Genomic DNA, 115,343 nt, shown 5'->3' with positions numbered 1-115,343 from the left:
CTTAAAACAGAAGCTGTTATTAAATATCTTATGTTCATATATACAAGACCTCAAATTTTATAAAATACGCTATGATATATTACTATTAGCTTTAAAAGTCCATAATAAAAATAACATGATTGCAAATATACTTCTTTTGTCTATAAAATATTTTGATCAAACATAAATTCCCTATTAAAATCAAAGTACTTTCATTGATTTTTTTACGAAGCCTAAGTACTCATTTATCTGGCAATTCATAAATAAGAGATGACTCTATTTAAAAACAAATCGATCATTATTCAGAAAAATAAATTAGCTTTAATTACTGAAAATGTATATCGCTTAAAGTGCTCTTGATTTCAAAAGTGAGTGCTTTATTTACCTATATCATTAAACATAAAATCTGAAGAAGATTTTGTTTAGAGTACTTTTTGGGGAAAAATGTTTCATGAAAAAGGAATATGTTTCGCTCACCTCAAGGGCAGCGGTCTGGTCTCCTCGTTTCAGTGGATTGGCATTTCTTATTTTATTATTCTCAACACTTTTACAACGCTATTCTATGCTTCGTATAAGTGATTTTATCGTTTTGATAATCCTTTCTGCTTGTTGTATTTTCCTCTCTCTTTTTCTTGCTATCAAAGCGCTCTATAGTTTATGGACATATGGTACCCGAGGTGGAATGAAAGCGCTGAAAGGTATCATTTTTTCGTTAATCACTGCCACACCGCTGATACTATCTACTGGATGGTGGTTTGCCTTGCCAGCTATTTATGACGTTTCTACTGATACACAGAAACCACCAGTTTTTTTCCGTACTCTACGTCCCAGTAATTCTTTTCCTTTCAAAAATGATTTGAGTAAACAAGCTAAAGTACAAATGTCACAATGGCCAGAAATGTCGGGACGTCGTTATGACGGCTCACCTGATCATATTCGTAAATCAGTTTTTAATGTCCTAGCAGCTCGTGGCTGGCCGGTACTGGCGCAACAAAATATCAAGAACGAAGATAACGAATTTTATATTGCAACAATAGCAAAAACTATTTGCCTAAATTTCGTTTCCGATATTGTAATTCGCTTAACAGATGAAGGGAATACAACTTTTGTTGATATGCGTGCCACTTCGCGTCATCTGCCAAGAGATTTTGGTACAAATGCTGCTTTCATCATCGCTTTTATGGACGCACTTGATACAGAAATAGCTTCTATTCCTTTTTCTTCAAACGATGAATTAAAATTATAAGATATGGCTAAATTTTCAAAGCAAATAATTATTTTTTATTATTTTGATATAAGAATAAGGAAAGATAGATAATTGGGATATTTTCTACAATTTTAAATTCATGTCGTGATAAATTATTTTATAAGCTTTACAATTGAATAATTTCTATAATTATAATTACCGCAATGGTGTTTTTATCGATTTTTACGATGTTTTAATTCTTGAAAAATACGATATTTTTTTGATTTGTATATGCTCGCAAACATAGATATCTATGAATTTTATACTATTAATAGATACTGGGTATTAAAATCATGACTGTAAGGAGAATGTGATATTTTAAATATACATCAAATTAGTTTTTTAGTGTCATTTTCTTAAAAGCTAGTAATATATTTTATGATATAATGATAGAATTAAGCTTTTATAAGCAGAAAAAGTGAGTACTTCTGCTTTCGCATATTGCGTACAGTTGTAAAAATCGTTATAAGGCGCGAACGCTAGCGTAATTATTTTATCTTTTGGGGTATAGCCAAGCGGTAAGGCACCGGTTTTTGGTACCGGCATTCCCTGGTTCGAATCCAGGTACCCCAGCCAACTTTTCCTAAAATATTTATATTTGAAAATTCAGATTTTGATTCTTTACAATTCGATTGCTGATTTCCGTTGCATTTTTTTACAACTTCTAGCTGATTGCATAATCATATACGATACAAATATAAATATAAAAACTAATCAATAAGATTATTGAAGACACCTAGTGCACTTTATTTAAATCATATGAACTTGCTGATAGCAAAGCTAATACCTTATAGTTTTATATGAAAAAAAGTTTATGATATTCAATCAAGAATTTAGAGTAAAGTTCGCCCCAGCCAATTTATAAAAGCTTATATCTATTCCAGACGAAATTATTGAAGGAAATAACACTATCACTCGAATACAAGGTCAAAAAGGGTGAAACTTATTTTTATAATAATTAGTTTGAGTAAATTTTAAATGGTATAAATTTATAGTCCCTCATGAGTTGTTTATAAAAAATCTGCTCGTTTTTAGAATGAAACCACTGCTTTAAATCGATCAAGTTACTATCAACAATATCGATAAAACATGGAAAATCAAAAGTGAATATAAACAATCGTAGTAAAAGAAACTTTATACAATAGAGACATGAGCTTTACTCAATAATCGATTGTATCACCTCAACTCAAAGTTTTTTTGACAATTGCTGACTGTGCTGCTGCTAAACGTGCAACCGGTACCCGAAAAGGGGAGCATGAAATATAATCTAGATCATTTTCTTCACACAAGGCGATAGAATGAGGATCACCTCCATGTTCACCACAAATACCCAGTTTAATTTTCCCGCGCTGAGAACGCCCACGTTGTGAAGCAATAGCGATCAGCTCTCCTACCCCATCGTTATCAATCGATACAAAAGGATCTTTTTCCAAAAGTCCTTTTTGCAAATAAGTAGACAAAAACGGTGCGGCATCATCACGTGAAATACCAAAAGTAGTTTGCGTCAAATCATTTGTTCCAAATGAAAAAAATTCTGCAGTTTCTGCAATTTCACCCGCTCGAAGAGCAGCTCTTGGCAATTCAATCATTGTCCCAACTATGTATTGAATATTAACATTCTTTTCCTTCATCACTTCACCAGCGACATAATCAATACGCGCTTTAACAAAATCCAATTCAGACTTAAGAGCCACAAGTGGTACCATAATCTCAGGAATGACAGGAGATCCTGTCTTCTTAGCTGATTCTACTACTGCTTCAAAAACTGCTCGCGCTTGCATTTCAGCAATTTCAGGATAAGTAATGATTAAGCGACATCCTCGTAATCCAAGCATGGGATTAAATTCATGCAATTGGTGCACACGTTCTATAAGTAGTTCAGAAGAAACGCCCATTGCCGTTGCAACACTAAGAATTTCTGCATCTGTTTTTGGCAAAAACTCATGTAAAGGAGGATCTAAAAAACGGATAGTTATAGGTAAACCAGACATAATTTCAAACAATTCAGTAAAATCTGATCGTTGCATTGGCAAAAGCTTATCCAACGCGTTGCGACGTCCATCTTCATCATTACTTAAAATCATTTCACGCATAGCAACAATACGATCACCAGTAAAGAACATGTGCTCCGTACGACAAAGACCAATACCTTCAGCTCCAAAAGAACGCCCCATATTTGCATCAGTCACTGTTTCAGCGTTAGCGCGAACCTTCATTCGCCGCATTCCATCAGCCCATTCCATTAATTTAGCAAAATCTCCACAAAGTTCGGGCTGCAACATTGCAACCTTTCCTTTTAAAACTTCCCCTACTCCACCATCTATCGTAATAATATCGCCTTTTTGAAAGCTCTGACCTGAAGCAACCATTGTATTCGTTTTATAATCAATCCGCACACTGCTTGCACCAGAAACACAAGGTTTTCCCATACCACGAGCGACAACAGCAGCATGACTTGTCATTCCACCTCGTGTCGTTAAAATTCCTTCTGCAGCATGCATACCATGAAGATCTTCTGGACTTGTCTCTACACGAACTAAAATAACTTTTCGTCCCTCTATTGAGGCTCTTTCTGCTTCTTCAGAAGTAAAAACAATTTCACCAGTAGCCGCTCCCGGGGAAGCAGGTAAACCACGGGCTATAACACATCGCTTTGCTTTGGGATCAAGCATAGGATGTAAAAGCTGATCAAGTGATTTTGGTTCAATCCGCATTACCGCTTCTTCGCAACTTATCAATCCTTCCTCAACCATCTCAACGGCTATCTTTAAAGCTGCACGTGCCGTTCGTTTTCCTGAACGAGTCTGCAACATCCACAATTTACCCTTTTCAATTGTAAACTCTAGATCTTGCATATCTCGATAATGCTGTTCAAGCTTATACGCCATCTGACACAATTTTGAAAAAGCCTCTGGCATAATTTTTTCTAATGATGGCTTATTTGAACCAGCTGCAATACGAGCAACTTCGGTAATATTCTGAGGTGTACGAATACCTGCTACAACATCTTCCCCTTGTGCATTGACTAAAAACTCACCATAGAGTTCTTTTTTCCCTGTCGATGGATTACGTGTAAAAGCAACACCTGTTGCTGAATCTTCACCCATATTGCCAAACACCATAGCCTGCACATTAACTGCTGTTCCCCAACTTTCAGGAATATTATGTAAACGACGATAAGTAACTGCACGCGCTGTCATCCAACTTGAAAAAACCGCTCCAATTGCACCCCATAATTGTTTCTCAGGATCTTGTGGAAAGGGTTCTCCTAACTTTTCTTCAACACATGCTTTATAAAGAACAATAATATTTTTCCAATCAGCTGCTGTCATTTCTGTATCAACGCTATAACCATTACGTGCTTTTACGTCATCAAGAATCTCCTCAAAATGGGAATGATCTACCCCCAAAACAACATTAGAATACATTTGGATAAAACGACGATAACTATCATAAGCAAAGCACTCATTATCAGCTTGTACAGCAATTGCTTTTACAGTATCGTCATTCATACCAAGATTAAGCACTGTATCCATCATCCCTGGCATAGAAGCCCGAGCTCCTGAACGAACAGACAGCAAAAGCGGCATTTGTTTATGAGCAAATTCGCGTCCTGTCTGTTCTCCAACACGTCGGAGTGCTTGTCTAACATCCTCCTGCAACTCTTTTGGATATGTTCGATCATGAGTATAATAAAAGCTGCAAACTTCTGTTGTAAGAGTAAATCCAGGAGGAACAGGTAAACCAAGATTACTCATTTCTGCTAAGCTAGCCCCCTTACCACCAAGCAGATTACATTCGCTCGCACTTCCTTCTGCTTTACCATTACCAAAACTATAAACCCATTTTGCCATCGTACAAATCCGCTCAATTATCAGTATTACAATATTACTTGACCGAAGCTAATCATTAAAAATAGCCTTTCGATTTTAAAATTAACGAAGCCAAATAAAATACTGCCTTATAGTAAGGTATGAAAGCATTCTCCTCCAACAAGAAGACCAACAATCATAATTACCAATCTTCATTTTCGGAAACAATGTCTGTTGTTAAAGAAAACTATCAATTACTGAAAAGAAATCTTCCGTTGACATAGCACCTTCATACTTTTTACCGTTAATAAAGAAGGTTGGCGTTGCTGTAACACCAAGCTCTTTTCCACGTTCAAAAGATGCATTCACTTCATTTAAAATAGATTGATTTTTTAAACATGCATTAAAGCTTTCATCGTTAAAACCGGCCATAAAGGCAATTTTTTTCAATGGCTCTAAAGCATCTGGTGCAATAACCCACTCGGATTGTTTTTGAAACAAAACTTCTATCAAAGGAAAATAACGCTCTTCTGGAGCACACCTAGCCAACATAAAACCCGCTGTCGCCCGAGGATCGTAAGCAAAATCGCGAAAAATAAGTTTTACTTTACCTGTTTTGATGTATTTTTTACGAAGTTCAGGAAGTATAACATTGTAAAAATCAGCACAAAAAGCGCATGTAAGTGAAGCATATTCAATAATAGTCACAGGAGCATTATCTTCACCCTCAACTTTATCTTTAACTTTACCTGATTTAAGGAGCTCAACCATATCAACAGTTGCTACTGGCTTAGCTTTACTCACTAAAGTTGTTGTTGCACAGACCTGTGCAGTTATACCCCAAATAAAAATGACTACGAAAGATACGATGAAACGATAATTAATCATAAATAACACTTTTCTGTTTGACTTCAACAAATAAAAATTTAATACCTCTTCATTAAGGGAAAGAAATATAACACGCTTTTCCTTCTTTATTATTTTTTTTCCATAAAAATGCAACATCCAAGTTTATAAAGTGATTGATGTAAGCTTTTATCTTCAATCTCTTCAAGCATTTTTTTTAAGCGTCTTTGATTTTTTTCATCTGGAAATAATTCTACTTCCGCACGATCAGTGAAAACTGATATTTGCTTTTGTTCAATTTTGATTCGGTCAATAGCAATATATCCAAAGAAACTATTAATTCTTTGAATCAATTCATCTGTTTCATGCATTAACTTTAGCGTAGTAAATCCTTCACAGGCAACCACAAGTGTCCCCGGATGAAATGTATCATTTTGATCTGCACGATATTTCCAAATAATTTTGATTGGCATTGTATGTTCGCCAACATCCTGGCCTACAATCTGTGACCAATGTTCTATGAGCGCTATATTAAGTCCTGTCCTTTTGCGTAAAATCGGATCAAGCATTTCAGATACCATTTCAGAAAGAGAATAAAAATGGTATTTTTGTGTTTTTTTGCGCATTCCATCCTAGACTATTATTAAATCACAATCATTTTCTTTTCGACATTTAAAACCACTACTTTAAAAATTAATCACAAATACACCTTAAGAAACTCCATGTAATGAACTAGAATTTTTATCATTAATCATTAAAAACAAACTATAAATTGCAAAATATACGCTTTTTTTGTATTTTAGACTTGTTTATGATTAAAAACAACGATGTATGAAATTTCTTCACTTCTCCTTTCTTGGTATGATCAAAATTATCGCCATTTACCATGGCGTACGCCCCCTACAAAACAAATAAAAGGCATTTACCCTGATCCTTATCAAATTTGGTTATCTGAAATCATGCTCCAACAAACAACAGTTGAAGCTGTTAAACCTTACTTTAAAAAATTTCTAAAACTTTGGCCTGATCTCTTCTCTTTATCACAAGCATCACAAGATGATATCATGAAAGCATGGGCGGGTCTTGGTTATTATTCACGTGCACGCAATCTTAAAAATTGTGCTACTCAACTTGTTAAAAATCATAGAGGTAAATTTCCACAGTCAGTAGAAATATTACGCACTTTACCGGGTATTGGAGACTATACTGCAGCAGCTATTGCTGCAATTGCCTTTGGTCATCCTGTAGCTGTCGTTGATAGTAATGTCGAACGTATTATAACACGCTTATTTGCCATTACTTCAATATTGCCTAAAGCAAAATCTGAAATTAAAGAAAAAACACTAGAAATTACAGATGTAAAACGTCCTGGTGATTTTGCTCAAGCTATGATGGATTTAGGTTCAACAATTTGCACGCCCCGTAAGCCGTCTTGCTTACTCTGCCCTCTTCAAAATTTGTGCACAGCAATGAAAATGCAGGCAGCAGAAGCTTTTCCAGTAAAAGCACCTAAAAAAGAACGCCCTTTAAAAACTGGTGCTGCTTTTGTAATACTCAATGAAAATAAACAAATTTACTTAGAAAAACGACAGCATACAAAATTACTCAACGGCATGACCCAAATTCCTAATAACATTGGAATAAATGAAGAAAATGGACTGCAAAATGCCCCTTGTTCGGCTAATTGGAAACTTAAGGGAGAAATTACGCATATTTTTACTCATTTTTCTTTAAAACTTAACGTCTACTGTGCAGATAATATTCGCGGAATAAAACTTAAAAATGGTTGGTGGTGCGATATCCATCATCTTACCGAAGAAGCACTTCCTACCGTTATGAAAAAAGCCATTGCTATAGCTATTTCTTCTCCTTTTAAATTCAAATAACTTCTCCCTCTGCCAAATAAGAATTGACTACACTAATACTTTATCCACGATTAACATCAATGCAACTTATATAGTATTAGCTTTCAACATCTGTGAGCGTATCATCATTCTTAAACTATCTATCGATTTCAAGAGACCATTTTCTTCATAATACCAAAATGTCCAACCATTACAACTTTGCGAAGCCTGAGCCTTTCTTCCTATCATATGAATAGATCCTGCTTCACCATCATACATAATAGTTCCATCAGCTCTGACAAGAGCAGATACTTCTTTCTTCTTATCATAAAGGATACTTCCAGGATAAAGCAATCCTGCATCCAGCAAGCTAGAAAATGCTATGCGTGGTTCTGCCTTTTTTGTTTTTAAAATTTCTAATTCTGATTTAGCTAAAGGTTTAACTGCAGCAATTCTCTCGGAAGCTGCATCAATATAATGTTGCTCGCGTTCAATTCCTACAAAATCACGACCTAAAAGTTTGGCAACAGCACCTGTTGTTCCCGAACCAAAAAATGGATCAAGAATAACATCACCAGGTTTGCTAGAAGCCATAATGATACGGGCCAGTAAAGATTGAGGCTTTTGTGTTGGATGTAATTTACGTCCTATTTTATCTTTTAAGCGCTCAGCACCTGTACAGAGAGGAAACAACCAATCTGAACGCATTTGTCTATCTTCATTGGCAGCTTTTAAAGCATCATAATTAAATATATATTTTTTATCTTTTTGATCTCGAACAGCCCAAATAAGCGTTTCGTGAGCATTTTGAAAGCGACGCCCTCGAAAATTCGGCATAGGATTATTTTTTCGCCAAATAATATCATTAAGCATCCAAAAACCCAAATCCTGTAATGCTGTACCAACTCGAAAAATATTATGGTAAGATCCAATAACCCAAATTGTCCCATTAGGTTTTAATACACGACGACATGCAAGCAACCATGCACGTGTAAAAGCATCATAAGCAGCAAAACTTTCAAACTGGTCCCATGCGTCATCAACTGCATCAACGCGTGAGTAATCTGGACGATACAAGACACTCTCTAATTGCAAATTATAAGGAGGATCTGCAAAAATTACATCAACAGAATGTTTAGGAAGTTTTTCTAGTACTGCAACACAATCTCCTTTAAAGATTTTATTACGCCACTGCGTCTGTGAAGAAGTACAAGCCTGATTTTTTTGTAGCTGAACAATTGTCATAAAAAACTCAACAATACGAACGGAAATGATCTATAATTAAAATGATTAATTAATCTAATCGTCGTCTATCTTCACAAAATAGAGTAAACGTATCGTTAAGCTAATTTAAATTTATTTTATTCAATGCAAGAAAAATAATTTAATATTGATAAATCTTTATTTTACTCCTTTGTATTATATTGTTCATATTATCAAACTAATGAAAACAATCTTTCAAAATATATCTTTATAAAACGAAAGCCTTTCAATATCATTTTATGAAAATTCTTAAGCGCATTATAATAAGGAATATCTTATGCTACAAATTGATCTTATTATTTTTGATTGTGATGGAGTTTTAGTAGATTCTGAATATCTTGTAGCAAAAATTGGATCACAATTGCTTAAAGAAATCGGATATAAAATATCACCCGAAGAACTAAGCGAACGCTATTCAGGACTTATTTTTCAAGACATTCTAAAAAAAGTTGAACAAGAAATTAAAAAACCAATTTCTGCTAATTTCATAGATAGAATGGCACATCTGTTTCGCATACAAATGAAAACTGAATTACGTATTATTAATGGTGTCAAAGAGGTAATAGAAATTATTAAACCTCATTATCCGTATTGTATTTGCTCAAATGCAAGGAGTGCAGATATAAAAGATATGCTTAACACTGTTAAACTCTATCACTTTTTTGATAACAAAATATTTTCTGCACCCGAAGTTGGAACAAAAAAACCAAAACCTGCACCTGATGTCTTTCTCTTTGCAGCACAAGAATTACGTGTACAACCAGAAAATACTATTGTTGTAGAAGATTCTATTCATGGTGTACACGCTGCTACTTCTGCAGGAATGCGTGTTATCGGCTTTACTGGAGGCTCCCACAGTTATCTTGGCCACTCTAATGCTCTTATAGAAGCTGGCGCTGAAACGGTTATTACAAAACATGCGCATTTACCGGAAACCTTAGAAGCAATGAAAATATGGAAAGATTCACAATAATAAAAAGATATCTCCAACATATATTAGCTCATATACTCTCTCAGTAATTTTTGACTAAAAAATTTAAGAATTACTATTAAAAACTAGGATCTAGTCGTAAAATTTAAGAGCATCCTATCATCATAAAAGGGTAAAGTCATACAAACTAAAAAATGAAAACTATCAAAATAAAAGATAAATTGATACGAATAATTCATAGAGGAATTAATCATTGCAATGAACATTATTAATATCCTTGCATGAATAGTGATCAATAGCATCTATGAAAAACACCTATAAGTAATATAATATCATTCTCTATATCGATGAAAATTGATTTTTTTCTAATTTTGAACATCTATCAACTTGAAAGCCAAAAATTTAAATTAATTTAGACTTCCAAGATTATTGATATTGCAATCTTGAATTAAGCCGTTTCCAAAATAATAAAAAATGACTCAAAAATATTTTTCTCTATCCTTTAACAAAACAAATCATATTCACAAAACTACCTGATAATTGATAGCGTGTCTCAAGACAGCGGTTATCTCACTAATCTACATACAGAAATTGCACTCAAAATCGCTCATCACAATAAATAATCACATATCTTTCATGATGATTACTCTTACTACCGCTCACATTCCTCAATCATCTAATATTACGTTAGTCTTATTCATCTACCATGACTAATTTTTCTAGAAAATCTCATAAATTATGGAAGGCACTTTACAAATCATTGCTAATAATGGAAAAAATAGTAAAAGACTATTTTCTTTAAAATCGCGTGCATCTTATTATAGCTAGCTGCATTTATTTAAGGCAAAAACATTCCAATGCCGTTATATTGTGTATTTGGTTGATTAAATGGAGTAATAATACATGGGTGTAGATATCAGCCGCCTCAGTAATGGTTTGACTATCGCCACACATAAAATGCCACAAATTGAAAGTGTAGCGCTTGGAATATGGGTTAAAGTTGGTTCACGTAACGAAACCTTTACACAACATGGCATTGCGCATCTACTTGAACATATGGCTTTCAAAGGAACAGAAAACCGTACAGCTTTTCAAATCGCAACTGATATTGAAGATGTTGGTGGAGAGATCAATGCTACCACAAGTATTGAAACAACTGCCTATTTTGCACGTGTTCTTAAAAAAGATATTCCCCTTGCTATTGATATTCTAGCCGATATTATGACATGTTCAAAATTTGACGAAGATGAATTAGAACGTGAAAAACAAGTCGTTTTCCAAGAAATTGGCGCTACTTGTGATGTTCCTGATGATATCGTTTTTGACTATTTTACTGAAACCGCCTTTCGTCATCAATCTCTTGGTCGTTCTATTTTAGGAACACAGAAAACGGTTCAATCATTTACATCAGCTGATCTTCACAATTTTATGAAACAACAATATAGTGCAGACCGCATGATCGTAGTTGCTGCAGGATCTGTAGAACATGAAAGTTTTTTGCGCCAAGTGGAAAGTTGTCTTAGCACTTTCCAACCCCATTCAACAGCTCCTTTAGTTAATCTTGCTAATTATACCGGTGGTGACTTTCGCGAATATCGTGATCTAATGGATACGCAAGTTGTACTTGGTTTTGAAGGACGCCCATATCATGCGCATGATTTTTATGCGGCTCAGATTCTTTCAATCATTCTTGGAGGCGGTATGTCATCACGCTTATTCCAAGAAATAAGAGAAAAACGCGGATTATGCTATTCTATTTATGCTTTCCATTGGGGATTTTCAGATACTGGGCTCTTCGGTCTTCATGCTGCTACCGGACAAGAAGGATTAGAAACACTTCTACCAGTTACTCTTGATGAGCTCTATAAAATAAGCAAAAATATTCATATAAATGAACTTCAACGAGCGCAGGCACAATATCGCGCTAATCTTACAATGTCACAAGAAAATCCATCTAGTCAAGCACATCTTATCGCTCGCCAAATGCTCCTTTATGGTAGACCAATTCCAATCTCTGAAATGACTGAATGTGTAGAACTTATTACCTTAGAACAACTCACTGATCTAGCTAAACATCTTTTTATCAATTCTAAGCCAACTTTAGCAGCTGTTGGACCTATTGAACCGCTCATGAATTTTAACGATTTAGTATCAACTCTTTCACCTAATATGAACTCTCTTCTCTAAAAGAAATAAAGAATACACCTTCATAAATTAGATAAAATGATAATTTGATATGCACAAATTACTTTAAAACCCTATCCCCACATATCTTTAATGAAAATTATCACAAAAAATTTTCTTATTAGATTAAATAAGTTTTATCAAAAAAGCGAGCAAAACTGGCTAATGAATACTCCACATAGATAACTTAACCAACAAGAGTATATTGCGTAAAATCTAATAATAAATGGTTAAATAGCTGAATTTTTCCTTTTAAAAAGGACAAAATTCCGTTAATTTTGAGACTCATTAGTACGAGCAGATATCTGATCTATTTTTTGTATAAAATCTGTATGATTTTTTCAAAAGAATAATGACAACCGCTCTTTATAAAAATAACAACTAAATAAAAATAACAACTAATCAAGTGGAAGAATTTTCTCGAAAGTCTCGTTTGAAATTCAAGAGCTTCAAATACTGAGAGTGAGGCAACGTGAAGAGTTTTGGTAAAATAATCAATACCGTTCTTGTCATAATCATTAGTCTTTTTGTATGCCTTTCATCAGTACAAGCAATCGAACCAATCAAAATTTCTCCTCAGGATATAGCTCTTGATTTGTCCAAAGCTATTGAAATTCATCACACCAATAACCCTATCTTCCAAACCAGCACAGCACCAGGGCCAGATGGTATTATATGGCGTATTGAAGTACAAGCAAAAAGTGAAAATTTTTCTGGAAACTGGGCAGTATTTTCCCTTGCAAATCCAACAGATGAACAAATTGACCGTCTAATTGTTGTTCCCCATTATCGTATGGCTCATTCAGGTTTTCTTTGGCCGGATCTTGGATCAGTACGGATCCAATCTATAACTCCAAGTGCAGGTTTTTCTCTTGATCGTCAAACGAATGCAAATGCAGATATTTTTCGTATCACTCTTAATCCTAACACTGTGATTACATTTGTTGCAGAATTAAGCTCTAAAAATCTACCACAGATCTACTTATGGCAACCTGAAGCTTACAAAGATACCATTAATTCTTATACACTTTATCATGGCATTCTTCTTGGTATATCAGGACTTTTAGCGCTCCTATTAACTATTTTATTTGTCGTTCGTGGAACAAGTCTTTTCCCTGCAACAGCTGCTGTTGCTTGGGCTGTTCTTTTTTACATTGGTATTGATTTCAATTTTTGGAATAAACTCTTTGCAATTACACCAATAACAGAACCAATTTGGCGTGCTGGTACAGAAGTTGCACTTGCTGCAACACTCTTTACTTTTCTGTTTACTTATCTTTGCCTTAATCGTTGGCATTATCACTTTAGCTATGGTGCAATTATATGGATTATATCTTTCTGCGGACTAGGAGCATTTGCTATTTATGATCCTACTAGAGCAGCTGGAATTGCTCGCTTATCATTTGGACTTACAACCATACTTGGTATTATATTGATCAGCTATTTTTCAATCCGTAAATATGACCGTGCAATCATGCTTATTCCAACATGGTTGTTAATTAGCTTTTGGTCTCTTGAAGCTTATGCATGCATAATAGGATATTTAGATAATGATATTGTTCCACAAGCTCTAGCTGGAGGACTGGTGCTGATTGTTCTTCTTATCAGCTTTCTTGTCATGCAACAAACGTTTTCTAATGATGCTTTCCATGAGGGCATTTTTTCCGATCTCGAACGACAAGTTCTGGCAGCTAGAGGAGCTGGAAGTATTATTTGGGACTGGAATGTCGAGCGTGACCGGATTGTTGTTCACCCAGATATGACAAGCCTTTTTGGTAAGCACGCCCGCAAACTCAACGGTACTATGAACGACTGGATTTTAGCCTTGCATTATGATGATCGCGAACGCTTTCAGGCTGTTTTAAATATCATTCTTGAAAATAAAACAGGACGGATTGATCAGATTTTTCGGATCTCCTCCGGTGGTGGTCATTATCATTGGTTTTCTCTCCGTGCACGCCCAGCTATACAAAAAGACGGAAAAATTACCCGTGTTATCGGAAGCATTCTCAATATTACCAATCACAAAAAAGCCGAAGAACGTTTACTACACGATGCAATTCATGACAGCTTAACCGGTCTTCCTAACCAACAAATTTTCCTCGATAGATTACAAAATTATAGCTCTTTAGCTAAAGCAAATATAAAAATTAAACCAACAATTTTTATGATTGATTTTGATAATTTTCGTCAAATTAATCATAAACTAGGTATAGCGGTTGGGGACACAGTCCTCTTGATAATTGCACGTCGTTTAAGCCGCCTTATTAACCTGCAAGACACCTTATCACGCCTTTCCGCAGATCGTTTTGCAATTATTTTACTCAGCGAAACAGAACCCAAAAAAATTGCAATGTTCGCAAATCATCTGCTCAAAACAATTTCAGCACCCATTACTCTTGAAGAAAAAACTATAACGCTTTCCACATCCATTGGCCTGGCTACATGGAGTGATAACAAATCAACTGCTCAAAATATTTTCAATGACAGTGAACTAGCAATGATCCATGCAAAACAAATGGGTGGTAATCACATTGAACCTTTCCGCCCGAGTTTTCGTACTTTAGATCTCGAACATAACAATATCAAAAAAGACATTCATCATGCTATCGAACGTAATGAAATAAAAATCCTCTATCACCCTATTCTTAATTTATCAGATGGAAACATTATTGGTTTTGAAACAATCGTAGAATGGCAACACCCCAATCATGGAAATTTAAATATCCACGATTTTATTAAAATCGTAGAAAGTGAACAACTCATTATGGATTTAGTACAATTCATCGTTGATCGCGCGCTCGTAGATCTTATAAATATACAAGAAAAATGTGCTAAACATCCTTTCTTTATCTCTATCAATTTGCCAAGTGCAGAAATGATTCATCCTGATTGTATACGTCAAATACGCTCTGCTCTTCTTCGCAATCCGGTTAGTAAAGGACGATTGATGATAGAAATATCTGAGCTTGTTTTAAGAAAAAATCCTGAACAATCAGCTCATTTTTTTGAAGAGATTAAAGCACTAGGAATGAATCTAGCATTAGATAATTTTGGAACAGGTTATTCATCACTTACATATCTTGTCCGTTATCCATTCGACATGGTTAAATTAGATCGTTCACTTATCTCTATCGATTCACATAAGAAAAAACTTGTACTTAAATCAATTATCAGAATGGCTACTGATCTTAATTTACAAATCATAGCAGAAGGCGTAGAAAATGAAAAAGAAGCTATTTTCTTACGACAAGAAGGTTGTAAGTATGTTCAAAGTACGACCGTCACTAAACCAATTGCTGTTGAAGAATTGATTGCTCTTGTTCAAAACCACTTCTCTCATACCTATAATTAAGAAATGTTACAAAATGAATGACTATGCATGACCTGGTTTAGAAATAAGAGAAGTTGGACTAATTCCCATGCGAATAAGGCTTTCATCATACTTACTACTGATATCACTTTCAAAAAGAAAGCTAGGAGATGTAGGACTAATCAACCAACCATTTGCATAAATCTCTGTTTCAAGCTGTCCTGCTTTCCATCCGGCATACCCCAAAGCTATAAGAGCATGTTCAGGCCCCCTCTCACAACTCATGGCTTTTAATACACCAAGGGTTGTAGTAAGACAAATTTTGTCTGTAACAGAGATAGTTGCTTCACAAGCATAATCATCTGAATGCAGTACAAAACCACGAGACGTATCAATAGGTCCACCACAGCGTATTGGAAATTTTTTTATTGGCTCGGAAAGATAATTTTTTTGATTTTGGTTAATTACACCCAGTTGAAGCAAAAGTTCAGGAAAATTAATATCATGTAACTGATTAAGAATAATTCCCATAGCACCAGCATTAGAATGGGCACAAATGTAGATAACAGAACGAACAAAGCGCTTGTCATTCATTCCAGGCATTGCTATGAGCAACTGTCCATTTAGAAACCCTTCATGCTGTTTCATAATTTGATAGCCTCCATAATTCAATTTTTTGACTTCAATTAAGTCAGTATCAGTAGAGAATAAAGATCAAATGAAAAAATTGCAAATATTTCAAAATTTACAAAAAATTCCAAATCGTTTTCAGAAAAATCTCTTATTAATTTTGAAAATAATATTTGTATTTTTAGGATTTTTCTACTTTCTTGTTAATTCTCAAGCAGAACAAAAACCATATCTTATTGCAACACCTTGGCATGAATCAGAGGGTGGCTATGCTAGATTAGCTATAACTTCATCTTCTCTTTCTGAGACAAAAAGCGGCATTATTGAAATTACGTTAAAACCAAAATGGAAAACCTATTGGCGAAATCCCGGAAATTCGGGGATGGCACCCTTTTTTAATTTCAACCAACAAGTCTCTTATGAAATTTTTTATCCTACACCACAACTCTATACAACAGAAAATGATTGGTCATTAGGTTATAAAAATAAAGTCGTACTACCCTTTAATATCTCTGGTTCAGATGAAAATCTAAGTGGTTCTTTAACCCTTGGAATGTGTAATGAAATTTGTATCCCCTTTACTATCGATTTTAATTTTTCCTCATCGACTCAAAATAATACATCTCTTTCTCTATCCTTATTAAAAAAAGCCCAAGATGCTTTACCCCGTACAGCCGATAATGCATTTAAAATACATGCTGAAAAAAATGGAAATACCCTCTTAATAAAAATAAAAAATAATAAAATAATCACACCTTCTGCTCTCTTTTTAGATGGAAAAACAATACAGATTGGACCAGCAAAAAAAATAAGCGATCACCAGGGATATACGGTCTTCAGTGCTCCAATATATTTTGATTCAGATGAATTAAATGAAACAGTTTTTTATACTATTTCTTACCAAGATCATGCCTTCAGTGGAACATTTGCAATAAACACATAATCAAACCGTACTGTCATTCCATGAGATAAAAAATTATATCGAAAAACAGCCATTTTCACGATATTCAGTAATTGCTTTACGTGCAAGTGCGTCTGCGCGCTCATTATCTGGATGACCTGCGTGTCCTTTTATCCAGTGCCATCTGATATCATGTTGAGAACAAGCATAGTCAAGGGCTTGCCATAACTCCATATTTTTAACAGGATTTTTCGATGCAGTACGCCAATTATTTTTTTTCCATCTCTCAACCCAGGTAGAAATCCCGTTACGCACATAAGCTGAATCCGTATAAAGATCAACCAAACATGATTCCTTCAGAGCATTTAACGCGCGAATCGCCGCCATAAGTTCCATCTGATTATTGGTCGTATATACTTCTCCACCATAAAGCTCACGTTCATGACCATTCCAGCGTAAAATTGCTCCCCATCCTCCCAAACCAGGATTTCCTGAACAAGCACCATCTGTATAAATTTCAACAACTTTTTTTCGATTTAACATAACAAAAACAAAACTCTATCTCAGCCAACAAGTTCACATTACTGCAAAAATAAAGTTCAAACCAATATTTTAATGATTTTTTTGAAGAACAAAACTATCAAGAAATTCATCTCGTTAATTTTAGAAAGGTATAAGTAAAAAGCATAAAGCCACATTACGTTATAACCTATCAAGCAGCAATAACATACATTAAAATTGCAAAACTATATCTCCTTTCCAATACAACAAATTATAATATTATTACCTTTTAAAACAATTCTTATAACAAGAAAGGCTATATCGGATATAAATGCTGTACAGAGATATATAAAAGATAAATTATTTTCTAAAAAATGCTTGTCATAAACATTAAAGCGAATAGTCACTCTATTTTATAAAACTCTAGATTTCCAACATCCTCTCTTTTCCTTGTTTTTAAAAGCAAACCTATTGAGTAACGTGGTTTAAATGCCTTAGATTATATCCCCTATAATTGCGCCTATTTTTCTTTTATTTGATGAACACTGTTATCGTTATTTTCATCTTTCAGTACTTCTGCTCGTCCTTTAATAAAAGCTATATCTTGAGAAGATAGGCTGATATCACGTAATTCACGATTCACTAAAAATGTTTCCGTTTCAACTAAAGTTTCAGCCAATTCTATTGTAACATCATAACGTGCACGAAACGCTGTGATGATTTCATCAACAATAATTTCAGGAGCTGACGCTCCTGCTGAAAGACTAATGACTGAAAGAATACCTAGATTATCAAAATCAATTTCATTAGCACGCTGAATTAAAATAGATTGACGCGCACCAAATTTCTCAGCAACTTCCACCAAACGTCTAGAATTAGATGAATTCGGTGAACCAACAATTAAAAATAAATCACTTCCTAACGCTGCTGCCTTAACAGCATCTTGCCGATTAGTGGTAGCGTAACAAATTGATTCAGCCGCTGGAGCTGCTAACGCAGGAAAACGTTGTTTTAATATATTAAGAATCTCTGCTGTATCTTCAACAGAGAGTGTTGTTTGTGTTACAAATCCTAATTTATTTGGATTATTTGGTTGATAATATAAAGCATCTTCTACCGTTTCAATCAATGTAACATTCTCTTCTTCAAGCTGCCCCATAGTTCCAATTACTTCAGGATGACCAGCATGACCAATCAATATAACATGACGGCCATGACGTTGATGACGAATTGCTTGCTTATGGACTTTAGAAACTAATGGACATGTCGCATCAAGATAAAATAGATTGTAACGAACAGCATCTTCTAGTACAGACTTTGGTATACCATGAGCAGAAAACACAACAGGTCGACTACGATGCCCTTCAGGTATCTCACAAAGTTCTTCAACAAAAATGGCTCCTCGTTGCTGCAATCCCTCAACAACATAGCGGTTGTGTACAATTTCATGACGGACATATACTGGAGAACCATATTTTTTCAATGCAAGAATAACAATCTGGATAGCACGATCAACACCAGCACAAAACCCGCGTGGCCCACAAAGGCGAATTGTTAAAGGAGGCAGTACAGACACAATTGATCCTTAATATCCATAAAGTTTCACCCCAACTACCACATATCACTGCAATATATCATTGTTACTTTATAAACAAAGAGTATAAAGAGAAAAACTAGACGATTCCTATTTCCTATTAAGACTGCTAATCATCATTTATCTAAAAAATGGTGCAATAAACACTAGCCACAACTTCTTTTTTCACGAAATAAAGCATTAATAAATCACCATTCTTGCTAAGATCAGAAAAACGACTGTACATACCACATAAATCCTTGATCAGTAAAACCTAATTAAGGACCTTTATATCATGACCTTCTCATACCAGAGATAGACTAATGGAATGAATACCCACAAGGTCCCTCATCTTGAAATAAATATATTGATTTTATTAGGAAAACGTGGGCCCGGAGGGACTCGAACCCCCAACCAAGCGGTTATGAGCCGCTGGCTCTAACCAATTGAGCTACAGGCCCCACAGAGATTTTCTCTAAACTAAAATATCCTATTATATAAACTAAAATATCCTATTATACAAGAGCTTGCTTTAATTATACTTCGTCTTTTTTTCTTTCTTCTCGTTTTTTTTTCTTTCAGCGCCCTAATTCCTTTACAATAAATACAAAAAATGGGAAAGTAATAGAATATATATATATTATAAGGATTGAACATGACTAAAATGATTTTCCAACTGTTGAAGGTCTACCGAATTAAGTTGTCGATATTGACTGTATTATCTCTACTCACTACTTCATGCTTCGTACATGCGGAAGAAACAATAAAAAATGCACCAACAATTACAGTTACAGCAACCGGTGAAAACCAAGCAACACCAGACATGGCGATTATCAATCTAGCCGTTGTGACTCATGATACGACTGCTCAAAAAGCATTAGCAGCGAATAATAAATTTATGAATGATATTTTAGATACTTTTAAAAATAATGGCATTCAAGCAAATGACTTGCAAACATCAGGCTTATCTATTTACCAAACGAACTCAGATAAAAAACAAGAAAAAAAGAACAATGAAATAACTTATCATGTTTCAAATTCTTTAACAGTAAATATCCGTAATCTGGCCAATGCTGGTAAAATATTTGATCAAGCAATGGCACTTGGTGTGAATTCTGTTAATGGAATTACCTTTACCAATGCCGATACAAAGCCATTATATAAAGAAGCACGTAAAAAAGCTGTTATTGAAGCTATTGCAAAAGCAGAAACCTTAGCTCAAGCAGCCAACGTGAAATTAGGAAAGATTATTACAATTAATGAAAGTAATAACGAATATTATCCAACACCACGCCTTATGAGTAGAGCACAATCTGCAAGCTATGCAGATACAAACTTTTCAGGAGGTGAATTGAATTATCATGTTAGTGTCACTATAACATTTGCTATAGACGACTAATCATCAATCATTGAGTAAAATAATTATATCATCGGTTTTTATAAAGAATTCCGGTGATATATTGATAATAAGATTCCGTAGATGATAATTCATCGTCATGAATTTTAATCTGCTCACGTGCAGAAAATTGAGTTTGATGTACCGTTTGAAAATCTTTTGAGATTAATGGATGCCACCACGGAAGATCTTTACCCTCACTCACCAACCTGTAAGCACAACTTTCTGGCAACCAACGAGCTGTTTTAATCGTAGCAATATCTAATAATATACAATCTGAAATAATTGATTTACGGTGAGTATAATTTTTACATTGACAAGTATCTTTATCTAAAAGACGACAAGCAATACTCGTTGCATAAATGTCACCAGTATCGTCATCTTCTAATTTATGCAAGCAACAACACCCACAACCATCACAAAGACTTTCCCACTCAGTAACAGACATTTCCTCTAATTTTTTCCTTTTCCAAAAAGGAAGTTCCTTACTCATAAACAGGATCTACTTTTTTCATAAGACAATTCTTTTAAAGGATAAAATCAATAAAATTTGATCTAGTACGCACAACATATTTTTATTTATCTTTTAAAAACGCTGTTCTTTTTAATTAAGAATCAAGAAAGCTCCGTAATTTGCGTGAACGGCTAGGATGTTTCAACTTACGAAGTGCCTTTGCTTCAATCTGACGAATACGCTCGCGGGTCACTGAAAATTGTTGGCCAACTTCCTCTAATGTATGATCAGTATTCATTCCAATACCAAAACGCATTCTTAAAACACGCTCCTCACGTGGTGTTAATGAAGCAAGAACGCGCGTTGTTGTATCTCGTAAATTAGCCTGAATAGCCGCATCAATTGGTAACAATGCATTTCTATCTTCAATAAAATCACCTAAATGAGAAGCATCTTCATCACCAACAGGTGTTTCAAGTGAGATAGGTTCCTTCGCAATTTTAAGCACTTTTCGTACTTTTTCTAACGGCATAGAAAGCTTGCTAGAAAGTTCTTCTGGGGTTGGTTCACGTCCAATTTCATGTAAAATTTGGCGTGATGTACGAACAATTTTATTAATTGTCTCAATCATATGAACAGGAATACGAATAGTCCGTGCCTGATCAGCGATAGACCGTGTAATCGCTTGACGTATCCACCACGTCGCATAAGTTGAAAACTTATATCCACGCCGATATTCGAATTTATCAACGGCCTTCATCAAACCGATATTGCCTTCCTGAATAAGATCAAGAAATTGTAAACCACGATTAGTGTATTTTTTAGCAATGGAAATAACAAGACGCAAATTAGCTTCCACCATTTCCTTTTTAGCGATATTCGCTTCACGCTCCCCTTTCTGTACTTGCGTAACAATTCGACGAAATTCACTAATTGAAATAGCAGTTTCTTGCGCGAGATTTTGTATTTCATTACGCAAACTCTGAATGACTTTAGCTTCACAAGTTGAAAATTCTTTCCAACCACGTCCTGATAAAGTTGCAATATAATTAACCCAATCAGCGTCCAATTCACGACCTTGATATTCTCTTAAGAAATCTTCATGCCCAATCCCATAGTTACTAGCAAGCCTCTTCAACTTACCTTCGCTCTGTATCAACCGCTTATTGATATCATATAATTGCTCAACTAATGCCTCAATACGGTTTTGATTTAAAGAAAGAGATTTTACTGCTTGGATTAAAGCATCTTTCAATTCAGTATATTGTTTTCTTTGTTCCGATGAAAGAGGTTCTGCCTTACGATGTGATAAACTGCTTTCAACTTGTTGATCTTGTAGCTCACGTAATTTTACATAAGTTTCAGCGATAAAATCTAAAGTCTCCACAACCTGAGGACACAACTCATGCTCCATTGCTGCAAGCGATAAATTAACTTCGTCATCTTCTTCGTCATCATCTTCGCCCCCTATCTCTTCTCCAAGATCATTCATATCACGCATGCTAGAAGATGATGTTTCTTCTTTTATTTTTTTGACTTCACTTTCATCAATAATAGGAGCCTGCTTCGCTTCTGGACCAGAATAAGTCATCTCAAGATCAATAATTTCACGCAGAAGAATACGCTGCTCTTGCAACTCTTCACGCCAAATAATTAAAGCTTGAAATGTTAAAGGGCTCTCACAAAGACCGGAAATCATCGTTTCACGTCCAGCCTCAATACGTTTAGCGATAGCAATCTCACCCTCACGCGAGAGTAATTCAACGGCTCCCATTTCACGCAAATACATACGAACTGGATCATCAGTTCGGTCGGCTACTTCACGTTTAGATGTTGTTGCAACCGCATAATTTGTGGCTTCTACTAAATCGCCACCTTCTACTGTAATTTCTTCCTCATATTGTCCAGATTCAATTTCATCTTCATCATCTATAACGCTAATACCCATCTCAGAGAACATTGCCAATATATCTTCAATTTGCTCAGACGTGAATTCTTCAGAAGAAAGAGCTGCATTCAACTCATCCATCAACACGTAGCTATTTTTTTTGGCAAGTTTCATCATTTTTTTGATAGCATCATCGGAAAAATCAAGAAGAGAACCATCCGAGCTTACTTTGCCCATTTCTTCCACATTATCTTTTTGTTTAACCTTTGTTGCCATACTGTTAACTCCACTTGATCACTAGGTAGGTTCGTGTGATCAGCTTATTATTCTTACTTAGCGCATTAAAATTTTTATATGCACTGTTTACAGGATTAATCTTTTATTCAAAAAGACACACTTTTATACACACCTTTTCACGCAAAATCACGGGAATACTATAGAGATCAACCCAATACATCTCAGTCTTTCTGAGATAATATCTGCACCACATAGTAAGAACCAATTTCCCGCTTTTCCTAAAATTTAGTCATTATTCTTCACAAAAACGTCATTTCAATAATTAAGGCTTTTATATCAGACTTCGTGACTGATTCGCTTTTAAAAAGCGAATCATTTTATTCTATTTTGGTTTGCCCTCATCTATTTTTTCGCAAAACCAAGATCCGAATCCCTCAATTAAAGCCTCTGTTGCCTGTGTTCGTTCCAATTCAGCTTTCACCTCACGAAGTAGATCAAAAACTTCATCTCTAGGATTTTTTATGAGTTCCTCTTCGATATCTTGTAGTCTTTTATGTAGGTGGTGTTCTTGAAGATGCAAGTAGATAGCTTGTTTTAATACAGCACGAGCATCTTCTACAGGAGCACCTCCAAAAGTAATCCGCATACCAACTCTTTGCACAAGGTTATCTATATGCTCTAAAATACTTTTTTTCCCTTTTTCTTCTAAAAGTACAGTCATTGTTTCTTTATCACATAACTGTTGATTTCCAAGAATTTCCAACATGGACTGATGCAAACTCATTAATTGATCATTTTTTAATTCTAATTCTGCAAAAACGTCAAAATTCTCGTACCACAGTTCAGGATAATAAGCTAAAATCAGCAAAATAACTGCTTCACGCAAAGGAATGAAATGTTTTGAACTACGAACTATATTAGAATTTTCTAATGCAGAAAAAGATTGGTCTTTAAACATTCCATCTTTTTGATTTTGAATATATTCTCCTTGCTTCTTTTGCTTTAATAAAGATGAACGAAAAAACGCAAAGAGCCGTCTTTTGATATCTTGAAAATAATAACGATGTATATCTTTATCCTTAATTGTTGCTATCTGTTGTTTTAGTTCTCGCTCCAATGCAGCGCGTGCTTCTGGAGTTGTAAAATGTTTTCCGGAAGTAGCACGCCACCATAAAAGCTCAATCAATGGAATTGCTTTTTGAACAAAAGAAGAAAAAAGATGCGCATCTCCTGTACGAATAATTTCATCTGGATCTTTACCATTTGGCAATAAAACAAAACGCACAGACTTTCCTGCTTTTAAAAGAGGAAGTACACGATCAGCAACACGGAAAGCAGCTTTTAAACCGGCATTATCTCCATCAAAACACAAAATCGGATCAGACTCCATTTGCCATAAAAGTTCAATTTGCGTTTCTGTTAATGCTGTTCCTAAAGGGGCAACTACTTTTTCAAAACCAACCTTAGTTAAAGCAATGACATCCATATAGCCTTCAACAACCAGAACAGAACATGCTTCTTTTTTTTCTGAGGCACGGCTATTTTTACGGACAGATGCCGCATTATAAAGCATATTACCCTTATGAAAAAGAACCGTTTCAGGACTGTTTAAGTATTTTGCTCGTGCATTTTTATCTAACGAACGCCCCCCAAAAGCAACCACACGGCCACGTAAATCTTCAATAGGGAATATAATGCGATTTCTAAATCGATCATAGGGAGTAGAAATATCTTCACCGGATATAAGGAGGCCACAATCCTCCATTTGCTTTAGTGAAATACCACGCGCACTCAACGCATCTTTCAAAGTTGTACGTCCTATCGGAGCAAAACCAATCTGAAAACGCTTTGCAAGTTCTAATGTAACACCACGTTCATCAAGATAATGGCGTGCTTGGGCACCAATTTGATGATGTAAGTTATTTTGAAAAAAATCCGTCGCTATTTTCATAACATCATAAAGATCATTTTTTTTCATTTCATCTTTATGATTTTGTAAATCAAAGGCAGGTAATTTCATACCTGCAAAATTAGCCAAACGCTCTACAGATTCCGAAAAGCGCAATCCATCAAGTTCGCAAAGAAAGGTAAAAATATCACCGCTTGTATTACAACCGAAACAATAATAACGACCCCGACGATCATCACAATGGAAACTTGGAGTCTTTTCACCATGAAATGGACAACAGCACCAAAAATCACCACGTGAAGGTTTACTTTTTTTTTGATCAAATATCACCCTTTGACCAATAACCACTGAAATTGGCAACCTAGCGCGAATCTCATCAAGAAAATCAGGCGGAATACGCATTATCTCTCACAGAGTTTAAAAATTCTTTATTTGCATTTTAGTTACTTTGAAGCATAATTCCAATACTTCATCTTAAATAAGAAATGAATAATCAAAATGGAGATAAAGTACAGTGCCTAAATTTCTTGTTCAATATCCATCACTAGAAATGGTTTCTTGGTTAGTCGTTCTGATTCTTATTGCACTTTTAGTTAATTTTTTAACACGTATCTTACTTATTCGCGGAAAAAAACACCTCACTGCGTTCCTCCATCACAATACAATTACTGATATTGAAAATATTACTAAGTACATAGCTCATATTGCGTCGGCTTTTATTCTTTCAACTGGCATCAATTTTATATCTACATTGCCCAATATTCTCAGTACAATTATCCGAAATGTCTCCAATGCCTTTATCATTTTTATCGTTGCTTTAACAATTTCTGCTCTTTTTAATATCATTAATACCTTTTATGAACAAAGACCTGCAGCAAGGTTAAAGCCAATAAAAGGGTACATTCAAATAGCTAAAATTGCACTTTTTACGCTTACTGCTATTTTTATATTGGCCACATTAATAGACCGATCGCCTCTTATTCTTTTTTCTGGTCTTGGTGCAATGGCAGCTGTTTTGATTTTGATCTTTCAAGACACATTACTTTCTCTTGTTGCAGGAATTCAAATCTCATCTACCGATATGGTACGTGTTGGAGATTGGATTGAAATTCCTAATCTTGGTGCAGATGGTGATGTCATTGAAATTGCCCTTCATACTGTAAAAGTTCAAAACTTTGATAAAACAATTACCACAGTTCCCATCCGTAAACTGGTAACTGATCCTTTCAAAAATTGGCGTGGTATGCAAGAATCAGGTGGTCGACGTATCAAACGATCTTTATTTATTGATCAAGCAAGTATCCGCTTTCATACAAAAAAAGAAGAGGAATATTTAGCACGATTTAATCTCCTAGAAAACTACTTTGCACAAAAAATACCTGAAATTAATGAATGGAATACTCGCTTAGAAAAAAATCATGATATACCAGCAAATACTCGCCGTTTAACTAATATCGGTACTTTTCGGGCTTACGTATTATCTTATTTAAGAGAGCATCTAAATGTCAAAAAAAACGCAACTGTAATGACACGGCAATTACCTCCTACGCCGAATGGTTTACCTTTAGAAATTTATTGCTTTACGAATACCACCATTTGGGAAGAATACGAACAAATTCAAGCTGATATCTTTGATCACCTTTATTCTGTTCTTCCTGACTTTGGCCTTAAAATTTTCCAAAATCCATGTGGTTATGATTTAACACGCGCAAGCTATAATGTTAAAAATACATTAAAAACAAAATAATGAACTTTAATCACGTTTATTCTTTTAAAAAACTTGTCGCTATAAAATAACAATCTATTCAATTAAAAAGAACGAAGAATACTCCAAAATTCTTATCTAAGAGATCCTTTTGCATAAATAAATAGCTAATCCTTCATTTTTTTGAAAGAATAATTATCTTTTCTGTATAGATTGAATTCAATCATTGCTTAAGAAAATCAACACAAAAAACCATCATAAAGCTTTAAACAACAAGCTCTCTTTAAATAACACAATGCATAATTCTTGACCTTGAAACAACTTACTCTAATTTCTACTGCAGTTAAACATAACAGTTTAAGTTTAGACATAGGAGAGTGGAATGGAAAATACATATATCAGTTGGATCTTGGCTATTATTATTGGTGGACTTTCAGGTTGGATTGCACAATATTTTATGAACAGCCGAACAGGGATGTTTTTAAATATTATCTTAGGTGTTGTTGGTTCTGCATTAGCCAGTTTCCTTCTAAGCTTTTTAGAAATCAATTTTGCTGGTTGGCTGGGTTATCTCATTTCAGGTTTTATTGGAGCCTGCATCCTTATATGGATTGGCAGAAAAGTTCGATCATAAAATAGTGTTCTCTATTGCCTTTTAAAGCAAATAAAACTCTATTTTTGTTGTGAAACTGTAACAATAACAACTCGGGGCATAATTGTCCCGTTTACAGCTTTTTACAGCATTACCGATTATAAACAATGACGCCTTGCAGAGCGTTCTTTACCATATCTCTATTTTTCCAACTTGTATATTGAATTTTCTTTCAAATCTAACAAAACCCTATGTAATGGTTTTCTCATTATTCCAATAAGACAAAGCCCATAACTCCTCACTGTTTTTTTTGCTTCATTCTAAGGAATTAATGTCTCTAAATAGTTTTAGAAAACTCAAATCTGGATCTTTACCTCTTTATAAAATATCCTTATACTTTAACTCTAAGTAAAAATTACAATGTATAGCATTAATTATAGTTGCGTGGTTTTTGCGTGACTTTGAGTATTACGCCTTCAAATAGCAAATTGTGAGCCCAAACAATGACACAAACCATCTCGCTTCCCAGTCCTTGGAGCACAAATAAGCCTACAGCTCTTTTAGTATTAGCCGATGGTACAGTAATCGAAGGTAAAGGTGCGGGTGCTACAGGAATTGTTGAAGCTGAAGTATGTTTTAATACCGCCATAACAGGCTATGAAGAAATCCTCACAGATCCATCATATACAGGACAAATCGTTAATTTCACTTTTCCTCATATTGGTAATGTAGGCACTAATCGAGAAGATATTGAAGATCTTACACCTCTCAATTACCATGGTGCAGTTGGTGCTATTTTCAAAGCAGATATTACTGGTCCTTCTAACTACCGTGCACATGAAAATCTAAATCAGTGGCTTAAAGAACGAAAAATTATTGCACTTTACGATATTGATACACGAGCATTAACCACTCTTATCCGTGAAAAAGGTGTACCCAATGCGGTCATTGCCCATGATCCAAATGGAAATTTTGATATTAATGCTTTAAAAAAGCGTGCACAAAAATGGTCTGGTCTTATCAATCTTGATCTTGCAAAAGAAGTAACGTCAAAACAATTAATAGAATGGAATGAAAACCCGTGGATATGGAATAAAGGATATAGTGTAAATAGCAAACGTAATTTTCACATTGTTGCAATTGATTATGGCATTAAACGCAATATTCTTCGCCTTATATCGGCCTTGGGTGCACACATAACTATTGTGCCAGCATCTACAAATGCAAATGAAATTTTATCTATGAATCCCGACGGTATTTTCCTTTCTAATGGTCCAGGAGACCCAATTGCTACAGCCAAATATGCTGTTCCAACCATCAAAACATTCATTGATTGCAACATACCACTTTTTGGCATATGCCTTGGTCATCAGCTGCTGTCTCTTGCCGTGGGAGCGAAAACTATAAAAATGCATCAAGGGCATCATGGCGCCAATCACCCTGTTAAAGACTTTACTACTGGCAAAGTCGAAATTGTATCAATGAATCATGGTTTCACCGTAGATAAAACATCGCTACCACAACATGTTGAAGAGACACATATTTCTCTCTTTGATGGTTCAAACTGCGGCATTCGAATTATCGAAAAACCGATTTTTTCTGTTCAATATCATCCTGAAGCTTCGCCTGGACCTCAAGATAGTCATTATCTTTTTCACCATTTTCGCAACTTGATTATGGATTATAAAAAATAACCTAATCATATAGTTTTAGTATTTAGACTTTCTTTATCATTCGTATAAAGGCTTGTATTTTCTGCAAACTGGTATGAATAAGTCCCGACCATTTATCAAAGATACTTTATTAGACATGTAATTATAAAAAGATAATTTACCATAAACTCCTATAACTCTAAATACAGTGCTATCGTTATTCTTAAACCTATCTAGTACAAAATCCACCTAAACAGTATTACAGCCAAAGCTAGCTTTATAGTTATATTTTAAAAAACGTTATATTTGAAATATCATAATACTAATCACCAAGGCATACACAAAAAAACGTATTTACTAATGTATAATATAATAATGCTTCAAAACATATTTTTACAATACATGTTAGATTAACAAAAATAACGCTTTATATATCTTCTATTTCAGCTAACATTGCTGAAATCAACTCATGCTTTCATCTTTTGCGTTTGAAAATTATTTAACCATTATTTATAAGAGCACACTGTTTTCAAGCATTATCCCCAAAGAAAAAATATAAAAAAGTATTTTATGGATTACTTTCTTTATCTATTAACCTATAAAACGAGTTTAGCCAACATTCTAATTTCTGCCTACCGCAACTACGCATAGGTGCTTGCTATAGGAAAAAGCCATGCCAAAACGCACAGATATAAAATCTATTCTTATCATTGGAGCAGGACCTATTATTATTGGTCAAGCATGTGAATTTGACTATTCAGGAACACAAGCCTGTAAAGCTTTAAAAGAAGAAGGCTACCGAATTATTCTGGTGAACTCTAATCCTGCCACCATTATGACTGATCCGGATTTGGCAGATGCGACCTACATCGAACCAATCACTCCAGAAATAGTTGCTAAAATTATTGCTCATGAACGTCCAGACGCACTTTTACCAACCATGGGAGGACAAACAGCACTTAATACTGCTTTATCCTTAAAGCGCATGGGAATTTTAAATCGCTACAATGTTGAAATGATCGGTGCCAATGCTGACGCTATTGATAAGGCAGAAGATCGTGCTCTATTTCGCAAAGCAATGGCAAAAATTGGTTTAGAAACACCGCGTTCTATGTTAGCGAATGCAACTGAGCTCAAAGAAGAAGATCGTCGATTATATGAAAAAGCATATAATAAACTTAAAAATGAACTTTCTGGCGATGCACTTGATCAAGCATTAGAAAAGCTTGAGCAAGATTGGAATAATGCAGAAGCCAATCGCAAACAACATTATATAGCTCATGCCACCGCAAAAGCGGTTCAAGCTCTTGATATTATTGGACTTCCAGCCATTATCCGTCCCTCATTTACACTTGGTGGTACAGGGGGCGGCATTGCGTACAACCGCTCTGAATTTTACGAAATTATCGAACGTGGACTTGAAGCTTCACCAACAACAGAAGTGTTGATTGAAGAAAGTATTCTGGGATGGAAAGAATACGAAATGGAAGTTGTTCGTGATCACAAGGATAACTGTATCATTATCTGTTCCATTGAAAACATTGATCCTATGGGTGTTCATACCGGTGACTCTATCACTGTTGCTCCTGCTCTTACTTTAACCGATAAAGAATACCAAATTATGCGGAATGCCTCAATTGCTGTGCTCCGTGAAATTGGGGTTGAAACCGGTGGATCTAACGTACAATTTGCCGTCAATCCTGAAAATGGCCGCTTAATTGTTATTGAAATGAATCCACGCGTTTCTCGTTCTTCAGCGCTTGCTTCAAAAGCCACCGGTTTTCCAATTGCAAAGGTAGCAGCTAAATTAGCAGTTGGTTATACACTTGACGAATTAAAAAATGATATTACGGGCGGTGCAACACCAGCATCATTTGAACCTTCTATTGACTATATCGTCACCAAAATCCCTCGTTTTGCCTTTGAAAAATTTCCTGGTTCATCGCCTGTCTTAACTACCGCAATGAAATCTGTTGGAGAAGTTATGGCAATCGGTCGTACTTTCCAAGAATCTTTACAAAAAGCACTCCGTGGACTTGAAACAGGTCTTACGGGTCTTGATGAAATCATAATCCCTGAACACGCTGAAGGTGATGAAAAAAATTCTATTCGTTCGGCTATTGCTATCCCAAGTCCTGATCGTTTACGTTATGTAGCGCAAGCGATGCGTATGGGTTTATCCCTGAATGAAATCCATCAAATAAGCAAAATTGACCTATGGTTTTTGGAACAAATAGCGTCCATCATCGAAACAGAACAACGTATTCGTGTCCATGGACTTCCCCATGATGCAGATAATTTACGCATGTTAAAAGCTATGGGTTTTTCAGATGCGCGCTTAGCAAATCTTTCTGGAAAAACACCAGATGATATTTTTACCTTACGCCAATCCCTAAATATTAGACATGTTTTCAAACGCATTGATACCTGTGCAGCCGAGTTTTCTTCACCTACAGCTTATATGTACTCAACATATGAAAGACCTTTTGCAGGTACGGAGTGCTCAGAAGCAAATATTTCTGAACGCAAAAAAGTTGCTATTTTAGGTGGCGGTCCAAACCGAATTGGCCAAGGTATTGAATTTGACTATTGTTGTTGCCATGCAGCTTTTGCTTTGCGTGATGCAGGCTTTGAGGCTATCATGATTAACTGTAATCCTGAAACTGTTTCAACAGATTATGATACCTCTGATCGTCTTTATTTTGAACCTTTAACAACTGAAGATGTTTTAGCAATTTTAAAAACAGAGCAAGAAAAAGGTGAATTAGTCGGAGTTATCGTTCAATTTGGTGGACAAACACCGTTGAAACTGGCAAGCGCACTTGAAAAAAATAATATTCCTATTTTAGGCACCTCACCTGATGCTATTGATCTTGCAGAGGATAGAGATCGTTTTCAAAAATTGTTGTGCAAACTTAATTTAACACAACCCAAAAATGATATTGCTTATTCAATTGAACAAGCACAACGCATAGCTCATGAGCTAGATTTTCCATTGGTCGTACGCCCCTCTTATGTTTTGGGTGGACGTGCTATGCAAATTATTCGAGACAAGCGTGACTTGCAGCATTATTTGTTAGAAATAGTCCCTGAATTAGTGCCAGAAGATATAAAAGCTTGTTATCCCCATAACAAGACAGATCAGGTCAATACATTACTTTCTAAAAATCCGCTTCTATTTGATACCTATCTAACAGAAGCTATAGAAGTTGATGTTGATTGTTTGTGTGATGGAGAAGAAACGCTTGTTGTCGGTATTATGGAGCATATTGAAGAAGCAGGTATCCATTCTGGTGATTCAGCGTGCTCTCTACCAGTTCGCACACTTTCATATAAATTAGTTAATGAATTAGAAAAACAAACAAAAGCTTTAGCAAAAGCACTACATGTTTGTGGCTTGATGAATGTACAATATGCTATCAAAAATGAAACAATTTATGTCCTAGAAGTGAATCCTCGTGCTTCACGTACTGTTCCATTTGTTGCAAAAACTATTGGTCGACCAATTGCTAAAATCGCGACACGTATCATGATCGGAGAAAATCTCCAAAGTGCACTCAACGCTTATGGTGGAATACCGTCTACACAGAAAAGACCACATATTGCGGTTAAGGAAGCAGTCTTTCCTTTTTCCCGTTTTTCAGGTGTAGATACACTGCTTGGCCCTGAAATGCGTTCAACAGGTGAAGTAATGGGACTTGATTATGATTTTGCACTTGCCTTTGCTAAAGCGCAGCTTGGAGCTGGTGTTGATCTTCCTAAAGAAGGCACCTTATTTGTTTCTGTGAAAGATGAAGATAAAGAACGTATCTTAAAGTCTGTTAAGTGTTTAAGCGAGCTTGGTTTTTCTATTTTAGCAACAATTGGAACACAAAAATTTCTTGTCGAAAATGGCATTAAAGCAGAAAAAATTAATAAAGTTCTAGAAGGCCACCCTCATATTGAAGATGCTATTCGTAATCTAAAAGTTCAATTAATTTTCAATACAACTAATACTGCGAGTGCCATTTCAGATTCCAAATCATTGCGCCACGCAGCACTTATGCAAAGAGTTCCTTACTACACAACAGTAGCTGGCGCTGAATCCGCAGCACAGGCTATTCGAGCACTCAAAACTAGCAATCTTGAAGTGTGTTCTTTGCAAAATTATTTTACTTAAAAATTTCCCTGCGTACCCAAAAATGTAATATCTTTATTTTCTTTATCAATCTTTGATGAATATAACAAAAAATCAATAGGGCTTGCTTTATATCGAAAAATCTTTTATAGTTTTTCACATCGTATTTTCGGTTACGCGATCTTTCTTTTCTGTGCAATCGCACTTCTGATGAAATCTCTCCTGCCTAATTTCGATTTAAACTCGTATTGAGAAATTTAAATCTCAATACATAATATTATATATACTAAGGAGTTTCCTATGTCTAAAGGAACAGTTAAATGGTTCAATACAAATAAAGGTTTTGGTTTCATTCAACCCAATGATGGAAGTGCAGATGTGTTTGTACATATTTCTGCTGTTGAGCGTTCTGGTTTACACAACTTAAATGAAGGACAAAAAATCTCTTATGATGTTCTTCAAGACCGCCGTTCAGGAAAATTTGCTGCTGGAAATCTTTCTGCTCTTTAAAATTTGAGCATTCTATAAACTATCTCGCCTTCATAGGCGAGTTTTCCATTCTTTGATTTTTATAATGATTAAGTTGTTTCTCTATTTTATTTAAATTAATCACAACTCATTATAATAAACTTACAGAAAAATGTGACACATAAACCAGTAATTATGAAAAATTTTATTATTGGATAATAACAAAAAACCACACAAATAAGAAATTTAATAAAGTCACAATGCTCTACAAGACAAAAAATTTTAATCTATTTTTTTCAATAAACGAGTCATCTTTACAATTAATTTCATCTGCTTAATCTCATCTACAAACTATAAACTTTCAGCCAAGTTGGCTGTATAATTTGATATGCCTTGTAGAAATAAAATCGGATAAATGCTTCACTATCAACACCAAAGAAAATTTATTCTTGAATTGATTTTTCAAAATTTCCTCAGTATAAAAAATTAGATTCACTAAATCTAAGTTTACAATAAAATTTTCTGACAGTTTTCTTGCAGTTTTGTGTTTTTTACGACATAATCTTTATGTATTTTGTAATTTTTATAATCAAGAATTTCCTGCCTATATTATAAGGAATTGAAACGATGGTTTTCATTGCTGATAAGCTTTCTTCCATCAAGCCCTCCGCAACAATTGCCGTAGCTCAAAAAGCGCGTGCTCTAAAAGCTTTAGGTCGTAATATCATCTCCTTAAGCGCTGGAGAACCAGATTTTGATACACCAGATAATATCAAAAATGCTGCTATTGAAGCCATTCGACGTGGAGAAACAAAATATACGCCCATATCTGGTATTCCAGAATTGCGTCAAGCTATTTCTGCAAAATTTAAAAGAGAAAATAATCTTACTTATACACCAGAACAAATCATTGTTGGCACAGGTGGCAAACAAATTCTCTTTAATACATTAATGGCAACTTTAAATAAAGATGATGAAGTTATCATTCCCTCTCCTTATTGGGTCAGTTATCCTGAAATGGTTGCTCTTAACAGTGGTAAATCTGTTTTCGTAGCAACGAAAGCTGAATTTTTTTATAAGCTTCAACCACAAGATCTAGAAGCTGCTATCACTCCAAAAACTAAATGGTTTATTTTTAATTCTCCCTCGAATCCATCAGGTGCTGCGTACACATACGATGAATTAAAAAAATTAACTGATATTTTAATGAAATACCCTCATATTTATATTCTCACTGATGATATCTATGAGCATTTAACATATGGAGATTTTACTTTTGTTACTCCAGCTCAAGTAGAGCCACAACTCTACGACCGTACGCTGACAATGAATGGTCTTTCAAAAGCCTATTCCATGACGGGGTGGAGAATTGGCTATGCAGGTGGTCCACATGAATTAATTAAAGCTATGGACATCATTCAAGGTCAACAAACATCTGGTACAAGTTCCATTTCACAATGGGCAGGTGTAGAAGCACTGAATGGTCCACAAGACTTTATAACTAAAAATAAAACTATTTTTCAAACACGTCGAGATCTTGCTGTTTCTATGCTCAATCAAGCCTATGGTATTGATTGCCCAACACCTGAAGGTGCATTTTATGTTTATCCATCCTGTGCAAAGCTTATTGGTAAAAAAACACCTCAAGGTCAAATTATTACAAGTGATGAAGATTTTGTAACGGCTCTTTTGGAAACAGAGTCCGTTGCTGTTGTTCATGGATCTGCTTTTGGACTTGGACCGGCATTTCGTATCTCCTACGCAACATCAGATGAAATACTTGAAGAAGCTTGTTTTCGTATCCAGCGCTTTTGTAACAGCTTGTCCTGAAATTCTGAATCATCATCTGCCCAGGTGGTATTAATGAATTAAAAATAAATGATAGCGTGAATTATTAAATATATTTTATAAAGAATATTTATTCTTCAAGATAAACCATAACTTATCTCAATATAGACATTAAATGACATAAGTTCATAATGGAAATAGTACTTTTTAATATTCTCAAAACTTCTCAAACCGATGCTTAAAAAAGATAGCAGCTCACTTTCATACATCTATATTAGATATGATTGCATATAAAAAAGAGATAACAGCAATTCCTAAAAGGATAAGATCACTTACGCGCCTTTTGATTGTTCTCTAATAAAAAAGCTGGACTAAAACCAGGCAAACTCAGAAGATCTTGAAAGATAAAATCAACCCGATGATCCTTAAAGGAAGCACTCAAGAAAACGTAATCAAGAGATAATATTTTTTCCCATTTTATAAAATAAATACTTCAATAAATCTGCCGTGCAATAAATACATAACTTACTAGATTATAAGCCTTTGCTTCTTCAATAGATCTATAAACATATTATTTAAAATGACCATTTGCGTGCTTTTAAAAAGATATAATCTCTAAAAACATTCAATTTTGCTGAATTCTTCAAAGCAGCAGAATAACAAAAAAAAGTATCAAAAGAAGGAATATCAATCATATCAGGAAAAAGACGTATAAGTTTCTCATCATTATTCACAATATAATCAGGAAGTACAGCAATACCAAGATCGCGCATAAGTGCATTTTTGATTGAAACAATGTTATTAATTTGCAAAATCGAAACGCGCACTGAATCATCACTTTTTCCAGCTCTCTGTAACCAATTCAAACCGACCAAATAAGGTGGCACAGGTTCACCGAATGAAATAATGCGATGTTCATCCAGTTCAGATAATTTTTCTGGCTTACCATAATTTGCAATATAATTTTCTGAAGCATAAACATGCATATGAACTGTAAATAATTTTCTTTGTATAAGATCAGGCTGTTGAGGCTGACGTAAACGAATAGCGCAGTCTGCATAACGCATTGTCAAATCAAGCTCTTCATCATCAAGCAAAAGCTGAATTTGCATATCAGGATACAAATTCAAAAACTCAGGTATATGCTCTGCAAGCCACCCTGTCCCCATTCCAAAAGTCGAAGTTACGCGTAAATGTCCTGTTGGTTTTTCACGACTTTCACTTAATTGCAAACGCGTATTCTCAAGCTTCATCAAAATATCATGGGCTGTACGATAAAGTATTTCGCCCTGCTCTGTCAAAATTAAACCGCGCGCATGACGCTGAAATAAAGGCACTCGAACATCTTGCTCTAAAGCCGAAACTTGTCTCGAAATTGCTGATTGAGATAAATGAAGCCTTTGAGCTGCGTGCGTAAAAGAGCCTGCTTCTGCCGCAGCATGAAAAACTCTTAATTTATTCCAATCTAATGGCAATGACACAATTTTCCTCCTACTTTTTTGATTTTATTTATAAAAATTACCTTTTTGAGATGTATATCTATGAATCCAAAAACCGTTCTGCCTCTAACGCTGCCATACATCCTCTTCCTGCTGCAGTTACAGCTTGACGAAATAAATTATCAGCGACATCCCCTGCGGCAAAAACACCAGCAATACTTGTTTCTGTTGAATCAGGTGCCGTCCATAAATATCCCCCTGGTTTTTGTTTCAATTGCCCTTCAAACAAAGAAACAGCAGGATCATGACCAATAGCAATAAATATTCCATCTGCATCTATTTGCATCTTTTGACCTGTTTTTGTATTTTTTAGACGCGCACCTGTCACAACAGCCCCTGTTGGAGACTGAGCAGATGAACCAATAATTTCTTCCACTATATGATCCCAAATAACCTGGATATTATCACGAGAAAACAACCTATCTTGCAAGATTTTTTCTGCCCGAAAATGATCCCGCCTATGAACCACACTTACACTTTTAGCCAAATGAGATAAATAAAGAGCTTCTTCAACAGCTGTGTTACCACCACCTACCACGATTACATCCTTACCACGATAAAAAAAACCATCACAAGTAGCACAAGCAGAAACGCCACTCCCCATAAAGGTTTGTTCACTTTCCAAACCAAGCCAACGCGCTTGTGCTCCGGTCGCAATAATGAGTGCATCACAGCAATATTGGGTTCCTGAATCTCCAAATAAGGTAAAAGGACGCTTAGATAAATCAGCCTTTACAATACTATCATAAACAATTTTTGTACCCATATTTTCTGCTTGCTTTGCCATTTGCTCCATCAACCATTGCCCCTGAATTGGATCAGAAAAACCTGGATAATTTTCAACATCAGTTGTAATTGTCAACTGCCCTCCTTGCTGCACTCCAGTAATCAATACTGGTTTAAGCATTGCTCTAGCAGCATAGATAGCTGCTGTATAACCAGCAGGTCCGGAGCCAATAATAAGAACACGAATATGCAATTGCACTATAAAACTCCTTTTTTCAGCCTTTATTACACTCTATAAGTTTATGATAAATACCGTCTTTAAAAACACATTTCTTAAGAACTTGAATTATAGTAAAATCCTATTTTTCAAGCTTTATTAAAAGGTACATTGCCAATTTATCATAATTTGCTTAGTATAAGCATTAAATTTATATTACATAAGCGTATAAATTCTCATTAGGTAAACATTACAATCAATAAATAAAGACAAGGAGCGACTATTTTTCAGTTTATTATTAATATTTGCGCACGGTTTGCATTAATCATGGGAGGGACTATGCTTTTGCCAGCTCTTGCGGATTTGCGCGATAACAATCATAATTGGACGATTTTTCTTTATCCTTTTGCTATTACAACTGTATTAGCAACACTTATTCTTTTAGCAACGAGAGGAGCTACTTGTCGTTTTTCAACACGGCTTAGCTTTACACTAACCCTTTGTCTATGGCTAACAGGAAGTGTAGTGGGAGCTCTCCCTTTTTATCTTTCTTCACTCCCAATTTCCCTAGCAGGAGCAATTTTTGAATCCATCTCTGGAATTACAACGACAGGCTCTACAGTTATTACTGATCTTGATCATCTATCGCGAAGCATTTTATTATGGCGCTCCATCATATGCTGGATTGGAGGTATTGGTTTTATCGGCTTAGCTTTATTGCTTTTGCCCTCATTACGGGTTGGCGGTATACAACTTTTCCATATGGAATCATCTGATAAATCAGAAAAAATATTACCCCGTATCCACCAAATTGCCAACGGCATTATTATTGCCTATATTGGACTAACATTAGCTTGCATGCTCTCCTACTTTGCTGCTGGCATGACATTATTTGATGCTATCAACCACGCAATGACAACGATAGCAACAGCTGGGTTCTCAACCCATGACACCTCCTTTGGTTATTTTTCTGATAAACCAGCTATTTTAATAATTGCTACAATCTTCATGTTGCTTTCTGCATTACCTTTTGTCCTTTATATTAAACTATTACTTCCTGGATACTCTAAACGTTCCATAGACCCACAAGTAATCGTTTTTCTTAGTATTGTTTTTCTCTTTAGCTTTGCGCTAGCAACATGGTTGCGATTTCATAATCATCTTCCCTTCCACAAAATTTTCCTTGATGTCATTTTTCACCTTACATCTGTTATTAGTACCACCGGTTATAGTGCTGAAGACTATCAACTTTGGGGACCTTTTGCACTTGGCATTTTCTTTATTGCTTCTTTCACGGGTGGTTGTGCTGGCTCTACTTCCGGCGGCATAAAGGTTAACCGTTTAATTATCTTATGGCGTATTGCACAAGCAAACATGACACAACTTCTTTCTCCCAATGCAATTGTAAAAGTACGCTATGATCATTCAAATGTCTCTAATGATATTACTAAAGCAGTTTTACTTTTTTTGTGCCTTTATATGTTTTGTCTTTTTATTGGTACTGCACTTTTACTCACTACTGGACTTGATTTTACTTCTGCTTGTACGGGCGCTTTAACAGCGCTTTCAAATATTGGTCCAGGCCTTGGAAGTATTATTGGCCCTGTGGGAAATTTCTCAACCATTAATGATCATGCCTTATGGATTTTGAGTGCTCTAATGCTTGCCGGCCGTCTTGAAATTATAACGATCTTTGTCCTTTTTACCCGTTCTTTTTGGAGCGAACAATTCTAATATTTAACATCTGAAAATTCATAGAATAAGTATTATGATGATATAAATTTAAACGAATATAAAATGCCAAAAGGGCTTTTAATAAATCAGCACATCAAAAATATCGAACGAATATCAGAAGCTTAGCATTATGTTTATGAACGGCATGTATCTTGCTTTTAAATATTATTCATCTCCATCTAAAAATAGAGTCTGGTATATTTAAAATATTTCCTCTGCAAACATTTCCTTATAAACATGCCCAATTGCTCTTGCTTCCTTTTCCAAAGGGAAATGTGTCTGAACATGAGTTAACGCTTTTTTCCCTGTCATTATTGTTTTTTCTAAATCAGAAAAATACAATTCAATCGCTTCTGTTAAAGCTGCTTGATCTCCTGCAGGAACAACTGTTCCTGCTTCTTCTGTTATTAATTCTTCATACATCCCTGCATTACTAGCAACGACAGCAGTCTGAGATGCCATTGCTTCTAATGGTGTTAAACCAAAGCCTTCTCTACGAGAGGGAGCAATATAAAGTGAAAGACGACGATACCACAAAGGTATATTCTGGATCTCACCAAGAAAAATAATACGATCGCTTAAACCAGCAGTAGCAATTTTCTGACGTAATTGTTTTTCAAAGTTATAATGTTTTGCTGTAGTCCGACCAGCAATAATCGCTGTCCAATCTGGATAACGTGGCAATAATTCTAACATTGCATCCACAAATAAATCAGTGCCCTTTAAATAGCGTACACGTCCAAAGCACCCTATCGCATATTTCCCAGATAACCCAGAAGCTGAAAAACAATCATCAATGGTTTTTGGTGGTGAAAAACGCTCAAGATCAACACCATGCAGAATAACTTGATGAGGCACCTCAAGATACCTTCCAGTGCGTTCACTTGTAGCAATCACTTTATCCATGCGGCGAATTAACCATTTTGTAAAAGGTTTATGATGACGTTGAGATGCCGATGTAAAAATGAGTTTAAGTTTCATTTTTAAAACATCGCGCAAGAAAACCCCACAAAGCATCTCAATATTGCGTCGTGTATGCCAAATTCGAAATGATTTTCCTACTGGACTTTTCCATAAACCAACAAGATCTTTAAAAGAAAGAGCAGGCAAATTTTTTGGCAACCCTACCCCTAAAGTGGATATATAAAAACCCTGTTTTCGCTGCAATGGAACAAGATGAATAATCGTCGTTGTGACCCCTGATAAACGCTTCTTAAAATGTGGAACAATAATATCAGTTTCTTTCAAAGACACACGCATAATGATTTAGATATATTGGACCTTAATAATTTCATAATTATGCGTACCACCTGGTGCGTTTACTTCAATTACGTCACCTTCTTGCTTACCAATAAGTGCGCGTGCAATAGGAGAAGAAATAGAAATCTTACCAGTTTTTACGTCAGCTTCTTGATCACCAACGATTTGATAAACTTTTCTCTCTTCAGTGTCTTCATCTAAAAGATTAATAGTAGCTCCAAATTTAATTTTATCGCCTGAAAGACGTGAAACATTAATAACTTCTGCTCGCGCAATACAATCTTCAAGCTCGTTTATACGCCCTTCATTATGACTTTGTGCTTCTTTAGCAGCATGATACTCTGCATTTTCTGACAGATCACCATGCGCACGCGCCTCAGAAATTGCTTCAATAATCCGTCGACGCTCTTGTTGTTGACGCCACCGTAACTCTTCTTTGAGACTTTCAAAACCAGCTGTAGTCATCGGAACTTTTTCCATAATCCGTCCCTTTCTTGTACACGAAAGACCTTATAAAGATATAAAATCGGCCTCCAAGATAACTCTTGGAACCCGAAAATTACAGTTGCTTTCATTATATAGTACAGAAATTCTGTTTTCCATATAAAAATACTAAAGAGCACAGAGTATTCTTTAGCCACTTTGAAAGTGAACTTATATCTTAAATTTTATATGTTTAGCGATATCTCTTTTATTATCAATGTATTAAAGGATGTAAATGTCTTTTTTGCTGCTTATTATATTTTAAAAAGGACATTATATAAAAGTGGAAATAATTTTTACCAAACGTATATAAAACTATTGATTACAGCACACACTCCTAATATCAAAAAACATTACAAAAATTGCTCTAGAACCTATTAACACTACTCAATCTACGCGTACCAAAAGCGTGGTCTCAGCCTTAGCCTTCCATTCACTCTACTTATAAAGAATATAACTGTCCAGGATCAGTATCACAAAACAGCTATAGTAGCCTCTGCCGTATCACAAAAAATATTTTAACCCATTATCAAATGATAAAAAGAAAATTCATACTTTCAAAAACAAATGCAATCAAAAGCTTTTATTTTTTTCTTAATTATATCGGAATAACTGTATAAAATATTTTCATCATGTCACACAAAAAATCAAAAACAACTCAAAAACAAATCAATCAAAGAGCAACAGACCCATCTGCAGTTATGAAGCAGTGCTCTAAGGCCAAACTTCATACAGTGAAAAGTCATAATGCTTCATTTGAAACCATAAATACTAAACCATCTAAAAACATAACAAAAACAAATAGTGTTACAGCAACAGTTGAAGCTCTTTCTGCACTCATTGCTTTAGGTAATCCTCTTTTTAAAAATGGTGCATTATGGACACCTCATCGTCCTATTCGTCCTGAAAAATCGGAAGGTGGAATTCCATTTCAAATTAAAACATCCTTTCAGCCTGCCGGTGATCAACCCATTGCAATCAAATCTTTGGTTGAAGGAATTAAGAGAAATGAACGCACTCAAGTGCTTTTGGGCGTTACCGGTTCAGGGAAAACATATACAATGGCCAAAATCATTGAAAAGACACAACGCCCTGCTCTCATTTTAGCGCCAAACAAAACTTTAGCTGCACAGCTTTATGGGGAATTCAAAAACTTTTTTCCCAACAATGCTGTTGAATATTTTGTTTCTTATTATGACTATTATCAACCAGAAGCTTATGTTGCACGCTCAGATACTTATATTGAAAAAGAATCCTCTATTAATGAACAAATTGACCGCATGCGCCACGCAGCAACACGCGCTGTACTAGAGCGCGATGATGTCATTATTATCGCATCTGTATCCTGTATCTATGGAATTGGTTCAGTAGAAACTTATACAGCAATGACTTTCCAAATGCAAAAAGGTGATAAACTCGATCAGCAGAAATTACTAACTGATTTAGTTTCTCAACAATATCAGCGACAAGATATAAACTTTGTTCGTGGCTCTTTTCGTGTTCGAGGCGATACAATTGAGATTTTTCCCGCTCATCTTGAAGACCGTGCTTGGCGTATTTCGTTGTTTGGAGATGAAATTGAAACAATTACCGAATTTGACCCTTTAACAGGACAAAAAACAGCAGATCTTCAATCCATTAAAATTTATGCTAATTCACATTATGTAACACCACGACCCACATTAAATCAGGCGATAAAATCAATCAAAATGGAATTAGTAAAACGCCTCGATGAATTAAATGCAGCTGGTCGCCTTTTGGAAGCGCAACGTTTAGAACAACGTACAATATTTGATTTGGAAATGCTAGAAACTACTGGATCTTGCTCAGGAATTGAAAACTACTCGCGCTACCTGACAGGTAGAAAGCCAGGTGAACCACCTCCAACTCTGTTTGAGTATATTCCTAGCCATGCTCTTGTTTTTATTGATGAGAGTCATGTCACAATTCCTCAAATCGGTGGTATGTATCGAGGTGATTTCCGACGAAAGGCTACCTTAGCAGAATATGGCTTCCGCTTGCCATCTTGTATGGACAATCGTCCTTTACGTTTTGAAGAATGGGATGCAATGCGCCCACAAACTATCGCTGTTTCAGCTACACCCGGACGCTGGGAAATAGAACAATCGCAGGGCATCTTTGTAGAGCAAGTCATTCGTCCCACAGGGCTGATTGATCCACCAACAGAAATACGCCCAGTGAAAACACAGGTCGATGACGCCGTCAACGAAATTCACCAAACAATCAAAAAAGGTTATCGTACATTAATAACAGTTCTCACCAAACGCATGGCAGAAGATCTGACCGAATATCTCCATGAACAAAATATCCGTGTGCGTTATATGCACTCTGATATTAATACACTAGAACGTATTGAAATCCTGCGAGACCTACGCCTTGGTACCTTTGATGTTTTAATTGGTATTAACTTACTTCGAGAAGGTTTAGATATTCCAGAATGTGGTTTTGTTGCTATCTTTGACGCTGATAAAGAGGGTTTTTTACGTTCAGAAACCTCACTTATTCAAATGATTGGACGAGCTGCACGTAATGTAGAGAGTCGGGTTATTCTTTACGCTGATACAATTACTGGTTCTATCCAGCGTGCTTTGCAAGAAACGAAACGACGTCGACAAAAACAAATAGCTTATAATAAAGAGCATCAAATTACACCGACTAGTATTAAAAAGAATATTGATGATATTCTTAGTTCGGTTTGCGAAAATAACCATAATGTCAAGATTTCTCATTTTATCACGCAAAATAATAAAGTTGGCAACAATCTAACCAACCATATTCAGCATCTCGAAAAACTCATGCGTAAAGCAGCTAATGATCTGAACTTTGAAGAAGCTGCTCAATTTCGTGATGAAATCAAACGACTACAAGAAATAGAATTAGCCATTGCAGATGATTCTTTAGTGTACAACAATAAATATTCCCTTGATGAATCGATAAAATCAAGTCTTTTCACGAAACCAAATCTTGATCAAATGGGCCCTAATACCATGGATGTTGGTTTATTGACAAAACACAAAAAAGAAAAAAGATAATCAAAAAATACTTTAAATGAAATGTCGAAAAGAGTTTTTTGCAATAAACAACCTAAAATCTATAAATTGCGACAAAATAATTAGCTCTTATCACAATCACGCTAATAGAACCCCAAAATAGTGATATATTATAAAAAATTGTTGCTCAAAATATCAATATAATATTTCTCTGTTCTATCCATTATCCAAGACAATTTAATGAGCCACTATACTTAACTATGAATTAAAAACAACATAATAAAATAAATTCTCTAAAGAAAACTCTTGTTAAATATTCTATTTTCAAGCAATCTTTCTTTTTTAGATAAATTGCGAACATCGGAAGGTGCTATGAAAAGTTTTCTAGAAATTGATTCTAATTTCTAAGTTGACAAAAAACAATAAAAAACGTTTTCCAGATATCGTAAATTGCCTAAATATACCGTTTACGTAAGGTGCGTAATACGGTTTTTGACTATCTGCCTTACAAAGGCAATCAAATAAGGAAATATTCTATGGCTCAGACGGGCGAAGTAAAATTTTTTAACAATAACAAGGGCTTTGGTTTCATTAAACCTGATAATGGGAGTACTGATATCTTTGTTCATATTTCTGATGTTCAGGCTTCAGGCCTCAGTGGATTAAATGATGCGCAAAAAGTATCATTCGATATAGAGCCTGACCGTCGTGGTAAAGGACCAAAAGCTATAAACATTAATGTTATGAGTTAATTTAAGCAAAGTCCGTTTTGTGAAATCGGGTTTAAAACCCGATTTCATTTTACTATATTAATGTTTATATTCAACAAACCTTTTCTTTATTCACTCTATCAGAATAAAATTGAACGCTGTTCAGATTACATTCAGGTTAGAACATTTAAAGTGCAAACTAAGATAAATTTGTATTAAGGAGTATTGCTATGACTAAATTGGCTAAATTGTTAATGTTATCAGCAATATCAACGGTAGCCATTTCAGCACCGTTAGAGACAGTGCTTATTGCCAAAACAATACACAAAGAAACAATTAGTACACAAAAAGTAAGTACCAGTGGTCCCTTCCAGTATTACGATCGAATTACTACATCAACAGAGCGTGTCGAACATACGCAACATCATCATAACTTCTATGAACATCATGTAAGCCGTGGTAGTAGTAGCAGTAGTAATAATGTAGGTGGTGTTATTGCTGCAGGCCTTCTAGCTTTGACAGCAGGTATAATTATCAAAAATGCTTTAAAAGAGCCCGAACAACCACAAGTTGTTTATCAAACCCCACCACAAAATCAAGCAAACTATCAAGTGATATCAACAGTAACACACCAGCCTTCACAGCAGTTAAATACAACAAGTTGGTATCAATATTGTAAAAAGACATACCGTTCCTTTAATCCGAGGACAGGAACTTTTCGAGGACATGATGGCTTAGATCATGTTTGTTATGCTCCAGTACAGTAATTTTCAATAACACTAAAAAAACCGCTTTAAAGCGGTTTTTTTTTGAGTATGATAAACTATTAAATTCCCTGAAGAAAAGGGTTGTGTTGGCGCTCATAACCTATTTGACTTCCTGGTCCATGTCCACAAATAAAGCTGACATTATCGCCTAATGGCAAAACTTTTTCTTTAATTGATCTCATTAATTCTTCATGAGAACATAATGGGAAATCAGTGCGTCCAATAGAACCACGAAAAAGCACATCACCTAATAAAGCAAAACGCTTTTTTTCATTAAAATAAATAACATGACCAGGAGAATGGCCAGGTGTATGAAAAACCTGGAAGACATGTCCTGCACAATCAACACTATCTCCATCTTCTAACCATTGATCAGGAATACAAACACGCGCATCGGGCATGTGATAGATTTTTGCTCTTTCTCTTACATCGTCCATTACTGGTTTGTCATTACGGTGTGAACCAATAATTTGAATATCCAATACCTCCTTAGCCTGCATGGCTGCTCCCACATGATCAATATGACCATGTGTTATCCAAATAGCTTCAACAATAACCCCTTTTTTTTGAATTGCTTGTTGTATCTTAAGCCAATCACCCCCTGGATCAACTAAAACACCTCTTTTACTTTCATTATCAAAAAGTAAAGTGCAATTTTGTTGAAAAGGCGTAACTGGAATAATATACACACTGAAATCGCTCATTAGAATCCTTTTCAAAATTCAATATTTTAAAATCTTTTAGTTTATAGATAACATTTCTCCTGTCTTTATAAAGCAAAAAATTGTCTGCTCGACAGCTTTATATAACTTATGTAAAGTACAATTTATGTAAACTGAATTTTGTTAAAGGTTTGAAATATGGCTGATCACATTCAGACTTTATGTGATAATGCACCCCACCTTCTCGTGATTGATGATGATACCCGCATTCGCAGCCTTTTATCTCAATTTCTTATTAAAAATGGATTTCGTGTTTCAGTCTCTGCCAACTCTGATGAAGCTAAACGTCAACTTAAAAGCTTAGATTTCGATCTTCTTATTGTTGATATCATGATGCCTGGTGAAAATGGCATTAATCTAACCTATTCACTCCGTCAAACAAAAAATGTTCCTATTTTAATGTTAACAGCTTTATCAGAAACAGATCATCGTATTCAAGGATTAGAAGCGGGAGCAGATGATTATCTTGCCAAACCCTTTGATCCTCGTGAGCTTTTACTCCGCATTAATGCTATTTTGAGACGTGGCTCATTTTCTACCCAACCCAAAATTGAACAAATTGTTTTTGGCCCTTATATCTTTTCAATTTCACGACGTGAACTCAAAAAAGAAGGAAAAATTATTAAACTGACAGATAAAGAACAAGAAATGATGGTTATTTTTTCTGAACACGCAGGAGAAACTATTCCACGCCATAAATTTGCAATGGATGATAACAATAGCGCACGTTCTATTGATGTACAAATTAACCGTCTTCGTCGGAAAATCGAAAGCAACCCAACAACTCCTATATGGATCCAAACCGTGAGAGGGATTGGTTATAAGCTTTCAATTGAATAGGCCTGAGATGATCGAACCTGCAAAAATTGTGCGATGGTTATCTAAGAAAATGCCCAAACGGCTTTATGCGCGTTCTTTGATCATTATTATCGCTCCTATGGTACTCTTACAAACAGTCATTGGCTATGTTTTCATGGAACGCCATTGGCAAATGGTAACAGAACGTCTTTCAACCACCGTTGTCCACGACATTGCAGCTATTATCGATATATTTGAAACATATCCACAACAGCAGAATTATGAAGAGATTAAGCGTATTGCACAACAACGTATGGGATTAAACATCTCTCTCCTCCCACCTGATCCTCTTCCTCCTCCAGGACCTAAACCATTTTTTGCTATACTTGATTACTTTTTAAGTGAAGAAATTACGCGCCAAATTAACCGTCCCTTCTGGATTGATACAGTTGGTGATTCTAATCTTGTCGAAATTCGTATCCACCTTGATCACAATATCTTGCGGGTTTTTGCCATGCGCAGCCAAGCCTATGCCTCTAATACCAGTATTTTTTTAAGCTGGATGGTAGGAACAGCTCTTGTTTTACTGTTAATAGCTATTTACTTCTTACGTAATCAAATCAAACCAATTCAACAATTAGCAAAAGCCGCAGAAAGTTTTGGACGTGGACATCCTTTACCAGAAGGATTTCAACCACAAGGAGCCGATGAAATACGCCGTGCTGGTATCGCATTTTTACGTATGCGTGAACGGATTGAACGCCAAATTGAACAACGTACTATGATGCTCTCAGGTGTAAGCCATGATCTCAGAACCATTCTTACACGTTTCAAACTCCAGCTTGCATTAGTAAGTAATGACTTTGATATTAAACCACTTGAGCAAGATGTCAGCGATATGCAAAATATGTTAGAAGGTTATCTTGCTTTTGCACGAGGTGAAGGAAGTGAAAATATTGGCATCCTTGACTTAAGTATCTTGATGCAAAAATTCTCTACGAATGCTGATCTTCATCGATGTAACTTCTCGTATACTATTGAAGGCTCCTCACAAATACAAGTACGCCCACATGCTTTTACCCGTTTGATCAGTAATCTTCTATCAAATGCATTTTATTATGCAAATACCATCCAACTCACGGCGAAATCCGGACAAGAATCTTTTATTATTACTATTGATGATGATGGACCAGGTATTCAAAAAGACATGCGTACAGAAGTTTTTAAGCCATTTTTTCGACTTGATCAATCACGAAATCAAGATGCAAGTGGAACAGGCCTTGGTCTTTCTATTGCCCAAGACATCGCACGTAGCCACGGAGGTAATATTCAATTAGATGATAGTCCATTAGGAGGCTTGCGCGCTATTATAGATATTCCTCTATAAGATATATTGAAAAACTTCTTTAAAGAATAACGAGCGGATACATCGAAGACTTTAGGCATTCCCTACGGTCTCAAATAAAGCATACTGTAGTGCCTTATGAGCGCTTTCACCAGCCCAAGCAACCATTTGAAAAGCAGCATAATGACTTTCACAAATTTTAAGTGCATAAATCAATAATGTCTCTACTTGTATACGGGATGGGTGTACGCCACCTGCTAAAAGCAGACCTTGCCGATAAATAACCGAATTGTTTCCTTGCCAATAATCAAAATGTCCTAATAACAATTTCTCATTAATTGCCAACAACAAACGCTGTACCTCTGCTGTACGAGTATTCTCAATAAAAAGATCAAATGCACAAGCTAAATGAAGAGCCTCTTGCTCTTCTATCCATGAAAAAGAAAGGCTATAACAAGCTCGTTTTCCTTCTACACAAACGCTAATTTCATCTTGTACATTTCGCTCAAAAGACCAATCATACTTATAAGCAATTTGTTCAATAAAATCAACAGGATGCTCTTTTCTTTCTGTGGCTTTAATGGCCAGCCTCATCATCAACCCTCAATAATTAAGAATGTTACCAATATAATGCAAAAAACTCTCATCGTAACAATACGCGTCACAGTTAAAGCTTTCACAGCAAATAAATACACATTAAAACGCAGCAAATAGATGACATCAGAAAATAAATGATACTATTTTCTAAGGTACTATAGCTTGATACAGAAAAAACGAATCATCAAACAACCTCAGTGTATTGATACAATTTCGTAGCGCTAGCCCCTTAATTAAAAAAAAAATAATTTTTTGTAAAAAATAAATTAAAAATAAATTGCTCATCTGCCCTAACAGACTCATGACTAAGCATTTTTTATGCTTCATACACAGGATAGAAAAATTGGGGATTATTTTTTAAAGACTATTAGTTGCTTAAACTGAATCCGTTTTAACTTTTTTTCTGTTTTGTTTTTCTAAACTATCAAGACGTTTTTTCAAATCAGCATTTTCGGCGTAGAGTTTAAGAACCATTTCCTTAACAACATAAAATTCTTCACGTGAAACAAGATCAAGCTTACTGATCATCCTTTCAACCTGTGAAAGAACAGCAGTTTCAGCTTCACGCCTTACACCTTGTGCAATACCTGCTGCATCTGTTGCTAATTTTGCTATCTCATCAAGAATACGGTTTGATCCATTATACATAGGCTTTCCTTTAATTTTCTTTATTTATAGACATACTATAATACATTTTATAATATCGAGAGATCGTATTTGTTTTTCTAATAGATATTACCTTAATTGATCAGTATTCTTTTACTCCCGCCAATAACAACCACAAACCTCTGACCTAACTTGACCATTTTGTATTCATCTGTCATGGTTTGATAATCATATAACTTCATAAATGTAAAGCTCTTGCTCATGAATGATTTTCCTCTTTGCCAAGCTATTGCTTTTCCTCTCTTTCTTGATCCAGTGATCATTCATTTAGGGCCAATAGCATTTCATTGGTACGGACTTGGTTATGTTATAGGCATTTTGTTTGCCTGGTGGTACGCACAAAAATTACTTAAAAAAAAGTCCCTGTGGCCTAAAAATAAAGCGCCTATGTCTCCCCAACAAATAAGTGATTTTGTTACGTTAGGAACTATTGGAATTGTGGTTGGTGGCCGCTTAGGACAGGTGCTTGTGTGGGATCCTATTTATTACCTCAATCATCCAATCGATATCCTTGCCATATGGAATGGCGGTATGTCATTTCATGGAGGATTTATAGGTATAATCATTGCTATGATTTGGTTTTCTTATAAAAACAATATCAATGTATGGGGAATGTTTGATACAATCGCCGCAGGTGTCCCCATTGGCATTGGTATTGTACGGATATGCAATTTCATCAATCAAGAATTATGGGGGAATGTGACTACTGTTCCTTGGGCAGTTTGTTTTTATAACGATCCTCAATATCTCCCACGCCATCCTAGCCAACTGTATGAATCATTTATGGAAGGATTTCTTCTCTTTATCATTTTAGCCATTGCCATTTTTTCTTTTAAGGCATTAAAACGTCCTGGAATAATCACTGGAATATTTAATATAAGCTATGGAATAGCACGCAGTATTTCAGAAATTTTCCGTGCTCCTCAAGAGGATCCAGAATGGTTTTCATCTCTCTTCCACTCTACTGGATTGACCTATGGTATGGCTTTATCTTTGCCGATGATTCTTTTCGGTTTTTATGCACTTCTTCAAGCTTTTAAATATAAGTTTACAAAATAATGTCTAATCTAAAAGAGAGAATTAAAGAAATTATTATTCTCGATGGACCAATCTCTGTTAGCCAATATATGACATTAGCTCTTACTGATCCTCAATTTGGCTATTATCAAAAACAAAAACCCTTTGGACGCGCTGGTGACTTCATCACAGCACCTGAAATAAGTCAATTATTTGGAGAAATGATTGGCATTTGGGCCATTATGAGCTGGCAAGCTCAAGGTTGTCCTAACCCGTTTATCCTGGCTGAAATAGGCCCAGGACGTGGAACTCTTATGGATGATATTTTACGCACTATTCGCAAAATTTGTATAACGGCATTCAACGCTGCTGATATCTTTCTTATTGAAATAAGCCAACGCCTTGCAACAGAACAAAAAAAACGTCTTTTCGCTCACCAAAAAAAAATTTATAGTGTTGAAAATTTTGAACAAATTCCTTTAAAACCTCTTATTGTCATTGCAAATGAGCTTTTCGATGCACTTCCAATTAATCAATATGTAAAAGTCAATGGAGAATGGAAAGAGCGTCGTATTACACTTAACAAAGAGGGTGGTTTTACATTTACCACTGATATACATAAGTTTCCTTCTACTTTCTTACCACCCCAATGTGCTCAAATGCCTAATGGCACAATTTTAGAATACGGACCCTCACGAAACCAATTGGCACAAAAGATTAGTAGCCGTTTAATGCAAACACAAGGCTCTGCTTTACTTATCGATTATGGTGCGTCTGATTTTGCATTTGGAGATACACTTCAAGCCATCTCAAGACATAAATTCTGCGATATTTTTTCTGCTCCTGGTGAACATGATTTAACATCACATGTTGATTTTTTTTCTTTGAAAACAATCGCCGCTCAACAAGGCTGTTTTGTTGAAATTCTAGAACAAGGAAATTTTCTTATCAAAATGGGAGTGCTTGAACGTGCAGAAAAGCTTAGTATCAACAAAAGCACAATAATTAAGAAAAAAATTTACGAAGACATCAAACGATTAACTGATCCAAAACAAATGGGTAAGCTTTTTAAAGTGCTTCACATCAATGATAAAAACATACAAATACCTTATTTTTAATCACAAATAATAACAAATTAACTCGCAAACCATTTCCGTTTCAAATAATCATATAGGAGCTTTTATGGAGCCTATTCTTGCACAAGATCTTTGCAATTTACACCCACATAATATCAAACATGGCTTTTTTACACGCCAAGAAGATGTATCAAAAAACTTTTATCAAAACCTCAATGTTAAACAAAACCCCAACGATTATCCTGAACATATTATGCAAAATCGTATCTTAATCGCTCATTATTTTGATATTGAAGTGCAAAATTTAATTACTGTTCACCAAATACATTCTTGTGAAGTTATCGTTGTTGATCAAGCTTTTATCGGAGAACCTCCAAAAGCTGATGCTCTGGTTACAACCAAAAAAGGATTAGCAATTGGTGTTCTTACAGCAGACTGTGGACCAATTCTTTTTTCTGATCCACAAGCCGGTGTTATTGGTGCTGCACATGCTGGTTGGAGGGGAGCCTTGAATGGAATTTTAGAAAAAACAATCTCAGTAATGGAAGAACAAGGAGCCAAACGGCAATCAATAATAGCAGTACTGGGACCATGCATTGGTCCATGTCATTATGAAGTAACAAGTGAATTTTATAACCAATTTATTGAGCACAATAACGAGTTCGAAAAATATTTTTCAAAAACAGATAAAGTACACCACTTTAAGTTTAACTTATGGACATTCATTACAAACAAACTCGAGCACGCCGGAATCCGTACTTCCTGTATAAAACTTTGTACTTATCAAGATGAAAAGCGTTTTTTCTCCTATCGACGTGCAACACATCGTAACGAGCCTGATGATGGGCGACAAATTTCTGCCATTATGCTCACAAAATAAAGAGAAAAATTGTATTTTACTGTAAAGAAACACTAAAAAATATAAGAAAAAAGCTCCTATTCCATAAAATGTATAAGCTTTTATTATTTTTACTTTTTCTTTTTATATATTACATACAAACTCTAAAAGCTTTGCAAATAACCTTATATTTTTCCAAAAAACCCTTCGGTGTTAAGAGTTATCAATTGCTATTAAATCAAATTTCTTACTGCAGTTATACCTTCTCATTTCAACTGCTCTTAGTAGACAATTTTAACCTCAAAACTGCTGTATAATATTAGTTTCATAATACCTTAATTCATTATAAACACATCTTTTGAACTCGACCATTATTAGAAACCCTGGGACTGATCTTGGTTCTGCTATAAACATTAGCATTACCCCAAATTATGGTATTACCAGCAACAATGTTTTCACCACAAACTCTAACATCGCTAAAAACTCTGGCTTCATCATAAATTAGAGCATTCTCAATAACTTTGGCATTATCATAAACCTTAGCATTACCAAAAACCTTAGCATTACCAAAAACCATAGCGTTATCAAAAACTTTAGCATTATCACAAACCCAACAATCGTTCTCATGTGATAAATTCTGTTCATCTTCAATAAAACCACCAAGCTCATTTACCTTTACATTTCCAAAATCTTTAAGAGCTCTAATACGATAAAGTTTATGAAAACCAATCACTATTTCTTCATCTGTTAATTCATATTTTTTACACATAAATAATTGGCCCATTTGATATCTAGAAATTCTTTAACAATATATCTAGAAAAAGGTATTTTCGCAATTTGCCATTTATATTATTTAAAATGTTCTTATTGTAATTACAACATAGCTAATATGAAAATTCACATCGCAAGTGTAAGCTGATAGCCTCTCATAAATTTTTATTGCCTCATCAAGTAATCTCTTTCACAAAAAATTAAGATTTATGCAAAATTTTACGAAGAAGCATAAATATATACTTAGAAAATTAGAAAAACCGGATATCGAAATTGCTTTTGAGCTTTATCCTGATTTCAGAAATAAATGAACAAAAACGAAAATATATTTCATATTAAACAATTGTATTTTTGAGATTTATACTGCTCTATTGAAAAAACAGATATTTTACAAATAACTATATTTCTACAATCTTCTCAAGAAAGAACGACATAAAAACAATCTGTGATATAAGTTTTATTCATTCACCAAGATGCTTATCGACTGTTTAAAAAATGAATAATCAAAATTCTTCAAAAGAGTATTTTTTCTCATAACATTGATTACTTTACAAATAATTTTTTTCTTGTTAGCTATTTTTATCATTTTTAACAAACACTCTACAAACAGTAAGTCTTTCAGATAAATTAATGAACTACATTCATTGTAAAATAATGATAGCTAATTTAGCATTCTTTTATAATTGTTCACTTGCAATCTGATAGTAAAAAGTTAAAACTTATTTCACATTCAATCATAATTATTCAGAGGTTCTATTATGAAACTTTTTTGCGGCAATTCTAATCCATGTCTTGCTGAAGATGTTGCAAACTATTTAAGTATTCCTCTAGGCAAAGCAACTGTAAAACGCTTTGCTGATCAAGAGATTTTCGTAGAATTGCATGAAAACGTACGTGGAAAAGATGTCTTTGTTTTGCAATCTTCATCCTATCCAGCGAATGACCATTTAATGGAATTGCTTATTATGATTGACGCACTTCGTCGTTCTTCAGCACGTCGTATTACAGCTGTTCTACCTTATTTTGGTTATGCTCGCCAAGATCGTAAACCTGGGCCACGTACTCCTATTTCGGCAAAACTTGTTGCTAATCTTATTACTCAAGCAGGTGCTCATCGTGTTTTAACATTAGATCTTCATGCAGGACAAATCCAAGGTTTCTTTGATATTCCAACAGATAATCTTTATGCTGTTCCTGTTATTGCTCGTGATATTAAAATGCATTACTCTCTTGAAAATGTTATTGTTGTTTCACCTGATGTTGGTGGCGTGGTGCGTGCACGCTCCTTAGCTAAGCGTTTAAACAGTCTACTTGCTATTGTTGATAAACGCCGGGAACGTCCAAGTGAATCAGAAGTAATGAACATCATTGGTGATGTAACTGGAAAAGATTGTCTCTTACTAGATGATATTGTTGATTCAGGTGGGACCCTGTGTAACGCAGCGAGTGCCCTTTTACAACATGGTGCAAAAAGCGTCACTGCTTATATTACACATGGTGTACTTTCTGGCAACGCTGTAGAACGCATCGCCAATTCAGAAATGAAAGAATTAGTGATCACTGATTCAATTATGCCAACCAAAGCAATTAAACAAGCCCATAATATGCGTATCTTGCCAATTGCTGATTTAATCGGAGAAGCTATTGCAAGAACAGCAGCAGAGCAATCCGTTTCAAGTCTATTTGGCTAAATGAGTGCCTTTGGATCCCCTGATGCTATTTCTATATTGAAACCAGAAAAAGCTCTACCACAGACTTACCACTAAAAGCAGTATGAATAACAATAAGCCACGCTCTTTAAATAAATTAAAAGACGATGTACACAACTTCAAGAATGGATTCCAGAAAGATGTGCAAAACTACATCTGATGAGCAGAGTTTTAGCGTTACTGCTGCCGCGCAACACGCAAAAATACACCTTAACATTATCTTCGAAACTTTTTGATAGATGTAAAATATGCTTCCACTCTTTCTCTTACAGCTTCTTCTTCATTAATAGAAGCCTGAATGAAAGCCAATTTACAACGAAATTGTAAAATATTAGGAAGAAGCTCTAATACATTACAAATACGATAACATATCAAAAAATCTTGATAAAGGATTGCTGTTGAACGTTAACCAGCTTCAGGATTATCCATCATTTCACAAATGATATGTTCTCTCTGCATTTCGTAATTAGTTACCGAAATCTTTGGAGAAGAACTTTTATCTTCCTTTATTAATTTTTGTTTTTTGTGCACAACCGCTTCTAATATTTCACGAATTTTTTGTTCTTTTACAGGCTCTAGTGAACGATGATATGACATCGTTTTTTCAGATGAGGCAGTAAAAACAAGCTTTTTGCATTAGTTCTTTCCGTTGGAAACGTCATTATTCGGGCCAGAAGAACATACTGATGTTTGAACAGAACCAACAATAACCGGTAAAGAACACCGTGATAAAGCGAATCCTAAAGTAATAAAGTGGCTCAAGAGCTCACAATATTTTTGCCTAACAGCACTCCATTCCTAGGGATCAGTGGCACATATCATATCAATATCTAAAAAATGCGTCTTAATTTAAAAATTTGATGCTTCAGCAGCCACGTTTTTTGCAAACTTAGCTAAATGTCGTGTAGCAATAACATCAGCAAGACCACGTTTACGTCCTTGGCACATTAACTTGATCACAGCAGCACTAAGCGAAATCTTACGCAAGACATCAGAAACCTCTCCTGCTGAAGGGTGAGTAAATAACTGTGCCTCATCAATTACAACTAACATAAAAACCAATAATCACATCCAATATAAAAAAAACCTTCAAGAAAAAGACCAACAGCATGCATCTGTTGTGCAATATCTAAACCTTCAAGATTAAACACAACCGAAACTCAATATTGGCGAATACGATGAGCAATTTGTATCAATTTTTTTTCTTTCGGCTGAGATTCAATAATAATACGGCTCAATTCACTTGCCAAAGTCACAAAATCGCCTTCTGGATTAATAACACGTTGTTGTGCTGATGAAGAACTCTGTTCAAGAAGACATCGAGGAAGATGTAATTGTTCTGAATCAGAACTATCTTGTACAAAAAACATGCTGTCAATAATTCCTCAAAATCAAGGAGTACTGAAACTGATTTATGCAACATGCTACATTTTGGCACTTCACCTAAGATGATCTTACCTTCATAAAGCTATTATTCAATCTTTGAAAATTGATATTGATTCTGCATCTGTCGTGCATACTTTTGTAAAAGTAGAAACCAAGGATTTTTCCTTCAACTCTTGCATCTCCAAATGGTTTGAATTATAGAACAAACTTCTGTGTAGACACCCTTGGAGGCAACACAGAATGGGGTAATCGCCGTTTTACAGCGTATATCTTCGCATTCATGCAAAAACCACTACTGGTTTTCATGATTCTCCAATTATATAAAAATTATATAAAAAGGACTTTAGTTATGAGCAAAAGCTATACTTTTAGAGCCGAAATACGCGAGCGGGTTGGTAAGGGGTCCTCCCGCGAACTTCGTCGTAATGGTCTTATTCCAGCTGTTATTTATGGTGATAAACAGCCTCCTTTAGCAATTTCAGTCCCCTATAAAGATATTTTCCATAAAATTCATGCTGGGGGATTTCGTACTACTGTTGCAACGATTGAAATTGATCAACAAAAAATTCAAGTTTTACCAAAAGATTATCAACTTGATCCTGTCCGTGACTTTCCTATACACGTAGATTTCTTACGCATTTCAGCAAAATCTATCGTTCATGTGCACATTCCTGTACACTTCCTTAATGAAGACATAGCTCCAGGAATTAAACGAGGTGGTGTCTTAAACATTGTGCGCCATGAAATTGAATGTACAGCATTAGCACATGCTATCCCTGAAGCAATTGAGATTGATCTTTCCAGTTATTCCATTGGTGATTCTATTCATATTTCTGCAGTACAATTACCAAAAGGTGTCGTACCAGTTATTCAGGAAAGAGACTTTACAATCGCTACCATCGCTGCTCCTGCTAACGTAAGTGCGAGCGATAATTCTTCAGAACAAGAGAACAATGAAAACAACGCAAAAACCTAATAACTTTAGTAGATGTGATCTTATCTTTTTAGTAGTTTTTGCTTTCTTATACTTTACCGGAGGTGCACATGTTGCTCATTGCTGGTCTTGGCAACCCCGGTTCTCACTATAATAATAATCGCCATAATATTGGTTTTATGGCTATTAATGTTATTCACCAAATCTTTTCATTTTCTCCATGGTCAAAAAAATTTCAGGCTGAAATCTCAAACGGCTTTATAAATGATGAAAAAATTATTCTTATAAAACCGCAAACTTTTATGAATTTGTCTGGTCAATCAATTGGCGAAGCCTTGCGGTTTTATAAATTAGACTTGAATAATCTTATTGTCATTTACGATGAACTAGATTTACCACCTGGTAAAATAAGAATAAAAATCGGAGGAGGAAGTAATGGACATAACGGTATAAAGTCTATTGATAGTCATTGCGGCACCAACTACTGCCGTCTACGCTTAGGGATTGGACATCCTGGTCCCAAAGAGCTGGTTAACCAGTATGTTTTGGGAAATTTTACAAAATCCGATCAAGAATGGTTAACCCCTTTACTAGATGCAATCGCAAATAACATGGAACTCTTAATAAAAAGAAACAATAATTGTTTTATGAATAAAATTACATTGGCAATGGAAAAATTTACAACAAAGCATCATCTTTCTTGAATACAAAAGACATACTCACACCCTTTGATATTTTTCTCTGAAGGAAAGGATCAAAGTTGAATGAAATATGAAACTCAGCGAATAAATCTTATAACTTATTATGATTAAATAAGCCCGCTTGATGTATTTTCGCTATTCTGCAATACCACTACACGTGAACCATCAGGAACACGATTATAAAGATCAATAATATCTTGATTGAGTAGACGAATACATCCACTAGAAATAGCACGACCAATTGACCAAGCTTCATGTGAACCATGAATACGGAAAAGGGTATCTTTCCCATTTTTGAAAAGATAAAAAGCTCGTGCACCTAACGGATTCTCAGGACCAGGAGGCATACCCTGCCCTAAATGTCCATAACGTTCTGGTTCACGCTCCATCATTGCCTTAGTAGGAGCCCAACGCGGCCACCGGCGCTTATATTGTACAATTCCAACACCTGTAAATGCCAACCCTTCTTTGCCAACACCAATACCATAACGTAAAGCTGTGCCATTTTCACCAATCAGATAAAGAAAACATGCTTGAGTATCTACAACTAATGTACCAGAAGAATAATCTGTATGATAATTAACTTGTTGACGCCAAAATTTTGGATCAATTATTGAAAGATTAACTGCAGGTAAAAAATAAGGTTCATTTGTTACAGGCCCATATAAATCAAGTATTTCCGGTGGAATATACTGGTCCTGTTGAGAAAAAATAGACATATTTGATTGACGTGTAAGACATCCAGCCAAAGCCAAAGGCGTTGCTATTAAAAAAGTTCGACGAGATAACAATCTCATATTTTCTCCGATTACTTATTTTCGAAAATTTTGCATACTATGAAAAACTTAATGCACTGTTAATATTTATGAGTACAACCATTATTCAATAATGTAATATAAAAAAAATTATGCAATTATTCAGTCTATTTTTTCATACTATCACAACAACTGTAGACTAGATCTCTTTTCAAAACGTGCTATAGAAACACTAACAAAGCTTTATCTTGACCACAAAAATAAATTACGATCAACAAAGAAAGAGAATCTATGGGCTTTAAATGCGGTATTGTTGGATTACCTAATGTTGGGAAATCAACTCTCTTTAATGCATTAACAAAAACAGCTGCAGCACAAGCTGCCAATTATCCTTTTTGCACGATTGAACCTAATACCGGTGAAGTTGCTGTCCCAGATCTACGGATGAAAAAAGTCGCCTCTATCGCTGGATCAAAAGAAATAATTCCTACACGTATTAGTTTTGTTGATATTGCGGGACTTGTACGTGGAGCTTCAAAAGGTGAAGGTTTAGGAAATAAATTTTTAGCGAATATTCGCGAAGTTGATGCCATTATCCATGTCTTACGATGTTTTCAAGATGAAAATATTACACATGTAGAAGGACGCATTGATCCTATTTCTGATGCTACAACCGTTGAAACAGAACTTATGCTTTCAGATCTTGAAAGTCTTGAACGGCGAATCATACAAATTCGCAAACGTGCAACCGGAAAAGATAAAGAAGCGCTCGCTATTCTCCCTATCATGGAAGCTGCATTAAAATTGCTGCAAACAGGACACCCTGTACGGTTAATGCTTAAAGATATTTCTGCCGATGAACGGTGCATTCTTAATGGTTTGAATCTTTTAACATCAAAACCCGTTCTCTATGTTTGCAATGTCAGTGAAAGTGAGGCCGCTCATGGTAACGACTTTACCCAAGCAGTTGAGAAAATGGCAACAGCACAGAATGCACAAGCTATTGTCATTGCCGCTTCCATTGAAGCTGAAATTGCCCAACTTACTGATGAAGAAGCGTTAGAATATCTTAAGGCTTTAGGGCTTTCTGAACCCGGGCTTAATAGACTCATTCGCACTGGCTATGATTTACTTAACCTCATTACTTACTTTACTTGTGGCCCTAAAGAAACACGAGCATGGACAATTGTGCGCGGAGTAAAAGCACCGCAAGCTGCTGGTGTTATTCATTCAGATTTTGAACGTGGCTTCATTCGTGCACAAACTATTAGCTACGAAGATTATATTGCTTTTGGTGGAGAAAACGGAGCAAAAGAAGCAGGAAAAGCGCGCGATGAAGGTAAAGAATATATTGTGCAAGATGGTGATATCATATTGTTTAAGCACAATACTTAATACACTCCTTTAAAGTCTTAAATCTTAATCCTCCATAAAATTCGTCTTTGTATCAACTCTTTCTATGTTTTTAAGAAAACTTTCAAATAAAATAGCCGCGTTATAAACGGCTATTTTATTTCTGATAAGACAAAATTAACGATTCCAATAACCTTCATATTTAAATTCTGGAGCGCCTTTTAAGGAATCTTTTGTTGCATTGATAATAAATTTCCATTTACCATAATCGTTTGTTTTCTGAATTGTATCAGGAGAAACAACTATATAACGTTCTCCTATACCAAGAAAACCACCAATACCAATGACAATTCCTTCGACATTATTTTCACGCAAAATAATATCTTTCACTTCACCAATATTTTCATCTTCCATATTGTATACATTAGCACCAATAAGGCTTGAAGCAACAAAATCAGTTGCTGAAGGCGTAATATAACGCGCAGCAATATCTGAACCAATCTGTACAATACCTGTTGATGAAATCACTTCATTTTCACAAGGTGTTGTCGTTGTAAAAGACTGAGCATACGCACCAGAAACCATAAAAATTGACACGAAAGTAGTGCAAACAATTTTCTTCATTTTATAATTCTCCGTTTTTACTTTATAAATCCTCAATGCATCATTATAAAATTTGTTCCCTCTGCGTTTCTGAAACAGCTTATTCTGTGTGTTCATTTTTCTTTAAATCCTTACTAGATCAGATCAAATTCTTCTTTTCATATTATAAACAAGCACTCCCAAATAATGAAAAATAATACGAAAACCAGCTTTCTTACGAATTTCCATATGGGAAGCAGCAGCCCATATTAAAAATTAAACACCTCACCATAATGCACTTCTGTTATTTCATTCTCATAAGAAACAAGAATATTCTTTAAAGGAGACACCATAAGCCAAAATATCCCTACAATAAAATAAGGATTATACCAATAACCTTTAGCAATTTTTTATCCTTTAAAGTCTCATGATATCCCTGTTTAAAGAGCTGTAATATAATCAAAATTATAATTGATCAAACATCAATAATTAAAGCAAAGAATGATAAAGAAAAAAGCGCGTCCGTGTCATCAATAATAAACCAGGAGGTTTAGCAACCATTATACATAAATTTGGCTTCTTTAGGATTAGCAAAAGGAAAAGGAAAATAATCTGACACAATACCAGATTTCTTTAAAAACTTTTCTTCTCGATGAGAACCATCACCTCTTTCATATTACATACAAAACTTTAATCTATTCCTGATCATAACCCAGTACCTTTAAATCGTGAAAAGATATATATTTGAGCCCATCGTAACAAACACATATTGCTTCCAGCCCGGGCCACAATGACCCTTTAGCATAAATACCAAAGGGCCCCAAAAATTCTAATCTTATTTTTGAGGCACATACAAAGGAAAAAACATATTCTCTTTATATTCATGATATTTTTGGCAAAGCTTTGAAAAAAATATGAATTATCTACTTTCGTATCATATAAATTTTACTGATTTCAATTTTTTATCTCCTCCTCTTTTGCGCCATAAACATAAAAATAACCTTCAAAAAAATCTTTTCATATATGCTGATTGTATTCTATTGAATCAATAAATTAAAACTATCTCTTTAAAATCACTATCGCTATAAATGACTTCTTTATAAATCAGTTTACAAATATTCAATATGACACTTCACATCGCTCTTTTTCAACCTGATATTGCCGGTAACACAGGAACAATCTTACGCCTTAGCGCTTGTTTTGGTCTGCATGTACACATTATTGAACCTGCAGGCTTTAATCTATCCGATCGCAATCTTAAACGTGCAGGTATGGATTACCTTGAACGCGCGTCCTTAGAACGTCACCTTGATTGGCAGAGTTTTATTGATACCATGCAGCGCTTTAATCGTCGTCTTTTGCTCTTAAGTACAAAAGCACAAACCTATTACACAGAAATATATTATCAGAAAAACGATGTTTTACTTTTTGGCCGTGAATCAGCAGGTGTCCCCGATTATGTTTATAAAGCAGCAGATTATGCATTAACCATTCCCATGCTACCACACGCACGCTCTTTGAATCTTGCAATAAGCGTCGCTATGGTAACAGGAGAGGCACTTCGTCAAATTGGTTATAATGAAATAGGACAAGCCTTATAATAAAACTAAATCTTACAGCCTGGCCAATCTTCATGACAGAAGTTATCTTACCAAATGATACAATTTTTAACAGATGATAGAAATTACATTGAAAAAATGAAAATTGTTAAGTTCAATTATCCTATTGTTAAAACAACTTTACGAAATGATATTAACAAAAACATATTTTTCACGCTGCAAATAATTACATTACGATAAAATTGCATAATCACACACCAAATAACAAAAAAATCTATAAAAAGAAAATTTCAAAAAACTCCTAACAAAACACAGAATATTACTGCTCAATTTTTTCTAATAATTTATTACGATCAATCAAAAAGCCGCTTTCGACCCATAATGATTCCAATTCTTTGAGTTTTTTTCCTAAAAACTTCCCTTTTACCAGCCCTCTTTCCAATAAATCCTTGCCACTAATAGGAAAAGTTGGAATTTGCCATTTTCGAGCAAGTTGATAAAGCCTGATATAACATTCTTCTTTTTGAACCGCTTTGCTGTCCTTTAAGGTGTGATCCCGTGCAGCTGCTAAAGACAAAGCTAATTGATCTAAAACTGGTTGCCGACCATAAAAATAAATCAGTCTTTGCATAAGAATATCTGGACAGTCATAGTTAATCAGTTCTAGTTCCGCCCATTCCTTTAACCGTATTTTTTCTTTATTCGATAAATGTAAACGACGTGCCATATCATGAAGACGCATAACATCAGGAGGAATAAGGCTTTCTAGCCGCAAAAACGGATCAACCTCCCAATCAAAAGCTTGCTCTGTTTTAATAAGTGAGTGGATTGCATCGATCCCCCACCTTTCTGTCTCAGGTAAAATGAACGTCAAAATTCCACTTTGACGCATCCATAAAAGAGCACGTGTTGGATCCAAAGCAGTCAGAAGTTTTTTCATTTCTCCCCAAATACGCTCTGGTGAAAGTTTGTGTAAACCATGTTTTAAACGCGTACACGCTTTCAACCCTTCTGCATCAGGACGCCCTATTCCATACCAAGCAAAAAAGCGAAAAAAACGCAAAATACGTAAATAATCTTCACAAATACGCTGCTCTGCAACACCAATAAAACGAACAGTCCGAGTTGCAATATCGTTTAAACCTCCTACTTCATCATAGATCTCACCGGCCGCATTACAATAAAGTGCATTGATAGTAAAATCTCGACGTTCAGCATCTTTTTTCCAATCGCGGCTGAAGACAACTTCCGCATGACGACCATCCGTCTGAATATCAGAGCGAAGTGTTGTCACCTCATAAGAGCACGATTCACCAACTACTGTTACTGTACCAAAATTAATTCCTGTAGGAATAGCTTTAAATCCTACTTCTTCTACACGCTTTATAATCTGCTGCGGCAAACAGGTTGTTGCAATATCAATATCACTGATAGGCTGTTGCAAAAGTTGATTCCGTACAGCACCACCAACAACACGGGCTTCCTCACCATCCATTGATAAAACACGAAGAAGTGTTTGAATATTGCTAGACTGCAACCATGCAACCTGTTTGAAATTGTGTGTCACATTCACCCTTTAACCTTTCAACAAATTTTCATTATTCCCTTTCAAACTTTTATATTTCAATAAATACAATGCATAATATATTTTTTATAAACCACACTCTTTCTCCATAAAAATATTCTTAATTTGTGCGAAGAGATAAAAAAACAGCTTATCACGCTTCTTTTCTTTTCATTTTCTGTTACAAATCATGAAAAGATTTATAATCATATAAAAGAAATTCTCATTTTACGACACATGGCTTTAAGGAAAAAATATGAGTCAATATGATACATTATCCCATTCTACTGAAAAGGCGAGTATCAATGATGATGCCTCATTAATTATTAAAGATATTGATGAAGCACACAAAGAGCTCGATATTCTACAAAAAGCAATTGACAAAGTTATTTTTGGACAAAGTCACGTAATTGAATACACCTTAACAGCTATTTTAGCAGGTGGACACGCTCTTCTTGTTGGTGTTCCGGGACTTGCTAAGACGCGTCTTGTTGAAACACTTGGAATCGTCTTGGGACTTGATGCAAAACGCATCCAATTTACACCAGATTTAATGCCATCAGATATTATTGGTTCTGAGATCATGGATTCAGATAAGAATGGTCAACGTTCTTTCCGTTATATTCAAGGTCCTATCTTTACTCAGCTTCTCATGGCCGATGAAATCAACCGCGCTTCGCCTCGCACCCAATCAGCCCTTTTACAAGCCATGCAAGAATACCATGTCACTATTGCTGGAACACGTTATGACCTACCAAAACCCTTTCATGTGCTTGCAACTCAAAATCCTATTGAACAAGAAGGAACTTATCCTCTTCCTGAAGCGCAACTCGATCGCTTTTTAATGCAAATTGACATTGACTATCCTGATTTAGCGACAGAACGGCGTATTATCTTAGAAACGACAGGTAAAAAAAACCAAATTGCAAAACCCGTTTTATCTATTAAAAAATTACAAAAAATCCAAAAAATTGTCCGCCAAATGCCAATTTCTGAAAGCGTTGTCGAAGCTATTTTGAAGTTAGTGCGTTCAGCTCGTCCTCATAAAGATAATTCCCTTGCAAACACTTATATTTCTTGGGGCCCTGGTCCTCGGGCATCACAAGCACTTTCACTATGCGTTCGTGCCCGTGCCCTTTACTACGGACGTCTAGCTCCTTCACTTGATGATGTTCAAGCACTCGCCCAACCTGTTTTACAACATCGTATGGCACTTAATTTTTCTGCACATGCTGAAAATATAACTATAAAAGAAATTATTGCTAATCTCATGAAAGATTCCCTCTGATGACTATTGGCAAACAAACTTTTAGAGAAAGCCCACAATCACTTGCTGCAACATTACAGAAAGATGCAGCTAATATGCCCTATTTCCTTTTACAAGCAAATCGTCTTGCCAATACATTAATAACCGGAAGACATGGTCAACGCAAACACGGCAATGGAGAAAATTTCTGGCAATTTCGTCCTTATGTGCAAGGTGAATCCATCGCACATATTGACTGGCGTCGTTCAGCGCGTGATGAACATATCTACCTACGTGAACGTGAATTGGAAAGGATGCAAACCGTTTGGATTTGGCCCGATCAAAGTGCTTCTATGCAATATTGTTCATGCTTTTCAAAAATCTCTAAAGGCAATCATGCCATCATTCTTTCCCTTGCATTAGCAAAAATTCTTGCAAAAAGTGGCGAATATATTGCTATTCCTGAATTAATGGCTCCAACTATATCCTCTAATGTCATAGAGCGTATGGCTTTAGCTTTAACGAATCATCAAATTGAAAATTCATTTCCAAATTTCTCAACTGTAACGCGTTTTTCACAAGCCATCATAATGAGTGACTTTCTTGATCATCCTGAAAAAATTATCGATCATCTGACAGTTTTAAAGACAAAACAAGTCAATGCACATCTCATTGAAGTCACCGACCCAGCAGAAGAACATTTCCCTTATACAGGCCATACAGAATTTTTTGATCCTGAAACAAAAGAAAAACTCCTCGTGAGAAAAGCAGAAAACTTGCGTAAAAATTATCACAAGCTCTATCAAGAAAGACGACAAAAATTAATAGATTTTTGCTTACATCAAGGATGGACTTACCAGGTTAGCTTAACAGATCGTCCCCTAACAGAAGTGATTGTGAACTTCACAAAGAAAATGAAATCTTCTAAATCTTACCTAAGGAGATCACTTTGAGTTTTGACGCTCCTTTCCTTTTGTTTGGACTTTTGGCCTTACCAGTTATTTGGTGGTTGTTAAGAACGACACCTTCAAAACCTCATAAAGAACTTTTTCCGCCTTTGCGCCTTCTGCTTAAACAAACTAATCAACAGGAAACTACCAATCATACACCCTGGTGGTTATTATTATTACGACTAACCATAGCCGCACTGATCATAATAGCGTTAGCGCGTCCTACTTGGATTCAAAAACCGATTGTATTTTCTGGTTCTCATCCTCTTGCACTCATCATTGACAATGGATGGGCGTCCGCTGAAGAATGGAAAAAACGCATTGCAGTTGCAAAATCTTTAATTACACAAGCAGAAAAACAACAAAAAAACATTTATTTACTTGCAACAGCTGAAAACAATGCTCACGATATCGGTCCTTTTTCTGCAGAAGTCATCAAACAACATTTATTGCATTTACATACTCGTCCTTGGCCTGTTAACCGCGTCCAATCCCTTCAAAAGCTCGTAGAACAGATTGGTGAACAACCTCTTGATATTGCGTACTTAAGTGATGGTTTGCAAACAAACGAAGATAGTCAGGCTTTTACCCTTATAAAACAATTAAAGCCAAAAACATTCTTATGGTATGCGAATGATGTTTCCAACATAACTGGTATAACAAACATAGAAAATAACAATGGAAATATGGCAGCACGTGTCATTCGTACAACTCCTTATGGTGAGACTCCAATAACACTCAGCCTTTATGATTTAAAAAGTCAACTCCTTGCTCGTTTTACAACAAACTTTCATGAAGGAGAAACAACAGCTCTTGTTCCTTTTGATTTACCACTTGAATTACGTAATCACATTGCCTGGATTAAAATTGATGACCAAGCTCAAGCTGCTGCGACCTTTTTAATCGACAACCGTAGCCGAATAAACCGCGTTGCCCTTTTATCACCCAACATCAATGAAATGGTACAGCCCTTACTTTCTCCAATGTACTACGTTATCAAAGCATTACAAGGTCATGCACAACTTATAACAACTGGAGGAGGAGAGCTTTCAAGTGATATTGATCGTTTACTGAACCAAAATCCATCTGTTTTCATTATGGGTGACATAGTTAATATATCAAAAGAAGCAGAAAAAAAGCTATCTCATTTTGTAAATAAAGGAGGGATACTTATCCGTTTTGCTGGAGAGAATCTGAGTTCTGCAAAACATTATGACAGCCTATTACCTGTATCATTACGTTCTGGTGAACGCTTACTTGGCAGTATTATGTCGTGGACGAAACCACAAAAATTAGCACCTTTTGCAAAAAACAGCTTCTTTTTTGACCTTCCTTTTCCAGAAAATGTCACTGTTTTACGCCAAATTCTTGCAGAACCAAATTCAGATCTTTTTGAAAAAACATGGCTTAGTCTCGAAGATGGAACTCCACTCATTACTGCTGCTAACCATGGTAAGGGTATACTCATTCTTATTCATATCGCACCTGATCCTACATGGTCAAATCTTCCTCTTTCCGGTTTTTTTACACAAATGTTACAAAAACTTATTACGCTTAGTACACATGCAAAAGAACCTCAAACGCAAATAAAAACAGCGACAGTATACAATCCTTGGCAGATACTCAATGCCAACGGTCAATTACAAACAGCTCCTTCTCATGTTATTCCACTCATTACTGATGAACAAAAAGCGCCCCTTCCATCCTACCATACTCCACCTGGACTCTATGGTGTTCAAAACAATCTCTATGCTCTCAATCTACTCAATCATGCATCACACTTAACGACACAATCATCATCACCTTATTTTTTAAGTGATAAAACTCTACCCTATGATACACAAGAAAAACATTTCACTGGATTTCTATTAGGACTAACCAGTTTATTATTAGCCCTCGATAGTTTTTTAGTTTTATGGACAGGCGGAGCTCTCTTTTTTAAGAGGAAAAGCAATATGCTATTTCTTTTCCCTCTCATAGCAATCTTTATTGCTTTTTTTCTATATCCATCAATTATGCAAGCAGAAATTGTAGAAAACTATGATGATACTATCATAAAAGCAGCAGGGACTACTCATCTCGCTTATGTCGTAACCAATAATCATGAAATCGATACAACAAGTAAAAGCGGACTAGAAGCACTCAGCCAATTTATAGCAGAACGTACAATGCTTTCACCTGGTTCTGTTGTAGCGCTTGACCTTGATAAGGATGAGCTCAGTTTTTATCCTCTTATTTACTGGCCAATTGATACGAATAGCCCTATGCCAACACAAAAAAGTCTTGAAAAAATCAATGCCTACATGAAAAATGGTGGCGCAGTTTTATTTGACACTCGTGATCAAATAAATACCAATCTTACCCTTGAAGAAACAGCTACCGCAGCCACACAAAGATTGCGTACGATATTAAGCGGATTAAATATTCCAACGATGGAACCAGTATCAACTGAACATGTTATTGCCCGTTCTTTTTATATTATGCCTGATTTTCCAGGACTTTATCGTGGTTCCCCTTTATGGGTTGAATCATCTTCAATAAACAAAAAAAACACAAATTCTATCACTGCAGGAGATAATGTTAGCTCTTTTTTCATCACTGCAAATAACTTTGCTGCTGCTTGGGCGCTAAACGAACAAGGCAGGTGGAAATATCCACTTATTCCTAATAATCCTATGCAACGTTTATGGGCATTTCGTGCGGGATTGAATATTGTTATTTATGTACTTACGGGAAACTATAAAGCCGATCAAATTCATGTTCCTGCATTATTAGAGCGTTTTAACCGAGAAAGAAGGCAATGATACAATCTCTTACCTTTCAGCCTTTTTTGCCTAGCGTTTGGCTTCTTTTTTTAGGAGGAATCCCCGCTTTTTTTATAGTTATTGGGCTTATTACAAAACGCCGCGGAGCTTTTTTACGCTTTCTAGCATTAGCGTCTCTTATTCTTGCACTCCTTAATCCAATGATCACAAAAGAACAACGTGAACCTGTTAAAAGTGTTGTAGGTATTGTTCTTGATCATAGCGAAAGCCAAACATTTGGAACACGTGAGGAAGATAGAAATAAAGCCCATACACAATTAATAAATGCGCTAGCACATTATCCACAATTCGAACCACGCTTTATTGAAGCTGGAAAACTTTCTGATAATCATTATGCACCATCAACAAATTTGTTTCACGCTTTAACACAAAGTATATCCAGTATACCACCCTCTCGCTATGCAGGAACGATTTTAATCACGGATGGACAAGTGCATGACATCCCACAGCTATCAAAACTTAACCATGATGCCCCAATTAATGCTTTGATCACAGGGAAAGCTGATGAATTTGACCGCCAAATTAAATTTATTGCTCCTCCCCGCTTTGCTCTTATCAATAAACCATTTATGCTCTCTATTTTAGTAGAAGATAAAGGACACCCTAAAAAGCCCATACCAGCACAAGCAAATATTACCGTAAGCATTAACGGTCAAGAAGTTGATCATCATTCTGTAACACCTGGTGTTATCTTTCAAACTGAAATCACCCTATCTCATGCAGAAAAAAACATTATTCAAGTTACAACTGACACACATGAAGGAGAATTAAGTCTTAATAACAATCGTGCCATAACTGTTATTGAAGGCATTAGAGAAAATCTGCGTGTTCTTCTGATTTCAGGTGCACCCTATAATGGTGAACGAGCATGGCGTGACCTTTTAAAAAGTGATTCTAATATCGATCTCATTCATTTCACTATTTTGCGTCCTCCTGAAAAAGCTGACAATACACCTATCAATCAATTATCACTTGTAGTCTTCCCTACCACCAAATTATTTGTTGAAGAAATCAATAATTTTGATCTTGTTATTCTCGACGGCTACCAATATTCTAACGTTCTTCCATTGATTTACTATGATTATATTGCCCAATATGTCCAACAAGGTGGAGCATTGCTGATAGTAACAGGACCTGAGTTTACTACAGAATTCTCATTAGCTAAAACGCCTCTAATAAGTGTTCTACCAGCGCTACCAAATGGCACCATAATTCAAAAACCTTTTCGCCCTACCCTCACGAAAGAAGGTGAGCGCCATCCTGTTACACGGGGTCTTACAACCCCTGCTCATCCTGCTCATCAATGGGGACGATGGTTACGACAAATTGTAGTCCAAAATACAGGAAAAGCGACTGCTATCATGAAAGGAGCTGATGAACAACCACTTTTGCTTCTTTCCCATATTGGTAAAGGTCGTGTAGGAATGTTACTTTCCGATGAAAGTTGGCTTTGGGCGCGAGGTTTTGAAGGTGGAGGTCCTTATGCAGCTCTTTACCGTAGAATTGCCCACTGGCTTATGAAAGAACCAGAACTTGAAGAAGAAAAATTAAGTGCTTTGAGTCATCATCATCATTTAACAGTTCGTCGACAAACACTCCAAGATCACCCAGAAGCAGTCGAAGTAGTTTTTCCCTCTGGTAAAAAAAAGAACATCACTCTCACGAAAGAACAAGAAGGTGTCTTTACAGGGAATATTCAGACTGATGAAACAGGGATCTTTACTATTCGTAATGGAGATCAAACAGTGCTTTCTACTGTAGGAGCAGTCAATAATCCTGAATTGTCTGATTTAATTTCAACAGAAGAAAAACTGATCCCTATCAGTAAACAAACGGGTGGTCATGTTACGCGTTTATGGAATAAAGAAAAAAATGATATTCATCTTCCTCCCATTAAATTGATTCAATCCCAAACAGGAAAAGTATCATCTTCTCCTCATTCAATTGTTCTGAAAGAAGCAACAAAAACTCGTTTGGTTAACATTTCTCACTTTCCTATTTTTTCTGGATTTTTAGCATTACTGACCTGTCTTTTATTGTTGACCAGTGTATGGTATCGTGAAAATCATTAAAAGTTCTGAGCAACTTTATAATTACTTGAATGTAGTTTATACTTATTTAAGCACACATAATAATATACCTTACCCTGTGCCATTTTTCATACATCTTCTTGTAATTCTAAAGCGAACAATCGCTCTGGTTTTATGGATGCAAACATTTGTATTTGCCTATTTTTTATTGCCTAAATTTTTTTCAACGCTATGCTAGCATCTATGTTTTATCTTGCTCATATATCAGATGTACATCTTTCACCCTTACCACAGCCTTCCTTATTGGAGCTTTGCGGAAAGCGTCTCACTGGATATCTTAATTGGAAAAAAAAACGTAACAATCAAATGAAATCAGATGCTTTAGAAATATTAATGCATGCACTGAAACAAAAAAAACCTGACCATATTGTTATTTCTGGTGATCTCGTTAATCTTTCTTTGGATAAAGAATTTACGCAAGCTCGCAACTGGTTACTTGCTCAAAATAATCCTGAAAATATTTCCCTAACATTTGGAAATCACGATGCTTATGTTCGCGGAGCATTCCAAAAAGCCTGTACTTACTTCCAACCTTGGATTAAAAGTGACTCCTCACAAAAAAATCCTTTCCCCTATATGCGTATTCGCAATAATATAGCAATTATAGGCGCCTCTTCAGCTATTGCGACACCACCGTTTCAAGCTTCAGGCTACTTTGGTAAACAACAAGCAAAAACTTTATCCCAATTCTTAAATGAAGCAGAAAAACAGGGTCTCTTCCGTGTTGTGATGATTCATCATCCTCCTTTTCACCATGCTACTTCTTGGCATAAAAAATTATGGGGTATAGAGCGTTTTCTAAAAGTAGTTAAACACCATGGTTGCGAACTTATTCTCCATGGTCATACTCATTTACCTACGTTGAATATCATTGAAGGAAAAGTGCGCAAGATTCCTATTGTTGGTGTTTCTTCAGCATCACAATCTTTCGGAAGTAAAAAGCCCCCTGCAAGTTTTAACTTATTTGCTATTGAATATTTGCATAATCAATGGCACTGCCAATTGCAGCGCTATTGTATTATTAATCATAATAATACAATAGCGTGTATTGAAAAAATTGATCTTTAATATTTCGAAAAATAGAAAGTTTTTTACTAAGATATGCTATTTTATAATAATTAGCTCTTCTATCAAATTCCTCTTGAGTAAATTATGGATAAAGAGAACAATCAAAAATATGCAACATTAAGTAACAGGACCACATAAACGTACCTAGCTTAATTCAATAATTTATAGAGAGTTATGGTCAGTGATACTGTTCATAAGGGTGAAGAAATTCAAAATACAAACAAAAAAGATAATTTAAATCGGCATCTTTTTGCCTAAATAATTTCAAGTTTTTCCCTTCGAAAAGAAACAATTCATAATCGCTTTAGTGAAAACCGTTATTGATCCCGAATACAATAATAAATCTAGAGTTCAGTATCATTGTAGAAGCATTCGTAACAATTTTCTTGTTATGCTTTAAAAAAAATTCTGTGTTCCTGCAACGTACTCTTAAATCATAAAAAAACAATATCAATAAACATAGCATATATTCACTCTCTCTTTGAGAGTCGCTCTCTTTATAAATTATAAAACAATAAAATTCTTACACAAAAGGAACAAATGCTGTACCAAAACGCAATTTAGCTTCATTTTCAGGTTCTATATGAATAGTAACACGGACATTTTTAAATTCCGCTTCAAGTGCATTCTCAATATTATTACAAATCTGGTGTGCCTCTCCTACTTGCATATCAGTTGGTACAACTAAATGAAACTCTATAAAAGTAATCCTACCAGCAACACGCGTTCTTAAATCATGGACTTCAATTGCACCGGATGCACTCATTGAAATAAGATTACGAATCCGCATCGTTTCATTTAATTCAACCCCAACATCCATGAGACCCTGAATAGCATTATAAATTACCTTACCTCCCTGCAAAAGAATATTAATAGCGACAATTACTGCCAAAATTGGATCTAAAACAGCCCATTCAGTTATAAATGCAGAAACCAACCCTATTAAAATGCCAACTGAAGTTAAAACATCCGTCATTAAATGGACTCCATCAGCTTTAAGAGCAGGAGAACGGTGAATTTTTCCTTGTCGAATAAGAAGCCATCCCCAAAAAAAATTGATAATACATGCTGCCAAATAAGGACAAAGCCATATTCCAGGTTTTTTTGGTGCTTCAACTGTTATAAATGCTAGCCATGCTTCTCTTAAAATAAAAATTGCCGCAATAATGATGAATACGCCTTCAAGAAAAGCAGAAAAATACTCTGCTTTATGATGTCCAAAAGGGTGGTCGTGATCAGCAGGCTTCATACTTATTTTAACTGCCCACCACGCTGCTAAAGCGGCAAGAATATTTACAATAGATTCTAGTACATCAGAATAAAGAGCAACTGAATTTGTGATATAATAGGCCCAATATTTTAAAGAAAATACAATACAAGCCGCTCCAATAGATAATATAGTCAATCTTTGTATCTGTATTTTTGGATCCATAACTCAATAATCTTTTTTATTATAACGAGCGATAATATTTTTAATATATCTTCCAACACTCTCTTAAAATAAAAAGAAATATTAAGAGAAAATAAAACTAATTTTTATAATTTATCATCACTTTTCCACAGTTCTGATACAAATTGCTTTACAAAAAGGCAGCTTAGATACTATTTATCAAAAGTTGATTTTCTCCAGATATCAAATACAATTAATCTGGCTATCAACAGCTTCTTAAACAGCTTTCTCTTTATTACCTTTAACTGAAACGGATAACTTTTATATTTAAATGCGGCAATCCTAATACATTGCCTATATTACTCACCCTTATGACATGAATAGACATCAAAAAATACAAAAAACTAAGAGTTTCACTCCAGCTTTTCTCTTATACTTTTAAATGCAACAACCACTATAAATAATTTCACAGAAAAATAATTGTCAAAATCACCCCTAAAATAGAAGAAAATAAGTTTTAATAAACATCTCCTAATATAAAAATAAAGAACCTGGGCATTGGGAACCCAGATTCTTTTTCCTTTTAATAAGGATTTACAGGCTTAGGAAATAGCGGGGACCTAAGATCCTGTACCCGATATGAAAACAATATATTTGCCGCACTCGGTACATGTTATATATACTTATGGTTGTATATTGTCAATAATATTCTACTTTAAAGTTAAAAATAATATTTTTTATCTTTCTATTCAATACCTAGTGATTTAAAAAAAATAATGTTAAGGATTTCATATGATTCTGAACATCACCACAATTCACGAAGCCGATGATCCATGTTTGGAAGCTTACCGTAATATTCGTGAAAAAGATCTCGTTGGACGACAGCATCAATTTATTGCTGAAGGAAAAACGATATTATCATCATTGCTGCATTCAAAAGAATTTTCTACCTTATCATTGCTTGTTGTTGCAGCACGCCTTTTAAGTATTATGCCCATTTTAAAAGAAACAAAACCAACATGCCCTATTTATTGTGTTCCGCAAAAAATCATGGATGATATTGCTGGTTTTCATGTTCATCGTGGTATGCTTGGCATTGGGGAACGTAAAAAACTACCATCATTAAAAAAGTTTTTACAAAATCTTCCAGAAAAAGCTTTGATTTCAGTTTTATGTGGCATCTCTAATTATGAGAGTATGGGAGCTATTTTTCGTAATGCAGCTGCTTTTGCTAGCACTGGTATTATCCTTGATAAAACGTCTTGTGATCCTCTTTATAGAAAATCAATCAGAGCTTCTTCTGGAGCAGCGTTAAGTGTACCCTATACACGAGGAGATGATATTGAGAGCATTATAACCGCTTTAAGTAATGCGAATTTTAAACTTTACACGCTTTCCCCTTCTGCTACCTGCTATCTTAAAGATGCAAAAGCAACAAAACACACAGCACTTATTTTTGGAATAGAAGGGAATGATTTGCCAACACATATTCTCCAAAAATCAGAGACTTTGCGAATTCCTATGGCTTATGGCTTTGATAGCATCAACCTTGCTACAGTGTCAGGTCTTACCCTCGCACATTTTGCTGATTTTGATCAATTGAATTAAAACATTCATATTTAAAATAAATTATCAAATGATATCCTGTTTATCTTATATATTTATTTACATACAAAGGATGTTTCATCTTTGAAAAAGGATGAAGTTTTCGTTTTCAAATTACATAAAACTTTCTTCAACATTTTTTCAGTGTCAGCGGCACGTTCTGCACACGTAATAAATCCACCTCCAAGAATACGTGCTTCATGACTATTATCATTATAAAGAACGCAAGCTTGACCTGGGGCTACACCACTCTCACTTTCTAACAAATCAACAAAAAATGATCCTTGCTTATAATGTAAACGCGCTGAACGTGGAGGACGCGTCGAACGAACCTTTACTGCAACCTCAATACCGTCAAGAGGAAAATTATCTAATTGTTCATCACCAAGCCAATTCACATCACGTAAAAAAAGTTTACGTGTTTCCAACATCTCACGCGGACCAACAATAACACAGGCATTTTCTACATCAAGATAAATAACATAAAGCGCTTCACCAGTTGAGACACCAATTCCACGACGCTGACCAATAGTATAATTAACAATTCCTGAATGTTCTCCCAAAATCTGCCCATCAATATGAACAATAACTCCAGGATTTGCAGCCTCTGGTCGTAACTTTGTAATAATATCAGAATATTTTCCTTGTGGAACGAAGCAGATATCCTGGCTATCGTGTTTATTGGCAACAACTAAGCCCATTTCGGTCGCTATTTCACGCACACGCTCTTTTGAAAGATCACCCAATGGAAAGCGTAAATAATCAATTTGCTCTTGTGTTGTAGCAAATAAAAAATAACTCTGATCACGATCAGCATCAAGAGAACGAAATAATGCTCGATGTGCACCATGGGCACGACTGCGAATGTAATGACCTGTCGCTAGAGCATCTGCACCTAACTCATATGCAGTTGTTAACAAATCCGAAAATTTAACAGTTTGATTGCAAGAGACACATGGAATGGGTGTTTCTCCATGCGCATAGCTTTCTGCAAAAGGATTAATAACAGCCTCGCGAAACCGTTCTTCATAATCCAGAATATAATGAGGCACACCTAAAGTTTCCGCTACACGACGTGCGTCTTCAATATCTTGCCCTGCACAGCAAGCCCCTACACGATGTGTTGCAGCACCATGATCATACAATTGTAAGGTAATCCCCACTACATCATAACCTTCTTTTTTTAAGAGGCCTGCAACAACTGACGAATCAACTCCTCCAGACATCGCAACAACAATACGAGAATTTTTAGGGTGCCCTGGCAAATCAAGACTATTTAAAAACATACATTCACTCTCTATTTTTTAAAATGCCTGCTAAATATATGCACTATGCTCCGTTTATATTATTTTTTTGTCTTCCCTACAACTAACGAGTGATATCAGACTGTCAAAGAAGGAGCTTAAAGTAAAAAACAATCAATTAAAATAGAGGTTTTTTCATAAAAAATTACTATAAATACTATAACATATTGTTTTATTTATAATATCTGCAAATGATTTTATTAATTTTTCTTTTAACAAGTTTAGTTCTTTTTTAAAACTCATATATTATTCATATATTATATTGAGGTCTCTAGCTCTTAAATATTACAGTAGAAAATACAATGACTGATTTAATAAAAACACAAATAAAATATGTTATTGGTCCGGATGGAAGTCCACTCACCATCACCGACTTACCGCCTACAACAACAAAGCGTTGGGTTATCCGTCGCAAAGCTGAAGTTGTTGCAGCTGTTAGAGGTGGATTATTAAGTTTGGATGAGGCGTGTCAACGTTACACTTTAACTATAGAAGAATTTCTTTCATGGCAAAGTTCGATTGATGAACACGGTTTAGCTGGATTACGGACAACTAAAACCCAACAATATAGGCATTAAATAATGATGTCGGTTCAAAATTTTATTTCAAAATAAGCCAAGCTTTTTTAAGCTTGGCTTATTTTTTTCTTTCAGCATATAAAATTTAAAAATCTATCTATATAGAATCTGGAGTTTCAACTACCCAACCATTGAATGGAGTTGAGTAAAAGTATGATGATTATCTGTTGCTGTCTTATCCTCATTCTTTTCAAGAATTTGCGCACGTTGAAGCTCTGTATCAATTTCTTTCAAGGCAATTTTAGCATTTGTTTCCTGCAACTTTAAACCACGAATCGAATCTGTGAGATTATCACGCCTCTGTCGTGCTGCACGAGCAAAAGCTGAATAAGCGAAATGATGAATATCATTATTTCCCGATCTACGCTCTTCATTAACAATTTGTTCTTCGAGCTCTAATACCATTCGTTCAAATTCTGTAATCATCATCTCAAGCTGTGCAATTTCACGACGCTTCTCTCGCACTTGAAACATCTTTAATTGCACCATATTCTGCTGTGACTTCATACCTCATACTCCTTAAACTACACCAAAACTCAAATTAGCGCTCATATATACCCTCTATACCTTTATTTTCACTCTTTTCATTGAAAATAAAAAGCAATTTTTAATTTAAATTTCTTTAGCATTTTAAACTACTACAAACGAAGCCTCATTTTAAAAGCGCTAACTCTTTCTTCACATGATGCTCTTATTAAATCGAAGAGACTTAAATCTCGGTAAATAAATATAAAAATTTTAAAACAGTAAATTATAAAACTTTTTTGCGTCACAAATTAATAAAATATAGCACCGATTATCCTATCAAATTTTTAAAATATGAAATTTTTCTAAAATAATTTTATTCACCTCTTTCAAAAATAAAAATATTTTGTTAACCACTATCTAAGATAGTGGGGGAAACAGCGGCAATTGTTACGCGTACTGCTGAGCTATTCATAAGCACTTAAATATTAAGTGTTTGATTTTGTGAATTATTTTTTATGAACAGTCATTTTACTAACTGTTATGAAATAAAAATGCTCCACTTGATTCGGGAGGAGCAAGATGAGGAAATGAAATGCGCGTATTATTAATTGAAGATGATAAAACAACCACTAAAAGCATCGAATTGATGCTAAAATCAGAAAATTTTAATGTTTACATTACTGATCTGGGTGAAGAAGGTATCGATCTAGGTAAACTCTATGATTATGATATCATTTTGCTTGATCTGAATCTTCCTGATATGTCAGGCTATGAAGTCTTACGGACTCTAAGGCTAGAAAAAATAAAGACTCCCGTGCTTATCCTTTCTGGTATGGGAGGGATTGAAGATAAAGTTCGTGGTTTTGGCTTTGGTGCTGATGATTACATGACTAAACCTTTCCATAAAGATGAATTAATTGCACGTATTCACGCTGTTGTTCGTCGTTCTAAAGGTCATGCACAATCAGTTATCATTACTGGCGATCTTACTGTTAATCTCGATGCTAAAACAGTCGAAATTGCAGGTCGTCCTGTTCATCTAACAGGAAAAGAATACCAAATGCTAGAACTTCTATCTCTACGCAAGGGTACTACACTTACTAAAGAAATGTTCCTCAATCATCTCTACGGTGGTATGGATGAACCTGAACTCAAAATTATTGATGTCTTTATCTGCAAGCTGCGGAAAAAACTGGATGCAGTATCTTCTGGCGTCAATTATATTGATACAGTTTGGGGACGCGGTTACGTATTACGTGATCCAGTTGAAGAAAACATACGAAAAACTGCTTAAATAACAAAAATCATAACTCTTAAAATCTCAGATATTATATGCTGAGATTTTTTTTGTTATTGATCAATAAAAATCCTATAATTATCATTCATTAAATAGCATCTCAGCTATTTTTTTTAATATAGTGAAAAATTTTATCTTGTTCAGAACTTCTTTATACATTCGAAAATAATGCAGTCACTGGTTTCGTGTATGCTTATTTTCATAGCTGTTATCTCAGCAAGTAATATCGTATAATAGAACTGAGCAATACGTGCATCAATTAGCTCTTCCGGCATTTTTCCGTTATATAATTCAATAAAATGAGAAGGGATACGTAATATTTTACCACGAATTTCGAATCGAAATAAACGTTGATCTGTATTTTGTAAAATTACAACACCTATTTCACCACCTTGAGAAACCGTCGCATTTGCAATCAATAATAAATTAAGCAAAAGTTTAATTTCATCTTTCGGTAGAAGAAAAGAAGCAGCCTGCCATTTCAAAATTGCTTTTTCTTCTTTCATATATTGTTGAGACACTTGTTCAGCAAAAATCGTATCTACTTTGTCCTCTACTCCTCCTACAGCCCCAAAAGCTAATCGCGCAAATTGTAAACGTGCAGAAGCATTTGCAACAGATAAACGCACTAATTGTAAAACATCTTCATCAGCATTACCTTCATCATAAAGCTCCATAGCATTTTGAATAGCACCAATAGGAGAAATTAAATCGTGGCAAATACGACTACAAAGCAAAGCAGCCAAATCAGTAGACTTCAAAGAAATAGCTAATGTCATATTTATATAGCTCCTCAATTCTGAATGTTTTTCAACTGCAACTCTTAGCACCTAATGTATGTACAGAAATTGAACAATCACATTAAAATCTTCTTTTTAAGAATAAATTTAAGAATTTAAATAACTTTATGCCTTATTTTCTATCTATTGGATAAACATTATAATTCGTATTTGTGTATAAATTAACTTAAAATTAAAAGGGAAAAATCCCATGACACACTCTCTTTTATCACGTTGGTATATGAATATTGTACTTTTTGCATCGCTTTTATTCATAATAACAAATATTGCAAATGCCCAACTCTCACCAATAGAAGAAAATGATCAAAATTTCTCGTTGCAAGAAATTATTTCTTCTGGTCATAATTTTTTTGGGAAAACAGCAGGAAGCATAGCCACTGCAATTGAAAAAATTTTTTCACGACACGGACATCCAAGTGCTTATATTTTAGGAGAAGAAGCATCTGGAGCTTTTTTTGCCGGATTAACTTATGGTGAAGGAAAAATCTTCACAAAAAATTATGGGCAGCATAAAGTTTTTTGGCAAGGTCCTTCTATAGGATGGGATTTTGGCGGTCAAGGATCCCGTTTAATGATCTTAGTTTATGATCTTAATAAGATAAATAATTTATGGGGACGCTATGGAGGTATTTCAGGTTCGGCCTATTTAATTGCAGGAGTTGGCTTTCATGTTCTTAAACGGGATAATACTCTGCTCATTCCGATACGCACAGGCATTGGCGCACGCCTTAGCATCAATATGGGATATTTAAAATTAACACCCACACCAACATGGAACCCATTTTAACACTCTGACTGAAAAGAGGCATTATGTTTATCCAATCAATTCTTTTTTTTATTCTCGGAATTGCGACCATTTCTTGGTTATTAGTACTGATTTCCCCTCTCATTTGGCGTAAAGTTCTTCATTTTGCATACAAATCTGTTTCTGCAAAAATTCCGTTATCGCTTATTGAAATACAAGCAAACCAAAACTTTCTTTGTGCCCAGCATGCCGTAGAATTGGCGCGCCATGCACAAAAATATGATTCTTTACAAAAAAAATATGCTCAACTAAAAATACAACTTAGCCTCCAAAAAGAACAGCTCTGCTCTTCATATTTTCCACCGCAGTGCACACCCCTTCTCTCTCCTAAAACAGAATCGGTAGAGAAAAAAAATAATGTTCTTGCAACAAATACTTTCATAAAGGAAATTAAAGCTATGCATGAGAAAATAGCGCATTATAAAAAACGCTTAAAAAATATTCAAATAGATGAGCTTGATACTGCTGCTAAAGATCAACTACTGCATGAATTATGTGAAGAAACAAAAGAATTAGCAGCCACGCTAGCTGCTCACATCGCTATAAAAGAGGGTAAAGACTCATCTATTAATAAATTAATTAAAGGCTCTAAAAACAAAAACGACCTTGCATCTTATATTCGCAAAAAAATTGTTAATACTAAAAAAACTCCCCTCCCTGAAAATTAATTACAGCTAAACAATAAAAGACGTTTTTGATAAGCTGATAACTGAAAGATCAACAACGAACATCATTGATTAATATCAATGCCATGAAAACTTTGTTATTATGAATTCACACTGTCAACAATAGCTAATTTGCAAATGATAAACTTTTACTATTCAAGTTTCATCTGTAAAATATCGTATTTCTTTTATAATTTTTCTTATTTTAAAGTTTTTTGCAGTCTTTTAGGATATACAATCTGACCAAAATATTAGTATAATGAGAGGATATTTATGTTTTCCTTCATACTGGCATGAATATTTGCAATTTCTTTTTCTATAAATAGGACTATATTCTCAACTTTCATGATCCATTTGATATCAGCGTTATAAGTGAAAGAACGCATGAAATCATTAATAGATATGAAAAGTGATATAGACTGAATTAATCAGGACCTTACAGTATACAATGTTCCATAAATAGTGCGATTCTTTTACAAATTTTACGCACTATAAAAATCTCTTATACATTGAATAATTTTATCTTGATCGCTTTGAGATAAATAAGGATACATAGGTAAGCTTAAGACACAACTTCCTAAATACTCAGAAACAGAAAGAGAATCCTTTACATAGGGAAAATTTTTATAAGCTGGTTGTAAATGTAATGGAGTATTATAATAAACCATTGTAGGAACGCCATTTTTTTGTAAATAGGCTTTTAACTGATCACGATTTTTCACCTTAATAGTGTATTGTGCATAAGCACAACGAACATTTTCTTCCACTTCTGGAACTGCCACAATATCCTTTAAATTCTCAGAATAACGTTGAGCAATTGCTGCACGTTTTTCTATCTCATCTTCAAAAATAACAAGCTTTTCTAACAAAATCGCAGCTTGAATTGTATCTAATCGTGAATTCATACCAATACGCACATTGTCATATTGCGTTTTACCTTTACCATGAAATAATATTGAACGTAAAAGGGCTGCCATATCATCATCATTGGTCATCATAGCGCCCCCGTCACCATAACACCCTAAAGGTTTTGCTGGATAAAAACTCGTTGCGGCAACGTCACCAAAAGCGCCACACATAATATGACCACTTTTACCACCTATCGATTGAGCAGTATCTTCAATAACAAAAAGATTTTCTTTTTCAGCCACTAGAGAAATTTGACTATAGTCAGCAGGAAGCCCAAATAAATCGACAGCAATAATAGCCTTTGGTTTAAGACGTCCCTCTTTTTTAATCATTGCGATTGCTTCACAAAGTTTATTAACATCAATATTGAATGTATCGGACCTTACATCAACAAATACAGGCTCTGCTCCTACCAAAGCCGCAACCTCTGCCGTTGCAGAAAAAGTAAAGCTAGGACAAAAGACAGCATCCCCTGGACCAATATTTTTAGCCATAAGAGGCATCATCAATGCATCTGTTCCATTAGCACAAGCAATAACATGTTTAACGCCAAGATAATCTGCTAACTTTTCTTCAAATTCTGTTACTTTCGGTCCTAAAATATACTGACCACTGGCTATAACATGCGCAATTGCAGCATTAATTTTATCTTCGATGCGCGCACGCTGCGCTCCAAGGTCAATGAATTGCATATTAACTCCATTGATAATTACAATTAGGAAAGCATACTTTATCTTTTACTCATAATGGTCGACACTAGCTGCAGTTAAAACTCTTAAAATAGCGACAGCATCTTTCCCATTTGTACGAGGCAATTGACGTGTCTCAACACAATTTAGAAAATGCTGTAATTCGTAAGTAAGCGGTAAACCTTCACAAACATCAATATAATTTATCTTATCAACCTTAGAAACCCATTTTTTATTCTCCTGCCAAACAGAAAAATTGTGGAATGCTAATTTACGATTCCACGGTTCCATATCATCCAATACAAGCATAGCCTTTGTACCAACAACTGTTAAGCGCCTTTCGCAATAAGGGCTAAGACGTGAAGTAAAGAGGTGACTGCGTATACCATTGGGAAATGTCATATGAACATGCGCAAAATCAGAAAGCTGGTTAATCACTGCAGATCCTTCTCCATGCACCTGAGAAGGCTCACATTTTGTCAAAGCTAAAATCATTGAAAGATCATGAGGAGCAAGATCCCATAAAGCGCTGCTTTGTGTATGAAATTTACCGAACCCTAACCGATGAGAATAAATATAACGGATATCTCCTAATGCTTCTTGCTCTATTAATTCACATAATTTTTCAAAGGCAGGATGAAAACGCAAAATATGGCCTACCATAAAAATCCGCCCATATTCATGAGCAATCTTAACTTGAAGTTCAGCATCAGCTACATTCAAAGCAATTGGTTTTTCAACCAAAACATCCTTACCACTTTTAAGAGCCCGTAGCGCATTTTCTGTATGAAATTGTGGGGGTAAAGCTAGAACAAGTGCATCAATATCTTTATGAGTAAAAAGCTCATCGGGTGTAATAGCTATAACACCATACGTATTTGCAAAATGTGCAGCGCGATCAGCATCAGTATCAGAAACTGCTGCTAAAACTCCAAGAGTTTGAAGGGTCTGTATATGATTTTTACCCCAATAACCGCACCCTAAAACCGCTACACGTGGCGCCATTTTTTATGCCTTATTCTGTCAATTATATAAAATTTATACTTTCAATTCATTCCATATCCGGGATGAAACAGAATAACAAGAGAAAAGCTTAAAAACGATGCTTGACATCTTACTATTCTACCTCTTAGTATCCACAAAAGATAAAATGACTTAATCAGATTTATCTGTTTTGGCGGAGTAGCTCAGTAGGTTAGAGCAGAGGAATCATAATCCTTGTGTCGGGGGTTCGAATCCCTCCTCCGCTACCAATATTTATTTTATGACATTTTTTAGAAAAATTTTCATCATATAACTCCAATTAATTTTGCTGAATTATTATAAATAACTTTTTATAATCAATGAATAGAAAGCAATAAAAAATACATAAATTTTTCTTAAAAAAATTTTATAGTAATACTATTCTTTCATCACTCAAGGACTTAATGTAATTATATGGAAAAATGAAACAATTATTTTTCTGTATTTTTTATTTTCAATTTTTATAATAAAATGATTAAAAGCAGTATGAGCACAAAGAATAATACGAGTTGTTCAGAATTAATTGCTCGGATTTATAATGAAGTCATGTATAATCATATACACAGAACATAACCTGATCATTCAAATTAACTTTTCACCCTATACTTTTAAAATTCCTAGTTTTGAAAAAAGCTATCTAAAAAAGAAAGTTGATCTCCTCATAAGACTTATAATGCTCTCTCTTCTCTATGAACAATAGCCTCAATACTGGATTTAAAAAACATCTTTGTATAGTCATCTTTTGCGTGTAAATGACGCAAATCGCTATTGCTTAACTCCTCAACAATTACACCTTTATGCATAATCCCAGCACGATCGCATATATGTGCAATAACAGCAAGATCATGAGAAACCATTAAATAAGTCAAATGTTTTTCTTGTCGTAATGATTTTAATAAATTTAAAATTTCAGCCTGCACAGATACATCCAATGCAGATGTGGGTTCATCAAGTAACAAAACTGCTGGTTCAATAATCAAAGCACGCGCAAGAGCAACACGTTGACGTTGACCTCCAGATAATTCATGTGGATAACGATAAAAAAATGAAGAACCTAAACCAACAGAATCCAAAACATTCTGTATCCGTTCTTCTTTATTATCCATGTTATGGATGGAGAGAGCTTCAGAAAGAGCAGTATAAATCATTTTTCGTGGATGAAGCGATGCATAAGGATCTTGAAAGACCATTTGAATACGACGTAGAAAAGCCTTATCTTTTTTCTGCGGTACTTCTTTTCCATCAAAAATGACCTGTCCACTCGAACAGGGAACTAACCCAACTAATGCATTTAAAATAGTTGATTTACCGCACCCTGATTCACCAATCAAACCATAAGCTTCACCACGCTTAATATGAAAATTAACATTTTTCACAACTGGCGTTGCTCGATAACCACGTCCGAAGGTTACAGATAAATCAGAAACATCAACAATATTTTCATAATTGGTCATACTAACCTCTTTCAACACCATGAACAATTGCAGGCCCATCTAACCAACTAGGATCTCGCTCAGGAACAGCTAAAACATCAACTGGATTATCAAGCCGTGGCAAGCTTGCCAACAAAGCTTTTGTATAGGGATGACGTGCACGAGATAAATCAGATGCTGACAATTCTTCTAAGATACGACCAGCATACATAACCAAAACACGATCACAAAAATTAGCAATCATATTCAAATCATGACTAATGAAAATAAGTCCCATTCCAGATTTTGTTACAAGCTCATCCAGCACCGTTAAAACCTGAGATCTAACTGTGATATCAAGTGCGGATGTTGGCTCATCAGCAATGACTAAATCAGGTTTTGAAATAAGCATCATAGCAATCATAACCCGCTGCCCCATTCCACCTGATATTTCATGAGGAAATAACCGCATAACATGTTCAGGATTACGAATATGAACAGATTCGAGCATAGAAATTGTCTGTTTCCACGCATCCATTTTTGAAACACGATAATGAACACGGTAAGCTTCTATGATCTGATCCCCAATTCGCATTAACGGATTAAGCGAATATTTTGGATCTTGTAAAATCATTGCAATACGTTTTCCCCGAATAGTACGCATCTGAGACTCATTCGCAGATAACAAATCTATATCATCAAAACGCATTTTTTTAGCTTTAACGATTGCTGACTTCGGATTTAGTTTTAAAATCGCACGTCCAGTTATTGATTTTCCGGATCCAGATTCTCCAACAATTCCAATTTTTTCTCTCCCAGCAGAAAAGCTAACACCACGCACAACATCTGAAATACCACCTGTTATAGGAAATGAAATGTGTAAATCTTCTATCTCTAATAATTTTTTACTCATTGCGCGGGTCCAATATATCACGAAGTCCATCACCTAAAAGATTAAAACCCAGGCTCGTAAGCAATATTGCACAACCGGGAACTGCCGCCAACCACCAACTTGTCATCATAAATTCACGACCAGTTGAAAGCATAGCTCCCCATTCAGGACTGGGTGGCTGAGCGCCTAATCCTAAAAAACCAAGACCGGCAGCCGTTAAAATAATCGCAGACATATTCAACGTTAACCGTACAATTACCGAGGGAATACACATCGGTGCAATATGGAATAGAATAATTCGAAAAGAAGATGCTCCCTGTAGACGAACGGCAGAAACATAATCAGATAAGCGTATTGTCAAAGTTTCAGCACGCGCTAAACGTGCAATTGGTGGCCATGCTGCAATTGAAATCGCAATTGCAGCATTTTCAATACCTGGTCCTAAAACAGCCGAAAAAGCAAGTGCTAAAATCAAACTTGGAAAAGCAAGAAAAATATCAACAATACGCATCAAAATAGTATCAACCCATCCTCCTATATAACCGGCTGTTGTCCCTACAATGAGTCCTATAGGTGCCACAATAATGGTAGTTAGAAAAACAATATAAAGGGTAATACGCATACCAAAAATTAAGCGACTAAAAATATCACGTCCTAATTCATCTGTTCCTAAATAATGCGATGAAGATGGTGGAAGAAGTCGATAAGCAAGATCATTGCTTACAACATCATGGGTAGCAATCCAAGGTGCAAAAATTGCACATACAATAATAGAAAAAATAATAATAAAACCCAATAAAGCAGAAATATTACGAAAAAATCGGATTAACGAATGATAAAATTTTTGTATATTTGCCTGAATAACTGACTGTGGAACAGGCTTATTTGACCAATGTTTTAATTGGGGTTCGTTTTTGTGCAATATTGCCATAATTTAACGTGTCCTTGGATCGAAAATATTATAAAATAAATCAGAAAGTAAATTAATAACAATAAAAAAGCACCCTATAAGTAGTGTACAAGCTACAACCGCATTCATATCACCTGCCAAAAGTGCACTCGTTAAATAACGTCCAAATCCAGGCCAAGCAAAAACAGTTTCTGTTAACACAGCACCTTCTAATAAAAAAGCATAAGAAAGTCCAACAACAGTAATAATCTGAACAGCGGCATTGCGAAAAGCATGCTTCCAAACTGTTTGTCGCCATGATAATCCTTTAACACGTGCAGTAATAATATATTCTTGATTGAGTTGTTCAATCATAAATCCACGTGTCATACGGCTAATATAAGCCATAGCACCAAAAGCTAGAATTAAAGCAGGCATAATAATATGACTGAAAACATTGCCAAAAGCTTCCCATTGCCCTTGCATTGCAGTATCCAAAAGAAAAAACCCCGTCTTAGCTTCAAAAGAATATTCATAAATAAAATCAATACGTCCTGGACCACCAATCCAATCAAGCTTATTGTAAAATACCAATAACGCCATCAATCCAAGCCAAAAAGTTGGCGTTGAATAAACACACAGTGTAAAAAGACGTACAAAATAATCAATGGGTGAATTACGGTACATTGCTGCAATGATACCAAATGGAATACCAAAGCTTGTACCAATAATAATAGCAACTGTTGCTAATTCCAGCGTTGGAGGAAATACATGCATGATATCTTCTAAAATAGGACGCCCTGAAATCAAAGAATCTCCAAAATCAAACAAAAAAATATTTTGAAGATAGGTCCAATATTGAATGATCAATGGCTTATCAAGGCCCAAACGATAGAACATTTTATCGTAAGCTTCTTGACTAATATTATCTCCAAGAATAGCAATAACAGGATCTAAAGGAAGAAGGCGACCAATAAAAAAAGTAATGGTTATTAAGCCAATTAACGTAACAAATACCGAAATAAAAAGTTTAAAAATTTTGAAAAAAAAGGCCGACATATAGAATTTTCTCTGATTCGGCGATGCTGCTATATCCGTTTTTGACAATGATGAAGTTATCATAATATTTCCCTACCAACTTATGAAACATAAGTTTAGCGATATTTCTCGCCCTACAGTCAAACAAATTTTAACCATACATTACATATGACTTCGTTCATCATTTGATTACATATATTTTTCAGCTTTATTATAATAAAGCCTGAAACTATTCCAGACCCATTTTTTCACTGCAGGTCCTACTCCAATAGTATAATATGTCTGGAATAAATAAGCCATAGGACCGTGATTTAAAATATAATTTTGTAGTTCTCGATATTGCTCGAAGCGTTTACTTTTATCCTCTTCAAATAAAGCATCCATCACCATTTTATTTGCCTTTGCATCATAATATCCAGCCCGCCAAGCCAAATGCATATTATACGGTTTAGTAAATGTCGGATCAGGATTAAAAACATGATGCCATGAAGATGCATGCCCATCAGGGTCAGCTGTATTCCAACTCATAATAGCAATATCATAATTTCCACCACGAACACGATTTAATAATTGAGCTTGTGACATTTTTTCAATGGAAAGTTCAATCCCAATTTTACGAGCATTTTCTTGAATAATTTGTGCAACAGATGACATATAGGACAAACTGCCAATTAAAAGATTGGCCTTAAAGCCATTTACATAGCCCGCCTCTTTAATTAACTGTTTTGCTTTCTTCAAATCCAACTTAAATGGCACACCCTCTTTTTCATCTAAAGCGCCTGGTATCCCCAACGGCATATAACTTGCACGAGGAATAGCAATCCCTTTTAAAACAGTTTTACCGAGCGTATCATAATCGACTAGATAACGAAATGCCAAACGCACTTTTTCATTGGCAAAAATTACATTCTTATTATTCAACGAAAGATAAACAGACTGTGGACGTAAAACACGATGAATTGCAAGAGGCCCCTCTTGTTTCTCAATATCCAATATATCTTCTGAAGAGAGATCACGGGATATATCTACAACACCCTTTTCCAAAAGGAACCTCTGACTTGCTGATTCAGCCACATGAAGTATTAAAATCCGCTCAATTTTCGGCGCGTCTCCCCAATAATGTTGTGTTGCTTCTAAAACAACGCGCTCTCCGGGAGCCCAACGTACTAATTTATAAGGCCCAACACACGCTGAATGAGTCGCTAAATATTTATTTCCCATATCATTATTAACAGCATGCATTTCGAGTTTCTGCCGATTCAGCAAAGCAGAAGCATAAGATTGTCCAATTACAGTCAATATAAGACGCAGAGGATAAAGTTTATCAAATTGCATTTGTAAAGTTTTATCATCAAGAGCTTGGATCTTTGTTTCAACATTATCTTCAGTAAATCCGTAATCTTTTAAAGATTGAGCATAACTCAATCCTAATTTAACAACCCGTTGCATTGACCAAGCAAGATCTTGTGCAGTTGCTAATGTTCCATCATCAAATTTTAAATCATCACGAAGATGAAAAATGATTTTTTTCCCATCATCCAAAACATCCCAAGATTTGGCCATAGCAGGCTGAATTTCTGTAGAGTTATGTGGATCATACTGTACCAATGCACTGCAAATATTCGTCAATAACTCACTCGTTACAACTTCTACAGATTGTGCTGGATCAAAACTGGTAATCGAATCAATACTCCATGCCATCACTAATGTATTTTTAGGGGATGCATGCAACATTATTGGCATTAATCCACTAAAAAAAACAATTGATCCTAATAAAGCATAAATTCTCTTAAACATTTTCTTATACAGCCATTCAGTTTGCATTTTTTATTGTACCAACCCTTTCAAACAAAAATCGATGATGATTATTCAATTATAAGACAGCACCTTATTTTTCAGGTTCTATGTATAGAGAAATATACTTTTACTCGATTGCGCGAATTACTTACCCTTTACACATTGCATAATCCAATATGTATTTATTTTTCAATTGTATGATAGAAAATGCGCGGTGCACTATTCCAACTCCATTTTTTAATAACAGGGGAGATGGCTACAACATTATATTTCTGATACAGAAAAGCATAAGGTCCTTTTTGCATAAATTCATTTTGTAAATCGACATATCTTTGTGCCCGTTTTGTTTGATCTTTTTCAAACAAAGCGTCTTGAACTTTTTGATTCATCTCTTCATCAAAATACCCATGTTGCCAACTAGGATAAGCTGTATTTTTAGACTCAAACTGATTATCAGGGTTGAAAACAATCCGTGAAGCTGTCGTATGAGGATCTACAGACTCACTATTCCATCCCAAAATAATTGTTTCAAAAGCACGTGCATAAGCTTTTGAAAAAAGCTGTGTTCCTGCAAGACGCTTAATATTCAGACGAATACCAACCTTTGCTGCATTATCTTGAATGGATTGAACAATCTGCAAAGAATTAGAAGTTCCTATAAGAACACTTATTTCAAATCCGTTTGGATACCCTGCCTCAGTTAGAAGCTGCTTAGCTTTTTCAAGATCAAGCTTAAAAGGCAATCCTTCTTTTTCATTTAAAGCACCTAAACTTCCGATAGGCATAAAACTAGCACGAGGAATACCAGTACCTTTCAACACTGTTTTACCAAGCCCTTCATAATCAATAAGATAACGCAGAGCCAAACGCACTTTTTCATTGGATAAAATAGGATGTGTCATATTAAATCCCCAATAAAACATGGCTGACTGCAATACTTTTTCAACCTTAACATCTGTTTTTTCTTGAAGATCTTCTAAAATATCCACCGTCAAATCACGAGCGACATCAACATCTTTTTTTTCTAGCAATAAACGTTGTGTACTTGGCTCAGCAACATGGCGGATCAGAATTTTTTTGAGTTTCGGTTTCTCCCCCCAATAATGAGGACTAGCACCTAACAATACTGCTTCTCCTGCACGCCAATCGATTAACTGATAGGGTCCAACACAAGCTGAATGAGTCGCTAGATATTGGCTTCCCATATCACCATTCTTTTCGTGTTTCAGAATTGTTTCACGATCAAGCAAAAGAGCAACACGATTAGCAGCAATACTATTAAGAATGAGCTCTGCTGGATATGGCTTATCAAATTTCATCACGATAGTTTTTTCATCTAATGCTTGAATAGCATCATCAACTGTTTGTTTGGTAATACCATACTCTTTAAATGCCGTTGCACCTGCCATATCCAATTCAACAATCCGTTTCATACTCCAAACAAAATCATGAGCATTAGCAGATCGACCATCAGAAAACTTCAAATCATCACGCAAATGAAAGGTAATTACTGTATTATTTTCACCTGAAACATCCCAACTCTTTGCTAAACTAGGAATAATCTTAGTTGCATCATTGGGAGAAGAATCAGCCAAACTAGAGCAAATATTGAGAATAATTTCATGACTATAAACATCATTGATTTGTGCTGGATCAAACGTTTTAATTGCATCAAGATTCCAAGCCATTACAAACGTATCAACAGGTGTTTTTGCTAGTGTTTTTTGCTCAAAAATGCTTATAGATACAAGAACAGAAACAAAAAAACAGCCCGCTTTCAATATATTCTTTTTCATATTCATGGACTTTCCTTCCAGAATTTTATTATATAGATCAGCCGCTTACATATAAATCAATGAATTTACATCAGAAAACACTAAGTAAACATAACACAAGTATCTCTGTATACATAGTTATTACTTTGTTATTACTTTCTTAATCAATAAAACTTATTTCTTCATTGCATTATAAAAAACACTTTACTCACCATATCCAAATCTCTTTTTGATAATTAAGCACGACCGTAGCATGATATTTTGGTATTGTAAATATATCAAATCTTTTTGAATAACTGCTTCGACTAAAAGCGACCTAACTTTTAAAGACCAAACTAAAAAACAAGCCATCTTTGCATTTTAAGTCTTCAAAACGCTATAAAATACAGAACACCAATCTCTCTGATCACTTCCCCAAATTACCGTAATCAAAAAACAACATACAATTCAATGTATTTTATTCATTGAAAAATAAATTTATCATAGAGTTTCACAAAAACATACTCTTTTTAATTTTAATATTTATTCTCTTTCAGAAATATCATAAAATTCTAAATATTAAATTATGCACTACATCAATATCCCTCCCCTAATTAAGCACTCTAGTGAAGAGAGATTTTTTTAAGCTTAGATGCAAAATTTCTTCTTAAAATATTAATTTATCAACTGAAAAGATCTCATACACCCTACATAAACATTTAAATATTATTTTGTATGATAAAAATTTTACAACCGTGCTTAAATTTAAATACTGTGCAAATTTATCGACAAAAACATCCTTCAAGATGATCATTAACAATCCCTACTGCCTGCATAAAAGCGTAACAAGTAATAGGGCCAACAAATGTCCAACCACGCTTTTTTAAATCTTTAGAAAGGCGGATAGACGCAGGCGTTACAGAATTAGTTTTCCATGTCTGACAATCTGTCTTCTCATATTGTTCAGACTGTAGTGTCTGAAAAGACCAAAAATAATGAGATAAACTGTTCCATTCTGCTATAATTTCCTGAGCTTTGAGAGCATTATTAACAACTGATCTAATTTTACCTCGATGGCGAATAATGCCTTTATCTTGCATCAATATTTCTATTTTTTTTTCATCATACTGTGCAATCTTTTCAAAATCAAAACCATCAAAAGCATCATAAAAATTGGATATTTTTCTTAAAATTGTTAACCAAGCAAGTCCTGCTTGAAAGCCTTCAAGACAAATTTGTGCAAACAAAAGACGATCATCAAAAACAGGCTTTCCCCATATATCATCATGATAAGCACAATAAAGTGGATCAGTCCCTGCCCACGAACAACGAATTTTTCCATCTTTACCCATAAGAAGACCTTTATCAAGCATGAATATTCACCCTATCAAAAAAGCGTTCCTTGATCATCATCCTGCCACTGTTTTAATCGCTTCTTCGGTTTTGGAACGCTCTTAGACACAGAATTACAAGTTGAAACATTAATTTCACCATCAAAAAATCGTAAGCTTATCTGTCCTGTTTTAGGAAACTGTGCTAATCGTTTAATTGGTTTATTCTCTTGCCCTAAGGCTAAAACAAAACCACGCTCTAAAATACTTTGATAAGATGTACTTTTTAAAAGTCTAAATGCCATTTTTATTTGGGCACGTTTTTTTTCAACATTACGTAAAAAAGCATGATGAAGGCGTACTGTATACTCTTTTGTATTTTGTTGTGCTTTTTTAGTATTCAACAAACGTGGGGAAAGTCGGATAACAAGTGTATAAAAATAAAAACGTTTTTTATCATAATTAACACAAAGAGCACGTTGTAACCGACTTGAAATTTCATCAAAACTACGCCGCGGCAAAGCAAATAACTGATCAGCAGTAGGAAGACCTCGTACAACAGTAGATAATTTTTGTTTATAAAAACTAAAATAACGCGCCGCTCCTACGCGAAAGCGTAAGCTAAGTGAAGCTAAGTGTGTTTCAAGATCGAATTTAACTGGTACAGCTTTTTCCGCTGCTCCTGTAGGAGTTGGTGCTCGCCAATCTGCAACATAATCAATGAGTGTCCAATCTGTTTCGTGCCCAACTGCAGAAATAATTGGAATAGCAGATACACTAACAGCACGGACAACTGCTTCGTCATTAAATCCCCATAGGTCTTCTAAACTGCCCCCACCACGCGCCACAATAATAAGATCAGGCTTAGAGATAGCACTTTCTAAAGGTAGAGCGTTAAACCCAGCAATAGCAGCAGCTACTTCTTGACCGCTAGTCTCTCCCTGGACCCGTACAGGCCAAACAAAAATATGTAAAGGAAAACGGTCTGATATACGATGAATAATATCACGGATAACAGCTCCTGTTGGTGACGTCACGACTCCTATAACACGAGGCATATAAGGCAATTTTTTTTTCTTCGCCTCATCAAACAAGCCTTCGTCTGCAAATTTTTTCTTACGATTTTCTAAAAGAGTCATCAAAGCGCCAACCCCTGTTGGCTCAAGAGAGTCAATAATAATTTGATATTTTGATGATCCCTGATAAGTTGTTAACTTACCTACAGCAACCACTTCCATTCCTTCCTCAGGAGGAAATTGGAGTTTTTCTATCACACCTCGCCAAATAACAGCTTCTAATCGAGCTTTATCGTCTTTTAAAGCAAAATAGGCATGCCCTGAAGCGTGTACACCACGATAACCTGATATTTCGCCACGCACACGTACATAACCAAACTTTTCTTCAACAATACGTTTTAAAGCTCCTGCTATTTCAGAAACACTAAACTCTGCCGCATTTGTTGCTACTGATTTTTCAAGAAACAAATCCATCGTATTCTTCAATTCGCTTATATTGATGATAGACTAAACTATACTGATAAGATGACATATGTTTTCATTCTTTTTGTCCATAACACATCTTCTTGGATGAAACCCTTTTCATCTTTTTTAGGAAAGATAGACTTTTAAATCTTTACCGACAACAGGAATTATAATTTTTTAAATTTCTTCCATGTTATTTTAATATCAACACCACATTCACTCTTATCGCATACAAATATTGATTGATGGAAGCATTGTTCAGAAAAAGAAGTTTATATTTAAGCAATAAAATATTATTATCTTTTTTCTTATATCATCATTCAACAGAAAAATTAAACGCCTTACAGTTTTTCTTTATTCTACTCTTTCCGAAAAGCAAAACGGCACAAAAATCCTGTAATGACAGCAACAAGAACAGCAGCTATTCCATACCAAAAGCTGTGTTTGCGTGCTTCATGAAAAATGGTATAGACAACATGTGCTTTAACAATTTCAAGAGTAGTTGTCGCACTACTTACATACTGCCCATCACGGAAAAGGTAAGCATTCACATGATAACGTCCAACAGGAACATTTGCAGGCAATTGAAAATGTGCTGTAAATAAGGAACCAGAACCAAAATAAACACCACCCACTTCTTCATGATAGAGATTTTTAGCTTTCTGCAAATTTATCAACTCACTACGAAAACTTTGTATTTTTTCTTGATCTTTTTCATTGGTTGAAAGAAAAAAATAAGGTAATCCTAGACCTAAACGTTTATAACTCTCAGCATCAGTGATATTCTCTATTTCACGCGTTGTTGCCATTGAATAAAATAGAGGAGCATTTTTAAAAGTTACGGAATCTGCATTAACCCATATTCCTAACTTACGTTTCTTTTCTCTTACAATGATCGATCGAGTTTGCCCTTCTAAACTAACTATAACATCGTAACGATTTTGTTGGCGGAATAACGGATTCATATTTTCCAAAACACCAGCAATATAAAGATCATGACCAGAAAAATTTGCCCCAACTGTAATCGTATTTGTTGTAACAATAATCTGCATAACCTCCTTCTCTTCTGATCCAACTTCCTCACTGCCCTGTGCCTCTATAGAGAAAGAAACAACACAAAACCAGCTTGACATGATAAATAAGAGGAAAAATTTATCCATTATCATCCCATAAGAATAACAAGAGAAAAAAGATTATCAGGGCGTATAAATAACTGGAAAGCTAAGCGCATACACACAATTATAACAAGAAACGCAAGTGCCAGACGTAATTGTTCTGCTTTTAACTTTTGTCCAGTCCTTACTCCGTATTGGGCTCCGATTCCCCCTCCAATCGTAAGTAAAAAAGCTAAAACAATATCAACCGACTGGTTACTTACACTTTGCAGAACGGTGGTAAAAGCTGATACAAATGTCATCTGAAAAAGTGAAGTTCCAACCACCACACTGGTCGGAACGTGTAAAAGATAAATCAGTGCCGGCACTGTAATGAATCCCCCACCAACGCCCATAATGGAAGACAATAACCCTACAACAAAACCAATTCCTAAAACTGGAATAATACTTACATAAATCATCGACGCTTGAAAATAAACTTTAAATGGCAATCGATCGATCCAATTATAATAACGAGGAGAATGAGAAGTGACCTTTTCTTTTTTGCATCGTCGCATCATAGCACATAAACTTTCAACCATCATCAAACTTCCAATACTTCCAAGAAGGAAGACATAAAGAAGTGAAATCATAAAGTCTAACTGCCCTAATTTTCTGAGAAGAGAAAAAACTTGAATACCGACCAAAGATCCAATTCCTCCTCCAATCACCAAAAGAATACCAAGTTTAATGTCAAGAGTACGTTTTTTGAAATGCGTAATTGCTCCCGTTACAGATGACGCAATTACCTGATTAGCTCCTGTTCCAACAGCAATGGTAGGAGGAATATTATAGAAAATCAATAAAGGCGTAATTAAAAAACCACCACCAATTCCAAAAAGACCTGAAAAAAAACCAACGACCGCCCCCATGCTAATTAAAATCAGCATACTCAATGACAATTCAGCAATTGGTAAATAAATACTCACTAATTCAAAATATTCAAAAATTTAAGATTTGTTTTTAATTTTTTCTTTCAATATTTTTTATCTTTATCTTTATAAGACAACTTTGACATCATACATATTGCCGCAAAGATATACATGAGCGTTCATAACACATCTCTTATATTCTTCATGTAACTGAAGAGCAACACACTAAAACTAATAATAGACAAGATTACATAATAACGTAAAAGTATATTCTAAAAACTATTCTTTGAAAGAAAATGCACGCCGAACCCCTGTAAAGAAACCACTTAAGAAGTGAACATCGGATGAATTTTTATCTGTTAGAGAATTTTTCAATGATTCTGTAGAATTCGTTGATAAGGAACTTATATCCTCTTGTTCTGATACATCATCGGTATTTTTTTGTCCTGGCTGCATTTTATCTTTTTTCAAAATATTGGACGTTTCATAAGATTGAGAATTCTTATTTTTTTCACGCACTATATGTGCAAGATAGTACACAACTGCATTAATTGATTGTGAAGAGGATTTACATTGTTTTATGATTGTTTTTTGTAAATTTTCTTTTTCACAAAGAAGAGTTTGAACCAGTATTTTAATTTGCTCTAAATCTTCAAAAAGTTTTTCTTCTTTCTGATTTCGAGCGTAATGCTCAGCCAAAATAGCCCGACTAATTTCATTTAAATAAGACTCTATACTATCATCTACAGGGCCCTGCTTAGCCAACCGATTATGCGCTTTTTTTATCTGCATTTTTTCATAAACATACCGTAACTTAGCAGAAATATCTGACATTCTTATTCCATAAGGTGCTTGTATTTCCTGAATTTTATTAACAGTAGAAGGAGAACAATGTTTATGCTTAACTGGCTTCAGAACATCGTGTTTAATACTCACAGATCCCACCCCTTACCTACATTCAATATGAATCATATTAATTAATGAAAAATGTGACCTATTTTAGTAAATAGAGTTTTAAGAATAGTAAAAAAATTGAAAATAATTGTATAAAATTAAGGAGGCTAAACCTATTTTTATAACCAAATAGAATAAATATTGAGACGAAACAAAAACTATGCGTTAAAAATAGAGAGAAAAATACAAATAAATACAGAGAAGCTTATATAAATAAAAAGAGCTATGATAAAATTCAATTTTAAATGATTTGGTTTCCCATAATTATTACTATAAACTCATAGGCATATAAACAAAGAGGATCATCATGAAAATAATTGTCGCTGTCAAACGTGTTATTGATCACAATATCAAAATACGTGTTAAATCTGATAGCACAGGTGTTGATTTATCCCATGTTAAAATGTCTATGAACCCTTTTGATGAAATCGCTGTAGAAGAGGCAATTCGACAAAAAGAAGCTGGAAAAATTTCAGAAATTATTCTTGTTTCAATTGGGCCAGAGGCAGCGCAAGAAACCTTACGAACAGGACTTGCAATGGGAGCAGATCGCGCTATTCTCGTAAAAACTGATGAAATACTCGAACCCTTAGCAATTGCTAAAACTTTAAAAGTTATTATTCTTGAAGAAAAACCAGATATGGTCTTTTTAGGGAAACAAGCCATTGATGATGAATGCAATCAAACTGGCCAAATGCTCGCAGGCCTTCTTGGTTGGGGACAAGCAACTTTCGCTTCATATTTAAATATAGAAAATGGACAAGCTCAAATCACCCGAGAAGTAGATAACGGCACACAAACTATTTGCCTTCCTCTTCCCATGGTTATGACTGTTGATTTACGGCTTAATGAGCCACGCTATACCTCCCTGCCTAATATTATAAAAGCTAAAAAGAAACCCATTGAACAAAAGGATATTGCTCATCTTTGTGTCGATACGCAAAAGCGTCTCACAACGCTCAGTGTTGAAGAACCCAAACCCCGTCAAGCTGGTATAAAAGTAGCAAATGTCACTGAACTTATTAGTGCACTCAAAAAAACAAATTGCATTTAAAATGCGCTAACAAATGATCAAAAGTAATAACGCATAAAAGGCAACAACTTATGGCAATTCTTTTATTAGCTGAACACAATAATCATTCCTTAGCAGAAGAAACAGCGAAAGCTCTCACTGCTGCTCAATCCATTGGGAATGATATCGACATTCTTGTTTGTGGTATGAAAGTTCATGCTGTTGCAGAACAATGTGCTCAATTGGTTGGCGTTCGACAGGTACTTGTCGCCGAAGCTGACTATTTAGCATATCAATTAGCTGAACCCATGGCAGCGACAATTGTTGAACAAGCACCTGCTTATGACGTGATCATGGCAGCTTCAACAACCACTGGAAAAAATGTCATGCCGCGCGTCGCTGCTCTTCTTGATCTCATGCAAATTTCAGACATTATCGCTGTTGTCTCACCTGATACCTTCAAGCGACCAATATATGCTGGTAATGCTATTGAAACTGTACGTACAAATGATCGTCAAAAAATTATAACAGTGCGTACAGCTTCTTTCCCGCCAACACCTAAAGGAAATGTTGCCCCTATTAAAACAATAATACCAGCTCCTCATCCAAATCTTTCTTTCTTTGTCAAAGAAGAAATAAACAAAAGTGATCGTCCAGATCTTACGTCAGCACGTATTATTGTATCAGGTGGACGAGGTCTCGGTTCGGAAGAACAGTTTAAAGCACTCCTTTTACCGCTTGCAACCAAGCTCGGTGCTGCCTTAGGAGCAAGCCGAGCAGCCGTCGATGCAGGCTATGCCCCTAATGATTGGCAAATCGGACAAACAGGAAAAGTCGTTGCTCCTAAGCTCTATATTGCTATTGGTATCTCTGGTGCTATCCAACATCTAGCGGGAATAATGGATGCGCAAACCATTGTTGCTATTAATAATGATGAGGAAGCACCCATTATGCATATTGCTGATTACGTTCTTGTAGGTGATCTTCATCATATTATTCCTGAACTGGAAAAAGCTTTGTAAATCATGAGTGCAGAGAGACATACCCAGCGTGAAACAATAGAATGCGATATTGTTATCGTAGGTGGAGGGCCAGCAGGACTTTCTGCTGCTATCCGTCTAAAACAGATCAATCCTGAACTTTCTATTATAATACTTGAAAAAAGCACAGAAATCGGAGCACATATTTTGTCAGGAGCAGTGATTGATCCCATTGGAATCGATACACTTTTGCCAGAATGGAGAAACGAACAAAATCACCCTTTCACAACACCGATCAGTAGAGATCAATTTTTTCTACTTACATCAAAAAATGCCCAAATATTTCCCAATATTCTCCGCCCTCCAATTTTATCAAATAATGGATGCTATATTGTTTCGCTCGGAACTGTCTGTCGTTGGCTAAGCAAAAAAGCTGAAGAATTGGGCGTTGAAATTTATCCTGGCTTTCCAGCATCCGATATTCTCTGCAATGATCATGGAGCTGTTATTGGTGTCCTTACATCAGATATGGGTGTTGAAAAAGATGGAACTCCTGGAACAAATTATATACCAGGTACAGCTCTATTGGCAAAATATACCCTCATTGCAGAAGGAGCACGTGGCTCCCTTGCTAAGAAACTTATACAAAAATTTAATCTCAGCAAAGAGAGGGAACCACAAAAATTTGGTCTCGGACTTAAAGAATTATGGGAAATTGATCCTCAAAAGCACAAACTTGGTTTAATTCAACATTTTGCCGGTTGGCCATTGGATAATTATACTGGTGGTGGAGGCTTCCTCTACCACCAAGCAGAAAATTTGGTTTCTGTTGGTTTTGTTGTGCATTTGGATTATAAAAATCCTTATCTCTCTCCTTTTGAAGAGTTTCAACGTTTTAAAACGCATCCTAAACTCTATGAGCTTTTTAAAGGTGCAAAACGTCTTGCTTATGGTGCTCGCACCATCAGTGAAGGAGGATGGCAATCTGTTCCAAAACTCACCTTTCCTGGTGGAGCGCTGATTGGCTGTTCTGCCGGTTTCGTCAATGTACCCCGTATCAAAGGTTCACATAATGCTATATTATCTGGGATATTAGCAGCTGAAAAAATCGCCACAGCTCTTACCCAAGATCGGGCCCATGATGAAGTTACAGAAATTGAAGATCACTGGCGCAAAGGTCCTATTGGCAAAGATCTTTATACAGTCCGGAATGTTAAACCACTCTGGACAAAATACGGGACAAAATATGGTATCATGCTAGCGGGTCTTGATTTATGGTGGCAACAATTTTTCGGTTTTTCTTTATTTAAAACACTTCCTCATGGAAAAGAAGACTATGCATATCTTGAACCCGAAGAAAAATTTTATCCTATTGCTTATCCTAAACCAGATGGTATTGTAACCTTTGATCGTCTTTCTAGTGTCGCTCTTTCAAATACACACCACGAAAAGAACCAACCTTGCCATCTCAAAATAATTTCCATAGAAAAACAAAAAAACTCTGAATATGCAATCTATGGAGGTCCTTCAACACGCTACTGTCCTGCCGCCGTCTATGAATGGATTAAACAGGATGATCATGAAACTTATATGATCAATGCTTCAAACTGCATACATTGCAAAACTTGCGATATAAAAGATCCTAATCAAAATATCCATTGGACCTGTCCACAGGGAAATGAAGGACCTATTTATAAAAATATGTAATGAAAGATCTCTGCCAGAAAAATTGGATATTCTAAATTCAATTAAGAATGCATTTTATTCAAAAAAATTCTTAATATTTTTAATAGTGCAAGATTGATAAACTCAATTCCTAAAACAAAGCGAATAACATTGTACATCATATCTTCAAATATAAGCTTTAGATAAGTGCTCGTAATCAACCCAACTTCATTATTGTCTCTCTTTAAAAGACATAAAAAAGGCCATGCAGTGCATGGCCTTTCTACTCTACATTTACTAAACTCTACTCAATGAATTACTAATTACGAAACAAAGCTAAAATATTCTGACTTCCTTGATTAGCTATGGAAAGAGCCTGAATACCAAGCTGTTGCTGAACTTGCAAAGCAGCCAATTTAGCAGATTCTGCATTCATATCAGCATCAACAAGTGCACCAATACCTACTTCAATATTATCAAGCAACTTTTTAACAAAGTTTAACTGAATATTCACCAAATTAACAGCAGCTCCAATTTTAGAACCTGCAGTCAAAGTTACATTAACTGCATCACGCACTGTATTCTGAACGCTCGTCAAAATCATACGTTGTATATCTGAGTGCAACTCACCCAGACCTTTCAATCCAGTAAAATCAGCTAAAGTCATACCACGAAGCACACTTTGGAATACACCTTTTGCTTTATCGTATTCTTTTTTGCCCTCACCCACCTTCTTATCAGCGTCTTCTACAGCCTTTTTAGCCTCTTGTACAGCATTTTTAGCAGCCTCATCCTCAGGATTGGCAGCAAGCACAGCTTCTGCCTTAGCAAGAGCAGTCTTTGCCTTCACTGCAACATCTTCTAATTCCTTAAACTTAGTATGCGCAGTACCGAAGGTTTCAATTCCCTTCTCAATGGCATCTCCTTCACTGGTTCCAAAGATACCTGACAAGACACCTTGAGTCATATCAATCGCACCATCAGGACCAATAACACCAAAATTCAATTCTGGACCACCAACATCAATCATATCAACATAAACAGCGGTACCTTCACGACGATACCCTCCTGCCATACCAACAGTCTGACCTCCATTGGAGAGAATATTCTTTCCACCAAAAGAAGCTGATTGAACTGCATTAGAAATATTTTTCATATTTCCTATAACAGAGTCTTGAATCTTAGAAATGTCATCGCTACCCTTTTCACGAGCAGAAACCATTGATTTTTGAATATCATCAAGAGCTTCTTTGGTAAGACCAATTGCTGTATCAGCAATACCAACTTGTTCTTTACCCAGATTAATTGCATCTACAATAGCACTCATCGTGTTACTGTCATGTCTCATCATTGATGAAATCGACCAATATGCAGTGTTTTCAGAAGCATTGTTGATACGCAATCCTGTCGAAACGCGATCTTTCGAGCGATCTAAGTTAGCATCAATGTTACGTAAAGTTTGCAATGCAGTCATTGCAGATTTATTTGTAAGTAAACTTGTACCCATAATATCGTCCCCATAACGAAAAAATAAAAAAGGGACATGCTGTTCTACGCAGCGAGTGACAGAGCGACATCATGCCTATTGAATAAATAAAATAGAATTCAACCTATCACTGCGGCTATTGGTATCAAATAAAAAATGATTAATCAAGTTTTTATTGAGTTTATCAACAAGCTTTTATTTTTTGCAAAGTTTTCTCAAGAGCCATTGTTAAAGCATGTTGCCCACCATGATGAGAAAAGCAATTTGATAAAAATTCATTGGTTCCTCCTTTCGTTGAAAACTCTCTTTCAAAGGAAGAAAAATTAACAGCTGTTGAATGATTGTCTTCTATTTGCTTGCGCATTTCATCGGAAAGATTACCAAACATCATGGCAAGAAAATTTGCTGAATAAAGCGGATCTAATCCCTTGTTTACCAACCACTGATGCGCTGTTTCTATAAAATTAAAATAAACCCCCATCAATGAGCCTGCCGTCATGAAAAGATTAAACTGATTTTCTTCATGAAGGACGAGCGCGCGCCCTAACGCATTAAACATCGTGCGTAAAAACGGATGGTCCGGATAGAATGGCGTTACATTTTTGCATTCTGCAATAAAAGGCAAAGGAACAGCACGATAAACTTTATGATTGATCCATTCCTCAACTTCTGCCATTGGCGCCATCGCAAGAACAGACACAACAAGCTGATTCGAACGAAAAGAAAGACTACGTAAAACCTCTTCTGCAACTTGATTGGGCAAACACAGAAAAACACAATCACTCACGTCCAATAATTTTTGGTTATTTTCTGCAATTGTCACCTTCTCATACATACGCGCAAGATGCTTTGCCCTCTGTGCATTACGCGGAGAAACGATAATTGACTGTACATCAAAAGTGCTTGCCATTAAACCATCCACCATTGCAGCACTAATTGTACCTGTCCCAAGAAAACCAATTCTCATTTCTATTTCTCATCCTCGTCATCATAAATAAAGCTTATTACTACCCAAGATTCACGCAAAGTTCTTTCCAATAAAAATAGATCATTTCTTCGAAAACAAACTTTGTTCTATAAAAACCTCTATAGCTTAATCTAAACATTAGAGCGTGATGAAAAATGAACATACTCTTTTTCTGTTCCTATCTTTAAAAATCTCTTATCTGTGTATACAATGCATCCTAACAGATAGGCGAGCATACACATAAAAATCACTTTAGCGTGATCTGTTTCATTGAATATAATAGCCAATAGAAGCAGCAACAGATAAAATAGCAAGAATAATCATTCCTAAATAAATTTTAGGTTTATCTAATAAAATTGAAAAAGCAGAAAACCAACCAATAATAGCCGCCAATAATGCAAACAAAAAGCCCGGTTTATTCATAGCCACAATATGCGCTGCTATTAAACCACTAATAATCAGCATTCCAAAAACAACGAGTAATCCCGTTGCAAACTTTTCATAATCATCCATACTTGTCCTCATCTTGAGAAATATCTCTTCTTCTCTCTCAGTCTATAGGCATATAAGACAGAATAGCTTTGGCAACTATGGTGAAATATATTTATTGAGAAGGCTCAAAAAATGCCGGCACATGATGAGGCCAACACCATGGCAAAATTGCAATCAAATCAAAACGCACACATAAAAGGGAATGATCCTTTTGTTGAGCAAGCCAAATATCAGCTGTCGCCTCAATACGCTTTTCACTTGTTCGACAAACAGCAGTCATTGCTTCAGCCAATGTTGAACGTGCTTTAACTTCAACAATTAAAACAAGATTTCCACGTCTTGCTATTAAATCAATTTCACCACATTTTGTTTTAAAACGCCTTTGAACAATACGAAATCCTTTCAAACGCAACCACCAAGCTGCCAATTTTTCTGCACGAATACCCCAATAAAAAGAGACTCGTCTACGTTTTTGTTGATTCATCTCTTTTTCCCTTTAAAAGAGTTAAACGCTGAAAAAGTTCCTGTTTTTTATACCCTGTTTTTTTTGCAGCTAAAGCAGCCGCTTTGGCTGCAGGATGAACACCTGCTAAGTCTAGCAATATCTTATCAATTTCATGAGGGCTTATTGCTTCGAAAGAATTGGTTTCTTCTCCAACCAGTACAACAATTTCCCCACGAATACGATCTTTCTTTTGATAGTTTTCAACTAAATTTCCTAAAGTAGAAACATCCACTGTTTCAAATTTTTTGGTTAATTCACGACATATGGCCGCTGGACGATCAGCTGTAAAAATAAGAACCATATCTTGTAACGCTTCTAAAAGGCGGTGAGGCGATTCATAAAAAACTAAAGTTGCAGGCACAGCCTTTAATTGTTCTAACTGCTTCTGACGTTGCGTTTTTTTTGTACTCAAAAAGCCTGCAAAGAAAAAACTGTCCGTAGGAAGACCTGTCGTTATAAGCGCTGCTAAAAGAGCTGATGCACCAGGAATCGGAATAATTTTATGACCTGCTTTCCGTGCTTCTTCTACCAATCTAAATCCAGGATCAGAAATAAGAGGAGTTCCAGCATCTGATACAAGTGCCACCGTTTTATTTTCTGCCAACGCTGCTAACAACTTCAATCGTGCTTTTTGTGCATTATGCTCATGATAAAGAAAGAGTTTTCTCTGAATACCATAATGATCCAATAAAATACGCGTTACTCGTGTATCTTCACAAGCTAAAAGATCAACTCCTGCAAGAACTTGTAAAGCACGAATGGTTATATCTGCAAGATTGCCAATAGGGGTTGCTACCAAATAAAGCCCTTGTTCCATAACAGGTGCAGAATAAGCGTGAGAACCTATAAAATACGCCTTTTCACTCATGCTCTTCCTTTATCCTAGCCTAGGTCTTCTCTTATTCTACAAGATTACACCGATAGCTTTCACTGATGATGACCAGCCATTTCTGCTAAAATTGCTTTAGCGGCAGCTAAAGGATTAATCGCCTGAACAATCGGCCGTGCTACCACAAGATGGCTTGCACCAGCATCTAATGCTTCCCTCGGAGTCATCACACGTTTTTGATCACCCTTATCACTTCCTGCAGGACGAATCCCTGGCGTTACTAAGGCCATATCAGTTCCAATAATCTTCCGCAAATTGGCTGCTTCACGGGCTGATGCAACAATTCCACCCATCCCTGCTTCTCGAGCTTGTTCAGCTCTTTTAACTGTCAAATCTGCTATATTCTCTTTATAACCGGCATTTTTCAGATCAACTTCATCCATTGATGTCAATACCGTCACCCCCAACAAACATAAGTCACTTCCTTGAGCAGCTGAAACAGCTGCTTGCATAGCTGTTGGATAAGCATGAATCGTTAGCATTGAAACGCCCAATTTTGCAATATTTTCTACAGCTTTCGCAATCGTATAATCAATATCTAGGAGTTTCATATCAAAAAAGACTTTTTTTCGCGCTTGAATAAGATCTCTAACGAATTCCATCCCTCCAGAAAAAACAAATTGATAACCAATTTTATAAAAACTGATATAATCACCTAATTGTGTAACTACTTTTTCTGCTTGCTTCATATCTGGAACATCTAACCCAACAATAAGACGTCCATCCACTGTCGCTTTCATAAAAATACTCCCTTAGGTTTCATCATTATTCGGTCTCAATGAACCATACGAAAAAATAAAAATTCAAGAAAGTTTATCTTTCACCTGGTGAATTATTGTACGATAAAGTTGGGCATGTTCTCCTCCAGGATCAGCAACAAAAATGGGCACCCCATCATCTGAAGAAGATCGTAAAACTGGATCAAGTGGTACTTCTGCCAAAAAAGGAATTCCCCGACTTTCTGCTTCTGATCGTGCTCCACCATAACCGAAAATATCATAGCGTCTTCCAGTATCAGGAGCAATAAAATAACTCATATTCTCAATAACCCCTAAAATAGGAACTTCAACTTTCATAAACATTTCTATAGCCTTACGCGCATCAATCAAAGCCAAATCTTGTGGAGTCGAAACAATCAATGCCCCTGTTAACTGAACCTGTTGAACAAGCGTTAATTGCGTATCTCCTGTCCCTGGAGGCATATCAACTACCAAAACATCAAGAGGCCCCCATAAAACATCTCTCAGTAATTGAGTTACCGCAGCCATTACCATAGGCCCACGCCATACTATCGGTTTTTCTTCTTCAATCAAAAAACCCATCGACATTAATTTGAGACCAAATTTTTCAAGAGGTTGTAGCTTTTTACCATGAATCATTTCTGGTTGTTGATTAACAAGTCCTGTCAAACGTGGCAGAGAGGGACCATAAATATCTGCATCCATTAACCCCGTTTTAAAACCAGCATCTTGTAAAGCTAATGCAATATTCATCGCCATTATAGATTTACCAACGCCTCCTTTTCCAGAAGCAACTGCAAGGACATGTCGCACACCTTCTATCGGTGTTTTCCTGAGTAAAGCACCACCTACTTTACGTTTTGGCCCATGAACAGTTGTATTTTTATTGACCTGAGAAGAAAATGTCTTCGATTTTTTTTCTGCTGTAAGCGTAACTATAACGCTTTTAACGCCTTCCATAGCAGACACAACTTCTTCAGCAGTACAACGCAATGATTCAAATTCCTGCAGACATCCATCAGGAACAGTAATCGAAAAGAAGACCTTTCCATCAACAATAAATATTTCTGAAAGAAGTCCTAATGATACAATATCACTCTCAAAATTAGGGCCTTTAACTTTATGTAATTCTTTGCGGATTGCCTCGCGTGTAATAGAAACCACGCTCTTTCCTCTCTGTACAAATGCTAGATAATACGGCAATAAGGATGAAAAATTTTCAAATTAACCGCCTACCTAATTTCTCTCTTATTAAAAACAATGATACTGTATTCAAAAGCACAATGCATCCGATAATTTGAAAACAAACAATTTTAAAATATAAAACTATGAAAAATAAAATCCTTCTTTCTTAATACAAAAACAATACAGAATTTATCTTACATTTCAATTATTTCAATTTTTCATTATCATATAAAAACGAAGATAAATTAATGATAGGATAATTGATCATTTTCTTTGATCATATTCTAATGTGTTACATTTTAATTATATTGTCCTACAGAACGTAGGAGTGAAATCACTGAAACAACAGTGAACTTTCCCATTGATGATGGACTAAAAAATAAATTTTCCAAAGCAGCAAAAGCATATGATAGATCTGATGTACAACTGTTGCGAGATTACATGCGTGATATTGTAAAAGAACAAAAAGAAAAAAGTGCACATAATTTATGGTTTAGAAAACAGGTGCAACTTAGAATAAATTCTGCTAATGCAGGCCCTATAATATCTTCTGAAGGCTTCAAAGCAGAAGCAGAAAAATGGTGCCTAGCAACCAAAGTAAACTAAATAGAAATAAATAATCTATGAAGCTTATTTGGACACAAAGAGCATATGCTGATCGCAAAAAGATACGTCAATAAGAGCACAAGATAATCTTTCTGCTGCTTAAAATTTGATAAACTTTTATCTGAAAAAGTAGAAAAACTTGTTAAACTCTCGACTCTTGGTCGTTTAGGACGCATTATAAATGCACGTGAATTTATTGCATATCCAAATTATATCATCATTTTCTCGATAAAACAACGAACTCAATGCACATTCAATAACAGTTTGTTTTCACATTTCTAACAAAGACTCTACAATTGACTTTTTTCATGTTTTCTTTTATTGAAAACGGTGTTCACTTTAGAAATTTTTGATAAATGAATTTATTTATCAAGTATATAATAGAACCAAGAAGGGCCGTACACCACGGTATTTAAATAAATGAAACGTACTTACCAACCCTCTAAGCTTATTCGTAAACGTCGTCATGGTTTCCGTGCTCGTATGGCAACCGTTAGTGGACGTAAAATTATTGCAGCTCGGCGTGCTCGTGGTCGCAAGCGGCTATCTGCTTAATTATCAATTTCACCAATGAACCAGAATATTTGCTTTTGTATATAAAGATCAAATATACAGATTTATAGAATAAGCATTTAGCAAAACTGCAAAGAATCTTTTATATGAAACAAAAGCACCCTTGTCGCATTCGCAAGAGAGTAGATTTTTTGGCTGCACGCACAGGAGAAAAGCGGCGTGGTCCTTTGTTTTTACTTGAAATAAAGCCCCGTGAACAAACAGCAAAAACCAAAGGTCCTCTTACCGCACGTGTAGGCTTTGCTGTCACACGAAAAAATGGCAACGCTGTCCAACGTAATCGTATTAAAAGACGTCTGCGCGAAGCTGTTCGAGTTGGACTAGTAAATGAGATGGAAGCAGGAACTGATTATGTTATTATTGGCCATCGTAATGTTCTCCATGCACCTTTCACATCTCTCATTAATGAATTAAGCCGACGAATAAAACGAAAAACACAACGGCAGTAGGATAATATAGATGGAATATAATCGTAATTTTTTTATCGCCATTGGGCTATCTTTTGTGGTTTTCGTTGCATGGCATTTTTTGTACATTGTTCCTCAACAAGCAAAATTACAAGAATCAAAAATAACTACACAAAAATTATCAAACCATAATGCAGCACTTCCCACAAATGATCCATATTTTTCTCATAATGCATCGACAAATGACACAGTACCTGTAGCCAATCGTCCTATAACACCTGAAATCCGTAAAGCAGAATTAGCCAAAACAAACCGTGTTTTGATCAAAACCAATGAACTTGAAGGCTCTATTAATCTTGTTGGTGGGAAATTTGACGATCTTCTGCTCAAAAAATATCGCCTCAAAGTAGATAAAAAATCACCTGAAATTATTCTGTTGAATCCTAACGGGCTTCCAACAACTTATTTTGCTGAATTCGGTTTTACGAGTTCATCCTTACCAGCACAGGCCTTGCCACAATCCAATACAAAATGGCAACTTGAAGGTGATAATACAACATTAACACCCTCAACACCCATCACCTTAGTCTATAATAATGGACAGGGACAAATTTTTCACCGCACTTTTTCAGTCGATGAACATTACATGTTTACCATTAAAGATTCTATTAGCAATGAAAGTAATAGCCCTGTATATCTTTCGTCTTATGCTCGAATTGCACGCGCTGCCCCACCAGAAGATACAAATGCAACCTATTTACTTCATGAAGGTATGATTGGTATTGCCGGTGACTCGCTTAAAACTGAAAAATATACAGCTTTAGCAGAACTTAGCCCTAATCCTCAAAATGGTCAGAAAAGTGTGATTTTCCCTAACATTACAAGAGGGTGGATTGGTATAACCGATAAATACTGGGCTGTAGCAGTTATTCCTCCACAAGACACAGAATATACAAGCCGTTTTGTTTATTTTGATCGATTAAATACCCATTATCAATCTGATCTGCAAAGTGCGCTCTTAACAGTTCCACCCCATGAAACAAAAACCATTACCAACCGTCTTTTTGCTGGTGCAAAGCGAGTTGAAATCATTAATCACTATCAAAATCAATTAAAAATTAATAAATTTAGTCTTCTCATTGACTGGGGTTGGTTCGATTTCATTACCAAACCGATGTTTGCTCTTATTGACATACTTTATAAATATACAGAAAATTTTGGGGTTGCTATCCTTCTTATCACAGTACTTTTAAAGATACTTTTATTCCCACTTGCTCATAAATCTTATAAGTCTATAGCACGTCTAAAACTTATACAGCCAATGATGCTAGAAATTAAAGAAAAGTACGCAGATGATCGGAATAAACAACAACAAGCAATCATAGAATTGTATAAAACTAAAAAAATTAATCCTTTTGCAGGTTGCTGGCCCATACTGATTCAATTCCCTATATTTTTTGCTCTCTATAAAGTTCTTTATATTACCATTGAAATGCGACATGCACCTTTCTTTGGGTGGATTCAAGACTTAGCAGCACCTGATCCAACTTCTATTTTTAATTTATTTGGCTTATTGCCTTATGCTGTACCAACATTTCTTATTCTAGGAGCATGGCCTTTAATTATGGGGATAACAATGTTCCTACAAATGCAGATGAATCCGCTTCCTCAAGATCCAACACAAGTTATCGTTTTTAGATGGATGCCGATTATCTTCACCATTATGCTTGCTTCTTTCCCAGCTGGCCTTGTCATCTATTGGGCATGGAACAATATATTATCAATTATTCAGCAAAGTATCATCATGAAATGTCAAGGCGTCAAAATTGAATTTTTTGATAATCTGAAAGCTATTGTGCAAAAAGATTCTAAAAAAGAAATAAACAAATGACGCAATATCCTGACCTTTCTGGACTTTTTGTCCGCAATTGGATTTTCATTCGTGGTGTACCTACAATGAAATTTCTACCACCCGAAGGACCACCAGAAATTGCATTTGCAGGACGCTCCAATGTTGGAAAATCTTCTCTTATCAATGCATTAGTTCAACAAAAAAATTTAGCGCGTACGTCTAATACACCAGGACGTACCCAAGAATTAAATTACTTCATACCCGATGGTTTTAATGAACAAACACACAATCTTCCTCCTGTAGCATTTGTAGATATGCCAGGTTATGGTTTTGCTGAAGCTCCAAAAAATCTCATTAATGCATGGACACATTTAATTTTTGACTATTTACGCGGTCGTACAACACTCAAACGTGTTTATGTTTTGATTGATTCACGTCATGGAATAAAAAAAAACGATACTGACACCCTTAATCTCCTTGACAAAGCAGCGGTCTCTTATCAAATTGTTTTAACAAAAAGTGATAAAATAAAATTCAATACGCTTGAAGCTTTAATAACAATGACAAAAACCAAACTTCTTAAACATCCAGCAGCTTATCCTGAAATTCTAGTAACTTCAGCGGAAAAAGCTTCTGGTTTAGAAGAATTACGCGCAGCTATTATACAAGCCATTACATAACAATATATCTTTAATCAATGTATTATAAATATAGCTAGTAATGGTTAATAGTCTTGCGCTTATAGCCAAACGTTTTTATAAAAATATTTTATTATTTGAAAGAATCCATCGACTTTATCTGATCGTATAAATTATGCTAACACTTTTCCATTATCCTCTCTCTTCTGCTTCCCGTTTTATACGCATTGTTCTTGAAGAATATGTTGTGGCTACTCAACTCATTGAAGAACATGAATGGGCAAGGAGGAGTGAGTTTCTTGCACTTAATCCAGCAGGACATTTACCAGTCCTTCTTGCTGAACGTGAAGTTCCATTATCAGGTGCCATTGTAATCTACGAGTATTTAGACGAAACACGTGGTAGTTTACGGCAAGAAAAGAGATTTTTCCCCGAAACTTCTTTAGAGCGAGCCGAAGTACGCCGCCTTGTTGAGTGGTTTTTAAACAAATTTGAAAATGAAGCGACCCGCCATATTGTACGAGAACGAATCTATAAACGTGAAATGCCATTAACTCTTGGTGGTGGAGCACCTAACTCGCAAATTTTACGCAATGCTCGCGCTAATATTCCGTCACATATGAATTACCTAGAGTGGCTTTGTGCATCCCGTGATTGGCTCGCTGGATCTGAACTATCTTATGCCGATTTAGCAGCTGCAGCTTCTATTTCAGTACTTGACTTTTTAGCAGAAATTGACTGGAAACTTTTTCCTGCAGCTCGTGAATGGTATACGCGAATTAAATCTCGTCCTTCTTTTCGACCTCTTTTAATGGATCGCATTCGGGGAATTGCGCCTAGTTCTCATTATACTGATCTCGACTTTTAACTAGAAGCATATAGTCTAATCTTTTATTAAAAGTGATATCTATTGAACCATTGCATACCATTCTTAAAAACTGCTTTCATATAAAGAAAGTTTTTCTTCAATTTTCCAACAAAAGCGCTTATGAAAACAACAGTATAAATCAAATCAATCATTGAAAAACATATATTCATTATTAACGAGAGATTACTTTCTCGCTTAGATCCGTTGTAATACATAAATATTCTATCCGCTTTAAACAATCCTATACCTTTTATGCAAAGCTTATCTCTGAAACTCTCATCATTGTTTCACTACCATTCTTTCTAAAAAGATTGGAAACTTCTATCTCTTTAATATCAAATGAAGATTCCCTTTTTTAAAAGGAAATAATAATCTTTCAAAAGCAAATTTAGGGTATCATTATAACAACTAAAATAACAAAATAAGAGAAAAAATAACTCAGCAATCTGTAATAAAACACTATATAAAGATGTTTCCTTATCCTTATATAAATAAAAAAACAGTTGAAAAAAAGAAACTTTGCCTATAATTTAAAAGTAGAATATTATAAGGAGAAAAATATGCGCCTTGCAGTCGTTGGTGCTAATGGAAAAATGGGAAGAGAACTGATTACAGCGCTCCAAGGTAGGCAAGATGTAAAACTGAGTGCTGCAATTGTACGCAAAGGATCACCTTTTGTAGGAAAAGATGCGAGCATATTGATTGGTTCAAACTCACTGAACATTCGCATCACTGATGATTTTGAAGAGGCCTTTTCTAAGGCAGAGTGTATTTTAGATTTTTCTCAACCAGCAGCTACTATCATTTATGCAGATTATGCAGCCCAAAAAGGTCTTATCCACATTATTGGAACGACTGGATTTAATAAAAAAGAGGAAGAACAAATTGCTGCCTTTGCAGAACACACAACCATTGTCAAATCTGGAAATATGAGTTTTGGCATTAATCTTTTAGCCAATCTTGTAAAGAAAGCAGCTAAAGCGTTAGAGGCTGACGATTTTGATATTGAAATTTATGAAATGCATCATGCTGAAAAAGTTGATGCTCCCTCTGGGACTGCCATTCTTCTTGGCGATGCAGCAGCTAAAGGACGCAATGTTACACTTAAAGATGTCAGTATTAGCGAACGCAATGGCTATACAGGTAAACGTAAAAAAGGCACTATTGGCTTTATCTGCTCACGAGGAGGAACAGTTATTGGCGATCACAGTGTTACTTTTGCAGGTTTAAATGAACGCATTGTTCTTTCACACTTTGCGCAAAAACGTTCTATTTTTGCTCATGGTGCATTAAAAGCAGCGCTATGGGCAAAAGAACGTAAAAATGGCCTTTATTCAATGCTTGATGTTCTAGGATTAAAAGATTAATTTTCATAATCAACAATCATTATAGGAATTTCAACGTGGGGCGCACACTTGTATTAATTCGTCACGGACAAAGCGAATGGAACCTAGAAAATCGCTTCACTGGCTGGAAAAATCCAACGTTGACAGAAAAAGGCAATAAAGAAGCAATAACAGCAGGGAAAAATTTAAAAGCAGCCGGATTTAAATTTGATACTGCTTATACATCTGTCTTACAGCGTGCTCAAAAAACTGCAGAGCATATTTTAGAACAATTAGGGCAATCAAATCTTCACTTAGTGAAAAATACAGCATTGAATGAACGAGATTACGGTGATTTGTCCGGCTTGAATAAAGATGAAGCACGTCAAAAATGGGGAGACGAACAAGTGCGCATCTGGCGTCGTTCTTACACGATTGCTCCCCCTAATGGAGAAAGTTTGCGCGATACTGGTGCACGTGTTTGGCCCTATTATCTTCATCATATTCAACCTCATATTTTACGTTCTCAAACTGTTCTTATCGTAGCACACGGTAATTCTCTTCGTGCTCTTATTATGGCACTTGAAGGTCTCAATAATGAAGAAATCATGTTGCAGGAATTAGAAACCGGAATTCCTATTATTTATGAATTCAATAGTGATTCAACAATTAAATCAAAAGAAATCATTATGCTTTAAACTCCTAAAATGCATATAGAGAAAATTCTTTCAAATGAATATGTCCAATAACAGCTCTCTCCATGACTATAAAAAATATAAACCTTACTTTTAAAAACCGTAGCCATCGTTTTTAAATAATGAACTTGGAGTATTTTCGTTTCTGACACACTTCTTTGGTTTTCTTAATAATTTTTGTAATTTGTCTCGCTTTATTGAATGATATGCTAATATTTTGAGCAAATCCCTATAATTGTTATCAATTACTTTAGACTTGCTTAGTGAAAGAGAGGTTTGATTTGACCTATAAAATCCTAAAAGGGTTTGTAAAATAAAGAATCGAAACTTAAAATTTCTAGATCAATATCTCCTAATATATTAAGAATACCTTGTACCGATTTCCAAAGCATTTCTAGTACTTTTCTGCACAGCTTCATTCTTCTTGATACCCTTGAAGAATTTGATTTCTGAAGTAGAAGCAGGTCTCTATTTTAGAATTCATGAAATACATATCTTTCAATTCATTTTTACAAGAACACTAAAATATAAGAGATCTAAAAAAGTATATAAAGTTACCCCAAGAGACTGCAAATGAAACTATTTTTGAAAGATTTGACAAAATTTAAGTGCAATGACATTGACAGAAGAATTTCATAACCTTAGATGAATTTTATAGCCCAAATGGCGGAATTGGTAGACGCGCAGGTTTCAGGTACCTGTGCCGCAAGGCGTGGAGGTTCGAATCCTCTTTTGGGCACCATGTGCTTTTTAGCAACATATAACTTATTGTTTTTACTAATTTTAAGGGATGCAAACAAGATTTCGCAATACCTTTTGATAAAGCATATTATAAATCAATTTTTATTTAAAGAATTATTACGCTTTAGATTATTAAAATCGAAATAAATAAAAGTATTTGCCCCCCATGAATACAAAAAATGTAGGATTTTACATTTTTACCTGAAACAAGAAGGCATTTTTACTTTGAAATTACCAACTCTGCGTTCTCTATTTGCCGATACGTTGGCATTTCTCTCAGCTTGACTAGAAATTTTTACTCCGTTTTCACTATATTCTCGTCTCAGAAAACTAACATAATTATCAATTTCTTTAAAAAGACTGGAATCGTCTTCAACTTGGTACTTTTCCTTTAATCGAGCTTTTAAAGACTTAACAATATA

97 protein-coding genes, 4 tRNA genes and 1 pseudogene (1 of these 102 only partly in view) are annotated in these 115,343 nt (G+C 35.4%); 51 read left to right on the top strand and 51 right to left on the bottom strand.

The window, feature by feature from the left end:
* Positions 1-38 carry the 5' end (the start) of an outer membrane protein gene (locus tag O99_RS06655; protein WP_051668869.1) on the bottom strand. The gene continues 1,078 nt to the left of window position 1, outside the view, so the window shows 38 of its 1,116 coding nt (coding positions 1-38); its start codon is at positions 36-38; its stop codon lies off the left edge, out of view.
* Between the two features lie 392 nt (positions 39-430).
* Between O99_RS06655 and O99_RS05305 the strand changes: the two genes are divergently transcribed.
* Positions 431-1,225 (top strand): DUF1499 domain-containing protein, encoded by a 795-nt coding sequence (locus O99_RS05305; protein ID WP_035007003.1) that lies wholly within the window; start codon positions 431-433, stop codon positions 1,223-1,225.
* Between the two features lie 501 nt (positions 1,226-1,726).
* Positions 1,727-1,801 (top strand) — tRNA-Gln (locus tag O99_RS05300).
* A gap of 605 nt (positions 1,802-2,406) precedes the next feature.
* Here the strand turns inward: O99_RS05300 and ppdK are convergent.
* From ppdK to O99_RS05285, 3 genes are all read right to left on the bottom strand, one after another.
* Entirely contained in the window at positions 2,407-5,079 is a 2,673-nt protein-coding gene (ppdK, locus tag O99_RS05295) for a pyruvate, phosphate dikinase (RefSeq protein ID WP_035007002.1), read from the bottom strand.
* 195 nt (positions 5,080-5,274) lie between these two features.
* Positions 5,275-5,925 (bottom strand): DsbA family protein, encoded by a 651-nt coding sequence (locus O99_RS05290; RefSeq protein ID WP_035007395.1) that lies wholly within the window; start codon positions 5,923-5,925, stop codon positions 5,275-5,277.
* Positions 5,926-6,014: 89 nt separating this feature from the next.
* The gene (locus O99_RS05285; protein WP_035007000.1) at positions 6,015-6,509 is read right to left on the bottom strand and encodes a DUF721 domain-containing protein; all 495 of its coding nucleotides are present in this window, start codon (positions 6,507-6,509) and stop codon (positions 6,015-6,017) included.
* A gap of 201 nt (positions 6,510-6,710) precedes the next feature.
* Here O99_RS05285 and mutY point away from each other — a divergent pair, with 201 nt between their 5' ends.
* Positions 6,711-7,769, top strand: a complete 1,059-nt coding sequence (mutY, locus tag O99_RS05280; RefSeq protein WP_035006999.1) for an A/G-specific adenine glycosylase — start codon at positions 6,711-6,713, stop codon at positions 7,767-7,769.
* Positions 7,770-7,835: 66 nt separating this feature from the next.
* Here the strand turns inward: mutY and O99_RS05275 are convergent, their stop codons facing one another.
* Positions 7,836-8,972: a site-specific DNA-methyltransferase gene (locus O99_RS05275; protein ID WP_035006997.1), complete on the bottom strand. Its 1,137-nt coding sequence runs from the start codon at positions 8,970-8,972 to the stop codon at positions 7,836-7,838.
* A 295-nt stretch (positions 8,973-9,267) separates the two neighbouring features.
* Here O99_RS05275 and O99_RS05270 point away from each other — a divergent pair, with 295 nt between their 5' ends.
* The 3 genes from O99_RS05270 to O99_RS05260 all read left to right on the top strand — a co-directional run bounded on the left by O99_RS05270 (position 9,268) and on the right by O99_RS05260 (position 15,460).
* Positions 9,268-9,963, top strand: coding sequence for an HAD family hydrolase (locus tag O99_RS05270; RefSeq protein ID WP_035006995.1), 696 nt, complete (start codon positions 9,268-9,270; stop codon positions 9,961-9,963).
* A gap of 861 nt (positions 9,964-10,824) precedes the next feature.
* The gene (locus O99_RS05265) at positions 10,825-12,108 is read left to right on the top strand and encodes a M16 family metallopeptidase (RefSeq protein ID WP_035006994.1); all 1,284 of its coding nucleotides are present in this window, start codon (positions 10,825-10,827) and stop codon (positions 12,106-12,108) included.
* A gap of 469 nt (positions 12,109-12,577) precedes the next feature.
* Positions 12,578-15,460 (top strand): EAL domain-containing protein, encoded by a 2,883-nt coding sequence (locus tag O99_RS05260; RefSeq protein ID WP_035006992.1) that lies wholly within the window; start codon positions 12,578-12,580, stop codon positions 15,458-15,460.
* Positions 15,461-15,481: 21 nt separating this feature from the next.
* Here O99_RS05260 and O99_RS05255 read toward each other — a convergent pair whose 3' ends face one another.
* Positions 15,482-16,066: a YqgE/AlgH family protein gene (locus O99_RS05255; protein WP_035006991.1), complete on the bottom strand. Its 585-nt coding sequence runs from the start codon at positions 16,064-16,066 to the stop codon at positions 15,482-15,484.
* Between the two features lie 70 nt (positions 16,067-16,136).
* On the opposite strand from O99_RS05255, the gene O99_RS05250 reads away from it, so the two are divergent.
* Positions 16,137-16,991: a protein-disulfide reductase DsbD domain-containing protein gene (locus O99_RS05250; RefSeq protein ID WP_035006989.1), complete on the top strand. Its 855-nt coding sequence runs from the start codon at positions 16,137-16,139 to the stop codon at positions 16,989-16,991.
* A 33-nt stretch (positions 16,992-17,024) separates the two neighbouring features.
* On the opposite strand, the gene rnhA is transcribed toward O99_RS05250, so the two are convergent.
* The 3 genes from rnhA to O99_RS05235 all read right to left on the bottom strand — a co-directional run bounded on the left by rnhA (position 17,025) and on the right by O99_RS05235 (position 19,484).
* Positions 17,025-17,492, bottom strand: coding sequence for a ribonuclease HI (gene rnhA / locus O99_RS05245; protein WP_035006987.1), 468 nt, complete (start codon positions 17,490-17,492; stop codon positions 17,025-17,027).
* 478 nt (positions 17,493-17,970) lie between these two features.
* Positions 17,971-19,026: a 4-hydroxy-3-methylbut-2-enyl diphosphate reductase gene (ispH, locus tag O99_RS05240; protein ID WP_035006985.1), complete on the bottom strand. Its 1,056-nt coding sequence runs from the start codon at positions 19,024-19,026 to the stop codon at positions 17,971-17,973.
* A gap of 384 nt (positions 19,027-19,410) precedes the next feature.
* Positions 19,411-19,484 (bottom strand) — tRNA-Ile (locus tag O99_RS05235).
* Between the two features lie 194 nt (positions 19,485-19,678).
* On the opposite strand from O99_RS05235, the gene O99_RS05230 reads away from it, so the two are divergent.
* Complete coding sequence (locus O99_RS05230; RefSeq protein WP_035006983.1) at positions 19,679-20,422, top strand: SIMPL domain-containing protein; 744 nt, start codon at positions 19,679-19,681, stop codon at positions 20,420-20,422.
* 28 nt (positions 20,423-20,450) lie between these two features.
* On the opposite strand, the gene O99_RS05225 is transcribed toward O99_RS05230, so the two are convergent.
* From O99_RS05225 to dnaG, 3 genes are all read right to left on the bottom strand, one after another.
* Positions 20,451-20,912, bottom strand: coding sequence for a YcgN family cysteine cluster protein (locus O99_RS05225; protein ID WP_035006982.1), 462 nt, complete (start codon positions 20,910-20,912; stop codon positions 20,451-20,453).
* A 115-nt stretch (positions 20,913-21,027) separates the two neighbouring features.
* Entirely contained in the window at positions 21,028-23,037 is a 2,010-nt protein-coding gene (rpoD, locus tag O99_RS05220; protein ID WP_035006980.1) for an RNA polymerase sigma factor RpoD, read from the bottom strand.
* 343 nt (positions 23,038-23,380) lie between these two features.
* Complete coding sequence (dnaG, locus tag O99_RS05215) at positions 23,381-25,309, bottom strand: DNA primase (RefSeq protein WP_035006978.1); 1,929 nt, start codon at positions 25,307-25,309, stop codon at positions 23,381-23,383.
* 112 nt (positions 25,310-25,421) lie between these two features.
* Between dnaG and O99_RS05210 the strand changes: the two genes are divergently transcribed.
* From O99_RS05210 to O99_RS05185, 6 genes are all read left to right on the top strand, one after another.
* Entirely contained in the window at positions 25,422-26,654 is a 1,233-nt protein-coding gene (locus O99_RS05210) for a mechanosensitive ion channel family protein (RefSeq protein ID WP_035006976.1), read from the top strand.
* A gap of 340 nt (positions 26,655-26,994) precedes the next feature.
* Positions 26,995-27,246, top strand: a complete 252-nt coding sequence (locus tag O99_RS05205; RefSeq protein ID WP_035006973.1) for a GlsB/YeaQ/YmgE family stress response membrane protein — start codon at positions 26,995-26,997, stop codon at positions 27,244-27,246.
* Positions 27,247-27,707: 461 nt separating this feature from the next.
* Positions 27,708-28,898, top strand: coding sequence for a glutamine-hydrolyzing carbamoyl-phosphate synthase small subunit (carA, locus tag O99_RS05200; RefSeq protein WP_035006970.1), 1,191 nt, complete (start codon positions 27,708-27,710; stop codon positions 28,896-28,898).
* A gap of 631 nt (positions 28,899-29,529) precedes the next feature.
* Positions 29,530-33,015 carry a carbamoyl-phosphate synthase large subunit gene (gene carB / locus O99_RS05195; protein ID WP_035006969.1) on the top strand — a complete coding sequence of 1,162 codons (3,486 nt, stop codon included), beginning with the start codon at positions 29,530-29,532 and terminating at the stop codon, positions 33,013-33,015.
* A 258-nt stretch (positions 33,016-33,273) separates the two neighbouring features.
* The gene (locus O99_RS05190) at positions 33,274-33,483 is read left to right on the top strand and encodes a cold-shock protein (protein ID WP_035006968.1); all 210 of its coding nucleotides are present in this window, start codon (positions 33,274-33,276) and stop codon (positions 33,481-33,483) included.
* A gap of 585 nt (positions 33,484-34,068) precedes the next feature.
* Entirely contained in the window at positions 34,069-35,271 is a 1,203-nt protein-coding gene (locus O99_RS05185) for a pyridoxal phosphate-dependent aminotransferase (RefSeq protein ID WP_035006967.1), read from the top strand.
* Positions 35,272-35,804: 533 nt separating this feature from the next.
* Here O99_RS05185 and O99_RS05180 read toward each other — a convergent pair.
* Entirely contained in the window at positions 35,805-36,710 is a 906-nt protein-coding gene (locus O99_RS05180; RefSeq protein ID WP_035006966.1) for a LysR family transcriptional regulator, read from the bottom strand.
* A 58-nt stretch (positions 36,711-36,768) separates the two neighbouring features.
* Positions 36,769-37,716: a thioredoxin-disulfide reductase gene (gene trxB / locus O99_RS05175; protein ID WP_035006963.1), complete on the bottom strand. Its 948-nt coding sequence runs from the start codon at positions 37,714-37,716 to the stop codon at positions 36,769-36,771.
* A 294-nt stretch (positions 37,717-38,010) separates the two neighbouring features.
* Between trxB and O99_RS05170 the strand changes: the two genes are divergently transcribed.
* Positions 38,011-39,405 carry a TrkH family potassium uptake protein gene (locus tag O99_RS05170; protein WP_035006962.1) on the top strand — a complete coding sequence of 465 codons (1,395 nt, stop codon included), beginning with the start codon at positions 38,011-38,013 and terminating at the stop codon, positions 39,403-39,405.
* A 201-nt stretch (positions 39,406-39,606) separates the two neighbouring features.
* Here O99_RS05170 and O99_RS05165 read toward each other — a convergent pair whose 3' ends face one another.
* Together O99_RS05165 and greA are read right to left on the bottom strand one after the other, a co-directional pair.
* Positions 39,607-40,665 carry a glycosyltransferase family 4 protein gene (locus tag O99_RS05165; protein WP_035006959.1) on the bottom strand — a complete coding sequence of 353 codons (1,059 nt, stop codon included), beginning with the start codon at positions 40,663-40,665 and terminating at the stop codon, positions 39,607-39,609.
* Positions 40,666-40,671: 6 nt separating this feature from the next.
* On the bottom strand, positions 40,672-41,145 hold the full coding sequence (gene greA, locus O99_RS05160) for a transcription elongation factor GreA (protein WP_035006958.1): 474 nt from the start codon (positions 41,143-41,145) through the stop codon (positions 40,672-40,674).
* A gap of 704 nt (positions 41,146-41,849) precedes the next feature.
* On the opposite strand from greA, the gene uvrB reads away from it, so the two are divergent.
* From uvrB to O99_RS05145, 3 genes are all read left to right on the top strand, one after another.
* Entirely contained in the window at positions 41,850-44,201 is a 2,352-nt protein-coding gene (gene uvrB, locus O99_RS05155) for an excinuclease ABC subunit UvrB (protein WP_407636710.1), read from the top strand.
* A 494-nt stretch (positions 44,202-44,695) separates the two neighbouring features.
* A complete protein-coding gene (locus O99_RS05150; protein ID WP_035006956.1) occupies positions 44,696-44,911 on the top strand; it encodes a cold-shock protein in 216 nt (71 codons plus the stop codon).
* 188 nt (positions 44,912-45,099) lie between these two features.
* Positions 45,100-45,636, top strand: a complete 537-nt coding sequence (locus O99_RS05145) for a BA14K family protein (RefSeq protein ID WP_035006954.1) — start codon at positions 45,100-45,102, stop codon at positions 45,634-45,636.
* A gap of 59 nt (positions 45,637-45,695) precedes the next feature.
* Here the strand turns inward: O99_RS05145 and O99_RS05140 are convergent, their stop codons facing one another.
* A complete protein-coding gene (locus O99_RS05140; protein WP_035006953.1) occupies positions 45,696-46,340 on the bottom strand; it encodes an MBL fold metallo-hydrolase in 645 nt (214 codons plus the stop codon).
* Between the two features lie 156 nt (positions 46,341-46,496).
* On the opposite strand from O99_RS05140, the gene O99_RS05135 reads away from it, so the two are divergent.
* Together O99_RS05135 and O99_RS05130 are read left to right on the top strand one after the other, a co-directional pair.
* Positions 46,497-47,198: a response regulator gene (locus tag O99_RS05135; protein WP_035006951.1), complete on the top strand. Its 702-nt coding sequence runs from the start codon at positions 46,497-46,499 to the stop codon at positions 47,196-47,198.
* A gap of 7 nt (positions 47,199-47,205) precedes the next feature.
* Positions 47,206-48,543 carry a sensor histidine kinase gene (locus O99_RS05130; protein ID WP_035006949.1) on the top strand — a complete coding sequence of 446 codons (1,338 nt, stop codon included), beginning with the start codon at positions 47,206-47,208 and terminating at the stop codon, positions 48,541-48,543.
* A gap of 51 nt (positions 48,544-48,594) precedes the next feature.
* Here O99_RS05130 and O99_RS05125 read toward each other — a convergent pair whose 3' ends face one another.
* Both O99_RS05125 and O99_RS05120 read right to left on the bottom strand, forming a co-directional pair.
* Positions 48,595-49,095 carry a type III secretion system chaperone family protein gene (locus O99_RS05125; protein ID WP_035007389.1) on the bottom strand — a complete coding sequence of 167 codons (501 nt, stop codon included), beginning with the start codon at positions 49,093-49,095 and terminating at the stop codon, positions 48,595-48,597.
* 378 nt (positions 49,096-49,473) lie between these two features.
* Positions 49,474-49,746, bottom strand: coding sequence for an accessory factor UbiK family protein (locus O99_RS05120; RefSeq protein WP_035006947.1), 273 nt, complete (start codon positions 49,744-49,746; stop codon positions 49,474-49,476).
* Positions 49,747-49,965: 219 nt separating this feature from the next.
* Between O99_RS05120 and lgt the strand changes: the two genes are divergently transcribed.
* From lgt to pgeF, 3 genes are all read left to right on the top strand, one after another.
* Positions 49,966-50,823, top strand: coding sequence for a prolipoprotein diacylglyceryl transferase (lgt, locus tag O99_RS05115; protein WP_035006945.1), 858 nt, complete (start codon positions 49,966-49,968; stop codon positions 50,821-50,823).
* Positions 50,823-51,899: a class I SAM-dependent methyltransferase gene (locus O99_RS05110; RefSeq protein ID WP_035006944.1), complete on the top strand. Its 1,077-nt coding sequence runs from the start codon at positions 50,823-50,825 to the stop codon at positions 51,897-51,899. Before lgt ends, O99_RS05110 begins: the two co-directional genes overlap by 1 nt.
* A gap of 64 nt (positions 51,900-51,963) precedes the next feature.
* Complete coding sequence (gene pgeF / locus O99_RS05105) at positions 51,964-52,737, top strand: peptidoglycan editing factor PgeF (protein WP_035006942.1); 774 nt, start codon at positions 51,964-51,966, stop codon at positions 52,735-52,737.
* 301 nt (positions 52,738-53,038) lie between these two features.
* Here pgeF and O99_RS05100 read toward each other — a convergent pair whose 3' ends face one another.
* Positions 53,039-53,464 carry an LbetaH domain-containing protein gene (locus O99_RS05100; RefSeq protein WP_051668880.1) on the bottom strand — a complete coding sequence of 142 codons (426 nt, stop codon included), beginning with the start codon at positions 53,462-53,464 and terminating at the stop codon, positions 53,039-53,041.
* Between the two features lie 760 nt (positions 53,465-54,224).
* On the opposite strand from O99_RS05100, the gene O99_RS05095 reads away from it, so the two are divergent.
* Complete coding sequence (locus O99_RS05095) at positions 54,225-55,157, top strand: ribose-phosphate pyrophosphokinase (protein WP_035006940.1); 933 nt, start codon at positions 54,225-54,227, stop codon at positions 55,155-55,157.
* A gap of 423 nt (positions 55,158-55,580) precedes the next feature.
* On the opposite strand, the gene O99_RS07155 is transcribed toward O99_RS05095, so the two are convergent.
* The 3 genes from O99_RS07155 to O99_RS07145 form a co-directional block, all read right to left on the bottom strand.
* Positions 55,581-55,772 (bottom strand): hypothetical protein, encoded by a 192-nt coding sequence (locus tag O99_RS07155; RefSeq protein WP_235692227.1) that lies wholly within the window; start codon positions 55,770-55,772, stop codon positions 55,581-55,583.
* 252 nt (positions 55,773-56,024) lie between these two features.
* On the bottom strand, positions 56,025-56,228 hold the full coding sequence (locus O99_RS07150) for a hypothetical protein (protein ID WP_235692226.1): 204 nt from the start codon (positions 56,226-56,228) through the stop codon (positions 56,025-56,027).
* 107 nt (positions 56,229-56,335) lie between these two features.
* Entirely contained in the window at positions 56,336-56,545 is a 210-nt protein-coding gene (locus tag O99_RS07145; protein WP_235692225.1) for a hypothetical protein, read from the bottom strand.
* A 365-nt stretch (positions 56,546-56,910) separates the two neighbouring features.
* On the opposite strand from O99_RS07145, the gene O99_RS05085 reads away from it, so the two are divergent.
* Positions 56,911-57,537, top strand: coding sequence for a 50S ribosomal protein L25/general stress protein Ctc (locus O99_RS05085; RefSeq protein ID WP_035006939.1), 627 nt, complete (start codon positions 56,911-56,913; stop codon positions 57,535-57,537).
* Positions 57,538-57,605: 68 nt separating this feature from the next.
* Positions 57,606-58,199 carry an aminoacyl-tRNA hydrolase gene (pth, locus tag O99_RS05080; RefSeq protein ID WP_035006937.1) on the top strand — a complete coding sequence of 198 codons (594 nt, stop codon included), beginning with the start codon at positions 57,606-57,608 and terminating at the stop codon, positions 58,197-58,199.
* A 104-nt stretch (positions 58,200-58,303) separates the two neighbouring features.
* Here the strand turns inward: pth and O99_RS05075 are convergent, their stop codons facing one another.
* Positions 58,304-58,987 carry a L,D-transpeptidase gene (locus O99_RS05075; RefSeq protein ID WP_051668879.1) on the bottom strand — a complete coding sequence of 228 codons (684 nt, stop codon included), beginning with the start codon at positions 58,985-58,987 and terminating at the stop codon, positions 58,304-58,306.
* A gap of 255 nt (positions 58,988-59,242) precedes the next feature.
* Here O99_RS05075 and ychF point away from each other — a divergent pair, with 255 nt between their 5' ends.
* Positions 59,243-60,346 (top strand): redox-regulated ATPase YchF, encoded by a 1,104-nt coding sequence (ychF, locus tag O99_RS05070; RefSeq protein ID WP_035006935.1) that lies wholly within the window; start codon positions 59,243-59,245, stop codon positions 60,344-60,346.
* Positions 60,347-60,481: 135 nt separating this feature from the next.
* Here the strand turns inward: ychF and O99_RS05065 are convergent, their stop codons facing one another.
* Positions 60,482-60,928: a PRC-barrel domain-containing protein gene (locus tag O99_RS05065; RefSeq protein ID WP_035006932.1), complete on the bottom strand. Its 447-nt coding sequence runs from the start codon at positions 60,926-60,928 to the stop codon at positions 60,482-60,484.
* 1,082 nt (positions 60,929-62,010) lie between these two features.
* On the opposite strand from O99_RS05065, the gene O99_RS05060 reads away from it, so the two are divergent.
* Positions 62,011-62,487, top strand: a complete 477-nt coding sequence (locus O99_RS05060; protein WP_035006929.1) for a tRNA (cytidine(34)-2'-O)-methyltransferase — start codon at positions 62,011-62,013, stop codon at positions 62,485-62,487.
* A gap of 277 nt (positions 62,488-62,764) precedes the next feature.
* On the opposite strand, the gene O99_RS05055 is transcribed toward O99_RS05060, so the two are convergent.
* Positions 62,765-64,018 carry a CCA tRNA nucleotidyltransferase gene (locus O99_RS05055; protein WP_035006927.1) on the bottom strand — a complete coding sequence of 418 codons (1,254 nt, stop codon included), beginning with the start codon at positions 64,016-64,018 and terminating at the stop codon, positions 62,765-62,767.
* 247 nt (positions 64,019-64,265) lie between these two features.
* Between O99_RS05055 and O99_RS05050 the strand changes: the two genes are divergently transcribed.
* From O99_RS05050 to O99_RS05030, 5 genes are all read left to right on the top strand, one after another.
* Positions 64,266-65,297, top strand: coding sequence for an AAA family ATPase (locus O99_RS05050; RefSeq protein ID WP_035006925.1), 1,032 nt, complete (start codon positions 64,266-64,268; stop codon positions 65,295-65,297).
* On the top strand, positions 65,297-66,208 hold the full coding sequence (locus tag O99_RS05045) for a DUF58 domain-containing protein (RefSeq protein WP_035006922.1): 912 nt from the start codon (positions 65,297-65,299) through the stop codon (positions 66,206-66,208). The genes O99_RS05050 and O99_RS05045 overlap by 1 nt, the downstream gene beginning before the upstream one ends.
* Positions 66,205-69,009, top strand: coding sequence for a DUF4159 domain-containing protein (locus O99_RS05040; RefSeq protein ID WP_035006919.1), 2,805 nt, complete (start codon positions 66,205-66,207; stop codon positions 69,007-69,009). Before O99_RS05045 ends, O99_RS05040 begins: the two co-directional genes overlap by 4 nt.
* Positions 69,006-71,102 carry a membrane protein gene (locus tag O99_RS05035; protein WP_035006917.1) on the top strand — a complete coding sequence of 699 codons (2,097 nt, stop codon included), beginning with the start codon at positions 69,006-69,008 and terminating at the stop codon, positions 71,100-71,102. Before O99_RS05040 ends, O99_RS05035 begins: the two co-directional genes overlap by 4 nt.
* A gap of 189 nt (positions 71,103-71,291) precedes the next feature.
* Positions 71,292-72,188 carry a metallophosphoesterase family protein gene (locus O99_RS05030; protein WP_035006914.1) on the top strand — a complete coding sequence of 299 codons (897 nt, stop codon included), beginning with the start codon at positions 71,292-71,294 and terminating at the stop codon, positions 72,186-72,188.
* Between the two features lie 523 nt (positions 72,189-72,711).
* Here O99_RS05030 and O99_RS05025 read toward each other — a convergent pair.
* Entirely contained in the window at positions 72,712-73,620 is a 909-nt protein-coding gene (locus tag O99_RS05025; protein WP_035006910.1) for a cation diffusion facilitator family transporter, read from the bottom strand.
* 750 nt (positions 73,621-74,370) lie between these two features.
* On the opposite strand from O99_RS05025, the gene O99_RS05020 reads away from it, so the two are divergent.
* Positions 74,371-75,186: a TrmH family RNA methyltransferase gene (locus O99_RS05020; RefSeq protein WP_035006908.1), complete on the top strand. Its 816-nt coding sequence runs from the start codon at positions 74,371-74,373 to the stop codon at positions 75,184-75,186.
* A gap of 53 nt (positions 75,187-75,239) precedes the next feature.
* Here O99_RS05020 and mnmA read toward each other — a convergent pair whose 3' ends face one another.
* Positions 75,240-76,469 carry a tRNA 2-thiouridine(34) synthase MnmA gene (mnmA, locus tag O99_RS05015; RefSeq protein ID WP_035006907.1) on the bottom strand — a complete coding sequence of 410 codons (1,230 nt, stop codon included), beginning with the start codon at positions 76,467-76,469 and terminating at the stop codon, positions 75,240-75,242.
* Positions 76,470-76,789: 320 nt separating this feature from the next.
* On the opposite strand from mnmA, the gene sciP reads away from it, so the two are divergent.
* A complete protein-coding gene (gene sciP / locus O99_RS05010) occupies positions 76,790-77,065 on the top strand; it encodes a CtrA inhibitor SciP (RefSeq protein WP_035006904.1) in 276 nt (91 codons plus the stop codon).
* Between the two features lie 120 nt (positions 77,066-77,185).
* On the opposite strand, the gene O99_RS05005 is transcribed toward sciP, so the two are convergent.
* Positions 77,186-77,572 carry a hypothetical protein gene (locus tag O99_RS05005; RefSeq protein ID WP_035006902.1) on the bottom strand — a complete coding sequence of 129 codons (387 nt, stop codon included), beginning with the start codon at positions 77,570-77,572 and terminating at the stop codon, positions 77,186-77,188.
* Positions 77,573-78,125: 553 nt separating this feature from the next.
* Here O99_RS05005 and ctrA point away from each other — a divergent pair.
* Entirely contained in the window at positions 78,126-78,827 is a 702-nt protein-coding gene (gene ctrA, locus O99_RS05000) for a response regulator transcription factor CtrA (RefSeq protein ID WP_035006900.1), read from the top strand.
* Between the two features lie 143 nt (positions 78,828-78,970).
* On the opposite strand, the gene chpT is transcribed toward ctrA, so the two are convergent.
* Complete coding sequence (chpT, locus tag O99_RS04995; protein ID WP_035006898.1) at positions 78,971-79,609, bottom strand: histidine phosphotransferase ChpT; 639 nt, start codon at positions 79,607-79,609, stop codon at positions 78,971-78,973.
* Positions 79,610-79,820: 211 nt separating this feature from the next.
* On the opposite strand from chpT, the gene O99_RS04990 reads away from it, so the two are divergent.
* Complete coding sequence (locus O99_RS04990; protein ID WP_035006896.1) at positions 79,821-80,417, top strand: DUF1134 domain-containing protein; 597 nt, start codon at positions 79,821-79,823, stop codon at positions 80,415-80,417.
* Positions 80,418-80,440: 23 nt separating this feature from the next.
* Positions 80,441-81,103, top strand: coding sequence for a hypothetical protein (locus O99_RS04985; protein WP_035006895.1), 663 nt, complete (start codon positions 80,441-80,443; stop codon positions 81,101-81,103).
* Positions 81,104-81,582: 479 nt separating this feature from the next.
* On the opposite strand, the gene O99_RS04980 is transcribed toward O99_RS04985, so the two are convergent.
* Both O99_RS04980 and O99_RS04975 read right to left on the bottom strand, forming a co-directional pair.
* Positions 81,583-82,701: a DegT/DnrJ/EryC1/StrS family aminotransferase gene (locus tag O99_RS04980; RefSeq protein WP_035006893.1), complete on the bottom strand. Its 1,119-nt coding sequence runs from the start codon at positions 82,699-82,701 to the stop codon at positions 81,583-81,585.
* Positions 82,702-82,746: 45 nt separating this feature from the next.
* The gene (locus tag O99_RS04975; protein WP_035006891.1) at positions 82,747-83,703 is read right to left on the bottom strand and encodes a Gfo/Idh/MocA family protein; all 957 of its coding nucleotides are present in this window, start codon (positions 83,701-83,703) and stop codon (positions 82,747-82,749) included.
* 171 nt (positions 83,704-83,874) lie between these two features.
* Between O99_RS04975 and O99_RS04970 the strand changes: the two genes are divergently transcribed.
* Positions 83,875-83,951: transfer RNA gene (locus O99_RS04970), tRNA-Met, on the top strand.
* A 438-nt stretch (positions 83,952-84,389) separates the two neighbouring features.
* Here O99_RS04970 and O99_RS04965 read toward each other — a convergent pair.
* The 11 genes and pseudogenes from O99_RS04965 to O99_RS04915 form a co-directional block, all read right to left on the bottom strand.
* Positions 84,390-85,175, bottom strand: a complete 786-nt coding sequence (locus tag O99_RS04965; protein ID WP_035006889.1) for an ABC transporter ATP-binding protein — start codon at positions 85,173-85,175, stop codon at positions 84,390-84,392.
* A gap of 1 nt (position 85,176) precedes the next feature.
* Positions 85,177-86,046 (bottom strand): ABC transporter ATP-binding protein, encoded by an 870-nt coding sequence (locus O99_RS04960; protein ID WP_035006888.1) that lies wholly within the window; start codon positions 86,044-86,046, stop codon positions 85,177-85,179.
* The gene (locus tag O99_RS04955; protein WP_035006886.1) at positions 86,039-86,956 is read right to left on the bottom strand and encodes an ABC transporter permease; all 918 of its coding nucleotides are present in this window, start codon (positions 86,954-86,956) and stop codon (positions 86,039-86,041) included. Before O99_RS04955 ends, O99_RS04960 begins: the two co-directional genes overlap by 8 nt.
* Before the next feature lie 3 nt (positions 86,957-86,959).
* Positions 86,960-87,973: an ABC transporter permease gene (locus O99_RS04950; protein ID WP_371441550.1), complete on the bottom strand. Its 1,014-nt coding sequence runs from the start codon at positions 87,971-87,973 to the stop codon at positions 86,960-86,962.
* A 168-nt stretch (positions 87,974-88,141) separates the two neighbouring features.
* A complete protein-coding gene (locus tag O99_RS04945) occupies positions 88,142-89,749 on the bottom strand; it encodes an ABC transporter substrate-binding protein (RefSeq protein WP_035007378.1) in 1,608 nt (535 codons plus the stop codon).
* A 182-nt stretch (positions 89,750-89,931) separates the two neighbouring features.
* Positions 89,932-91,551 carry an ABC transporter substrate-binding protein gene (locus tag O99_RS04940; protein ID WP_035006883.1) on the bottom strand — a complete coding sequence of 540 codons (1,620 nt, stop codon included), beginning with the start codon at positions 91,549-91,551 and terminating at the stop codon, positions 89,932-89,934.
* A 734-nt stretch (positions 91,552-92,285) separates the two neighbouring features.
* Positions 92,286-92,913: pseudogene (locus O99_RS04935) on the bottom strand (DNA-3-methyladenine glycosylase I).
* Entirely contained in the window at positions 92,891-94,324 is a 1,434-nt protein-coding gene (gene xseA / locus O99_RS04930) for an exodeoxyribonuclease VII large subunit (RefSeq protein WP_035006881.1), read from the bottom strand. Before xseA ends, O99_RS04935 begins: the two are co-directional and overlap by 23 nt.
* 350 nt (positions 94,325-94,674) lie before the next feature.
* Positions 94,675-95,475 (bottom strand): TIGR02186 family protein, encoded by an 801-nt coding sequence (locus tag O99_RS04925; RefSeq protein WP_035006880.1) that lies wholly within the window; start codon positions 95,473-95,475, stop codon positions 94,675-94,677.
* Positions 95,476-95,477: 2 nt separating this feature from the next.
* A complete protein-coding gene (locus O99_RS04920; protein WP_035006878.1) occupies positions 95,478-96,398 on the bottom strand; it encodes a sulfite exporter TauE/SafE family protein in 921 nt (306 codons plus the stop codon).
* Between the two features lie 222 nt (positions 96,399-96,620).
* Positions 96,621-97,277: a hypothetical protein gene (locus O99_RS04915; RefSeq protein ID WP_051668868.1), complete on the bottom strand. Its 657-nt coding sequence runs from the start codon at positions 97,275-97,277 to the stop codon at positions 96,621-96,623.
* A gap of 325 nt (positions 97,278-97,602) precedes the next feature.
* Here O99_RS04915 and O99_RS04910 point away from each other — a divergent pair, with 325 nt between their 5' ends.
* Genes O99_RS04910 through O99_RS04900 form a run of 3 tightly spaced genes read left to right on the top strand, consistent with a single transcriptional unit; the run spans position 97,603 to position 100,994 of the window.
* Positions 97,603-98,349, top strand: coding sequence for an electron transfer flavoprotein subunit beta/FixA family protein (locus O99_RS04910; protein ID WP_035006877.1), 747 nt, complete (start codon positions 97,603-97,605; stop codon positions 98,347-98,349).
* 50 nt (positions 98,350-98,399) lie between these two features.
* On the top strand, positions 98,400-99,329 hold the full coding sequence (locus O99_RS04905) for an electron transfer flavoprotein subunit alpha/FixB family protein (protein WP_035006874.1): 930 nt from the start codon (positions 98,400-98,402) through the stop codon (positions 99,327-99,329).
* Positions 99,330-99,332: 3 nt separating this feature from the next.
* Positions 99,333-100,994: an electron transfer flavoprotein-ubiquinone oxidoreductase gene (locus tag O99_RS04900; RefSeq protein WP_035006872.1), complete on the top strand. Its 1,662-nt coding sequence runs from the start codon at positions 99,333-99,335 to the stop codon at positions 100,992-100,994.
* Positions 100,995-101,271: 277 nt separating this feature from the next.
* On the opposite strand, the gene O99_RS04895 is transcribed toward O99_RS04900, so the two are convergent.
* The 7 genes from O99_RS04895 to O99_RS04865 all read right to left on the bottom strand — a co-directional run bounded on the left by O99_RS04895 (position 101,272) and on the right by O99_RS04865 (position 107,195).
* The gene (locus O99_RS04895; protein WP_035006870.1) at positions 101,272-102,459 is read right to left on the bottom strand and encodes a flagellin N-terminal helical domain-containing protein; all 1,188 of its coding nucleotides are present in this window, start codon (positions 102,457-102,459) and stop codon (positions 101,272-101,274) included.
* 163 nt (positions 102,460-102,622) lie between these two features.
* On the bottom strand, positions 102,623-103,405 hold the full coding sequence (locus tag O99_RS04890; protein ID WP_035006868.1) for a pyrroline-5-carboxylate reductase: 783 nt from the start codon (positions 103,403-103,405) through the stop codon (positions 102,623-102,625).
* 267 nt (positions 103,406-103,672) lie between these two features.
* Positions 103,673-103,918: a hypothetical protein gene (locus O99_RS04885; protein WP_035006866.1), complete on the bottom strand. Its 246-nt coding sequence runs from the start codon at positions 103,916-103,918 to the stop codon at positions 103,673-103,675.
* Positions 103,919-104,009: 91 nt separating this feature from the next.
* Positions 104,010-104,381 (bottom strand): YraN family protein, encoded by a 372-nt coding sequence (locus O99_RS04880; protein WP_035006865.1) that lies wholly within the window; start codon positions 104,379-104,381, stop codon positions 104,010-104,012.
* Positions 104,362-105,270: a 16S rRNA (cytidine(1402)-2'-O)-methyltransferase gene (rsmI, locus tag O99_RS04875; protein ID WP_035006864.1), complete on the bottom strand. Its 909-nt coding sequence runs from the start codon at positions 105,268-105,270 to the stop codon at positions 104,362-104,364. Before rsmI ends, O99_RS04880 begins: the two co-directional genes overlap by 20 nt.
* A 59-nt stretch (positions 105,271-105,329) precedes the next feature.
* Entirely contained in the window at positions 105,330-106,031 is a 702-nt protein-coding gene (gene pyrF, locus O99_RS04870) for an orotidine-5'-phosphate decarboxylase (protein ID WP_035006862.1), read from the bottom strand.
* A gap of 63 nt (positions 106,032-106,094) precedes the next feature.
* Positions 106,095-107,195, bottom strand: a complete 1,101-nt coding sequence (locus O99_RS04865; RefSeq protein ID WP_035006860.1) for an Mrp/NBP35 family ATP-binding protein — start codon at positions 107,193-107,195, stop codon at positions 106,095-106,097.
* Positions 107,196-107,564: 369 nt separating this feature from the next.
* Here O99_RS04865 and O99_RS04860 point away from each other — a divergent pair, with 369 nt between their 5' ends.
* The 9 genes from O99_RS04860 (at position 107,565) to O99_RS04815 (ending at position 114,922) form a co-directional block, all read left to right on the top strand.
* Positions 107,565-107,822 carry a hypothetical protein gene (locus O99_RS04860; protein WP_235692224.1) on the top strand — a complete coding sequence of 86 codons (258 nt, stop codon included), beginning with the start codon at positions 107,565-107,567 and terminating at the stop codon, positions 107,820-107,822.
* Between the two features lie 420 nt (positions 107,823-108,242).
* Positions 108,243-108,377 carry a 50S ribosomal protein L34 gene (rpmH, locus tag O99_RS04855; protein ID WP_035006857.1) on the top strand — a complete coding sequence of 45 codons (135 nt, stop codon included), beginning with the start codon at positions 108,243-108,245 and terminating at the stop codon, positions 108,375-108,377.
* A gap of 104 nt (positions 108,378-108,481) precedes the next feature.
* Entirely contained in the window at positions 108,482-108,844 is a 363-nt protein-coding gene (rnpA, locus tag O99_RS04850) for a ribonuclease P protein component (protein WP_035006856.1), read from the top strand.
* A gap of 10 nt (positions 108,845-108,854) precedes the next feature.
* A complete protein-coding gene (gene yidC, locus O99_RS04845) occupies positions 108,855-110,693 on the top strand; it encodes a membrane protein insertase YidC (protein WP_035006854.1) in 1,839 nt (612 codons plus the stop codon).
* Entirely contained in the window at positions 110,690-111,334 is a 645-nt protein-coding gene (yihA, locus tag O99_RS04840; RefSeq protein WP_035006852.1) for a ribosome biogenesis GTP-binding protein YihA/YsxC, read from the top strand. Before yidC ends, yihA begins: the two co-directional genes overlap by 4 nt.
* Before the next feature lie 133 nt (positions 111,335-111,467).
* Entirely contained in the window at positions 111,468-112,160 is a 693-nt protein-coding gene (locus O99_RS04835; protein WP_035006849.1) for a glutathione S-transferase family protein, read from the top strand.
* A 560-nt stretch (positions 112,161-112,720) separates the two neighbouring features.
* Positions 112,721-113,527 (top strand): 4-hydroxy-tetrahydrodipicolinate reductase, encoded by an 807-nt coding sequence (gene dapB / locus O99_RS04825; protein ID WP_035006847.1) that lies wholly within the window; start codon positions 112,721-112,723, stop codon positions 113,525-113,527.
* A 35-nt stretch (positions 113,528-113,562) separates the two neighbouring features.
* Entirely contained in the window at positions 113,563-114,183 is a 621-nt protein-coding gene (locus O99_RS04820) for a 2,3-bisphosphoglycerate-dependent phosphoglycerate mutase (RefSeq protein WP_035006841.1), read from the top strand.
* A gap of 654 nt (positions 114,184-114,837) precedes the next feature.
* A tRNA-Leu gene (locus O99_RS04815) sits at positions 114,838-114,922 on the top strand.
* A 196-nt stretch (positions 114,923-115,118) separates the two neighbouring features.
* Here the strand turns inward: O99_RS04815 and O99_RS06985 are convergent.
* Positions 115,119-115,343: hypothetical protein (locus tag O99_RS06985; RefSeq protein WP_035006840.1), on the bottom strand; the 225-nt coding region annotated here is incomplete at its 5' end.

Source organism: Bartonella rochalimae ATCC BAA-1498 (assembly GCF_000706645.1).
GTDB classification, from domain to species: Bacteria; Pseudomonadota; Alphaproteobacteria; order Rhizobiales; family Rhizobiaceae; genus Bartonella; species Bartonella rochalimae.
This window is presented reverse-complemented; position numbering and strand designations above follow the sequence as displayed.

Bases quoted from the DNA above. Each gene is read 5' to 3' on its own strand.
- O99_RS05265 (WP_035006994.1), top strand. From the start codon at position 10,825: ATGGGTGTAGATATCAGCCGCCTCAGTAATGGTTTGACTATCGCCACA.
- O99_RS05100 (WP_051668880.1), bottom strand. From the start codon at position 53,464: ATGTGTAAAAAATATGAATTAACAGATGAAGAAATAGTGATTGGTTTT.
- mnmA (WP_035006907.1), bottom strand. From the start codon at position 76,469: ATGTTTTTAAATAGTCTTGATTTGCCAGGGCACCCTAAAAATTCTCGT.
- yihA (WP_035006852.1), top strand. From the start codon at position 110,690: ATGACGCAATATCCTGACCTTTCTGGACTTTTTGTCCGCAATTGGATT.
- xseA (WP_035006881.1), bottom strand. From the start codon at position 94,324: ATGGATTTGTTTCTTGAAAAATCAGTAGCAACAAATGCGGCAGAGTTT.
- O99_RS04900 (WP_035006872.1), top strand. From the start codon at position 99,333: ATGAGTGCAGAGAGACATACCCAGCGTGAAACAATAGAATGCGATATT.
- O99_RS04960 (WP_035006888.1), bottom strand. From the start codon at position 86,046: ATGAGTAAAAAATTATTAGAGATAGAAGATTTACACATTTCATTTCCT.
- O99_RS05110 (WP_035006944.1), top strand. From the start codon at position 50,823: ATGTCTAATCTAAAAGAGAGAATTAAAGAAATTATTATTCTCGATGGA.
- yidC (WP_035006854.1), top strand. From the start codon at position 108,855: ATGGAATATAATCGTAATTTTTTTATCGCCATTGGGCTATCTTTTGTG.
- O99_RS04890 (WP_035006868.1), bottom strand. From the start codon at position 103,405: ATGAGAATTGGTTTTCTTGGGACAGGTACAATTAGTGCTGCAATGGTG.
- O99_RS05020 (WP_035006908.1), top strand. From the start codon at position 74,371: ATGATTCTGAACATCACCACAATTCACGAAGCCGATGATCCATGTTTG.
- O99_RS05085 (WP_035006939.1), top strand. From the start codon at position 56,911: ATGAGCAAAAGCTATACTTTTAGAGCCGAAATACGCGAGCGGGTTGGT.
- O99_RS05095 (WP_035006940.1), top strand. From the start codon at position 54,225: ATGAAACTTTTTTGCGGCAATTCTAATCCATGTCTTGCTGAAGATGTT.
- O99_RS04990 (WP_035006896.1), top strand. From the start codon at position 79,821: ATGACACACTCTCTTTTATCACGTTGGTATATGAATATTGTACTTTTT.
- sciP (WP_035006904.1), top strand. From the start codon at position 76,790: ATGACTGATTTAATAAAAACACAAATAAAATATGTTATTGGTCCGGAT.
- O99_RS05230 (WP_035006983.1), top strand. From the start codon at position 19,679: ATGACTAAAATGATTTTCCAACTGTTGAAGGTCTACCGAATTAAGTTG.
- rnpA (WP_035006856.1), top strand. From the start codon at position 108,482: ATGAAACAAAAGCACCCTTGTCGCATTCGCAAGAGAGTAGATTTTTTG.
- O99_RS05225 (WP_035006982.1), bottom strand. From the start codon at position 20,912: ATGAGTAAGGAACTTCCTTTTTGGAAAAGGAAAAAATTAGAGGAAATG.
- chpT (WP_035006898.1), bottom strand. From the start codon at position 79,609: ATGACATTAGCTATTTCTTTGAAGTCTACTGATTTGGCTGCTTTGCTT.
- greA (WP_035006958.1), bottom strand. From the start codon at position 41,145: ATGGAAAAAGTTCCGATGACTACAGCTGGTTTTGAAAGTCTCAAAGAA.
- O99_RS04885 (WP_035006866.1), bottom strand. From the start codon at position 103,918: ATGGATGATTATGAAAAGTTTGCAACGGGATTACTCGTTGTTTTTGGA.
- rpoD (WP_035006980.1), bottom strand. From the start codon at position 23,037: ATGGCAACAAAGGTTAAACAAAAAGATAATGTGGAAGAAATGGGCAAA.
- O99_RS05250 (WP_035006989.1), top strand. From the start codon at position 16,137: ATGAAAAAATTGCAAATATTTCAAAATTTACAAAAAATTCCAAATCGT.
- O99_RS04880 (WP_035006865.1), bottom strand. From the start codon at position 104,381: ATGAATCAACAAAAACGTAGACGAGTCTCTTTTTATTGGGGTATTCGT.
- O99_RS05275 (WP_035006997.1), bottom strand. From the start codon at position 8,972: ATGACAATTGTTCAGCTACAAAAAAATCAGGCTTGTACTTCTTCACAG.
- rpmH (WP_035006857.1), top strand. From the start codon at position 108,243: ATGAAACGTACTTACCAACCCTCTAAGCTTATTCGTAAACGTCGTCAT.
- pgeF (WP_035006942.1), top strand. From the start codon at position 51,964: ATGGAGCCTATTCTTGCACAAGATCTTTGCAATTTACACCCACATAAT.
- O99_RS05185 (WP_035006967.1), top strand. From the start codon at position 34,069: ATGGTTTTCATTGCTGATAAGCTTTCTTCCATCAAGCCCTCCGCAACA.
- O99_RS04895 (WP_035006870.1), bottom strand. From the start codon at position 102,459: ATGGGTACAAGTTTACTTACAAATAAATCTGCAATGACTGCATTGCAA.
- O99_RS04835 (WP_035006849.1), top strand. From the start codon at position 111,468: ATGCTAACACTTTTCCATTATCCTCTCTCTTCTGCTTCCCGTTTTATA.
- O99_RS04985 (WP_035006895.1), top strand. From the start codon at position 80,441: ATGTTTATCCAATCAATTCTTTTTTTTATTCTCGGAATTGCGACCATT.
- dapB (WP_035006847.1), top strand. From the start codon at position 112,721: ATGCGCCTTGCAGTCGTTGGTGCTAATGGAAAAATGGGAAGAGAACTG.
- O99_RS05130 (WP_035006949.1), top strand. From the start codon at position 47,206: ATGATCGAACCTGCAAAAATTGTGCGATGGTTATCTAAGAAAATGCCC.
- lgt (WP_035006945.1), top strand. From the start codon at position 49,966: ATGAATGATTTTCCTCTTTGCCAAGCTATTGCTTTTCCTCTCTTTCTT.
- O99_RS04955 (WP_035006886.1), bottom strand. From the start codon at position 86,956: ATGGCAATATTGCACAAAAACGAACCCCAATTAAAACATTGGTCAAAT.
- O99_RS05150 (WP_035006956.1), top strand. From the start codon at position 44,696: ATGGCTCAGACGGGCGAAGTAAAATTTTTTAACAATAACAAGGGCTTT.
- O99_RS04905 (WP_035006874.1), top strand. From the start codon at position 98,400: ATGGCAATTCTTTTATTAGCTGAACACAATAATCATTCCTTAGCAGAA.
- O99_RS05165 (WP_035006959.1), bottom strand. From the start codon at position 40,665: ATGCGTGTGTCTTTGAAAGAAACTGATATTATTGTTCCACATTTTAAG.
- O99_RS05285 (WP_035007000.1), bottom strand. From the start codon at position 6,509: ATGCGCAAAAAAACACAAAAATACCATTTTTATTCTCTTTCTGAAATG.
- O99_RS05170 (WP_035006962.1), top strand. From the start codon at position 38,011: ATGCTTTTGCCAGCTCTTGCGGATTTGCGCGATAACAATCATAATTGG.
- O99_RS05290 (WP_035007395.1), bottom strand. From the start codon at position 5,925: ATGATTAATTATCGTTTCATCGTATCTTTCGTAGTCATTTTTATTTGG.
- carB (WP_035006969.1), top strand. From the start codon at position 29,530: ATGCCAAAACGCACAGATATAAAATCTATTCTTATCATTGGAGCAGGA.
- O99_RS05255 (WP_035006991.1), bottom strand. From the start codon at position 16,066: ATGAAACAGCATGAAGGGTTTCTAAATGGACAGTTGCTCATAGCAATG.
- uvrB (WP_407636710.1), top strand. From the start codon at position 41,850: ATGAAGCAGTGCTCTAAGGCCAAACTTCATACAGTGAAAAGTCATAAT.
- pth (WP_035006937.1), top strand. From the start codon at position 57,606: ATGTTGCTCATTGCTGGTCTTGGCAACCCCGGTTCTCACTATAATAAT.
- O99_RS04975 (WP_035006891.1), bottom strand. From the start codon at position 83,703: ATGGCGCCACGTGTAGCGGTTTTAGGGTGCGGTTATTGGGGTAAAAAT.
- O99_RS05025 (WP_035006910.1), bottom strand. From the start codon at position 73,620: ATGGATCCAAAAATACAGATACAAAGATTGACTATATTATCTATTGGA.
- mutY (WP_035006999.1), top strand. From the start codon at position 6,711: ATGTATGAAATTTCTTCACTTCTCCTTTCTTGGTATGATCAAAATTAT.
- O99_RS05120 (WP_035006947.1), bottom strand. From the start codon at position 49,746: ATGTATAATGGATCAAACCGTATTCTTGATGAGATAGCAAAATTAGCA.
- O99_RS05035 (WP_035006917.1), top strand. From the start codon at position 69,006: ATGATACAATCTCTTACCTTTCAGCCTTTTTTGCCTAGCGTTTGGCTT.
- O99_RS04945 (WP_035007378.1), bottom strand. From the start codon at position 89,749: ATGTTTAAGAGAATTTATGCTTTATTAGGATCAATTGTTTTTTTTAGT.
- O99_RS05205 (WP_035006973.1), top strand. From the start codon at position 26,995: ATGGAAAATACATATATCAGTTGGATCTTGGCTATTATTATTGGTGGA.
- O99_RS05005 (WP_035006902.1), bottom strand. From the start codon at position 77,572: ATGAAGTCACAGCAGAATATGGTGCAATTAAAGATGTTTCAAGTGCGA.
- pyrF (WP_035006862.1), bottom strand. From the start codon at position 106,031: ATGAAAGCGACAGTGGATGGACGTCTTATTGTTGGGTTAGATGTTCCA.
- O99_RS05190 (WP_035006968.1), top strand. From the start codon at position 33,274: ATGTCTAAAGGAACAGTTAAATGGTTCAATACAAATAAAGGTTTTGGT.
- O99_RS05305 (WP_035007003.1), top strand. From the start codon at position 431: ATGAAAAAGGAATATGTTTCGCTCACCTCAAGGGCAGCGGTCTGGTCT.
- O99_RS05270 (WP_035006995.1), top strand. From the start codon at position 9,268: ATGCTACAAATTGATCTTATTATTTTTGATTGTGATGGAGTTTTAGTA.
- O99_RS07145 (WP_235692225.1), bottom strand. From the start codon at position 56,545: ATGTTTTTTGTACAAGATAGTTCTGATTCAGAACAATTACATCTTCCT.
- O99_RS05135 (WP_035006951.1), top strand. From the start codon at position 46,497: ATGGCTGATCACATTCAGACTTTATGTGATAATGCACCCCACCTTCTC.
- O99_RS05030 (WP_035006914.1), top strand. From the start codon at position 71,292: ATGCTAGCATCTATGTTTTATCTTGCTCATATATCAGATGTACATCTT.
- ychF (WP_035006935.1), top strand. From the start codon at position 59,243: ATGGGCTTTAAATGCGGTATTGTTGGATTACCTAATGTTGGGAAATCA.
- carA (WP_035006970.1), top strand. From the start codon at position 27,708: ATGACACAAACCATCTCGCTTCCCAGTCCTTGGAGCACAAATAAGCCT.
- ctrA (WP_035006900.1), top strand. From the start codon at position 78,126: ATGCGCGTATTATTAATTGAAGATGATAAAACAACCACTAAAAGCATC.
- O99_RS04980 (WP_035006893.1), bottom strand. From the start codon at position 82,701: ATGCAATTCATTGACCTTGGAGCGCAGCGTGCGCGCATCGAAGATAAA.
- O99_RS05065 (WP_035006932.1), bottom strand. From the start codon at position 60,928: ATGAAGAAAATTGTTTGCACTACTTTCGTGTCAATTTTTATGGTTTCT.
- O99_RS04925 (WP_035006880.1), bottom strand. From the start codon at position 95,475: ATGGATAAATTTTTCCTCTTATTTATCATGTCAAGCTGGTTTTGTGTT.
- O99_RS05140 (WP_035006953.1), bottom strand. From the start codon at position 46,340: ATGAGCGATTTCAGTGTGTATATTATTCCAGTTACGCCTTTTCAACAA.
- O99_RS05045 (WP_035006922.1), top strand. From the start codon at position 65,297: ATGACTATTGGCAAACAAACTTTTAGAGAAAGCCCACAATCACTTGCT.
- O99_RS07150 (WP_235692226.1), bottom strand. From the start codon at position 56,228: ATGTTAGTTGTAATTGATGAGGCACAGTTATTTACTCACCCTTCAGCA.
- O99_RS07155 (WP_235692227.1), bottom strand. From the start codon at position 55,772: ATGTCATATCATCGTTCACTAGAGCCTGTAAAAGAACAAAAAATTCGT.
- O99_RS04910 (WP_035006877.1), top strand. From the start codon at position 97,603: ATGAAAATAATTGTCGCTGTCAAACGTGTTATTGATCACAATATCAAA.
- O99_RS05145 (WP_035006954.1), top strand. From the start codon at position 45,100: ATGACTAAATTGGCTAAATTGTTAATGTTATCAGCAATATCAACGGTA.
- O99_RS05050 (WP_035006925.1), top strand. From the start codon at position 64,266: ATGAGTCAATATGATACATTATCCCATTCTACTGAAAAGGCGAGTATC.
- O99_RS04965 (WP_035006889.1), bottom strand. From the start codon at position 85,175: ATGACCAATTATGAAAATATTGTTGATGTTTCTGATTTATCTGTAACC.
- O99_RS04940 (WP_035006883.1), bottom strand. From the start codon at position 91,551: ATGAATATGAAAAAGAATATATTGAAAGCGGGCTGTTTTTTTGTTTCT.
- rnhA (WP_035006987.1), bottom strand. From the start codon at position 17,492: ATGTTAAATCGAAAAAAAGTTGTTGAAATTTATACAGATGGTGCTTGT.
- O99_RS05125 (WP_035007389.1), bottom strand. From the start codon at position 49,095: ATGAGGCTGGCCATTAAAGCCACAGAAAGAAAAGAGCATCCTGTTGAT.
- O99_RS04950 (WP_371441550.1), bottom strand. From the start codon at position 87,973: ATGTCGGCCTTTTTTTTCAAAATTTTTAAACTTTTTATTTCGGTATTT.
- rsmI (WP_035006864.1), bottom strand. From the start codon at position 105,270: ATGAGTGAAAAGGCGTATTTTATAGGTTCTCACGCTTATTCTGCACCT.
- dnaG (WP_035006978.1), bottom strand. From the start codon at position 25,309: ATGCGTATTCCGCCTGATTTTCTTGATGAGATTCGCGCTAGGTTGCCA.
- ppdK (WP_035007002.1), bottom strand. From the start codon at position 5,079: ATGGCAAAATGGGTTTATAGTTTTGGTAATGGTAAAGCAGAAGGAAGT.
- O99_RS05060 (WP_035006929.1), top strand. From the start codon at position 62,011: ATGACACTTCACATCGCTCTTTTTCAACCTGATATTGCCGGTAACACA.